Origin of the sequence: Actinoplanes sp. NPDC049265 (assembly GCF_043197135.1) — a bacterium.
Classification (GTDB): domain Bacteria; phylum Actinomycetota; class Actinomycetes; order Mycobacteriales; family Micromonosporaceae; genus Actinoplanes.
Genome location: NZ_JBICSP010000029.1, coordinates 1 through 112,564, shown reverse-complemented (window position 1 = coordinate 112,564; position 112,564 = coordinate 1). Strand labels below are relative to the sequence as shown.

The window sequence follows — 112,564 nt, the reverse complement described above, 5'->3', positions numbered from 1 at the left end:
TCGACGTTTGACGCGGTTCCGGATACACGAAACAGCTCTTCTCCGAGACAGGCCGGTGGGGGTTCGTCCTGTGCGGGCGGGTAAGACATTTGCGTTGCCGCCGGGTTTTGCGATCGTCGCCGGTGAGGTCGCTGGAGTCGGCACGGCGAGGTCCGGCATTGCGGGTCCAGCCGCAGCAACGCTGGGCGCAGCCGCCGGATCGGTCACGGCGACGTGGGGCACGGCCGCCGGTTCGGTTACGGCGGCGGTTGCCGCTGTCGGCGTGTCCTCGCACGCGGCCGTTTGTTCCGACGGCCCCACTCCCATCGGCGCCGCGACGTGCGCCTCGGCCGTATGGGTCGGTACTGGCGACCCCGCCGCCGCCTGGTGTCGAGCCGGCGGCGCTGGGTCCGGCACCCGCGGCGACCGATCTGCGTCTGCTCCAGACCGCAACCGGCGCAGCTTCGTGGCATGCCTCTGTGACAAACCCCAGACCCGATGACGAGCATGCTCCCGGCGAAATTCCTCGCCCTCGACAGAATCGCAGCCCGATCACGCATGGCGGCCAATCCCGCCGACGTGAACAACTGAAGCTGCCGCATACCAAAAATTGTTCCCCACGCCGCCCGAACCATCCCACCGAACGATCACCAAGAAAGAGCGACGATTCTCACCTCCACACACAGACTCAGCCGCCACAGGGGCCGCCTTCACGCAAAGAAGGCGCCCTCATCTGCCGCGATGAGGCGTGCTAATCTTGGAGCGTTCTGGCACGGATTATTCCCCACCGCTGTATAGATAGATCCAACCTGACGGCTGGGTCTCCTCGTTGGTCAGCACGTACACATGCCAACCGGCACCACCGCGCCGTACACGAAGCCCGCGGGGAGGGTTGCGGCGGTCATCGCCACATCGAACGATCTGGGTTCTTCCGTCCCGAGGTCCCCCACGCAACCGAACTCCGACATGGCCGCTGACTGTCTCGCCTTGCAGCCAGCGTCGGATGAGGTCCAAATGCGAGTCGGTGGACGGCATGCCGGCATTCGACCACGCGCCGCTCGGCGTCGCCAGCCGTATCGGAGCCGATGAGCTAACGACCTCCGTGCCGCATATTCGGGGGACTCGTCGGCAAGATCGGGTATCCGGATCTGCCGCCGACAGTGCGCGGTAGGCGACGGGCTTCGTCGGCACTCACGAGGTGGTACGTGCTTGGCGGCGATGACTGCGACCGGGGCGGTCAGGCGCGTTGGACCGTCGCACCGGCCCGGATGGCCCGCGGGATTTCGGCGACCCACGCGCCGACCCGAAGACCACCCTGCGCGACGACCGAACCCGCAAGAATCGCGACAGACATCCCACCTACATCTTGGCCGCCTACGTGGCCTCGGGCACCTGAACTCCTGAGTCTGCCGCCCGGACGTCCCGGGCAGCACGCCTCGCACGACCCGCGGCCCGTCACGAGCCCGGCCTATCCATCGCCCGCCGGAAGGACCTCCGCCGTGCACCAACTGTCACACGGACGGGACACACGCGGACATACCGAGATGAGTGCGTTCGATTGAGCTGGCCGGCGAGCCATCAAGACGCGAATGAGCGACCACGGGCAGATCTCCGACGGATGGCGTCGGCGCCCGATCGCCGGACGGTGTTACCTCAGCGCCTCCGATACTGCGTTGATAACGCCGTACGATGCGAATACACAGGGCCACATGTCAACCCTGCTAGTCATCGCCGGGCCACCCGGAGCCGGGAAGTCGACGGTCAGCTCCATCGTTTCTTCGTGTCTCTCGCCGAGCGTCCTGATCCGCGGAGACGCCTTCTTCCGATTCCTGGACCAGGGTGCGCGGAAGCCGTGGTTGCCAGAGGCGAAGGACCAGAACCAGACGGTCATCCGCGCCTCGGGTGCGGCAGCCGGGCAGTTCGCGCGGGGAGGATACGAGGCCGTCTTCGACGGAGTCATGGGGCCATGGTTCCTGCCAACCTTCTTCGAGGCCACCGGACTGAACGAGTTGCACTACGCCGTCCTGCTTCCCTCGGTGGAACGCTGCGTGCAGAACGGCACCGCCCGGGAAGGCAACCGTGACCACGAGCCCGGTACCCGATACATGCACGAACAATTCACGCAAGCCCGCATCGACGCCCGGCACCTGATCATGGAGCCAGAAGGGACTCCGGAGGAAGTGGCTACAAGCATCCTGTCTCGCTACCGTCACGGCGTCTTCGCGTACGGTGCTCAACACGTCACATGATGCTCGGGCCCATCGTGCCCGCGTGCGCCTACCAAGGACTTCTGGCTTTGGGCCTCGTCGGCGAGCAGTGATAACTCGGTGGTTCGCACCGTCGCGCACCTGTACAAAGAGGCAGGTGATCAGCAAGTATCCTCGGACCCCACACCTGGCCGGCTCCCGCCTTCAGCCGGGCGACGAGGACTTGTCGCAAACGCCCTTCGGCGAGCTCGCGGGCCGGCACCTGGTCGTCGAAGAGAAGCTGGACGGCGCCAACGCCGCGATCAGCTTCACCGGCGGCGGCGAACTACGGCTGCAGTCGCGCGGCCATTACCTGACGGGCGGATTGCGTGAGCGCCAGTTCGCCCCGCTCAAGTCGTGGGCGAACCTGATCGCACCATCGCTGAGGCCGGTGCTCGGTGACCGGTTCGTGCTCTACGGCGAGTGGATGTACGCCAAGCACACCGTCTTCTACGACGCGCTGCCGCACTACTTCTGCGAGTTCGACATCCTGGACCGGGAATCCGGCAATTTCCTGGACACCCCGTCGCGGCGGGCGATGCTGGCCGGCACGCCGGTGGTCAGCGTCCCGGTGTTGCGCGCCGGGGCCTTCGCCTCGCTGGGCGAGCTTACCGGCCTGATCGGGCCGTCGACCGTGCGCACTGCGGCGTGGCGGGAGCCGCTGCGCGCGGCCGCCGCCAGGGCGGGTGTCGACCCGGATCGGGCGGTCGCCGAGACGGACTCCGGCGACGACATGGAAGGCCTGTACGTCAAAGACGAATCCGACGGGCGGGTGGCCGGCCGCTACAAGTGGGTACGGGCCGGGTTCCTGCAGGCCGTCCTCGATTCCGGCTCGCACTGGGCGGACCGGCCGATCGTGCCCAACCGGCTCGCCGACCCGGCGGTGATGTATGCGATCTGACTGGACGATCTTCGCGGAGCTGTGTCCGGCCGGACCGGGATGGACGGTGCCGTGGTCGCGGATCGAGGATGCATTCGCGTGGATCCGCCGTCTGCGTGACGTACCGCAGGACCCGATACACCACGGCGAGGGCGACGTGGCCACCCACACCCGGATGGCGGCCGAGGCACTGGCCGCGCAGGCCGGTTGGCGTGAGCTGCCGCCGCCCGACCGGGCCCGGCTGTTCGCGGCGGTGCTGCTGCACGACGTAGCCAAGGCGGACTGCACCCGCACCGATCCCGGCGGCCGGGTCACCGCGCACGGCCACTCCCGCCGCGGCGACCTGAGCGTGCGCCGGATTCTGTGGGAGCTGGGCGCGCCACACTTCTGGCGCGAGCACGTAGCCGCGTTGGTCCGGCATCATCAGGTGCCGTTCTGGGCCCTGGAACGGCCGGATCTGGAACGGATCACGCTGCGGGTGAGCCTGATCGCCAGCAACCGCGATCTGGCGATGCTGGCCGACGCCGACATCACCGGGCGAATCTGCGGCGACCGCGACGACGTGCTGGAGAACATCGGCCTGTTCCGGGAGTACTGCGCCGACCTCGGTGTGCTCGACAAGCCTTGGCCGTTCGCCTCCGACCACGCCCGGTTCCAGTACTTCCGCACCCCGGGCCGGGATCCCCGCTACGCCGCCTACGACGACACCCGCCTCACCATGACTGTCCTGTCCGGCCTCCCCGGCGCCGGCAAGGACACCTGGGTGTCCGCACACGCGGGTGACCGGCCGGTGGTCAGCCTGGACACGATCCGCGGTCGCCTGGGCATCAAGCCGACCGCCGGCCAGCGGGCCGTCGCCGCAGCCGCGCACGAGGAGGCGCGTGAGCACCTGCGCGCGCGGCGCGACTTCATCTGGAACGCCACCAACATCTCACGACAGCACCGCGAACTCTGCATCGGGCTGGGCGCGCCCTATCACGCCCGGGTAGAGGTCGTAGCTCTGGAGGTGCCACGAGACACCGTACGGCGGCAGAACGCGAGCCGCCCGGCGCCGGTGCCGGAGCCAGTCATTGACCGCCTGGTCGGCAAGTGGGAGTCCCCCGACGTAACCGAGGCCCACACGGTCACCGTGGTGTGATCCAGCACCACCTACCAGTTTCTCGACACCCTGAACGTCGCCGATAGGCAGCATGCCCTACCGGCCAGGAAGAGCAGAGGAGATCAGTCCGTGGCGGAACTCAGCTGAGCGCTGGGGTATGCGGCGGTCGGTGGCACGCTTGGCAAGTCAATGGCCGATGCCAGGCCGTCGGTGAGCGTGTCCCTCTTCCCCGACGGGTTCGCCCCCGGCCGGGAACGGCGTGGGAAATGCCCCGCTGGACGATCACCGCCTGCGAACTCTGCTTGACCGCGTCGGCCAAGCCGCCGATCACGAACTGGATGGTAACGACCCCGGTCGGCTTCTGCGGCTGTGTTGACCAGCTTGAGGCCGATGTCCACGAGAAGCTCACGCGATCTCGGTCGCGTAAGCGTCATCAGGCCGTCGCGGGCGCTGACCTCGCTGGAGAGCTTGCCGGCTGGGGCCACAGCTGGACGCGTACGTGCTCGACCGGTCGCCGCCGGCCGGGCGGGACGGCCAGGGGCAACTCGGCCAGGGCGGCCCGGCCGGTGACCGTGACCCGGGCCCGGTAGTCCCCGGCGACCGCCAGCTCGAGGACGGGGCTCGCCGCCGACTCGGCCATCCACGAAACGTAGACGCCGGGCCGGGTGAGCGTGACAACGGCGACGTCGGTGAGCTCGGCCGCGTCCGGCGCCGGCTCGGCGTCCCAGGACTCGAGGAGGACGTGCTCGTCATGGCCGGTCCGGCCGTCGCCCATCAGGTAGAGCTGGTCCGGGCCGCCGTAACAGAGCCGGCCGGCCGTGAAGTCGGGCAGAACGAAGTCCCGGAAGCCGGTGCCGGCCACCAGCACCATGTTGTCCTCCGGCGGCAGCGTGGCCTCGACGGCGCCGAGCAGCATGGCCACCTGATCCCCTCCTCGGCGGTGGGCGGGCGGCACCTTGCACCGCCCGCCCCTCGGAGGCTAGTTCCGGTGGATCTGGACCGCACCCGACTTCATGAGCTTCGGGTCGATCCGGTCCAGGTCGTACTCACCGGTGCGGTTGTTGTCGTAGATCGCCTGGTCGAAGCGGGGGTTGCCGCCGCCGCTCCAGATCAGCAGCCGCATCCGGTCGGGGCTCTGCCAGCCGTACAGCACATATTGGACGGCAGTGCCGTCGTTGAGCTGACCGTTGCCGCGTACCGCCACCTTGTTGTCCCTGGTGACGACCAGCCATTGCAGCCCGGTCGGCTCCATCCGGAACGGGTTGTTCTGCACCCAGGATCGGGTGAGGCCGGTCGGGGTCGGCACCGAGTAGTACTTGGCCGTCATGGTCACGTACGTGTCCCCGGCGACGTTGGGGTCGGTCCTCAGCGATCCGGCCGGGGTACCGGTCGAGCCGTCGATGTTGGCCGAGCCCGCGGCCGGGTCGTACGCGATCACCAGCACGGTGGCGACGCCGGTGCCGCCGTCGTCGTCGGTCACGCGCATCTCGATCGTGTACATGCCGGGCGAGTTGAAGATGTGGGCGCTTCCGCACGTGCGGGTGAGCGTCTGTGTCTCGAACACCGTCTGGCCGTTCTGGTCGTAGTCGACCCGGCAGGTCATCAGCCGATCGTTGGTGACGTCGGTGAACGGCGCGGTCACCGACACCTGGTCGCCGACCCGGTAGACCTGCCACGGGGTCGGCATCGAGAAGTTCACGACCGGCGCGACGTTGCGCAGGGTCACCGTGGTCGATGCCGAGACGGGCGCGTTGTGCCCGTCGTCCGCGGTCAGCGTGACGATGAACTTGCCGTCGTCGTCGCATGTGAAGGTCGGCCTGAGCGCCTGCGGACTGGAGAAGGTGCAGCTGGCCCCCTCGTCGACCCCTTCCAGCGGCGCGTACGACCAGCGGTTGACCACCTGCGGACCGTCGTCGTCGTTGACCGTGCCGTACAACTGCACCGGTACGCCCTCGTCGCCGTAGGCGGGCGGCCCGGCGCTGACCACCGGTCGCCCGTTCGGCGCGGTGCCGCTGTTGGGCTGGGTGTCGAGGATCTCGACGTAGAAGAAGTCCTCGAGCTCGTAGAGGATCCGGTCGTTGTTGTAGTAGTTGCCGAGCGTTCCGCCCGCGCTGCCGTTGTCGCTGCCGGGCACGTAGCGTACCGAGAAGTTGCCGTCGCCGAGCCCCGCGCCCTGCTCGGTGGTGGCGAACGGGTACTCGTCGCACTCGGGCCGCACCATGTCGACCGGCGGGGTCAGCAGGGCGCAGGCGTCGTCCTTGGCGTTCACGTTCTCCGTGTAGGCCGGCCCGCCGCGCGGGACCCGCTCGAGCGCGGTCTCCGCCGACACCTGGCCGGTGTACTTGCCCGGAATGACCTTGGGCTGGCCGCCCGGGCGGGGCGGGAACGTGGAGTTGGGGCGGTCCTGGGCGTCACGGATGTGCTGGGCGACCGCCTCGTGCGGGCTGGGTGTGCCGTCGGCGTTGGTGAGCCAGTACTGCAGGTGCGGCACGACGTCGGCGAAGACGCACGCGGCCGACCGGTCCGGGATGTAATCGGCGGAGTCGCACCGGACCCAGTACGGGCCGTTGTAGTCCGACACCCCGTCGATGTACGTGATCTTGATGCCGGTGTAGTAGCGCTGCACGAACTCGCCGTACTCGCCGCTACCGCCACCCGAGGTCGAAGTCATGGTCGACGACACCCAGCCGCCGGTCAGCATCAGCGCCTCCCACTCGGTCATGGTCCGGCTCTGGTCGGCGCTGTTCCGGCAGCTGCTCAGGTTGGTCAGGCACACGACGTTCCAGCCGACGCTGGTGGTCGGCTGGTAAACGCCCTCGAACAGGACGACATTGGGGTGCGCGAAGAAGCGCATGCCGCGAATACCGTCGTCCCGCCCGTACCCGATGATCGTCAGGTCCATCCACATGAAGCCGCTGCGCTCTCCGGACGAGTCGAAGACGTTGTGGAAGACGATCACGTTGCGGCACCACTCGAAGCGGTTCTTCACGTAGCCGAACTCATCGGCTGACGCCGCGTAGCTGGCGTTGCACTCGTTCAGGAACGTCTGGGGCGGTGTGCTCGGCGGCGGCGCCGCGGCAATGCCGGCGGACGCGGTCGATGCCGGCGTGTACGAGTTCTGGCCGGATCTCAGCGCCCGTTTCCGCAGTTCGGCGCCGGTGACGACGTGTTTCGGGTCGACCGGCGGGACGCTGCTGCGGCCGACCTTCCGAGCGGCGGCACTCGCCTGGGCCCGCGGCACGATGCCGGACGAACTCCGGTCCGGGCCGGCGGCGGGCGTCACCGGTGTCGCGGACGGTGGGGCCGCCTCGGCCGGTGGTCCGGCGGTGGTGGCAATGACGGCGATGGCGAGGGCGGACACAGCCACCCCACGCATGATCGTGAGCACGAATTTTCCCCCGTTGCCGTGCGCCGTGGACATGCGGTCACATACCCACGGTGGTGCGGACGCACGGCGGTAACAGCTCGATGTGCCTTACCGCAGCGGCAAAGCCCGCCATGGCGCCCCGTCGACACAGAACAGATCCACAGCAGACGGTACGGACAAACATCGATGATCGGAAGCCTTGCCCAGGCGGCCGTCCGCCGGTTTATCGTCGGCGCCGGGTCACGTTGTCTTGTGCGCGATCGCGAGGCGCGTCCGGTACTGCTTGGTGATTTCTCCGTTGTAGACGTCGTCGATCAGATGAGTGATGCACCCGAACAGGCCGTTGCGTGCCTGCGGTGCCATTGCTCGATTGCCGGAGTAGGTCATGAGCAGGTTCAGGTACTGGTGGGAGGTGTAGGTCTGTTGCCACTCGTAGCGCCTGATCTTGGCCGGCCCGAATCGTGCCGATCGATCGAACTCGGCCGTCTCCTCGGGGGTTTCGTCATCGGTCGTCAGGCGCATGCCGGGCGGTGTTGTGGGGTCGAAGCGTTCGTAGCATCGTTGCGCGTCGGCGAAGAAGGCGTTCGTCCCGCCGGCGATGTGGTGGGTCGAGACAATGCCGAGAGCTCCGCCGGGGCGCAGCAGGTCACCGGTCTTGATCATGCGTACGTCCGGGTCGAGCCAGTGGAATGCGGTAGCGGAAATGACCGCGTCGAAGGTTCGGTCCGAGGGCTGCCAGTCCTCGAAAGCTGCCGCGACCACGGTGACGTTCGGGAACTGTGCGAGGTTGCGCCGGGCGACGGCGGCCATGCCGGGGCTGAGGTCCATCGCGAGGACCTGGCATCCCAGTTGCGCCAGGGGCAGGGTTGCTTGGCCGGTGCCGCATCCGATCTCCAGGACCCGAACGTGGGGGCCGAGATCCGCGAGCGTGGCGAGATCGGTGAACAGCCGAGGCGGATAGGTGGGACGCCATTGGTCATAGAGTTCGGCGTCCTGGCCGAACGTGGTGCGCAGCATTTCTCGGTCGGTGTCGGTCACAGCGGCTGGTTATCCCTTCAAGTCGTGCAGCCCGAGCGGGAACACGCACACTCGCGCCGTACGGATATTCTCTGGCGGAACCGCGTCAGCGGATACGAGCGGCGGCGAACCGGTGCTGATGTCCGAAAGACGATGACTGAACGACGCCTCAGCGGCCTCGTCCTCTAGAACTCCGCGGAGTCAACCAACTCGGTCAGGGCTTCTGCCGTTTGAGCGGTCCGGCGCTCGAACGAATCTAAGCTGCGCCGTTACCGAAGGCGTCGACCCGATATCTTCCTGGCGTCCACCGCGCCGGCGCCTTCGGCGGGACGGCCGACCCGCCCGACGGAGGGTCCGGGAGCCGCTGACCGCCCGGTCGGCGGATCCCTCGTTGCTGTTCGCCGTCTGGATCGTTCACCCACCCGATACGTCCTGCTCGAGGGAGACTGCGATGGGTGACGGTGAGCAATTCGTCGTGGGGCTGGCTCGCCGGCTGGTGACCGGACTCGCCCCGGACGAGCTGAGCGTGTTCGACCTCGTGGCCGCCGAGTTCCTGCGCGATCCCGGCCGGGTGCTCAAGGCCCGCGTCCGGCCCGGCGAGACCCTCGCCCTCGGCATCGACACGATCGTCCTCGAGACGACCACGGTGGCGCTCGCCGTCGGCACCGCGGTCCACCAGTACCTGCTGGACCGGTCCGGCGAGTTCGTGGTCGACCGGACCGTACGGCTGGTCAAGAAGCTGCGGCGGCGCAAGCAGACCGGCGAACTCCCCGAGATTACCCCCGACCTCTGCGAGGGGGCGGTCGACGGCACCCGCCGGCTGATCCTCGACATGACCGGGGACGCCGCCCTCGCCGACCAGTGCGGCGCACTGGTCCGGGTCGCGCTGACGCAGGGGCCCGGCCGTGGCGACACCGGGAGGTGACGCCCCGTCCGGAACGACTCTCCGGCTCGCGCTGGTGGTCGCGCTCGCGTCCACCGCGACCCTCTTCGTGTACTCCCAGGTCGGGGCGGTGTGGCAGGTCACCACGCTCAACCCGAATGCCCGTTGCCAGGTCCGGGCCGGCCTGTACCTCACGAGCACCGGTATCCTCGGCGAGGGCGAGGACCGCTGGTCCGCCTACCACCGATGCCTGGGCACGGCGATGCTGCCGAAGCTCGGCTGGTCGGTCGCCGGGCTGATCCTGCTGGCCCTGGTCGCATCGGCCCTGTACGTCGCAATGCCCCGGTGGCGCGTCCGCCGGTCGCGCCTGCGCGAGCTGCGGCACATCCCAGCCCTCGACGAACGGCTCCGGGCGCCGCTGGCCGACCTGGTGGCCACGGCCGGTCTGCGGCGCTCACCGCGGTTCCTGATCGACCCGGCCAGCCCCCGGGCGGGTGGTCTCGCCTTCGGTACCGGCCGCCGGACGCGAGTGTGCCTGGACGCGGGTCTGGTCGCCCTGCGGGACCGCGACCGCGCCGCCTTCGACGCCGTGGTGCTGCACGAGCTGGCGCACGTCCGGAACAACGACGTGCCCGCCACGTATCTCACTATCGCGGTGTGGCGGGCCTTCCTGATCGTCGGACTGGTCCCGTACATGGTGAGCTGGCTGGACCCGTACCTGCTGTCGCCCGACCCGTGGCGGCCGCCGCCGGTGCCGGAGTTCGACTTCCTGCTGGTCGGGCTGGTGGTCCGGGCGCTGGCGATGGTCGCCGTGGTGTTCCTGGCCCGCAGTGCGGTGCTGCGAAGCCGTGAACGGTACGCGGACGCGGCGGCCGCCGCGTGGACCGGCCGCCCGGACCCATACCGGTCGCTGGCGACCGCGACGGGGGCGAGCCGGTTCCGGCGCTGGGCCACCCACCCCGGCCCGGCCGCCCGCCGGGCCGCGATGCGGCGCCCGCACCTGCTCCTCAAGCCAGGCGTCGGTGAGTACGTGGCCAGCGGGCTGGTGCTGGAACTGGCCTGGTCCACTCTCGTCGACGCGCTCAGCGAGATCGACTGGTATCGCTACGGCAACGCCTCCCACCACATCATGAACGCGGTGTGGGGAACCGCCGTCGGCATCCTGATCGGCACGATCGCGTGGCGCGGGGCCGCCTGTTCGGACGCGTTCCCACGCCGCCGGGGGTTGTTCGCCGCGCCGGGCGCCGGGCTGGCCGTCGGGATCGCCCTCGGCCAGGCGCTGGAACTGCGGCAGACCATGCCCTGGTTGCGGCAGCTGGTGTCCCCGGTGTCCTTGACGTTCCATGCGCTGCTGCTGGCCGGCTGCGTGCTGACCTGCGTCTGGGCGGGCCGCTGCGCCGGGTTGGCCGGCACCCGGATCCGCAGCCGGCGGGGCCTGCTGGTCGGCGCCGGAATCATCGCCGTGAGCATCACCGGGCCGGCGATGATCCATTTCGCGGCGATCAGCAGCCAGGCCTGGACGATGGTGGTGGAGCCCGCGCTCGCGCTGATGGACACCACCGTCCGATCGGCCGGTCGCCCGGCGGTGGACGGGCCCATCGCCAAGTCGCTGCTGGTGCTGTTCCTCTACAACTACCCGCGGGTCGCGACGGGAGCCGGCCTGGTCGCGATCTGGCTGGTGCCGCTGCTGCTGACCCCCGGTTCCGGACGTCGGTGGCGGACCACGGTCCTCGGCGCGGCGGCCGGTGCCGCCGGCTGGGCCGCAGCCGTCGTGGCGCTACGACTGGCAGCCGGCCACCGGGACACACCCGCGTTCCACACCGTCATGGCGGCCCGGGAACTCGCCGCGGCGGTCGTCGTGCAGGTCGTGGTGGCCGTGGTGGTGGCCCGACGGTCGGGCCGGTTGACCGCGGCGGTCACGACCTGGGTCCTCGGCCTGCTCGTGTGCGCCGCCATGTGGGCCATCCACGTGCGGCACGGCCAGTCGGACAGCGTGCTTGCGGCGAGCCCCCTGCAATCGCTGACGCTGACCGGGGCGCTCGCCGTCCTGCTGTCCGTGCCCGTCCGACGCCGCGCCGTCCCGAGACCGGCGGAACGGGCCCGCGGTGGTGTCGCGACGCGGGCACGCCGGTCCTGGGGCCTCGCCGCCGCCGCGCTCCTACTGGCCGCCTCGGCCGGCGGCCTGGTCCACCGGCCGCACGCGCCGGCGGCGGTCGAGCTGGTAACGGCGGCCGCGCCCGCCACGTACGACCCCGACGACGCCACCCTGACCTGGTTCCTCGGCGGCGGGCTCGACCACCTGCTCCGGCTGCAGAACCGGCGGATGCTCGACCCGACGACGGCGTGCGGGCAGTTACGGGCGGCGGTGCGCGAGTCCAGGCAGTTCCCGCCGCCCCCAGTCGATCCGGCCCGGGGCCACTGGTCCGCGCTGCTCGACGCCTGGACCCCGATCGTCAGCGGCTGCCGCCCGGCGACTGCCGACTACCACGCCGTGGATCTCGAGACCAGCCGCTTGATCGCCGAGATGAACCGCCTGCTCGACAGCCTGAACGAACGCTAGAGGCGCCGGGCTCGAAGGGTCAGCGCGACGCCCGGCCCCCAGCGAGTTGGGCGTACGCATGATCAGATTGCCGGGTTGTAGTTCGTTGCCAGCCGTTGCAGAGTCTAAAGCTGCAGGTAAAGGTGTAGTGGCAGCGCTCTGGTCCGGCAGAAGCAATGCGGCAGCATCCTTCGGGAAGCCGCGCCCCGTCTCAGCGCTCTGCTGATGCGGTACTCCCTCTCCGGCACGACATCGGCACCACTCCGTGCAAGAGCGTCCCTGTGCTGCCCGGTGCTGGTGGAAGCTGCGTCGTGTCGCTGCCGCCCGACCAGCGGGCGATGATCTCGAAGTCGGATTCGCCCTCCGAACGAGCGTCGAATGAGACGCGCGTGTCCAACAAGTTGGGAGGTCTCGGGCCAGCGATTGCCCGGCGCCATTCAGGAACGGCGGGTTCAGCGCGGGTGCCATGGTCGCTCCTTCGGATGAAGGATGAGCAGTGACAGGGCCGCCTGGCCGGCGTGGCCGGAAATTCATTACGAGGCCCTGTGGTGATCCTGTGGTGAGAATGTAGAGACTCTGGGCGGGAAGCGTGCGATCCGTCGCCGTGGCCGGGTGTGGGCACTACCGTCGCAGAGTATGCGGGAAGTAGACGTTGTGGTGGTGGGTGCCGGCCTCGCTGGCCTGCATACCGGACGTCTGCTTGCCCAGCGGGGCCTGGAGGTGCTGCTGGTCGAGCGGCGCCGGTCGTTGTCGACGGGCCTTCGTACCACCGGGATCTTTGTACGGCGCACGCTCGACGACTTCGATCTGCCGGAGCATCTACTCGGCCCGGGCGTGCGGGATGTCCTGCTGTACCCGCCCTCACGGCGTGCACCGATCCGGCTTACCAGCGACCGCGACGAGTATCGGGTGGCCGACATGGCGGCCGTCTATCAGCACGCCCTATGCGCGGCGGAGTCGGCCGGCGCCGAGGTCCGCCTGGGAGTGCGGTACGCCGGGGTCGGCAACGGCGTGGTCCGGCTCGAGGGAACCGATCCGGTGGCCGCACGGTTCCTCGTCGGCGCGGACGGTGCCCGCTCCCGCGTGGCCCGCGACCTCGGTCTCGAGCAGAACCGCCGATTCCTGGTCGGAGCCGAGATCGTCCACCCGGTCGCCTCGGGCGCCTCGGAGCCGGCATTTCACTGTGTTCTGGATCCGCGCGTCGCCCCGGGATACCTCGGCTGGGTCATCGACGACGGCCACGCCGCGCATGTCGGCGTCGCCGGATATCCGCGCGCGATGCGCACCGGCGTACGACATCTGCTGGACGCGTTCGCCGCGGATGCACCCGGCCGTGCAACGGCCACCGGCCCGATAGAAAGGCGCGGCGGCCCGATCCCGGTCGGCGGCGTGCTGCGCCGGCTGGCCAGCCCTGGTAACCCGGCCGGACTGCTGATCGGCGACGCGGCCGGCGCGGTCTCGCCGCTGACGGCCGGCGGGCTCGACCCCTGCCTGCGCATGTCCGAACTCGCCGCGTCAGTCATCGTCGAGTATCTGCGCGACGGCGACGAGCACGCGCTGCGCCGCTACGACGGCAGGACGCTGCGAGCCCGGTTCCGCGGCCGGTTGCTGTTGCGGCGCGTGCTGGCCGGCGTTCGCTCGGCAGCCGCGGCCGAGGCGGCGGTGGCCACCCTACGCGGTCGCGCCGGCCGCAAAGCGGCGACCCGAATCCTGTTCGGCGACGGCTCCTTCCCCGACGCACGTTGATCAACACGCAATCAGAGACCAGCCCCCGCCCTACTCCGCCGTCGCACCGAAGCGCGATCGCGGCCGCTTCCAGAAGAAAGTGAGAGTAGCCCCGGACGAACTGGCGCGGCTGAACGCCGATCCGCCATCTTCGACAGCACGGTGATCAAGGCGGGGCGTCGTTCGGGAGCCCGCTGTTGCGCTGTCGCGACCAAGGCTCGTGCATAACTCACGCGCAACTTCGCGTTTCTAGGATGTTGGCCGTCCGGCCGAGCCGGGCGCAACGGTGAGATCGGCGGGGCGGTGTGAATGGTAGATCGCAGGCGAAGCGGTGTCGTGGGTGCCATCAGGCGGTGGGCTGCCGAGGATGGAGGCCACGCCGCGATCACCTGGCTGGCCGATCTCGAAGCGCCCGGTGAGACGACCACCTATGCGCAGATGGACGCGATGGCGGGCGCAGTCGCCGCCGGCGTGCGGGCGCGGACCCGGGAGGGCGACCGGGTGCTGCTCATCCTGCCACCGGGACCGGGTTTCGTGTCCACGTTTCTGGGCTGCCTCTACGCCGGACGGATCCCGGTTCCCGTTTACCCGGCGCTGGACTCGCTGGACGGCCTGGCCGTCATCGAGCGGATCAGCGCCGATTGCACGCCGGCGCTCGCCTGGGTCAGGGACGGCTCCGCCGGCGAGACGGTGGAACGTGTTCTCCGGGTCCCGGCCGCCTGGCTTGCCGCCGGGAATGAGGTGTATCTGCCCGACCGCGAGCTCGACCCGGCGTCGATCGCCTTTCTGCAGTACACCTCGGGCTCCACCGACGATCCGAAGGGCGTCGTGGTAACCCACGGCAACCTCGCCGCCAACATCGCCTCGATCGCCGAGACGTTCCGGCACAACCGCGACGAGGTCATCCTGAGCTGGCTGCCCGCGTACCACGACATGGGATTGATCGGGAACATCCTGCACCCGCTGGTCCTCGGCTCCGGCGCGATCCTGTGCGGACCCACCTCCTTCATCCGACGGCCGCTGTCGTGGCTGACCGCCATCGATCGGCTGGGCGTCACCACCAGCGGGGCGCCGAACTTCGCCTACGACCTCGTCGTGGCGTCCGCCGAGCGCCGCGGCGTTCCGGAGGTCGACCTGAGCCGATGGCGGATCGCCTACAGCGGCGCCGAACCCGTCGTTCCGCACACCATGCGGCGATTCGCCGAGCTTCTCGGCCCGCGAGGCTTCGCTCCGGGTGCGCTGATGCCCTGCTACGGCCTGGCCGAGGCGACACTGCTGGTGTCCTGTTCCGAATTCGGCGCCGGCGTGCGGAGCCGGGCCGCCGCGGACGGCACGACCACGGTCACCTCGGGGCCGCCCCGTGGCTGCGAGGTAATCATCGCGGACGACAGCGGCCGACCGGTGCCCGACGGGCGGATCGGGCTGATCAGGGTCAGCGGGCCGAGCGTCGCCGCTGGGTACTGGGGCCGGCTGGGCGACACCGACTTCGCCGGGCCGGTGCCCGGCCGGGACGGGGTCTGGCTGCACACCGGCGACCTCGGCTATCTCGCCGACGGCCGGCTGCACGTCGCCGGCCGCAGCAAGGACGTGATCATCATTCATGGGCGTAACCACTACCCGCACGACATCGAACGTCTCGCCGGTGAGCACTTCCCGGCGTTCCGCCCCGGTCACGTCGTCGCCCTGCCCGGCGCCCACGGCGCCGGCGTGGTGATCGCCGGTGAGCTCCGGCCCGGAGCCACCCTCACCCGGGAGGACTCCGACCGGATCGCCGGGAGCGTTGCCGATGCCCTCGGTGTCCCGGTGCGCGACGTCGTCGCCGTCCCACGGGGCGGTATCCCCAGGACCACCAGCGGCAAGATCCGGCGCCGGGAGGCACGCCGGCGGTACGAGGCCGGGCAGTACGCGGACCCGGCGGTCCCGGGGGCTGTGACAGTGACCGGCTCGGTCGCCGACCTGGTGACCACGGCCGTCGGACATCCGGTGCCGGCCGGGGAAGCGCTGGTCGACGCCGGTCTCGACTCCCTCAAGGCGGTCTGGTTGTGCGGGGCGCTGAGCAGCCGGGCGGGGATCGAGGTGCCGCTCGGGGACCTCCTGTCCGGGATGACGCTCGACGAGCTGAGCAAGCGCGCCGGCTCCGGCGACCCGCCACCGGAACCTGAACCGTCCCCGCATCGGCTCTCGGCCGCACAGCTGGGTCTGATCTTCCTCGATCAGATGAGCCCGGCCGGCGACGAGTACGTGATCTCCAGCGCGTGGGAGCTCGATCCGGCCTGCGACGCCGCCGCGTTCGCGCGGGCGCTTCGTGAGGCGGTGCTCGCCCAGCCCCAGCTGCGCCTGCGCGTCTCGTACGGCGCCGACGGCATCGACGTGGCGGAGGTTCCCGAGGACGCGCTGCGGGCCGCGGTGGCGATGCCGACGCAGCCCATCGCCGAGGAGCAGCTGGAGGATCATCTCGAGCGGGTCGCCACATCCGCGTTCCCGCTCGCGACCGGCCCGTTGGTGCGGCTCTCTCACTGGCGTACGCCCCGCCGGAGCGTCTATCAGATCGCGGTGCATCACCTCGTGACCGATCTGTGGTCCCTCGGACTACTGTTCGAGGATGTCGCCGCCCGGTACACGGCGTCCCGAAGCCGTTCCGGCGAGCAGCCGCCGTCACCCGCTCCCGATCTCTATCCGCGGTGGATCGCCGACCAGGAGTCCTACCTCGCCTCCGGCGCGGCGCGGGAACGCGACTCGTACCTGGAAGATCTCATCCCGTCCGGCCATGCCCCGCTGGAGCTCCGCACGGACCGCCCTCGCGGGCCCGTCCGCGACGCCCGGGCCGGACAGGTCCGGCTGACGCTGGCCCCCGGCGTGTCCGCCGCGCTCTCCGCCGTGGACCAGGTGGCCCTGCTGGTCGCGCTCTGGGGTGTCTGCCTGCACCGGTACGGCGGGCCGAACCCGGCGCTGGTCGGCACCCCGGTGGCCGGCCGGGTCAGCGGGAGGCACGCGGCGGTGGCGGGTCTGTGCACGAACACGGCGCCGATCGCCGTCTCGGTCGACCCCGGGCAACCGTTGGCCTCGCTGGTGTCCGGGGTGCGGGCCCAATTGCTGGCGGGCGTCAACGCCGGCCAGTACCCGCTGTCCCGTGCCGTACGGGTCCTGCGTCCGTCCCGTACCGCCGGCCGTGCTCCTCTCATCGAGAGCCTGGTCACCGTGCAGGAGAGCCCGATGCCGCAGCTCCCCGCGCTGATGGGGGCCCTCGCCGACGGCGCCTGGATCGACGTCGGCGCACTGCGGTTGCGGCACATCCCGGTACGCGACCGCACCTGCCGTTACGACCTCGACCTGGTGATCACTCCCGGCGCGGCCGGTGGTCACCTGCTGACGCTTGACTACGCGGCGGCGCTGTTCGACACGGCGACCGTCGAGGGGATCCTGCGTACCTATGCCTCGATGGTCGAGGCGGCGGTCGATCCCGCCACGGTGAGCCAGGCCGACGTGTTCGTGCTCTCCGGCGACGATCGCGACCGGTACCGGGCCGCCGCCCGGACGACCGGCCCGGAGCCCGGGTCGACCATCTCGGATCTGATTGTCCGGCACGCGGCCGGTACGCCTCACGCGCCGGCGGTCGTCTCGGAGGCCGGGTCCGTGGACTTCGCCGGGTTCTCCGCCCGGGTCGACCGGCTGGCGGGGGTTCTCGGCCACCTCACCACGGAAAAATCAGGAGACCGGCGGTGAGCCGCTCACCCAGCGCGCAGGCCGGTCTGCTGGTCGAATCCTCACCCGACTTCGCGGTCGCGCTGTTCGCCGCCTGGCGCAGCGGTCTGGGTGTCCTTCCGCTGCCGGTGGAGTTCCCGGACGACCGGCTACGTACGATGGTCCGGGACGCCGCGCCGCTGGTCCTGCTCACCTCGGCCGTCCAGCGCGATCGGGCCGAACGGCTGACGCACGGCCTCGTGACGCGCGTTGTCGACGTGGCCGCCGGGCCTGGGACGTCGCCGGCGCCCGTCGCGGGGCCGGCCGACCACATCGCCTTCACCGTGTACACCTCGGGCTCGACCGGCCGGCCGAAGGGCGTGGCGATCCGCCAGAGCCAGGTGGCGGATCTGCTCGCCTGGGAGACCGAGGCGTGGCGGCTCGGGCCGTGGGTGCGGATGGCCCAGACGCTCTCCTTGGGCTTCGACTTCGGGTTGCAGGAGCTGTTCAGCTCCATCCCCTGTGGTGGTTGCCTGGTCATACCGGCCGCGGCCGATCGTCGCAACGCCGTGGCCTACGCCGGCTTTCTCCGCCGCGAGCGGGTGACGGTGCTGTTCACGACCCCTTCGTACGCCGATGAACTGGCCGCGACCCGCCTGCCGCTGCCCGACCTGCGCCTGGTCCTGATCGGCGGCGAGGTCCTGCGCTGGCCGACGGTCGCGGCCCTGGAAGCGATCGTCGGCCCGGACTGCCGCCTGATCAACGGGTACGGACCGACCGAGGCCACGGTCAACTGCCTCGCCTACGAGATTCCGCGACGCCGTCCGGGACGGGCCGGCGGTTCCGACATCGTGCCGGCCGGCCGGGCATCCGGACCGGCCCGGATCCACCTTCTCGACGAGTACGGGTTGCCGGCGCCGGCCGGCGCCGTCGGGCGGATCTCGATCGGCGGTCCCGGCGTCGCCGACGGATACCTGCACCGGCCGGACCTCACCGCTGAGCGCTTCGTCCCGGGGCCGCCGGACTCCCCGCAGACCGTCTACCGCAGCGGCGACCTGGCCTACCTGGACGCCGACGGGCAGTTCGTGGTGATCGGCCGTGACGATCGCCAGGTCAAGCTGCGCGGGTACCGCATGGAGCAGGGTGAGATCGAATGGGCACTGCGGCAGACGCCCGGGGTGGTCTCGGCGGCGGTCCGGGTCGTGGGCCGGCCGGCCCGGCTCGTCGCGCTGATCAGCGGTGCGGTCGAGGTGCGGGACGTGCTCGACGATCTGGCCCGGCGGCTGCCCGGCCCCCTGCTGCCGGACCACGTTCTCGTCCTCGGCCAGCTGCCCCTCACCGCGAACGGCAAGCTCGACGATGTGGCGATCCAGAAGCTGGCCGAAAGCGCCGGTGATCAGGCGCTTCCTTCCACCGATCTGTCGACCGCGGAGATCGAGGACGTCATCTGCCGCCTCTGGCGCGATGTGCTCGACCTGACCGTGATCGATCCGGCCCGCAACGTCTTCGACCAGGGCGCGCACTCCCTCGCGGCAACGCTCGCCCACAGCCGCCTGCAGGCTTGGCTGGGGCTGCGGTTCCCGGTCAGTGACCTATTCGAGTACCCGTGCCCGCGCGAGCTGGCCGGTCGGCTGCGCGAATACCGGCGAACCGCCGGGCAGCCTGACGCCGAGCCCGCTTCCGGGGGACGGTCCACACGATCCCGGTAAGATCGGACCGCTCGCTCCCGGGTTGACCGCCGCCGGCCCGAGCCGGGCCGCGGCACGATTTCATAGGAGAACCAGATGAATGACATCGCGGTAAGAGCATGGTAGAGGCTGCTCAGAGCTCCGGCCTCCAGCAGGGCACGGAGCTGGACCTCGGTGAGGGCGGGACCCTGGTCGTCCATCATGTACCGGACCATGTGGGTCACCCGGTCCTCGAGGTCGAGGAACTACGCCACAACAAGGGCAACGCCGCTACCTTCGGGATCTGGCGGGTCCGGGGAGCGACCGGCACGGCGGTGCTGAAGATCTACAAGCCACCCGCCGACGGCTACCAGGGATACTGGCCCACCAGCGACGACCCGGCACACTGGAACTATTGGCGGCGCGAATCGCTGGCGTACGCGGAAGGGCTGCCGGGCACGGTCTACGCCGACGGCGGCGTCACCGGTCCGCCGTTCCTGGAGACCCACACCCGCGCCGACGGGCTCGTCGAGCTGTGGCTGGAGTACGTGCCGGGCCCCGAGGGCTTCAGCTGGACGCCGGAACGCCTCGCGCGTTTCGCCCGCGAGCTCGGCGCCGGCCAGGCCCGTTGGGCGGGGCGGGTCCCGGAGCTGCCGTGGCTGTCGAAGGGCTGGCTCGGGCAGTACCTCACGGAAGGCCCGCCATTGTCGGTCACCATCGCGGACTCCGACTGGGATCACCCGGGCATCACGCCGTGGCCCGAGCCGGTGCGCCAGCGGCTGAGGCAGCTGTGGGCGGAACGGGATCGACTGTCCATGGTGGCCCGGTCGGGCGAGCGCACGCTGTGCCATCTCGATGTCTGGCCGGCCAACCTGATCGAGGTCGACGGACGGTCGGTGCTGGTCGACTGGGCCTTCGTGGGTGAGGGCGCACTCGGTGAGGACATCTCAAATCTCATCCTGGACAGCTTCACCGACGGTCTCATGGCGCCCGAGCTGCTGCCGGAGCTAGCGGAGAGCACGATCGCCGGATACCTCGAGGGCCTGCGCGACGGCGGCTGGTCCGGCGACGAGGATGGCGTCCGCCGGGCCATCGCGGCGTGCGGGGCGGCGAAGTACAGCTGGTATGGGCCGGCCGTGCTCGGCCGGGCGGTGGCCAACGACGTCGGCTCGTCCAATTACAGCAAGGATGGTTCCGCCGACGCGGCTGTGCGCCGTGTGACCGGAATGGTCACGCTGATCAGCGACTGGGCCGCGGCCGCCACGGCCTGACGGGGTGCCGGTGGTACGGCGGCCGGCCGGCGCCGTACCACCACGACTCCCCTACGGCCGGGCTCGCGGGATGACCTGGTTGATCCGGCGTGCGGTCGCGAGGTCCGGGGCACAGACGAACGGCAGCGCGTTGTCTCCGGTGATGTCCACCGAGGCGCCGTCCGCGGTGATCGCCACACCCCCGGCCTCATGATGCAGCAACAGACCGGCGGCATGGTCCCACGGGTCCTCCCAGACACACACCATCGCGTCCCGGCGCCCGGCGGCCATCGCGGCGTACTCGAGCCCGGCGGTGGTGATGTAGGAGAGCGCCGCGCCGTGCGAGATGAGCGCGTCGTGACCCGGGCGGTTCGGCTCGTCCCACCACCGGGGCCGTGACGTCACGACGTCGAGACCCCGCAAGCGTCCGCCGGCCGGGCGCACCGTGAGCCGGCGGCCCCCGGAGAACGCCCCGCCACCCCGGATCGCGGTCGCCATCACTCCGGACACCGGCTCGTACGTCCATGAGGCGAGCGGCTCACCGTCCTTCGCCAGGGCCACGAGCACCGCGAACCGAGGATCGCCACCGACGAAGTTGTGCGTACCGTCGATGGGGTCGATGATCCAGACCGGGTCCCCTCCGCCCAGGGCGCCGAGCAGTGCTGGATCACCGGCGACAGCCTCCTCCCCCACCACGACGGATCCGGGGAGCAGCGCGGTCAGCCGGGTCGTCAGCACCGCCTCGGCGGCGCGATCGGCCGTGGTCACCAGATCACCGGGCGCCTTTTCCTGGACGTCCCCGGTCGTGAGGGCGCCGAAGCGCGGCAGAATCTCGTTCCGGGCCGTCTCGGCGACGACCCCGCAGACGGCGTCGGAGAGCTCCGGCGAGACGATTTCGGCATCGAGACGGGCCATCGAACCTCCTCAGGTCAGTACGCCCTCACCAGTGCTCACGCAGAACTCGTTGCCCTCCGGGTCGGCCAGCACCCACCATTGACTCTCCTCGGTCAACGGGGTGATCACCGTCGCTCCCAGAGCCAGGATCGTGTCCACGTCGGCGAGGATGTCGAAGTGCAGCCGGTTCTTGACGGTCTTGGGCTCCGGCACGCGGTTGATCCAGATGAGCGGACCCTCGCCGGACGGGTCCTCGATGGACCCCAGCCATTTGCCCTTCATCTCGTGCGCGGTGCCCAGCTTGCGGCGGTACCCGAGCACCTCGCACCACCAGTCGGCAAGCTTCTGCTCGTCGATGGCGTCCAGGCAAATGCCCCTGATCGTACCGGCCATCTCCACTCCATTCGTCGGTCGCGGTCTCCGTCCATCGAGACCTGGGCAATGACGTTAGGAGCGCCGGGTTCCGGTGCAGTTATGCGAACGCCACACCGGCCGACTGCCGGCGTACCTCGTTGAGCAGTCGCAGCGAGCGTCGCACCTCGTCGTCCGCCACCCCGAAGTCCACCAGACCGGCCACCTCGTCGACGCCGATCCTCGCGAGACCGCGCACCATCTCGGTCGCGTCGTCCACCGTGCCGAACAGGCCGCTGGTGGAGAAGTAGCGATCGAACGAACGCGCGATCAGGAACTCCTTGTCCCGCTCCGGCAGGGTGCGCGGGTCGAACCCGGCCGGGAGCCCGGCCCCCTTGGTGTCCACCACGAGGTCGATCGAGCCGCGCAGGTAGGCGTACATCGGCTCACGCACCAGCTCACGCACCTGGTCGCGGTCGGCGCCGATCAGGGTGTGCAGCATCAGGACGACGTGGCCGCCGGTGCCGTTGGCCGCGGATTCCTCGCGGTAGGCGGCGATCTTGACAGCCAGGTCGTCCAGGTCCTGGCCCAGCAGATGGGTGAGCACGCCGGCCCGGGCCCGGCCGGCGGCGCGGAAGGTCTCCAGCGATCCGGCGCTGGTGATCCACACGGGCAGTTCGGGCCGCACCGGCGCGGGATGGATGCGGACCGGCCGTTGCACCCCGGCGCCGTCGGGGAAGGCGACGTCGTCGCCCCGCCAGAGGCGTCGCACGGTCTCCACCGTCTCCATCATGACGGCGCGGCGATCCGGGTAGTTCTGCGGACGCAGCACAAAGTCGGTCGCGTGCCAGCCCGAGGCGAAGGAGATGCCGGCCCGGCCCTGCGAGAGATTGTCCACAACGGACCACTCCTCGGCGATCCGAGCCGGATGGTGAAGCGGCGCCACGACACTGCCGGCCCGGATGTCCAGTCGCTCGGTGATCGCGGCCAGCGCCGCGCCGGTGACCGCGGCGTTCGGATAGAGGCCACCGAAGGGATGGAAGTGCCGTTCCGGCGTCCAGACAGCGGTGAAGTCGTGCGCGTCGGCGAACCTCGCGCTGTCCAGCAGCAGGCGGTACCGGTCGTCGCCGGAGGTCCGGCTGTCGGCGAAGAAAAACAGGCTGAAGTCCATCGTCACCCTCCTTGGCTTCCCGTATCAACGCGATCGCGCGGCTCTTGTCAGGCCGTCGCCGGGCCGGATACTCTCGGCTCGCTTCCTCCGGGTACACCGGCGGCCGGTCCGGCTGCTCAGTCGTGATGGGAGTCTCATGACAATTGATTCCGCGGGCGATCTGGTGGTACTGCTCGAATTCTCGGCCTCCGATCCGTCGCAGAGCATCTCCAACGCCCTCGCCACCTCTCTCCCCCGGCCCACCCTGGATCTAGACCTCATCGGTGCCGGCTACGGTCGTGAGACGAGTCTCGAGCGGCGGGCGAAGCTTCTGGCCGACGACGTCGCGGCGGCGGGGGAAACCGGCGTGGTGCTCGCGGCCTCGTGCGCCGCGAGCGCGATGCTCATCCCGGCGGCCACCCGGATCGCGCGGCGTGGCACGCGGGTCCGCCTGGCGGCCGTCGACCCCGTCCCGGTGACCACCGGGCACATCCGGCACACGCTCGCGACGATCGCCGGCACCCTGGGCATCGGCGGCGCCGGGCCGGCCGTGGAAGACCTCGACCTCGGCGGTACGGACGAGGCGGTACTCGCCCGGATCGAGGCGCTGCTGGGCGACTGGGTGGAGGTGTTCCTGCGGGAGGCCGCCATGGACCCCGAGGACCAGGAGCTGATCCGCTCAGACCTGCTCGACCGATACCTGCGCTGGCACTCGTTCCTGATCGCGGCCCGCGACGTCCCCGCCCAGGATCCCGCCTGCCGTGTCGAGGTCTTCCTCACCGATCCGTCCTCCGATCCCGCGGCGCTGTTCGCGTCCCGGCCGTCCGTGCGGCGGCACCGGTACCCCCACCGCGACACCGCCGCGCTGGAGCGCGCCGACCTACTCGACGACCTGCGGACGACGCTGATCTCGGGCAGCCTGCGCCCGGCCGGTTAGGCGGCGGTTACACGCCGGCGCGGGGCGTGCCCGGGCCTCAGGGTTCGCCGAGGATACGGACCACCTCCCGGACCACGTCGCGCTCGGACTCGGCGGTGAGGAAGAAGTGTCGGCCGGTGAACATCGTCGTCGTGACCGGCAGTTCGCTCCATCGGTGCCACTGCTCGAGGTCACCCCGCGGGATGTCGTCCTGCTCGCCGCCGAACACCGACATCCGGCACGGCAGCGCCGGTCCGGTCGGGCGCACACCGGAACAGATGCTCAGATCCGCCCGGAGGGCCGGCAGGACGATCGCGCGGATCTCCTCGTTACGCAGCAGGTCGAGGTCGGTCCCGCCGATCCGCGCCAGCCAGTCGATCAGCTCGTCGTCGGACGCTCCCGGGGTGAACGAGGGCCGGAACAGGTGTGGCGGGCGGGTTCCGCTCAGGAACAGGCGCCGGGGCGGCCGCATTCCGGCGGCGATGCGCGCACCGGCCACGGCGAAAGCCAGGTGCGCTCCCATGCTGTGACCGAGAAGCGCGTACGGGCGATCGGCGCAGCTGTCGATCACGGTGACCAGCGCGTCGACCGCCGCGCCGAAATCTCGCAGGACCGGCTCGGACAGCCGGCTCTCGCGTCCGGGCATCCGCACCAGCGCGACGTCGATGTCCTCCGGCAGCAGGTTCGGCCAGCGGCGGAACATCATGGCCCCGCTGGCCGCCGCGTGAAGACAGATCAGGGTGAGTCCGGCTCGCGGGCGGGGTCGCGGCCGGACGATCCAGGCCGGCTGGTTCAGCCCGGCGGCGACGGCCGGGCCACTCAGGTTCGTCATGGGCGCGATCCGCCGTCGGCGGCGGACTCCACCGGCTCAGAACGGTGCCGCGGCCGGTCGGCCGGACCCGGCCCGAACAGGTGCCGGGCGCGCGCCTGCGCCTCCGGGAACCCGCTGCCGGTCCCGGTTCCGCCCGGCGCCACGACGGCGCCGCCCCATCGCATGTCGAGGTACTCAGCCGAGCGGCGCAACGTTTCCAGCAGCGGACCGGCACTCGACTCGTCCCGCCCGCCGAACGCGGTGATCGCCCACATCACCTTGCCGCGCATCCGCGGCCGGAATCCGATCGCCGGGGCTTGCATCCAGAGACCCCAGTAGTCCAGGTACAACTTCACGCTCGCCGAGACGCTGTACCAGTAGAGGGGCGACACCACGACCAGATCCGTCGCCCGTAGCGTGGCATCGAGCAGCACCCGCTCGTGACCCTCGGGTGTGCGATCGAGCGAGCCGCCGGCGGGCACGGCATCGTGAAACGCGGGCAGCGGCGACTCGTGCAATGGCTTCCAATCCTGCGCGGTGCCTGGCGGCAGGCTCGCCGCCGCCGCCCGGGCCAGCGTCTCGCTGCTGCCGCCGGACCGGGCGCTGCCCATGACGAACAGATACCGCCTCGGCGCGTCCGGCATCAGCGCTCTCCCATGCCGGCCATCGCCGCGGGAGCCGGCTCGGCGAGCGCGCGCCGGTCGGTCTTGCCGTTCGCGTTCTGCGGCAGCCGATCCAGCACGGTCGCGCGGCCGGGCAGCATGTAATCGGGGACCAGGCGGGCCAGCGCGGAGCGCAGCCGGCCCAGAACGGGTTCCTCAGCCCGGCTGTCGCCGGTCGGCACGACGTAGACGGCGATCATCGGTTCGCCGCGCGGGGACCGCGTGAGCGCCGCCGCGCCGTCGCGAACCCACGGGATCTGGCGCAGCGCGCTGTCGATCTCGCCGAGCTCGATGCGATGGCCCCGCACTTTGACCTGATCGTCGGCGCGCCCGAGATAGTGAAGGACGCCGGCCGGGGTACGGAACCCGAGGTCACCGGTCCGATACCAACGGCCGGGGCCGGCGTCAAGGTCGAGGAAGCGCTCGGCGGTGAGTGCCGCGTTGCCCAGGTATCCGGGCGACAACTGCGGGCCGCCGATGACGAGCTCACCGGTCTCGCCCGGCGCCACCGGGCGTAGATCGTCGCCGAGCACCAGGACGGAGCTGCTCCGGTACGGACGGCCGATCGGGGTGGCGGCTGCCGCGTCACGCAGATCATCCGCGGTGAGGGCATGGAAGGTGTTGTACACCGTCGTCTCGGTGATGCCGTACACATTGATCCACGCCGGAGGCGGGCCGGGCACCGCGGCGTTCCACGTCTGGATGGCGCGGTGATTGATCGGCTCACCGCAGAAGATCACGCTGCGTGGTCTCAGGCCGATCCCCTGCGCCCGGATGGCGTCGGCCAGGTGGCCGAAGACACTCGGCACCATGTGCAGCCGCGTCGGCCGGTACCGGGCAAGCGTTTCGGCGAGCCGCGCCGGGCTGGCCACGGTCGGACCGTCCAGGACGATGAGCGTCGCCCCGGTGGCGATCGCGGCCCACATCTCCCACACGCTGACGTCGAAGCCGTAGCCGTGGATCAGGGGCCACACCTCGTCATCGCCGTACGAGAACAGGCCGAGCGCGTCACCCAGCAGGGTCAACAGGCTCGCGTGGGTGATCGGAACGCCCTTGGGTACACCGGAGGACCCGGAGGTGAACATGACGTACGCGACCGCGTCGAGGTGCACCTCCACGGGGGCCGGCGGGACGACCGTCCGCCCGGCCGCGGAGCGGATGTCGTCGAGGTCCACGAGCATCGTGGTGACCGGCACGTCCCGCAGGGCGGTTTCACCGGCGGCGTCGCAGAGCACGACCTCAAGTCCCGCGGATCCGGCGATGTGCCGCAGCCGGGTCAGTGGCTGACGGATGTCCAGCGGCACATAGGCGCACCCCGCCCGCATGACCGCCGCGGAGAGGACAAGAGGGAGGGCTCCGTGTTCCACCCCGATGCCGACGAGATCACCGGGCCGGAGCCCGCCGGCGCGAAGGTCGGCGGCGAGGCCGCGGACACCCACGTCCAGGTCACGGTAGGTCATCGTCAGCCCGGAACCGGTCAGGGCCACCCGGCCGGGATGCCGGCCCGCAGCGGCGCTCAGCACCTCAGGAAGCGAACGCGTCGTCTCCACCTGATCTCTCCCTCCATCTGACACGATTCCGGCCGATGGGATCACGCCGCGGTAACGCGCCGGTTCGTCGTAACCGCCGGGCAACCCCGGTGCGCCAGCGTCTGCGATGTGAAGGCGCAACTGGCGGCCGGGCCGCACATGGTGGACGCGGCCGACCTCGCGGACCCACATCTGCACGCCCGGTACGACCTCGATCCCGTCTGGGACGAGCTGCGGACGCGGAGCGGCATCCTGTGGCATCCGCCAAAGAGCCGGGACACCGGATTCTGGGTTATGACCCGGCACAGTGATGTCTCGGCCGTGTACCGGGATCCGGCTACGTTCAGCTCCGCCGGCGGCAACGTGCTCGACGTGATGCTGGACGGCGGGGACTCGGCGGGCGGCCGGATGGTGTCGGTATCGGACGGGCAGTACCACGCCGAGGTCCGCCGGGTGCTGATGAAGGGGTTCACTCCCGAGGCGCTAGCGGCCACCGGCCGGCGTGTCGAGGCCGCGGTGCGCGGCCTCGTCGCCGACGCGCTGGAGCGGCCGCGCTGCGACTTCGCCCGCGACGTCGCGGCCGCGATCCCGTTGCAGGCCATCTGTGACCTGCTCGGGGTGTCCGAGGCCGACCAGCGGTTCATCCTCGAGCACACGTCCTCGTCGGTCGGCTCGGAGAGCCCGACGGCGACCGCGGTGGACGCCTGGCGGGCCAAGAACGAGATTCTCTTCTACTTCGCCCAGCTGGCCGAGCAGCGGCGGGCCGTGCCGGTCGACGACGTCGTGACGATGCTGGTCCAGGCGGACATCCGCGGCCGCCGGCTCGCCTCAGACGAGATCATCTTCAACTGCTACAGCCTGATCCTCGGCGGCGACGAGACCACCCGGCTCGGCATCGTCGGCGCCGCCCTCGCCTTCGCCCAGCACGAGGACGCCCTGTCCGAGCTGCGCAGCGGACGCGTGAGCATCGACGACGCCGTCGAGGAGATCCTGCGGTGGACGACCCCCTCGATGCACCAGGCGCGGATCGCGCGGGCCGACGTCGACTGGCGCGGCGAGCGCATCCGCGAGGGCGACATCGTCACCCTGTGGAACGTCGCCGCCAACCGCGACGCGAGCGTCTTCGACCGGCCCGGCGAGTTCCGGATCGGGCGCACCGGCAACCGCCATCTCACCTTCGCGGCCGGCACCCATTACTGCCTCGGGGCGCACCTGGCCCGGCTGGAGATCGCGGCCACGCTCCGTACGCTGCGCGACATGGTCGCCCGGGTCGAGCTGCTGGACGTACCCAGCCCGGTGTTCTCCAACTTCCTGGGCGGCTACAGCCGCCTACCCGTGCGCCTGCACCCGTACCGGCAGTGAGGTCGGACCGAGCATGAAGTTGGAGCGCAGCCGGCGCGACGGGCCGGCCGGTGTGAACCGCAACCGCCGGGCGATGAGCTCCTCCAGCATGATCCGGATCTCCAGCCAGGCGGCGTTCAGCCCGATGCACCGGTGCGGCCCGCTACCGAACGCCAGATGCCGGTTGAGAGTGCGCCCGACATCGAACACCTCGGGCCGGGCGAACGCGTCTTCGTCGAAGTTCGCCGACACGTTCCATAGCGTGACAGCCTGACCGGCGGCGATCTGCTGTCCTCCGATCCGCAGGTCGGTCAGGGCTGTGCGCTGCACGTACGCGTTGGTGGAGGTCCATCGGAAGATCTCGTGCAGCGCGGTGTCGACCAGTCCCGGATCGGCGAGGAGGCGGTCGAACTCGGCCGGATGGGCCATGAACGTCTCGACCGCGGCCGCGGCGGTGAACGGCGTAGTCTCGTCACCGCCGACGGCCACGTTCAGGCAGTTGTAGAGAATCTCCCGGTCCGTCATCGGCCGCCCGTTGAGCCGCGCCCCGACCAGGATGCTGACCAGGTCAGCGCCGGGCCGGCGGCGGCGCTCGGCCATCAGCGCGCTCATCATGTCGAAGATCTCGACCTGGGCCGCGACCAGGGCGAGACCGCTGCCGTCCTCAGGTACGTAGTACGGGTCCCGGTGACCGATCATGCGTCGGGTGAGCGTCAGCAGGTGCGTCGCCTCGTCCCGGCCCAGGCCGAACATGGCTGCCAGCAGGCCCCGGGGCAGCTCCAGCGCGACCTCGGCGAAGTCGGCCCGGCCGGCCTCATGGGCCTGGTCGAGCGCGGCCGCCAGGTACCGGCGGACCACCTCCCCGGCACGTTCGAGCAGGCCGGGGAGGAAAGCACGGTGCACCTGCCGGCGCATGAGACGGTGCCGGGGCGAGTCCGACGCGATGAGCATCTGGCCGCCCGCCGAGTCGGCCTGACGCCGGTAGGAGCCACCGAGTACGGTTCCGTAGCGCGAGGAGAGCCGGGCGGCGTCGTTGTACGCGGCGGCCACGTCGTCGTACCGCGTCAGGGCCCAGAAGCCGCCGCCGTCACCGCTCTCGTTCCAGTACACCGGGGAGTCGCGCCGCAGCCGGGCGAACACGGCGTGGATGTCACCGCCGGTGAAGAGGTCGAGATCCGTCAGGTCGATACCGAGCGCCGGGGTGAGGGTCACCGCACGGCCCCTTCCAGGCAGGAGTCCAGCATCGTGGCCTGATCGGTCAGCACGCTGTTCTCGAAGAGGGCCTCGGGCGCGACCAGCACACCGAAGTCACGCTGGATCGCCATGCGCAGCCGGACGGCGAGGATCGAGTGACCACCGAGCGCGAAGAAGTCGTCGCCGGCGCCGATCGCCTCCCGCGCCAGCAGGTCCTCCCACGCGTCGACCAGCCACTTCTCGGTCTCGGTCCGGGGCGGCCGGAAGTCGCTGCGGGCCGCCGCCCGTTCCTCGAGCATCTCCCGCAGGCGGGCGCCGTCGCGCTTTCCGTGCGCGTCGACCGGGATCTGCTCGATCACCGCGAACTCGGACGGCACCAGGTAGGCCGGGACGCGAGCGGCCAGCGTGGCGCGGAGCTCACGCAACAGCAGACCCGATTCACCGGCGACGACGAACGCCACCAGCCGTCGGCCGGCGGACGGGCCGGTCGCCACGACGACCGCGGCCCGCACACCGTCGAGCCCGCAGAGCAGCCGCTCGATCTCGGCCGGCTCGACCCGGTGCCCGCTGACCTTGACCTGGCCGTCAGCACGGCCGAGGAACCGCAGTGCGCCGTCCTCGGCGTACGCCACCCGGTCCCCGGTGGCGTACATCCGGCTGCCGTCGCCGGCGAACGGATCGGCGACGAACGCGCCCGCGGTGAGACCCGGCTGCCGGAAGTAGCCTCGCCCGACCCCGGCGCCCGCGACGTAGAGCTGGCCCGTGCCGTCCCGCGGAACGGGGCGCAGCCGGTCGTCGAGGACGTGGAGCCGCGTGCCGGCCAGCGGGAACCCGATGGGTACCGAGTCGGCGTCGTGCCCGTGCTCCCCCACGGGGTAACCGGAGCAGGCCACCGCGCACTCCGTGGGGCCGTACAGGTTGTAGAGGGCGCCGGTGTAGCCGCCGGCCCGCAGCTCCCGGGTGGTCGCCGGTAGCAGCACATCGCCGCCCGAGCAGAGCAGCCGCAGCGACGAGAACGCCTCCCGGTCATGGAGCACGACCTGGTTCAGGACGGTGGCCGGCGCGAGCATCGCGGTGATGCGCCGCCGGCGCAGCTCGCGTTGCATGTCCCGCTCGATCAGCTCGGCCATCGCCGGGATCACCACGATCTCCGCCCCCGTCGCGACGGCGCGCCACACCTCGAAGGTGAAGGTGTCGAACGAGACGCTGGCCGCCTGGCCGACCCGATCGCCCGGACCGAGCGGAGGGATGGCGGGATCCATGGCGAACGCCGCCATCTGCCGGTGTTCCAGGACGACACCCTTGGGCGTGCCGGTGGATCCGGAAGTGAACAGGAGACACGCGGCGTCGGCCGGCTCGGCGGCCGGGGGCTCGACGGCCGGCCGGTCGTCGCCGGTGGCGCTGTCCCACTCCAGGACCGGCAGGCCGAGGCCGTCGAGTCGTCGCGACCATCCCGGAGCGGTGATGACCAGGTCCAGCTCAGCGTCGCTCAGCAGCTGGGTACGCCGCGCGGCCGGATACTGATCGTCCACCGGCACGTACGCCGCACCGGCGAGCACCACGCCCATCACCGCCACGATCAGCTCGCTCGAACGAGGCATCTGGATGCCGATCCGCCGGTCCCGCTGCGGTCCGTCCGCGCTCAGCCGGGCGGCCAGCGACAGGCCACGACGAAGCAGCTCGGCGTAGGTCAACGCCTGGCTGCCGCAGCTGACCGCCGGTGCCGCGGCATGCCGGCGGGCAGCGTCACGCAAGAGTCCGTCGAGGGTCTGCGGGACTTCCCCGCTGAGGCTCGCGGTCATGTCCGCTCCTGACGTTCGGTGGCTGTGTCCAGGCATTCGGCGAGGACGTTCATCAGTGCCCGCGGCGCGCGGACGAAGGTGAGCTTGTCGCCGTCGATCGTGTGGTGGTCGACCCGGCCGTAGGGCTCCCAGGCCGTCATCTCGGCCGGGGCGACATCGGGGTCCCGGCTCCAGCCGATGGCGGTGATGGGGCACCCGGGCGGTTCGGCCCGCGCCGGCGCGTACCGGAAGCACATGTCGAGGTCGCGGCGCAGGACGCGGACCGCCAGCGGCAGCAGCTCCGGGTCGATACCGGTGTGGCTCTGGGCGCGAGCCACCCGCCGCATCTCGTCGGCCAGGTCCGCGTCGGTCATCGAGGGGTGATAGATGCCCTCCGCGCCCGGGGCGGGCGGCCGGTACCGCTGGTCCGGATGCAGATGCGGGGGCAGTGAAGACGACACGATAAGGCGCGACGGTCCGGGCACCGCAAGGCCGCGCAGGGCGACCGCCAGCCGGTGGGCGAGCAACGCGCCCATGCAGTGCCCGAACAGGGCGTACGGCTTGTCGAGGTACGGCGTGAGGCCCTCCGCGGCCGCGACGGCGAAATCGGCGAAATCGGCGAACGGCTCCTCGCGGATGCGGTTCTCCCGGCCCGGCAGCTGAACCCGGCACAGCTCCACCGATCCGACCCGTTGGGGCCACTGACGCAGCAGCCCGGCGCCGGTGCCGGCGAAGGGCAGGCAGAAGACGCGCGCCGCGGCGTCGTCCCGCGGTTGCTGCACAAGCCATCGGTTCGGTTGCGGCATGCGATTCCCGGCCCTCTCAGTTGCCGTCGAGATATGCGCACAGGCGGCGCAGCGTCGGGTGCTCGAACACGGTCACCATCGGGACCGGGCGCCCCAGGTGGGCACGCAGCCGGGCCGCCATCCGGATCGCCAGAACGGACTGGCCGCCGATGTCGAAGAAGTCCGTGTCCGGTCCGACCCGTTCCACACCCAGCAGGTCGCACCAGATGGCTCCGACCGACCGCTCAGTGGCCGTCATCTCCGCGCCGGCCGGTGCGGCCGGCTGGCCGGGCCTGTTCCGCAAGGCGGCCAGCGCCTCCCGATCGACCTTCCCGTTGATCGTGAGCGGCATGCGATCGACCGGCACGAAGACCGAGGGGATCATGTACGCGGGAAGAATGCGGCCCGCCGCCGCACGGAGCCGGTCGGCGCCGAGGCCGGCGCCCTGGTAATAGGCCACCAGGGCCGCTTCCCCGGCGGCGTCCGGTTCCAGCCGTACGATCACGCGACCGACCCCTGGGCACCGCTCCAGCACCGCCTCGACCTCGCCCGTCTCGATCCGGTACCCGCGCAGCTTGACCTGACCGTCGTCGCGTCCCACGTACTCCAGCCGCCCGCCGACGCGGCGCACCATGTCCCCGGTCCGGTACATCCGAGCGCCGCCACCGTCCACCGACGCCACGAATCGCTCGGCCGTCAGCCCCGGACGGGCGCGATAACCGCGGCCCAGGCTGGGTCCGGCGACGTACAGTTCACCGTCGTCGGCCGGGCACAGCTCCTCGTCGAGCACATGCAGGACGGTGTCGCCGAGACCGGCGCCGAGATGGGGCGGTCCCCCGGTGCTGATGGGCGCCGCCGTCACCTCGACGGTGCACTCCGTGGGTCCGTAGAGGTTCACGGCCGACACCGTGCCGCCCTCCGCGAGAACAACGAGCCGTTTCCACAGCGCCTCGCCGATCGGCTCGCCGCCGATCAGCAGCCGCAGCGGCCGGCCGAGCTCGGCGGCCTCGAGCCGGTCCAGGAACGTCGTCAGATGTGAGGGGCTGACATCCAGTTCGCCGATCCCGGCCTCGTCGATCAGCCGCATGATCGCCTCCGGGTCGGTCCTGGTCCGCTCGTCGAGCAGCACCACCGTGTCCCCGCGGAACAGGCGCAGCCACTGTTGGACCGAAGCGTCGAACGACACGCTGGCGTTCCAGCCCACCACGAGGGCCGGCGGGTCCGAGTAGACGTCCGCCTCCAACGTCTCCAGCAGCGCCTCCAGCGAGCGGCAGGTGATCTCGACGCCCTTGGGCCGGCCGGTGGATCCGGACGTGTAGATGACGTACGCCAGCTCGCCGGGCGGGCACACCCGCGAAGCGACCTTCGCCGCCCCGGTGACCTCCGCGACCGTGGAGACGTCCACGCCCGGCGGCGCCGGCCGGGCCCGCGGGGTGCCGGTCAGCACCAGCCGCGCACCGCTGTCCCGCACCATGTGGTCGAGGCGTTCCGGGGGAAGCGCCGGGTCCAGCGGCACGTAGGCGGCGCCCGCCCGGAGCACGCCGAGAAGTGCCACCACCAGGTTGATGTCCCGTTCCAGGTGCAGGCCGACCAGGGCACCCGAGCCGAGGCCCCGGGCCAGCAGGTTCGCCGCGACCCGGGCCGAGGCGTCCTCGAGTTCGGCGAACGTCAGCGACCCGGACTGGGCGATCAGGGCCGTGCGCTCCGGCGCCCGGGCCACCGCCTGCTCGAAGCGGGCACAGAGGCGCACGGGCGCCGGGGCCGCGTTCACAACGCGAATCTCGCGGCGGCCATGTCCAGCGCGGCGACCCCGGACGCGAAGTCGGCCTCGAGGGCACGTAGTTCCTCCGGCGGGGCTCCCCGGTCACGGCGGCTCATGATCTTCTGGCTGATCCGCAACAGGGGTTTCAGCTGTTCGGTGTTCAGGCCCTTGCCCTGTAGATAGGGCAGCGACCAGAAATCGAAGTCGTACAACGGCAGCCAGATCGACTCGGTGACCTGGTCGAACATGACGTCGGTCTGCGCCGCCGCCTCCGCCGAGGTCATCGTGGAGTGTGACCAGCTGTATCCCTCGCCCCTGATGCCGTACAACTCGGTGTTGAGGTACACCGGCGACCGGGGGTTGGCCCACCAGGCCTGTGCGCGCCAGAAGTCGGGCGCGGTCTCGTTGAGGAAGTCGATGGTGTTGCGGACGGTCCGCTCGGTCTCCGTCGGAAAGCCCACCAGCACCGAGGCGAACGTCGTGATCCCGCGTTCCTTGAGCCGCCGGATGCCGGTGCGGTACTGGTCGTCCTGGGCCTTCTTCTGCATCGATCGCAGCACCGTGTCGTCACCGGACTCGATGCCCAGGAACACCCCCCGGCATCCGCTCGCCGCGGCGAGGTCGAACGCCTCCTCGTCCCGCGCGTTGGAGCATCGGAAGTAGGAGTACCAGTTGAGGTCGAACTTCTCGTCGATCATCATCTGGCAGAGCTGCTTGAACCGTTTCGGGGGCACGTTGAACGTGTCGTCGACGAAGACGACGTTGCGCACCCCGATCTCGGTCAGTTGCCGCAGCTCCCGCATCACGGTGCCGATCGAGGCCGACGTCAGGGCGCCGGCCCGGGACGGGTAGTCGCAGAAGCTGCATTTGAAGGCGCAGCTGCGAGCCGTACGCATCTGGGCGGTCGGCCCGATGGACCTCGGATCGAAGCCGGCCCAGTCGATGGAGCACGCGTCCATGTCGTTGTTCTCTGGCCGCCGCCGGCTGATCTCCCAGCGGCCGCCGGGACACCGGATCAGATTGTCCACGGCGTTCAGGTCGCCACCGGACCGGACCGCCTGGCACAGCGCGACGAGCGCGCCCTCGCCCTGCGACTCCTGGACGTACGAGTCGGCGCCGATCGCCGAGAGGAAGTCCCCGGCCTGCTCGGTGACGCCGTCCCGGCACAGATTGTCGATCAGGGGCCCGCCGACCACGATGTGGCTGCCCGGCGAATGGGCCCGGACGAGTTCGACGATCGGCAGGACGGGCAGGATGTTCACATAGAACGTGGTCGTCACGGCCACCACGGCCGGACCGGTGGCCAGCAGCTCGATCAGCCGGTCCTGCTCGGCGTCGAACAGCGACACCGAATCGGCGCGGAGGCCGTGCCGCCGGAGGTTGCTGCAGAGGTAGAGGGAGGCCAGGTTGTACACCTCGCCGACGTGGTACCTGTCCCGGCGACCGCTCGTCCTGGCCCGGAGCACGCTGAACGCGTCCATCCAGCTCATCGGAGCACCGTCCACCACCATGTGCTCCTTGCGGTAGATCTGCATCTCCGGCGAGTCGGCGCCAGCCCGCTCGCACATGAGGCGGTAGTCGTCGAAGTCGCCGCTGTTGTAGCCGATCACCACGCAGTCGAGTGCAACCATCAGGGCCCACCTCCCCCGCCGAGAAGTCACGGCGCGTCGCTGTGCCACGACGGTAGAAGCAAAGGGTTAGAAGCTGGTTATACCGCCGGCGGCCGCCGCGCCGGCCGGCCGAAGGCCCGGACCAGATCGGCCAGTCCGCCGGTGATCCCGGCGATCGCGTCCGGCTGCCATCGGCGTACCGGATAGATCATCTCCGGGGCCTCGGCCGCGCTGTGCGGCACGCTCAACGTCAGATCGTGCCTGGTCTGGAACTCCCCGCGCGGCAGCGCGGTCACGGTCAGGGGGCCGACCTTCCAGGTGCCGCGCGGCGAGTTGAACTCCTCGCAGGAGACGTTCGTCAACGGGTCGGCCGACGACATCCCGGTCGAGGGCTCGGCGGCCCGGATGACGTCGCGGTACGGCACATCCAACAGTCGCAGCGCCCGCACCACCGAGACACGACCGGCCAGGACCGCGTCCTTCGGCGATGCGGCCGCACCGAATCTGATCGGGACGGTGTTGATCGTGCATCCGAGCACCTGCGCCGCCTCCGGGGTGAGCCGATCGGCGACGGGTGCGGCGACCATCAGCTCCACGGCGCCGGACAGCCGGCTGATCTGCAGGGCGAGCAGGCTCGTCATCGCCATGAAGCGGGACACACCCGCCGCCGCGCAGGCCGCGTTGAAGTCGGCCAGGTCACCTGGTTCCAGGTCCAGAGCCCGGACGGCGCCGCGGAGCCCGGTGGCGCCGGTCAGGCCGGGCAGCGCGATCCGCCGCGGCACCCCGGACAGCTCGGCGGCCGCCTCCCGGGCCCGCTCCGCCACCCCGGGAGCATTCTCCGCCTCGACCCGCCGCCGCACCCACGATCGGAAGGACGACGCGGGCGAGGCCGGAGCACCGGCGCCGTGCAGCCGCGTCGCGTACCGGGAGATCAGCGTGCGCAGGAAGACGCCGTGCGACCACCCGTCGGTCATCAGGTGATGCAGCACGATCGTCAGCCGGTGCTCACGGTCACCGAGTCGCAGCAGCCGGGCCCGCCACAGCGGCCCGGTCACCAGGTCGAAGGGAGCCGTGCAGTCCAGCGCGAAGCGCCGGCGGCAGTCGGCCGTCTGGCGAGCGCCGGCCAGGCCTCTGAGGTCGTGCTCGTGCCAGGCCGGCGGCGGTGCGTCGAAACTCTGCCGCGGGGCGGCGCCGTCGTCGTGGATCCGCAGCCGGAGCGCGTCGTGCCGCTGATGGCAGTCCAGGAAGGCGGCACGCAGCCGGCCGGCGTCCAGCGGACCGCTCAGATGCAGCGTCACCGCGTCGTGGTACCCGGACCGCCCGGGCCGGAGCCGCTCGGCGATCCACATGCCCTCCTGTGTGGCGGTGAGTGTCACGGGTGGTGCCGTGGTGGCGGACGGCACCTCACCGTTGACGTGACTGCGCATTCCGGGTCTCCTTCCGGCGGTCCGCCAGCGTCACCCGGCGGGGTTGCCGGACGGTTATGACCGGAACGCGAACGATCCCGGATAACCGGTGGATAACCCACCGCGTACGCGTCCGTGGTCTGCTCCGCCGGTGACAGAAGCCCGGGGAACCGCATCGATCGCCGAAACCGGCGCCAGCGGCGGCGTGACCGCTGCCCTGGCCGAGGTGTGGCGCACCGTTCTCGAGGTCGGCGAGGTGGACGACGACTCGAACTTCTTCGAGCTCGGTGGCCACTCCATGCTGGCCGCGCTGCTCATCGCCCAGTGCGAGAAGTGCCTCGGCACTATCATCCCGTTGCAACTGATCTTCGATCATCCGGTCTTCAGGGACTTCGTGACCGCGGCGCTGCGATACGACGAGCGGGGCCCGTCGTTGCCGAAACTCGTTCCACAGGGGCTGAGCCGCGGGCCGCTGTCGCTGCAGCAGCAGGAGTATCTGCGCCTGGAGCAGGCGCTGGGCCTGCCGGTCAACAACATGGTGGCCGTGGTGAAGGTCGGCGCCCCGCTGGCGCTCGAGACCCTCCAGGCGGCTCTCGACGATCTCGTACGCCGGCACCCGGCCCTGCGTACCGTGTTCCGCGGCGAACCGGCCGGGTCCGAGCAGGTGGTGCTGCCGATCGCTGACCTGGCCCCGTTGAGCTGCACCGAGACCGACCTCAGCGGGCTGGATTCCCGGCGGCGGACCGCGCTGCTGCGGAGCCGCGTCATGCGCGACCATTTACTTCCGTTCGACCTGGTCACGGGCCCTCTGGTCCGATGCCGGATCTTCCGGAACGGCGATGAGCCCGATGTCCTCGTCCTGCACCTGCACCACGCGGCCGCCGACGGCAACTGCGTTGGGTTCCTGCTGGACGACCTGGCCGCGGCGTGCGCCGGCCGGCCGCTCGGCTCGCCGCGGCCGGACGAGCCCAGCCACCTGGACTACTGCCGCTGGCAACGGGACCACCACGAGCAAATGATCGACGAGTCCGGTGACCACTGGCGCGGTGTGGTGCGGGACCTGGCCGAGAACCTCGCCGAACCGGCGATGTCCGGCTCGGCGCTCTCCGCCTCCTACGTGAGGTTCAGCGTGCAGCTGCCCATTACCGAAACCCATCGGCTGCGGACCTGGGCGGCGGCGGAGGGCCTGACCGAGTTCAGCAGCGTCGCCGCCGCGGCGGCGGTGGCGGTCGGCCGGCTGCACCGGCGTGAGCGAGCCGGCATCGGGATCATGCTCGACAACCGTCACGCGGACATGGAGCACACAGTCGGCTCGTTCGCGCTCAGCAGCCTGATGTCGGTCGACGTGTCCGGCGCCCCGACACCCCGGGATATCATCGGCCGCACCCAGGACAGCCGTCTGGCCGCCCGCCGCTGGACCCATCTCCCGCTGGAGAGCCTGCTGGCCGAGCCGACCGACGAGCTCGGCGTGACGCCGGCCGACCTCGTCGACGTGGTTGTCGACTTCGAGCGGATCTACCGGATGAACCGGCCCGGCCGGTTGCCGCTGAACGTCGACATCGACCTCAGCGAGCTGCTGCGGGTGCCACTGCTGGGTCCGCGGCGCACGTTGACCGCCCTGGTCCAGGCGGACGGACGCATGTCGCTGACGATCGAGTGCGTCGACGACCCGCGGGAACGGGAGGACGCCGGCGCCCTGCTCGACGCGACCCGCGACGTGCTGACCCGCTTCGCGAACGCGCCCGAGGAACCGATCAGGCCGGGCGCATGACCACGGCGGCGACTTCGCAGGAGGTGCGGGCCGGCGGGCTTCGCGCCGTCATCACCCACCGACCGGACGCCGGGACCGTGATCAGGGCCGAGGACTGGGACGGCGCGGTGCTCGGGCTGGGTTTCCAGATGGCGATCGACCGCGCCGGGCAGATGGACTTCCTGCGCCGTACCGCGAGCGGAACCCTCGCCCAGCTGGTCGGCCCGGCCGCTGTGGAGGCCGACGTGCGGCAACGCCGGCTCGGGCTGACCGCGGTCGCACAGCGATCCGTGGCGCTGCTCCCGGCCGGCCAGGCCACCACGCTCGACGCGTTCGTACGGGGCGTCCGGGCCGGTCTGCGGCACCGCGGCTCGCCGATGACCTGGTCCGCCGCCGACACCCTCCAGGTGGCACAGGTGTTGTTCCAGTCGATGGGTTCCGACGGCTCCGAGCTGCGCATGACCGAGGTGATGCGCCGGTCGCTGCCGCCCGAGGTGGCCGCCTTCCTGCTGGACGGCGCCGACGAGTACGCGACCGGGCCGGACGGCCGGTCCATCGCCCACGCGAGCGCTCCGATGCCGGTGACCCAGCTGCGGGCGCTGTTCCAGGAGCCGCCCGGCTCCGGCCAGGACCGCGTCGTGGTCGGCGCCCGGCCGGCCGGAAGCAATGCGTGGGCCGTGCGGACCGCTACCGGCGCCGTGCTCGCCAACGACATGCACCTGCAGCTCACCGATCCGCCACTGATGTACCCGGCACGAATGGTGGTCGGCGGTGGATACGCCTGCGGCGTCACCGTTCCCGGCCTGCCGGCCCTGGTCGCGGGCAGCAACGGCAGGGTGGCCTGGGGCCTGACCCGGCTGCCCGCGGACAACGCCGATCTGCGGCCGTTGAGTGCCGACGAGGCGCGCCGGGTGCAGGTCCGCGAGGAGACCATCGAGGTCCGGGGCGGCCCGCCGGTGCGTCTTGAGGTCGCGGACAGCCCCTGGGGACCACTGACCGAACCGCTGGCGGGCGAACCGGTGGCCTTCACCTCGACGCTGCTCGACCCGGCGGCCCTGGATCTCGGGCTGCTCGACCTCTACCGCGCGTCCGACCTGGACAGCGCCATGGCGATCGTCAACCGGAGCGGCCTGCCCCCGGTCAACGCGGTGCTGGCCGATGCCGCTGGTCGGGTCGGCTGGACCGTGGGCGGCCGGTTCCCGTCCCGGCCGGCCGTCGGTTCGCGCGGCTTCTCCTCGACCGCCGAGCCGGTTCACGCTCCGCGGGTCGCGCCCGGCGACCTGCCACGGGTCGCCGATCCCGGATCCGGCACCGTGATCAACTGCAACAACGGCAGCGCCGAGGTGCGGGCCGCGGGAATCGCGTGGAACCTGCCGAGCGGTGTCCGTGCCCGGCGGGTGGCCGATCGGCTGGCCGGCGCCGAGGTCGGTGTCGCCGGATCCCTCGCCCTGCAACTGGACACCGAGGCCTCCCTCTTCGAGTTCTATCGCGCGCTGGCTCTGCGACAGCTGCCCGCGGCTCCCCGGACCGAGGCGCTCCGCGAGATCCGGGCCGACGTCACGGCGTGGGGTGGTACCGCCGACGCCGGCGAGCGCGGCCTGGCCCTGCTGACGCTCTTCCGGGACCTGATGCGCGAGGATCTGATTGCCGCGGCCACCCGCCCCGCCCGGCGACTGGACCCCCGGTTCAGCTATTGCTTCGCGGGCGCCGAAGGACCTCTCCGGCAGCTGATCGGCGGGCTGGCCGACGGGCTGGTGCCGGCTCCCTGGCGCAACGGGCGGGAATTCGTGGTTGGGCAGTTGCTGATCGCCCGCCGGGCGCTGCTCCGCGAGACCGGGCTCGACCGGCTGCCTCGCTGGGGCGAGCTGAACCGGCTCACGCTCGCTCCCCTTGCCGCGTATCCGCCGCAGGTCGTCGGCATCGCCCTGGCCGGATGCGCCGAATCGGTCCGGGTCGCCCAGCCGGACTTCGGCGCGGCGATGCGGCTCGTCGCCGTTCCCGGCCGGCCGGACGTGGGCAGCCTGTCGATCCCGGGCGGATCGCGAGAGGCCGAGGACACCGCCGCCGCGATTCGCGACTGGGCCGGCGGCCGGGGGCAACCGCTGCTGCCCCCGGCCGCCGGCTAGCCGAGCAGGTCGTCGAGCACCCGGGCGATCGCGGCCATCGGTCCGGGTTGGGCGATGGTGCGATGCGTGCAGGCGAGCGGATGCGGCCGGATCTCACCGGTGACGAACGGCGACCACCGGCCCGCGTCCACCGCCGGCTCCTCGGCGGCGTAGAAGAACTCGAGATCACCGTGGAACAGCGGGGGCCGATGTCCGGAGACGGCCCGAAGGTTGTTCGCGTAGACCTCCATGACGGCGTTGACCGTCGCCGGCTCGACGTAGGCCATCGCACTGTTCTCCCGGCGGAGCAGTGCGATGACCCGGTCGGGGCGCAACGGCACGTTCGCGATGTCGCGGAGGTCGTACCCGAACTCCTGGAGCAGGCTGATCAGCAGCTCGCGTACGGTCGGCGTCCGCTCCGGGCCCTCGGCCGCGGTCGGCTCGGCGTCCATCACCGCCAACATGCCGACCTTCTGCCCCGCCTCCTGCATCCGGGCGGCGATGGCATGCGCGAGGGTGCCGCCGAAGGACCAGCCGAGCAGGTGGTAAGGGCCCTCGGGTTGAACCTCACGGATCAGGGTCAGGAAGTCGTCGGCCATCGCGCCGACCCCGCCCTGGACGAGGGTGTCCCCGGTCCGGAGGCCGCGGGCCTGCAGGGCCATGACCGGCCGGTCGGCGTCGAGCACGCCCAGCAGTCCGGTGTAGCACCAGCTCATCCCGCCGCCCGGGTGGACGCAGAAGAGCGGTGGCAGACCGCCGTGCGGCCGGAGCACCAGCACCGGGTCCAGCGAGTCCTCGCCCTGGCTGTCGATGGAGAGCTGCCCGGCGACACCCCGGACGGTGGGATGACGGAACACCGCGTCGGTTCCGATCCGGACGCCGAACGTGACGCGGATCCGGCCGACGAGCCGGACGACGTCGAGGGAGTTGCCGCCGGCGCCGAAGAAGTCGTCGTCCACGCCCACCCGGTCGACACCGAGGACCTCCGCGAAGAGGCGGCAGAGCGCCTCCATCTGCGGTGAGCGCGGCCCGGCGGCCGGCCCGCTCATGGCCGGTGCCCGGCGTACACCATGCCCAGCTGCCGAAGCCGGAGGTACATCGCCTGCAATGGGGTGGTGCCGCTACCGCTCTGCGCCATGCCGAACAACTCCCCGCTGACCGCCTTCCGGTAGATCACCCGGGTGGCCTCGCTCGGCCCGATGCCGACCACGTCGCGAAGACGTGAGGCGCACAGCTGGTACCAGCGGTGGGCCTGGCCGAGCTGTCCGAGCTGACCGTACAGCCCGATCAGAGTGCGGTAGGTCTCCTCGTGCAGCGAGTCGATGTCCAGGAGCTTGTGGCAGTAGTCGAGAACCTGGAGATCGTCACCCTCCTCGACAGCGACCGCGACCAGGCGGTGCAGGGCGGAGAGGGCCAGGCTGCGCAGCCATTCCCGTTGCGGTTCGGCCCACGGCATCGTGACTCCGGGCAGGAAGTCGCCCTGGTACAGCTCGATCGCCCCACGAAGCTTCGCGGCCTGGTCGCGCGGCTCCAGCGGAGGCTGGTCGTCCGGCGGCGGCAGGATCATCGATCCGAACTCCTGGAAATCGACCCACACGTCGCTGGTCTCCAGGGAGTACCCGCATTCCTGGGTGAGGATCGTGATGCCGGAGTGCGCCGTGCCGGCCGCCGCGTTGACGTCGGCGAGGATGTTACGCAGCATGTGGACCGCGACCTTCAGCGATCCGTGCGGGGCGTCCAGCTCCGGCCACAGTGCCTCGAAGAGAACATCGCGCGGCACCACCCGGCCTGGGCGCAGGAGGAGATATTGCAGCAGGTTGCGGGCTTTCCCGGCCCGCCACCGGTTCACCGGACGGCCCTCGACGACTACGTCGAACCGGCCCAGAGTGCGGACTTCGACCAGAAATCTGGGGTTGCTGTTGTCGCTGATGACATTTCCCCGTTCCGATTCATGCGATGGGTGACGCTTTTGGGCACCACCACGCAACTGTCATCGGCTTCGTCCTCAGGCGTCGACGAGCCGTTCGAGCTCTAGATCGGTGACGAGTGGGACGTGCGACCCGTCCTATCGTGAATTCACTCGCCCTGGCCGGCCGGCGAGACGTCGCGCGACCGCTCTGCGGCCGGATCGCCGCTGCGCTGCTCCGGCGCTTCCGCGCCGCGGCGGGGTGTACGCCCCGCATGGCGGATCACCGGCCCCGACGCGACTCCCGCGATGATGAACACGAGGCCCAGCACCACCCAGCCCACCGGGGCGTGCTCGATCACCAGGAAGGTGAGCAACAGCGGCCCAGCGGCCCAGCTCAGCTGACCCCCCATCGAGTAGACGGACAGGTACTCACCCCGGCGCGCGTCCGGTGCGAGTTTGTAACTGACTCCCCACGAGGCCGCGTTGGCCAGGAGCTCACCCGCCGTCAGCGCCACCACCGCGGCGACGAGCACCGCGACGGTGACCGCGGCGTGTGTCCATCCCGTCAGCGCAAACAGGACACAGCAGACCGCCAGGGCCACGGCCGCCTGGCGCTGCACCCGGACCGCTCCGGTGAGATCCTCGGCGCTACGGCTCGCACGTACCTGGAACAGCACCGCGATACCCATGTTGACCAGCATCACCGCGGAGATCACCACGGGTTCGGCATCGGTCCTCTCCAGGATCCACAGTGGGGTGATGACGCTCAGCAGCGGACCGTTCGCCACGAACACGGAGTTCAGCAGGGCCGCGGCCACGAACGGCCGGTCGGCCAGGACGGTGTGCCGCAGTCCGGGCCGCCGCTCCGGGCGGACGTGTTCCGCCGTACGGGGCAGCGCCACCGCGATCAGGACCGCCTCGACCGCGAGGCACGCGACATAGGACCACACGATCCACAGGTAGGCGGGTCGCGTGTCGATGGCCAGCGGCACGCCGGCCACGACCGTTCCGCCGGCCATCCCCAGGTTGCGGGCCGATCTGATCCAGGCGCTCCCACGCGCACGGTCGCCGTCGGCGAACAGGTCGCCGAAGTAGCGCACGGCGGCCGTTCCCGCCAGCCCGGCACAAAGGGATTCCGCGACCACCACAGTCACGAAACCGCCGAAATCGTCCACAAGGGGATAGAGCGCGAACAGGCCGGTGCACGCGATGACCGCGACCAACCAGGTACGTCGCCCACCGAAGCGGTCGGCGATCATTCCGGACGGCACCTGGAAGGCCGCGCTGGCACCGAGACCGATGGAGAGACCGAGGCTAACCTCCGCGCCGGACAAGCCGACGTATCGCGTGAAGAAAACGATGCTCCCGGCGAGAAAAATGCCCTCACCGAGGCCGGAAGTAATCGCTCGGAGCAAAACGCTGACGCCCAGTCCTTCGGGAATTCGCCGACGCTCCACCTTTCCCTTGATCGTCATGCAAGCAGCGTAACTCAGCCAAGCTCCGCCATGGAAGACCTGAATTAACACGTTTCGATATGTCATCTCTCATGACCTTGAATGCCCAGCGTAGGCCACGCGGACAGCCGGTCGTCGACCCTCCTCACCGGCCGCCCGGGTGGCACCGCCGGCCGTCCGGCAACGCCGCTCACGGGCGACCGGGCCCGGCCCACGATGCACCTCCCACCTCGTTGGACATCTGCTCAGAGTGCGTTTGAGGACGCCCGGAGCGGGGCCCCGCGCAACCACCAGCGCGACCGGATGACCGGTTCGGAAGATCAGCCGGCCCGTCGTGCACGCATCCGCGGAATGGTGTCGTGCGTGAGAGCGGCAACAGCACGGCTGCATTTCCGTCGCGCGACGGGCAAGCTGCGTATAAATTTCGCGAACGATGCTCCGCCCGCAGAATGAACAATTCCGAGAATTGATTCGAATCAACCACCCGGTCTTGACGTCAGGCGGCCGGCGATTCCCGGCCGGCCGAATTCGTCACGTGAGCGTCGAATAGCGGGAGAATGTCGTCAGCAACTCCTGCCGGGCTTTCGGAAAGGAGTCACCGGGCCACATGTCCACGAGGTGGTGGATCTTGCCGGCGAGACGGCCCTCGCCGGCGCCGAGCTCGAGGACGAGCGGAAAGCTGGTCGGATCGAAGTTCTCCTCCTCCTGGAGGATTGCCTCGGCGATCATCCGGCACCCCGGAAGCTCGACGCTGTCGTCAGCGACCTGCTGAAGCGTGAAGCCGAGCTGCGGCATGTGGCCCAGGGCCGCCGGATCCCAGCCCCGTCGCTCCCATGTGCTCAGAGCACTGTCGAACGGCATCTCCTCGTGTTCGAGTGCCGTCGCCAGGCCGGCGCGCATCACCGTCATCGTCTCGTCGGCCGGCGCCTCCGCGTCCAGATCGACGCCGACGCACAGCATGTTCGAGAAGCAGCCGATCGTCTCCTCGCTCCCGGGCCGGCTCCGATTGGCCGTCTGCACGGTGATCACCTGCCGTCGCTGTGCCGTGCGTCGCCGGGTGAAGTCGGCGACCGCGGCCAGCAGGACCACGAACAGGGTGGAGTTGCGCCGCGCGGCCGTGGCCTCCAGGCCCCGCACGGTGTCCGCCGGGATCTCGATGTCGTCGATCCGCGCCGTGAACCGACCGGCCGGCTCCACCGGGGCGATCCGGGCGGCGGGCTCACGCAGCACGTCCCGCAACGCGTCGAGATGACCCTCGAGCCGGTCGCCGCTCAGCGTGTCGCGCTGCCACTCGGCGAAGTCCAGGTAGTCGACGGGCAGCGGCGGGAGCGGCGCACCGTCGCCGGCCCGGCACCGATAGGCGACCGCCAGATCCTCGAGCAGGACCTCCTGGGACATCGCGTCGAACACGATGTGGTGCACGGCCAGCACCACGGCCCAGGTGTCGTCCGCAGTGCGCGCCATGGTGAAACGCACCGCGGGCCGGGCGGTGAGGTCGAACCCGCGCAGGTACTCCATCCGGGTCAGCCGCCGCAACGCGCGTTCGCCGCGCCGGCGCAGGTCGAGCCGGGTTATCTCGGGGGGCTCGTCCACCACGCGCTGACCCGGGCGGCCGCCCTCTTCGCCGAAGACGACCCGCAGCTGCGTCTGCCGCCGGACGACGTCGCCGATGGCGCCGGCCAGGGCATCGGCGTCGACGTCGCCGATCAGCTGGATCAACAGGACGCTGTTGAAGAAGCCGGCGCCGCGGGTGGCCCGCTCGATCTCCCAGAAGCCCTCCTGGGCGAGCGCCAGGGGCATCGGTTCACCCCGGCGCCGGCGGGCGGTGGAGGCGAGCGAACGCCGCCAGGTGTCCGGCCGCGACCGCAGCGTCAGCAATCGGTCGGCTAGCTCCGCCGAGGTGTTGTGGCGGTAGAGATCGGCCACCCTCACCTTGACGCCGAACTCCTCGTGCAGGCGGGTGAGCATCCGCATCCCGGTGAGGGAGTCACCGCCGAGCTCGAAGAACTGGTCACCGACCCCGGTACCGGTACGTCCGAGCACGCTGTCGAAGATCGCCGCGATCCGGGATGCGATCTCCGCGCGGCCGGGTGGCTCCGCACGGGCCGAGGGGACCGCGGGCGCTGCGGGTGACGTGCTCATCGGCTTTCCAGCGCCAGTTCACCCTGCATCTCGACCACCCGGGCGGCCATGGTCTCGGGCGTACGGCAGCGCTCCTGGAACTCGTCGAGCGGGACGGTGACGCCATGGTCGTCGTGGATCCTCGCCAGCACCCGGCGGGCGATCTCCTCGTTCCCGCCGGACTCGAAGAAGTCCTCGCTCCAGCCGTACGTGGTCCGGTCGGTCTCCTCGCGGTAGACCCGGACGATCAGGCTGGTGATGTTCTCGAGCTCTGTCTTGATCTTGGTGCCGCGGCCACGGATGCCGACCGTCATGGCCGGGCGGTCGCGGTCGCTGGTGTTGGCTCCGCTCCAGTGGACCATGAAGCCACCGAACAGGGCGCCCCAGCCCGCGGGACAGTTGACCTCGACGCGCATGGCCTCGAGCCGGTCCAGCACGCGGGGGTCGACGGTCGGCGCGACTCCCGGACGCTCCAGGTGCGGCGCCAGCCCGAGCTTGTGAGTGCCGTGGTAGAAGGAGATGCTGCCGTTCTCCGGCGTGACGTCCTCCAGCGGGATCCACAGGTGTAGCAGCTGCGGCGGGTCCACCGGCACGGTGTAGAGCTCCTGGTGCGCGTCGATCGCGCTGCCGCCGGCCGGCTTCGGGAACACGTCCAGGTAGTAGATGATCGGGTCCCAGTCGACCGCCCGCGCCACCATGCCCATCAGGTTCGGCTGCTGGATGAGGTTGTTGAGCCACGGGTCGTAGCGCTCGACATCGCGGTACATGACCAGGCGACCGAGGGCATCGGACTCCCGGGCCGATCGGCGGATCTTGGGGAGCACCGTGTGCTCGTAGTCGGCGAGCACCTCCCTGGTGCGCACGATCTGTTGCGGATCGAGCAGATCGCGTATGTAGGCGACCCCGTCGGTTCGCAACGCCTCGCCGATCGCCGGATCGTCGGGTGCGAGAAACTTCGCTTCCATCAGCGTGCTCCTGTCCTCTCGTTAGCTGGCATCGGCATTTCGCGCGCCCGTGTACGGGCATTGCCCGGAGGCCTCCGCGTCGCCCTCGGCCTCCGCGTCGTCCTCGCCGAGGTCCTCGGCCTCAAGGTCGGCCAGAGCCGACAGGAACTCGTCCCGTACGCGGTTGAGGTCTTCCTCGCTGACGAACCTCGAGAACGAACTGGGCACCGTGCTCACCCGCCTTCCGATGGTGATCTTCGAGATGGCCCTTCGCTTTCCGGGCGCGGCACCAGCCGCGACGGATGCCGCGAGAAGCTACGTTCGCACTTTATGTACGGACGGTTCAGGACCAGTTACGCGCGCGAGCCCGTGCAGTGCTTCCTCCAGCCGCCGGGCGAGAACCTCGGCGGTCGGGCGGTCGAACAGCTCGGCGGCGTACACCAGGGCGACCTCCAGCGTCCCGGCCGGGGTCACCGTCACCACCACGGTCAGGTCGAACTTGGCGACGTCGTGCGCCTGCGGCAGCGGTGTGACCCGCACATCGGGAAGCCGCAACGAGGTGTCGTCAGCGTGCTCGAAGACCAGCGCGACCTGGAACAGCGGATTGCGCCCGGGCGCGGGCTCCGGCCGGAGCGCGTCCACCAGGACCTCGAACGGGACGTCCTGGTGCTCGAACGCCGTCAGGTCGGCATCCCGGACGCGGGTCAGCAGCTGCTCCGGCCCCGGCCGGCCGGAGAGGTCGGTCCGCAGCACGACGGTGTTGACGAAGAACCCGACCAGGGCGTCGGACGACTCCGCGGAACGGCCCGCGACGACCGTACCCACCGCGATGTCCTCACCCGCGCCGCTGTCCCGCAACATCAGCGCCAGGCCCGCGTGCACCGCCATGAAGAGTGTCGCGCCGCAGGACAGGGCGGCTCGTCGCAGCAGCGCCGCCGGGCCGGCCTCCATCAGGAAGCTCACCTGTCCCCCGCGACGGCTCGGGCGCTCGGGCCGGGGCCGGTCGAACGGCAACGCCGTCTCGGTCGGCAGCCCGGAGAGCTGGTCCTGCCAGAACGTCAACTGCCGGGAGAGCACGCTGGCCGGATCGGCAGCGTCGCCGAGGATCATGCGCTGCCGAGCGGCGTGATCTCCGTAGGTCATCGGCAGCGACGGCCACCCGGGTTCGTGCCCGGCGCGCCGCGCCTCGTACGCCTGGGCGAGGTCGCCGAGGAAGGGCCGGACCGACCGGCCGTCGAAGGCGACATGGTGCACCACGACCAGCAGCACCGCCGCCCGCTCGCCGGACGTCAGCAGCCAGGCCCGGATCGGGACCTCGGCGGCCAGGTCGAACTCGTACTCACGCAGCCGGGCGATCCGGGCCTCCAGCTCGTGCCCGGACCGGCTCTCCCGAGCGAAACGACTGGCAATGGCATGCGCGGGCGCTCGCACCGTCCTCGGTTCACCGTCCTCGTCGACCAGGACCGTGTGCAACGGCTCGTGACGCAGCACCACATCGGCGAACGCTGACCGGAGCGCGCCGGCGTCGATGTCGCCGGTCAGCCGGAACACCAGCGGGATGTTGTAGAACGAGTTCGCACCCTCCATCTGGTCCAGCAGCCAGAGCCGGCGCTGGCCGTCCGAGGCCGGCCGGGCGCCGCCGCCGGACGGCCGCCCCAACGGCCGGTCGTCGGCCAGGTCACCCCCGACGTCCAGCCGCTTGGCGAGCGCTTCGACGGTCGGCGCCTCGAACACGTCACGGACCCCCAGCGGCCGGCCGAGTTCCTCCCGCACCAGAGTGACCAGGCGCGCCGCGAGCAGCGAGTGACCGCCGTGGTCGAAGAAGCTCGCGTCCACCGCGACATCCGGCACCTCGAGCACCCGCACGAACAGATCACGCAGCTGCGCCTCACGAGCCGTACGCGGCTCCCGGCCCCGCCGGGCCACACCGAAGTCGACGCCGGGCAGCGCCGCGCGGTCGACCTTTCCGCTGGGTGTGCGGGGCAGATCGGCCAGGACCACGACGGCCGCCGGGACCATGTAACCGGGCAATGTCCTCGCGGCCACCCGGCGCAGGCGCCCCGGTTCCGCGGTCGCCGCATCCGGCCCGGACAGGACCACGTAGGCGACCAGATTGACGGTCCCGGCCGCGCCGGTCAGCACGGCCGCCGCCGCCTGCCTGACCGCGGGATCCGCCAGGAGAGCCCCCTCCACCTCGGCGAGCTCGACCCGGTGCCCCCGGACCTTCACCTGGTCGTCGGCCCGTCCCACGAATTCCAGCTCCGCGCCTCGCGTCCACCTGACCAGGTCGCCGGTGCGGTACATGCGCTCCCCGGCCCGGCCGTACGGGCAGGCCACGAACCGCTCCGCCGTCGCGGCCGGCCGTCCCCGGTAGCCGCGGGCCAGGGCCGGGCCCGTCAGGTAAAGCTCCCCCGCCACCCCGGGCGGAAGCAGCTCGAGGCACGGGCCGAGGACGTGAACACGGATGCCGTCCAGCGGCCGTCCGATCGGTGGCGCCGCGCCCCCGCCCAGCGCGCCGCTGGTCGTCGCCATGACGGTGGCCTCGGTCGGACCGTAGGCGTTGACCATGTGCCGGTCCGGCGCCCAGCGGGCGGCCAGCTCGCTGCCGCACGCCTCGCCGCCGACGATCAGCGTACGAAGGTCGGGCAGCGTGTCGGGGTCCAGCGTCCCCAGCAGGCTCGGAGCGATCAGCGCGTGGGTGATCCGGCGGGAGCGCAGCACCGTGCCGAGATCGTCACCGGCCAGCCGGCCGGCCGGGGGAAGGACGAGCGTCGCTCCGGTGCCGAAGGCCAGGCCGAGTTCGAGGATCGACGCGTCGAAGCTCGGCGAGGCGTGGAACAGGACCCGGTCGCGCCCGGTCGCCCGGAAGCGGTCCACCGCCCCGGCGACGAAACCCTCGATCCCCTGGTGGGTGACCATCACGCCCTTGGGCCGGCCGGTCGACCCGGACGTGTAGATCACGTACGCGGGATGCGCCGGCCGCAGCACGCCCAGCCGGTCCGGGTCGGAGAGATCAGCACGGCCGGAACCGTCCGGAGATCCCCCGGCGTCGCCGGCCTGGACGTCGTCGATGACGAACACGTCCGGTACATCCCGTGTGCCCAGTCGCGGCCGGGAGCGTACGTCGGTCACCACGAGCACCGGCCGGCTGTCACGAAGCATGTACCGCACCCGTTCCGCCGGGTACTCCGGGTCGAGCGGCAGATAGGCGCCGCCCGCCTTGCCCACGGCCAGCAGCGCGATCACCATCTCCGGCGACCGGTCCAGGAACACCGCGACCACCGTCTCCGGGCCCACACCCCGCGCGACCAGCAGCCGGGCCAGGACGTTGGCGTCGGCGTTGAGCCCTCCGTACGACCACACCCGGTCCGCGCACTCGACGGCCGTCGCGTCGGGCGACCGGGCTGCCCGGGCCTCGACCAGGCCGGGCAGCAGCATGGTGCCCGCGGCCCGGCGGGTGCCGGCCCACGTCCCGAGGATCCGGTCGCGCTCCTCGGGAAGCACCACATCCCAGGTCGTGATGGGACGGTCCGGGTCGGCCACAACCTGGTCGAGCAGGTCGAGCAGACGCTGGGCCAGCGCCTCCACGGTGGCCGAGTCGAACCGGCGGGCCGCGTACTGCCAGGTCCCGGCGATCCCGGCCGGACCCGCGCTCGCGTCGTGCTTCTCGACCAGCTCGAGAGACACGTCGAACTTCGACTCGCTGGGCGGCACCGGCCAGGGCGATACGGTGAGCCCGTCCAGCCTGAGCTCGGGCGCGGTGTTGTTGTCCAGCGCGATCATGACCTGGAACAACGGGTGCCGGGCCGGGTCCCGGACCGGATTCACGGCCTCCACCAGCAGGTCGAACGGCACGTCCTGCCGGGACAACGCGGTCAGGTCGGCGTCGCGCACGCGTCGCAGCAACTGGGCGAAGGTGGGGCTGCCGCCGGTGTCCACGCGCAGGACGAGGCTGTTGGAGAAGAACCCGATCAGGTCGTCGAGCTGGTCGTCGTCGCGGCCGGCGACCGGGGTGCCGACCACGATGTCGTTGCCCGCACCCATCCGGGTCAGGAGGGCCGCCAGGGCGGCGTGCAGGACCATGAAGAGGGTCGCTTCATGCCGGCGGGCGAGCGCGGTGATCGACCGATGCAGCGGCGCGCCGATCACGAACTCGACGTGGCCGCCGGGGCCGCCCGGACCGGCCGTGGCGGCCACGTCGGCCGGCAGCGGCAGCTGCTCCGGAGCTCCGCTCAGGCCGGCGACGGCCTCGGCGACCCGGGCCGCCATCTCCCGACCCGCCGGCGAGTCGGGGTCGGACAGCTCGTGCTGCCGCAGCGCGTGGTCGGCGTACTGGACCGGGAGCGGTGACCACGGCGGATCCCGCCGGGCGCGGCGTGCCGCGTACGCGACCTCGAGGTCGCGCAGCAGCACCGCGATGGACCAGCCGTCGGTGGCGATGTGGTGCATCAGCACGACGACGACGTGCTCGCGCGGCGCGACCTCGAGCAGGGTGATCCGCAGCGGCTGCTCGCGGGAGAGGTCGAAGGTGTGGCCGGCCGCGGCGGTCACCGCGGCCGGCATATCGTCGGCGGTGACCGGGACGACCCTCAGCAGCGGGAGCGCCTCGGCGGCGGGCCGGACCCTTTGAACCGGGATCCCGTCGACGGTCGGGAAGACGGTGCGGAGCGTCTCGTGCCGGGTCACGAGGTCACCGAAGGCCCGCCGGAGGGCATCAAGATCGAGGACGCCGGAGAGGCGGGCGACGTACGGCACGTTGTAGGCGTGGCCCATCCCGCCGAATCGATCGGTGAACCACATCCTCCGCTGGGCGTGGGACAGGGGAACCCGCTCCGGCCGGGGGGTCCAGCGCCGCAGCGGGGCCCGGCCCGGGCGGAGGCCGTCCAGGCGGATGGCCAGCCGCGCCGGCGTCGGGTGGGCGAACAGGGTCTGGATGTCGGCCTCCACCCCGAGGCTCGACCGGATCCGGCCCGACAGACGCACCGCGAGCAGGGAGTGGCCGCCGTGGGCGAAGAAGTCGTCCTCGGCGCCGACCGACTCCAGCCCGAGCAGGTCCGCGAACAGCTCGCAGAGCGTCGCCTCGAGGGGTGTCCGGGGCGGACGCCCGGAACCGGCTCCGGCGGGCCGGCCGGGATCGGGCAGCGCGGCGCGATCGATCTTCCCGTTGCGGTTCAGCGGCAGGCGGTCCAGCACCACGACGGCGGCGGGCACCATGAACGGGGGCAGCCGCTCCCCGGCGAACCGCCGCAGGTCCGCAGTTAGACCGGCGCCGTTCGCCCGGACGGGCCGGTTGGCATATGTCGAGCTCTCCACGTCGTGACCGGGGCCGGGCCCGGCGCCGGTCTCGGCCGGGTGCACGCCGGGCCCCGGCGAGAAGATGACGTCCACCGCGTCCACGGCCGACGACCAGGTCACCGTGGCGGTGAAGCCGTGCGGCCGGCCGAGGTCGAACAGCGCCGACGGATCCGGGACGTCGCCCGTGTCGTGTGACCGGGCCGCGCTGCGAGCCACCTCGGTACCGCGCCCGGCCTCGATCTCGCGCAGCGCGGCCAGGTCACCGACGACACGTCGATTGGGTACTCCGGTCAACCGAACCGGCGTACCACCGCCGCCGCCCGCGAGCAGCGCCGCCACCTGCCGGTCGAGGGGCACACGTGGTGACCAGGCCACGTTCCGGACAGCCGGGGGCACGGGACGGGCGCCCGGCCGCCGCTTCCGAAGCACCACGTCGTAGCGGTAGCGGGTCATCTCGTTGTCGCGGCCGCTCTGCTTGACCCGGACCGAGACCAGGTCGACGGCCGCGTTGCGGCTGCGGTAGTGCTCGAAGTAGGCCGGGTCGATCGCCAGCTCGCGCTCGGCCGCGACGGCGGTCCGGACGGCCCGGGCCGGATCCGCGGTGCCGCCCGCCCGGGCGAGCAGGACACCGGCGTGGAAGGCGGTCAACAGGCGCAGGTCGCGAACGTCGCCGACGACCAGATGCCCGCCCGGTTCCAAGGCCTCGATCGCCTGGTCGAGCACCCGCCCGAGGTAGCCCGGACCGGGGAAGTACTGGACCACCGAGTTGATGACGACCGTGTCGAACCGCTCCCCCGGGATCCCGCTGAAGTCGTCGGCGGCCTGCGCCCGCAGCACGACCCGGCCGGCCAGGGACGGATCGGCGCCCACCTGACCCTCGAGCAGCCGTACGCCTCTCGCGGACAGATCAGTGGCCCAGTACAGCTCGCACCGAGGCGCCACTCCGGCCAGGATCAGCCCGGTGCCGGCTCCGATCTCCAAGACCCGCCGGGGACCAAGCTCGAGGACGCGTTCGACGACACCGTCCCGCCACTCGCCGATCTCGGCGGCCGGGATGGGCTCGCCGGTGTACGAACTGTTCCAGCCGCGGAAGTCGGTGCCCAGCGGCACTGCGGGACGCTCGGCGCCGTACAGGTCGTCGTACAGTTCCGACCAGCCGTCCGGCTCCGGCCTGCCGCGGACGACGACGTAGGCGACCAGCTGCTGGTCGCCGCGGCGGTCGGGCCGGGCCAGCACGACCGCCCGGTCGACCGCGGCGTGCTCCGACAGTGTCGCCGCCACCTCGGCGGGCTCGATCCGGAAGCCCCGGATCTTGACCTGATCGTCGGCGCGTCCGACGAACTCCAGCTCACCGTCGCGGGCGCGGCGCACCAGGTCACCGGTCCGGTACATCCGCGCCCCGGGTGGGCCCCAGGGGCAGGCCACGAACCGCTCCGCGGTCAGGCCCGGGCGGCCGGCGTACCCGCGGGCCAGGCCCGCGCCGGCCAGGTACAGCTCGCCGGCGGCGGCCGGCCCCAGATCGGCGTCGAGGACGTACAGCTCGGCGCCGAGGATGGCCCGGCCGATCGGCGGGTCGACGGGAGCCTCGGCGGACAGCCGGCCGGTGATGGTGGCGCAGACGGTCGACTCGGACGGGCCGTACGCGTTGAACATCTCGCGGCCAGCGGCGGCCCGGCGGACCAGGTCCCCGGGGCAGGCCTCACCGGCGACGACGAGACACATGCCCGCCGGGAGGGCGTCGTCCGGCAGCGCCTGCACCAGGGCCGGCGGCAGGATCGCGTGGGTGACGTCGTGGTGGGCGAGCAGCCGGCCGAGACGTTCGCCGGTGATCGCCTCCCGGGAACCGGAGAGGACCAGACAGGCGCCGGTGAGCACGGCCGTGCAGAGTTCGGAGACGAAGGCGTCGAAGCTCGGCGAGGCGAACTGGAGGACCCGGCTCCCGGATCCCGCACCCAGCGTGCGCCGGTGCTCCTCGACCAGGCAGGAGATGCCGTGGTGGACGTTCTGGACCGCCTTGGGCCGGCCGGTGGAGCCGGAGGTGTACACCACATAGGCCAGGTCGAGCGGTCTCAGCGGGCCGGTGCGGTCGGCGTCCCGCAGGTCCGAGCCGGACCGGGCGGTCACCTCGGCGCGGATCGGCGGCCCGGTGACGATCAGCCGATCGGCCGTACCGGCCGGCAGACCGGCCACGCTCGCCGCATCGGCCAGGACCAGCACCGGCTGCGTGTCCTCGAACAGTTGCTCGATCCGCCGGGCCGGGTAGCCGGGATCGACGCACAGAAAGGCGGCGCCGGCCTTCAGCACGGCCAGCACGGCGGTGACCAGGCCGGCGTCGCGTGCCATCAGGACCGTGATCACCTGGCCCACGCCAGCCCCACGATCGACCAGCAACCGGGCGAGCCGGTTCGCCCGGTCGTTCAGTTCCGCGTACGACAACGCCTCGGCGCCGCTGACGACCGCCGGCGCCTCCGGGGTCAGCCGCACCTGCGCCTCGAACAGCTCCGGTATCGTCGCCGCACGGGGCCGGACCTCGCCGGTCACAGCATCTCGTCCAGTCGCTGAGCCAGGCCCGCGGCGGTCGGGTTGTCCACGACCAGCCGCAACCGGAGCCGGACACCGAACCTCTTGTTGACCGCCGCGGTCAGCCGCACCGCGGCCAGCGAGGTGGCGCCGAGCTGGAAGACGTTGTCGTCCGGGCCCACGTCGGCGGCTCCGACGACCGCGCCGATCAGGTCACAGAGGATCCGCTCCCGCTCGGTGGCGGCGACCCGCCCGGACGAGGGTGCGGCCGTGGCCGCCATCGAGGCGATCCGCGCCCGGTCGAGCTTGCCGTTGGGGGTGAGGGGCAGTTGGGACACCGCCCGCACCTTCGCGGGCACCATCGCGGGCGCCAGCACGGTCGCGGACCGGGCGCGGATCTCCTCGGCGAGGGAGAGCAGCGAGACCATGGGCTTCCGGACCGGCGCGACGCCGGCTTGGGGCAGATCTCCGCGCTCGCGTACGCCGTAGAGGTGGACCGCCGGGCTGATGCCGCCGGGCGGGCGCCAGGACCGGACCGAGAACCCGTGGCCGGTCAGGCGGGCCGCCATCGCGTCGGCACCGGGCTCGGCGACCTTCACGCACACCTGAGCGATACCCGGCCAGTGCCGGATCTCGACGCCGGCGAGCGGATCACCACCGTGATCGGCGGCATCGATCTTGAGCAGGTCCACCCGATCGATGCCCTCCTCGTCCAGGATCTGCGAGATCGTGCGCGCGGGGACGTGCGCCCGCCCGGCTCCGGCGCCGAGGTCGTACGGCAGCAGCACGGCGTCGACCGCGTGCAGGCTCATGTTCTGGCGCAGCAGGTCGAACGTCCCTGGGGTGGCCTCGGCGGCCAGGACCCGGACGCCCGGAGCCCGCGTCGACGCGTACATCGCGAACATGCCGATACCCGCCCCGACGTCGACGATCCGGGCGCCCTCGGGGATGAGCCCCCCGCCGCGGGTGTACGCCTCCCACTCGAACACCTCCTGGTAGGCCGCCCGTGCGGTGGCCTCGTCGGGCACGCAGACCGGCAGTCCGGGAGCCAGCTCCAGGATCGTGGGACGGACCTCCTCGGGCAGTTCCTGAAGGCGGATCAGGCGGTCCGCGCCGGGAGCCGCGCCGGCGTCCACCGTGACGACGGCCGACAGGTAGGGCTCGCCCGAGGCGGTCCGGGCCAGGACGGCCGCCGCCTGCCGTACCGCGGGATGGCGCTCCAGGGCGGCCTCCACCTCGCCGATCTCCACCCGGACACCGTTGATCTTCACCTGCGAGTCGGATCGGCCGAGATACTGCAACTCGCCGTCCGCGTCCCACCGCGCCAGGTCGCCGGTGCGATACATCCGCCCTCCGGGCGGCCCGAAGGGGTTGGCGACGAAGGACCCGGCGGTCAGCGCCGCGTTGTTCAGGTAGCCCAGGGCCAGCTGGGCGCCGCCGATGTGGAGATCGCCGGTGCCGCCCGGCTCGACCGGACGCAGCGCCTGGTCCAGGACGTAAAGCTCGGTGTTGTCGACGGGCCGGCCGATCGGCACGGTGTCGTCGGGCGGCGTGCGCGGACAGTCCCAGGACGTCACGTGGATGGCCGCCTCGGTCGGACCGTACAGGTTGTGCAGGGACGCCGACGAGGCTTCGAGGAACTTGCGGCACAGTCGGGCCGGCACAGCCTCGCCGCTGAGGACGACCATGCGCAGGCTGCCGGCGACGGTGGCGCTGTCGAGGAACACGTCGAGCATGGACGGCACGAAGTGCGCCACGGTGATCCGCTCGCGTTCGATCAGTTCCGCGAGCGCCACCGGCTCCTTGTGGATGGCGGGGTCGGCGATGACCAGAGCCGCACCGGTGACCAGCGGCCAGAGCAGCTCCCAGACCGAGACGTCGAACCCGAGCGGGGTCTTGTGCAGCACCCGGTCGTCCACCCGCAGCCCGTACCGCCGCTGAACCCAAACCAGGTTGTTCACCACCGCGGCGTGCGAGACCGCCACCCCTTTCGGCCGGCCGGTGGAGCCGGACGTGTAGATCACGTAGGCCACATCGTCCGCGACCGGTCCGCCGGGGCGGTCGTCCGGGGGCGCCGTCGATGTCGTCAGCTCCCCGACGCCGACCACACGCGCCGCGGCACCGATCAGGGCGCCGGCCGGACCGTTCCGCAGGTCGTCGCTCGCGACCACGCAACACGGCCGGGCATCGCCGACCATGTGCCGGATACGCTCTGCGGGCAGATCGACATCCACCGGGAGGTACGTCGCGCCGGCCTCGGTGAGCGCCAGCAGGACGGTGACCTGCTCGATGCCGTGCGGCAGGGCCACCGCCACGGTGGTGCCGCGCCCGGCGCCCAGCTTGCGCAGCCCGCCCACGACCGCCCGGACCCGGCGGCCGAGGTCGCGGTAGGTCACCTCGGTGTCCCCGGCCACGATGGCGACGGCGTCCGGTGTGGACCGCATCCGGTGGCGGATCAGCTCCGGGAGAGTCGATGTCATGCGCTCAATCCGTTTCTGCTCGAGGCCGGGCGGGCGATGGCACGGCGGTCAGTCCGGATCGGAGGCCTCGATGAGACTGCGCGGGCGCATGTCCTGCCAGTTCTCGTCGATGTGGGCCACACACGCCGGCCGGGCGCCGGGGCCGAAGACGACCTCCCAGCCGCCCGGCACCGTCAGATGCGCGGGCCACAGCGAGTACTGCCACTCGTCGTTGCGCAGCACCAGGAAAACGCCTGCTTCGTCATCGAACGGATTCGACACCGCTGATCACCCCTTTCTGGCCGGATGGGCTGGTACGGGTTGCGTGCGCGGCGAACACGACCAGCCGGGCCCGAACCCGGTCGATCAGCTCCTGCGCGGTGGCACGGTCGAAGAGCTCGGTCGCGTACTGGACCACTCCCCACAGCAGCCGGTCCTGGTCCGCGTCCAGCTCGGTGAACTCGAACGCCAGCTCCTCGCCGATCAGCCCGGTGCTCGCCTCGGCCGGCTCGACGGTCAGGCCCGGCATGCGCAGGTCGGCGGCGAGGACGGGCGCCGTGCAGATGGTCATGGCGACCGGGAAGAGCGACTGTTCCCGCCCCGGGGACCCCGGGTCCCGATCGGTCAGCCGGGCCAGCGGTACCTCCCCGTTGGCGAAGGCGGCCAGGCTCGTGCGCCGGACGCGCCGCACCAGCTCGTCCACCGACGGATCACCGCCGGTGTCGACGCGCAGCACGAGACGGTTGGCGAACGCGCCGACGAGATCGTCCAGCCGGCGGTCGGGCCGGCCGGCGACGGCACATCCGATGAGGATGTCGGTTCCGGCACCGAGCTCGGTCAGCGTCGCCGCGACGCCGGCTTGGAGCACCATGAACAGGTTGGCCCGGTGCCGGGCGGCCAGGTTCCGCAAGCCGTAGTGGACCTCGGGCGGGATGTCGAACGCCAGCCAGTCGCCGCGATAGGCGACCGGCGCCTCGCCGGCGCGGCGGGCGGGCAGCCCGGCCACCTCGGGCCGGCCGGCCAGGGCGGCCCGCCAGAAGTCGAGCTGAGCCCGGGGCGGCCGGTCGGACCATCCGGCGAGATATTCCGAGTACCGCATCGGCAGCGGCTCCCAGCCGGGCCGCCGGCCGCCGGTCCGGGCGGTGTAGGCGACGGCCAGGTCGGCCAGCAGGGGCCGAGTCGACCAGGCGTCCGCGGCCACCCGGTGGATGACGATCAGCAGCGTCCGGCCGGCCTCGGAGTCGAACAGCCGGGCCCGCCACGGTGGCCGGCCGCCCAGGTCGAAGGGCGTGGCGGCCTCCCGCGTCACCACTTCGGACGCCTGCCCGGCCGCGACCGGGACGATCAGGAAGTCCGGCTCGGCCCGGTCGATGTCCAGCACGGCGGCGACGGTGCCGCCGTCACGCTCGAGGTGAACCGTACGCAGCGGCTCGTGCCGCTCGGCGAGGTCGCGCAGCGCCGCACGCAGGGCGGCCACATCCACCTCGCCGGTCAGCCGGAGCGCGACCGGGCAGTTGTAGACACCGGCGGATCTGCCCGCGAGCCGGTTCAGCTCGGCCAGCCGGGTGTTGGCGTACGACGGCCGCACCGCCGGATCCGGCTCGACGCCACATCGGGTCAGCAGCTCGCCGATGGTCTTCGCGTCGAACAGATCGATGATCGACAGGTTCAGGGCCAGCTCGTCGCGCAGCCGCTGGACCACCCGCACGCCGATCAGCGAACTGCCGCCGATGGCGAAGAAGTCGTCGCCGAACGCCGCCTCCGGCACGTCCAGTTCACTGCGGAAGATCTCCAGCGCCTCGGTCGCGTGTCGCCCGGCGGGCATGACGACGGCTACCGGTACGGCCTCGGCGACGGGCGCCGCGGGCGGTTGACGGCGTCGCGTGAACGTGGGCGGCTCGGGAGCGGTGGCGGAATCGACGGCGACCGCGGCGATCAGCCGCCCGTACTGCTCGGCGAGTTCCTCGATCGTCCCGGCCCGGAACAACTCGGCCGCGTACTGGATCTGGATGCGGGGTCGCTGCCCGCCCAGGATGACCTGGGCGACCACATCGAACTCGGTGGTGGCGCCGGCCGATCGCAGGAACTCGGTCGACCGATCGCGGATGGTCAGGTCGGCGAGCACACCGGAGTCGCCCCCGTCCAGGGCCACCATGTGGAAGGCGGTGTGGAAGAGCGGGTGCACGCCGCGGTCCCGGCCGGGATTGACCCGTTCGACCACGAGGTGAAACGGGACGTGCTCGTACGCGAGGTCCTCGGTCAGGTCGGCCTGGACGCGTGTCAGCAGGTCGGCGAACGCCTCGCCGGGCTCGCAGCGACCGCGCAGCACGACGCTGTTGACGAAGAAGCCGACCAGGTGTTCCAGCTCGGGCTCGGGCCGGCCGGCGACCGGGGTGCCGACCACCACCTCCGGCGACCCGGTCCAGTGGGCCAGGAGCAGTTCGAACGTGGCCAGGAGGACCGTGAACATGGAGGTTCCGCGGTTGCGGGCGAGTTCCCCCAACGCCTCGACGGCGTCCGCCGGTAGGTCGGCCTCCGTCCACGCGCAGGTGAACCGGCGGACGCCCGGCCGGGGCAGGTCCGCGGGCAGCCGCATGGCGGGCAGATCCGCGAGGCGGGCGGCCCAGTAGGACAGGCCTTCGTTGAGCCCGGCCGTCTGGTCACGTTGCCACGTGGTGTAGTCGGCGTACTGCACGGTGAGCTTCGGAAGATCCGGCTCGGCGCCCGCGGCATAGGCCTCGTAGCAGGTGAACAGCTCACGTTGCAGGATGGCGAACGACAGCTCGTCGCTCACGATGTGATGGGTGGTCAGGACGAGCAGGTGGCGGTCCGCCCCCAGCTTCACCACCTCGCCGCGCAGCAACGGCGGCGCCCCGAGGTCCAGCGGCTGCTGGAACCACCGGTTCACCACGGCATCGACCGCCCCGTCGGCGGCCGGGCCGGCGGGCACCGAGGAGAGGTCGACGAAGCCCAGGACGTCCCCGCTGATCTCGCCGAGGGTCAGCCACGGGCCGCCGGGCTCCCGGGTGAAGCGCGAGCGCAGCAGCTCATGGCGCCGCACCGTGGTGGCGATGGATCGCTCCAGCAGCGTCCGATCGAGCGGGCCGCCGATCTCGAAGACCGCGACCATCTGATACTGGGTCAGCCCGGGAACGATCTCCTCGGTGAGCCACAGGGATTCCTGGCTGAACGACAGAGGCGCACGCGTCGCCGGCATGAGTCCCCCTCCTGTCTCGGCGTTGGTCAACGACTCGCCCGGCTCAGCCGCGCGGCACCAGAGCGCCGGCGTCGACCGCCGCCCGCATCCGCGCCAGCATCGCCACCGGGTCGGCCCCCTCGGCGAACAGGCAGGAGTTCACCAGCGCCGATTCGAATCCGAGCTCGATGGCGCCGGTCAGGTCGGCCACGGAGCCGATGCCGCCGTCGAGCATGACCGGCACCTCGTCACCGTCGAGGATCGCCTCGACGGCCGGCCGGACCCGCGGATCGATGCCCCGGCGGGCGCCGATCGGTGAGCCCATCACGCGCACCATCGGCACACCCAGCTCCAGGCAGGTGCGGTAGACCGCGACGTCCGCCGAGATCAGCGGCCAGACCTCCAGGCCGTCCGCGACCAACCGGCGGGCCGCCTCCACCACCTCCACGTCGTTCGAGGTCGTCAGCGAGTCCCCGGCCAGCACCTCCAGCTTGATCACACGCACGTCGGTGAGGTCCACGGCGCGGCGGGCCCGCTCCACCGCCTCGTCCGCCGTGACCGGGTGGTTGATGTTGAGGACGGGAATGACGCCGTGGCCGGGACCCAGGAGCGCGGTGACCGAGCCCAGCGTCGCGTCCGCGTATCCCACCGGCAGATCGGCGCCGCGCGCGACCTCGTCGATCGAGTGCGTGTTGACGGCCAGGTAACGGCACTTGCTCGCGGTCAGCATGCGTACGGCGACCTCGGCGCTCACCCGGTGCTCTGGCTTGGCGCCGAAGCAGTGGAACAGCTCGAACATGTCGACTCCTATCGGGGGGATTTCAGCGGGTCGCCGGAATCGGCGCACGGGTGAGCCAGCCGTCTGGCGCCTGCAGGAGCCCGCTGACCGCGTCGTCGAAGCGGGCGAGCAGGGCGCGGAAGATCGGGCCGGACGGGTCGAGGCGGCGCCCCTCCAGGGCGCGTACGGGCATGAGTTCGATCGCCGTGCCGGTCAGGAAGATCTCGTCGGCCTCGTGGAGCTCGGACGTCGTCACCGGACCTTCCCGCGCGTCGATGCCCAGGTCTGTGGCCAGCGCCAGCACGGTGTCCCGGGTGATGCCGGCCAGCGGTCCGTCGGTCAGCCACGGCGTACGCAACACCCCGCGGCTGACCAGGAAGACGTTCGACACCGAAGCCTCCACGACGCGGCCGGTGTGCAGATCGAGTTGCACCGCGTCGTCGAACCCGGCCCGGGCCGCCGCGGTGCGGGCCACCGCGGACATGACATAGGCCCCGGTCGCCTTGGCGCCCGCCGGAAGGCACTCGGCGGGCGGGCGCCGCCATGGTGAGATCGTCAGCGACAGACCGGCGTGCCGAGCCACCGGCGCGGCGGGCCAGACCTCGATACCGAGCCGGAACCGGAGCCGTCGCAGATCCAGCCCGAGGATCGGGTCCGGCGCATACAGGACCGGGCGCAGGTAGCAGTCCGGGAGATGGTCCGGAACCGCGGCCAGCACCCGCTCCCGCAGTTCGGCCAGGGGCGGCGGCTCGGCGATGCCGATCAGGTCGGCCGACCGCCGGAGCCGCCGGAGGTGGTCGTCGAGACGGAACAGGCTCGGACCGCCGGCGCCGTCGTAGCAGCGAATACCCTCGAACACCGCGGTTCCGTGCTGCAGGCTGTTGCCGCCGAACGGAACCTCGCGCGCCGGATCACCGTCGTGCCGGGTGGATACCGAGTGGGCGTCGGTGATCACGATCTCACCGCGGCTTGCAGCCGGCCCAGTTCGGTGACGGACTCCAGCACCTGGTCGGCGGGCAACCCGAAGTCGATCAGGCAGCCGACCTCGGTCACCCCGGCGTCCGCCAGCCGGTCGATCATCGGCCGGCAGGTCTCGGCGCTTCCGAACAATCCGGCTGAGGTCATGTAGCGCCGCAGACCGTGTTCGAGCAGGATGGCGCGGTCGGTCTCGGAGACCGATTCGGGCCGTACGCCGACGTCGTTGCTGGCCGCGAACTTCTCGAACAGCCGCAGGTGCTGTGAGAGGTATCTGATCAGCGGTTCACGGACCCGGTCCGCGACCACGTCCGCCTCGGAGGCCAGGCAGGTGTGCAGCATGCAGGTGATCTGTTTGCCGTCCGGGCTGTGCCCCGACGACGCCAGCGCCCGGCGGTACTGGTTCACCTTGACGGTGAGCTCGTCGACGGTCTGCTCGAGCAATGCGGTCAGCACGTGCAGGTCGTGGCGGCCGGCGGCCTCCCAGGTCGCCGGGTTGCCCGAGCTGGTCAGCCAGATCTCGGGCGGCGTCTCGGGCCGCGGATAGGCGTGCACCTCGAGCTCGCGACCCGCCGGTCCGGTCCTGGTCACGGCCTCGCCGCGCCACAGCGCGCGCATCGTGTCCAGACCATCCAGCAGGATGTCCTTCCGGCCCTCGTAGGCGTCCGGTGCGAGCACGAAGTCGTCGGCGTGCCAGCCGGAGGCCAGCGACATGCCCATGCGCTGACGGCTGATGGCGTCGAGCACACCCCACTCCTCGGCGACCAGCAGCGGGTCGTGCAGCGGGAGCACCACGCTGCCGGCCCGCAACTGGATCCGGCTGGTCCGTGCGGCTACGGCGGCCAACAGGGTCGCGGGGCTCGGGTAGGGCGCGCCGAACACGTCGAAGTGGCGCTCCGGAACCCAGACCGCGTGCAGGCCGGCCCGGTCCGCGCGTTCGGCGCACTCCAGCAGCAGCTCGTACTTCTGCCCGGGCCGGTCGTCGGGGTCGGACGAGAAGAAGAACAGGCTGACGGCCATCGGCGCGCGATCCCGGTTCCGCTGCTTCCGCAGTAGGTGGTCGAGCAGTTGCCGACGGCTCGGGGACAGCTGCCGGACGTCGTCCTCGGAGGTGGTCGTCATCGGCCGGACTCCTTCAGCTGCGCGAGGCGGACCTCCACCTCTTCGTCGGACATCGCCTCCAGCGACGCGATCAGGGCCGCGGTCGGTTCGTCGGGCGCGACCGGGTCGATCGGCACGCTCATCGGCGCGACGTGCCGGGCCGCCGGCCCGGACGGGTCCGGTGGTCGCATGCCGTGGTCCTCCAGGAACTCGGCCAGCTGCGCGATGGTCGGCAGGTCGAAGACCGTCGTCATGGCCAGCCCTTCGGCGCCGTCGCGCTGCAGGACCGTGACCATCTGCATGGCCAGCAGGGAATGGCCGCCGACCTCGAAGAAGTCGTCGTGCACGCCGATCTCCGGGCCGCCCAGCAGTTCCAGCCACAGCGCGGTGAGATAGGCCTGCATCGGTGTCTGGTCCGCGAGGCCCCCGGGCCCGGCGGCGGCCGTCCGGACACCGGCCGCGGGGGCGCGGGCGGGCGCCGGGCGTGCCGCGCCGGGGTCCGCGTCGAGCCAGTGCCGGGTGCGTTCGAAGGGATACAGCGGCAGGCTGACCCGTTCGCGCGACTCCCCGTGCCACACCGCCGACCAGTCGACATCGCCGCCCGCGAGCCAGTACGCCGTCAGGGCCTCCAGCAGGTCAGCGGCCGGTTCGTCGCCCGCGCCGGTCAGGGCGGGAATCCGCACCGCGCCCGGCACGGCGGCTTGGAGCATGGCGGTGAGCGACCGGTCCGGGCTCACCTCGACGAAGCAGTTCACGCCGTCGCGGGACAGCCGCGCCAGCCCGTCGGCGAACCGCACCGTCGACGCCATCTGCCGGCCCCAGTACTCCGGGCTGACGGCCTGGTCGTCGGTGAGGAAGTCGCCGGTGAGGTTGCCGACCACCGGGATCCGCGGCGGGTGCAGTTCGTACCGCGCCACGACCCGCGCGAACTCCTCGGCCGCCGACGTCACGAGCGTGGAGTGGAAGGCGCGGGTGACGTCCAGCCGACTGCCGGGGTGTTCCTCGAGAAAGTGCTCCACCGCATCGGCCGGACCGGCGACCGTGACGAGGCGATCACCGTTCACCGCCGCCAGTGACAGCTCACTCCCCTCGATCGCGGCCAGGGTCTCCTTCTCCGACAGCCGGACCGACGCCATCGCTGCCGGGGCGGTCGCGGCCAGCAGCCTGCCCCGGGCCATGACGATGTCGACGGCCGAGCTCAGCGAGAACACCCCGGCCAGCGTCGCGGCCGTCAACTCGCCGATGCTGTGCCCGCACAACGCGTACGGGCGCACCCCGCAGTCGAGCAACGCGCGCCCGACCGCCCACTCGACGGCGAACAGGGCCGGCTGAGTCAGCTGCGTCTCGGCGAGGCGCGCGCGTTTCGCCTCCCGGTCACCGGTCTCGTCGAGGGCCGGGGCCAGGTCGATGCCGTGCCGACCGAAGATCTGGAAGACCGTGTCGAGATGTTCCCCGACCAGCGGTTCGGCCTCGGCGAGGGCGAGTCCCATGCCCAGCCGCTGAGCGCCCTGGCCGGCGAACACCAGGGCGGTCCGCAGCGAGCCGTCGGCGTGGCCGTCGCGCACCCGGCGACTGCCCCTGACCAGCAGGGCGTCGCTCATCTCGGCGGCCGATCCGGCCAGCAGGGAACGACGGAACTCCCACGGTGTGCGTCCGGCGGCCAGGGTGTACGCCGCGTTCGCCAGCTCGTCCGGTCGCTCGCGGATGTACTGCCCGGCCGACCGGCTCAGTTCGTCGAGCGCCGTCAGCGACCGGGCGGACAGCAGGACCGGGTGCCGCCGGCGCCGGGACGCGCCGGGCGCCGGGCGCGCGGGCGGCTGCTCGACGATGACGTGCGCGTTGGTGCCGCCCATGCCCACGGAGTTGACCCCGGCGCGGGCGGGCCGGTCCGCCGTCAGCTCGACGACCTCCACCGGGATCCGGAACGGCGTCGAGTCCAGCTCCAGGCGCGGGTTCGGGCGGGTGAAGTGCAGCACCGGCGGCACCTTGCGATGTCTGACCATGAGGATCGCCTTGATCAGACCGGCCGCGCCGGCGGCCGCGTCGAGGTGGCCGATGTTGGGTTTGACCGAGCCGAGCAGACAGTCCTCGGCACCCCGCATGGCCCGGGACAGCGCGGCCACCTCGATCGGGTCGCCGATCGGGGTCGCGGTTCCGTGGGCCTCGACGACGTCGATGTCGCGTGCGGTCAGACCGGCCCGCAGCAGGGCCCGTTCGACCGCCGCGGCCTGCCCGCCGACGCTCGGCGCCGTGTAGCTCGATTTGGCCTGCCCATCGTTGGTGACCGCCGATCCGCGGATCACCGCGTGGATCTGGTCACCGTCGCGCACGGCGTCGGCGAATCTCTTGAGCACCACGACACCGACGCCGTTGCCGACGACCGGCCCGGCGGCGTCGGCGTCGAATGCGCGGCAGTGGCCGTCCGGCGAGGAGGCGCCCGGCGTCGAGAGGTAGCCGGCGGCGTGCGGCAGGCGGACCGACGCGCCGCCGGCCAGCGCGAGCTCGCACTCGTCGTCCAGCAACGCCCGGCAGGCCAGATGGACGGCGACCAGGGCGGAGCTGCACGAGGTCTGCACGCCGATGCTGGGTCCGCGCAGGTCCAGCTGGTAGGACACGCGCGTGGCCAGGAAATCCTTGTCGTGCCCGAGCATGGTCTGCATGTCGCCGACGGCGTTGACCGCCGCGCTCCCCGGACCGAGCACGTTGCGAACCAGGTAGGTGTCCATCGTGCAGCCGCCGTAGACGCCGACCGTCCCGCGGTGACGACGGCTGTCGTAGCCGGCGTCCTCGAGTGCGTGGTAGGCGGACTCGAGGAAGATCCGATGCTGCGGATCCATGATCGCCGACTCCCGGGCCGAGTAGCCGAAGAAGGCGCCGTCGAAGCGGTCGGCGTCCTCCAGCGCGCCCGACGCGTTGACGTAGTTCGGGTCGTCGACCTGCTCCGGCGTCATGCCCCGGCGCAAGGCCTCCTCCCGGGTGTGACGCTGGATGCTCTCGACGCCCTCACAGAGGTTCCGCCAGAACTCGTCGACGTTGCGCGCCCCGGGGAAACGGGCCGCCATGCCGATGACGGCGATCGAGTCGCGGTGCTGGGCCAACGGCAGTGTGGTCATGACGCTCCTCGTCACCGAAGGTTCACGGTCGTCGTACGCGGCGGCGCCGGCACTTCGGGACGTTAAGCGGGGTCAGTTGCGCGATAGTTATGCGCCGGGACCGGCGCCGAGGTGGTAGTAACCGATGAGCTTCTCAGTGTCGATCCGCTGGAGCCGCACGTTCTCGCCGGTGTGCGGCGCGGCGACCTGCATCGGCACGTCGTCGATCGGTCCGATATAGACACCGACGTGTACGCCCAGATGCGGGTCCGGGTAGTCCGGATCGATCTCGACGGTGCCCGCGAACACGAGGTCGCCGGGGACGGCCGCCGCCGTGGGGACCCGCCCGAACCACGGGTTGGCGAGCTGGTCACCGGTGTCCTGGCCGATCTCGCCGGCGCCGGCCGCCCAGTAGACCCAGCGGGTGAAGCCGGAGCAGTCGACACCGACCGTGGTGTCCGCGATGCACGGCGAGGTGCAGTCGGTACATCCGAGGGAGGTGCCGAGAGACGGGCCGAACGCCGTGTCGTGGCCGCCGCCCCAGATGAACGGGACCTTCGCCTGAATCGCCTCGCGCGAGGCCTCGGCCACCCTCGCGGACAGACCGGCCAGCCGGTCCGATGGCGGCTTCGACAGCGGCGTGCGATACAGCTCCCGTCTGGTCGCGGTGTCGAGCCGCGCGCTCACCCGGAGGCCGGCACTCTCCTGGAAGGACATCAGCGCGTCGCGGGTGGCCCGGTCGCACACGCCGTCCACGACGACCTCGAAGCCGTGTGTCCGCAACAACCGCTGCAACTCGCAGACCCACCCGTGCCGGATCCCGGCGTCGAGCTCGTCCGTGCAGCTCGCGTTGTAAAGATTGACCGGCCGGGGCGCGCCCGGCGGTGGCGGAACCTCGACGTAGCTGGTCACGTCGCCGAGCCTAGGCGAGCGTACGCCGCGCCGGCCAACCGTCGCCGGGAAAGCGAACCGGCGCATAACCCCAGCACAACCCGGCCCTCCTAGCGTTCTGGCGGACCAGACCGATTCAGCGGATCAGACGCGGGTGCCGTGGATGAGGTGATCTTCATGGGCGCTGGACAACCGGCCCTGCTCATCGTCGGCGGCGGCATCAATGGCGCGGGGCTCGACTGCGTGACCTTCGCCAAGGAGTACGGCTTCCGGGTCATCGTCACCGAGACCGCGGAGCGGCTCGCCGCCGCACCCCAGGTGGTCGCGCGGGCGGACCTCGCGGTCGAGCTCGATCGGACCGACATCGACGGTCACGTGGCCTGGGCAAAGGCCTACTCCGCGCGGGAGAACCTGGCGGGCGTGTACTGCTTCCGCGAGTGGGCGGTACCGACGACCGCCGCGGTCGCCGAGGCGCTGGGCCTGCCCGGCAGCCCGTTCGCCGCGGCGAGCCTCGTGCGGGACAAGTTCCGGTGCCGGGAACGGCTGCGCGAACGCGGCTTCGCCCAGCCGCGCGCGGCGTTGTGCGCCGGTGTCGACGACGCGACGGCCTTCGTCAGCCGGGTCCCCGGGCCCTGGGTGGTCAAACCGACCAACACGCACGGCAGCCTGGGCGTCACCGTCGTGCGCCGGGTCGACGACGTGGCCGCCGCCGTGGCGGTCCTGCCACCGGCACATCGGCAGCACTTCATCGTCGAGGAGTTCCAGCCGGGCACCGAGTACAGCGCCGACGGCCTGTTTGTCGACGGCCGGCCGCATGTGCTGGCGTTGTTCGTCAAGACGCCGCTGCGGGACTCGATCCTGGTGGAGCAGATCACCGCGCCGGCGCCACTCCCGCCGGACCTGGCCGAGCAGGCCACCCGGGTCGTCCGGGACGGGCTGGGTGCGGCCGGACTGACCTTCGGCGCCTTCCACGTGGAGTTCTGGATCCACGACGGCCGGGTGGTGCTCGGCGAACTGCACAATCGCCCGGCCGGATCGGCGCGCGACATGTTCGTCAAGCTGGTCGAGACGGTGAGCGGGGTGAACGTCCACCGTGCGGTGTTCGAACAGCTGCTGGGCCGGCGCCCCGACCTGACCGGCCCAGCGGCGGCCGCCGCCGGAACCTACATGGACGTGTACGCCGCGCCCGGAGTCGTGCAACCCGGCCTGTCCGCCGAGGCCGTGGCCGACGACCCCGCCTGCCTCTCGCTGTACGTCAGCGTACGGCCCGGGGACCACGTCCGTGAGCTGCGCCAGGAGGGCGACATGCCGGCGATGCTGACCGCCGCGGGCAGCTCCGGCCCGGATTCCCGCCGGCATGCGATGCGCCTGGCCGATCTCCTCGCCCTCAGCACCGCACCGGATTGAACCGGCGACGCACCACGGAAAGGACCAGCATGCCGACGATCACTCTGGCCGACGGCCGCGCCTACGCGTTCGAGGAATGGGGGGATCCGGGCGGGCGTCTCCTGTTCTGGATGTACGGCGCACCCGGCGGACGGCTCGCCCGGCACTCCGAACCGAAGGTGTGGGAACGTCTCGGCCTCCGGGTGGTGACCCTCGACCGGCCCGGGTACGGCAGATCGGCGGAGCTGCCCGGCCGCCTCGTCGCGCACATCGCCTCCGACGTCGCCGCCGTGGCCGACCATCTGGGCGTGGACCGGTTCGCCGTGCAGGGGCTCTCGGCCGGTGGCCCGTACGCGCTGGCAACGGCCGCCCGGCTCGGCGACCGGGTCGCCGCCTGCTCCGTGGTTTGCACCGTCGCCCCGCTCGACGCGGCCGAGGAGGCCTCGCTGTCCGAGATCAACCGGGAATCGTTCCGCATCGTGCGGGAGGAGGGCCGCACCGGCATCGCCCGGCGGCTGGAGGCGATCCGCGGCCAGATGCTCGCCGACGCCGAGCGTTCGCAGCGCACGTTCTCCGCCGACACGTCGCCCGAGGACCTCGAGTGGCTCTCCCGCCCGGAGGTCCAGCAGATCGCCGCCGACAACATCCGCGACTCGCTACGCGACGGGGTCACCGGCTGGGCGGACGACGTCGTCGCGCTGGCCCCCGGGCAGGCCTGGGGTTTCGACCCCGCCTCGATCGGCTGCCCGACACGGTTCTGGCACAGCGCGGACGACCCGAGCTGCCCGCTGCCACCGGCCCGGCGACTGGCCGACTCCATCCCGGACGCGGCGATGACGATCTGGTACGACGGCGGCCACACCACCCCGAGCCGCAACGCCGAAGCCATTCTGACCGACCTGCTCGGCGTCTGGCGGTAGGGCATGGACATCGTGGCGATCGACGCGGACCAGGAGCGGATGCTGTTCCTCCACCAGCTTGAGGCACGGCTCGCCCCGGCCCATTCCGCGGTGGCGATGGTGCGCTTCGCCGGACCAGTCGTCCTCGAAGCGCTGTCGGCGGCTGTCAAGGAGCTCACCCGCGGGCGCTCCTGGCTCGGCGCGGCCTTCGCGCCGGCCGAGAACCGTTTCGTCCGGACCGCCCGGGCCGGCGGCCCGCTTGCTGTCACGGTCATCGACGTCGAGGCCGGACGGGGCGACGCGACCGCGATCCTCGACGCCGCGATCACACTGACCGCGGAACCGTTCGAGCCCGGCCGGGCCCCGCTGGTCCGATGCGCCCTGGTCCGCCCGGCCGGCGGCCCCGGGCCCAGCTTCGTCATCGTGATGGCGCACCGCTGCGTGCTCGATCAGCCTTCGGTCGAACGGCTGCTGTCGGACGTCCTGGTGCGGTACGCCGCCGCGGGCGGCCCGGACGCCCCGGAACCGGCGATCACGGCCTGGCCCGAGCCCGCCGAGGACCCGGGCTCCCTGGCGTTCTGGCGCGAGCGGCTGAACGGTCTCACTCCGCTCCAGCTGCCCGCCGACCTCCGGCCGCCGCCGTCCCGGAGCTACGCGGCCCGGACCAGCACCCTCCGGGGCATCCCGGCGACCGGACGACTCGCGCCGGAATCGGCGCTGGCAGCGGCCTTCGTCGTGCTGCTGGCGCGGTACAGCTCCGGCGACGACATCGCCGTCGGCGTCGCGGCCCGGCCCCCCGGCCGCCAAAGGGGCGCGCCCGGCCACCCGATGGGCCCGCTCGAGACCTTGCACATCGTCCGGGTCGACACCGGGAAGACGGTCTCGTTCGGCGAGCTCGTGCGGCAGGTGGAGCGGGAACGCCTGACCGCGGACCGGCACCACGTGCCGCTCGGTCGCCTGATCCGGGCGATCGCGCCATCCGCCGACCCCACCCGAGCACCCCTGGTTCAGGCGACCTTCGCCTACCGGGACCGGATTCCCGACGGTTCGTGCCGGGCGGCGGGCGTCGAGCACGTACCGGTCGCCCCGCCCGTGACCGAACGCGACCTGGATCTGACGCTGCGCCGGAGCGAGGACGGGTACGAGGCGAGTCTCACCTACAACGCCGAGATGTTCACCGAGGCGACCGCGACCCGGATGCTCCGCCAGTTCGCGGTGATCGTCGGCGCGGGGGCGGCCGCACCCGGTCTGAGCCTGGGCGCCATCCCGATGTCGGACCCGGAGGAACTGGCTGAGCTGGCCCGGTTCGGCAGCGGACCGGTGTTTCCGCCGATCTCCGGCGACCGGGTCGACGAACTTGTCGCGGAACAGGCCCGGATCCGGCCCCACGCGATCGCGGTCGAGCAGGGTGAGCTCCGTCTGAGCTATCACGAGCTGGACCAGGCCGGCGATCGGGTCGCCACGGCGCTGCAGAGGGCCGGCGTGTGCGCCGGGGACGCGGTCGGCGTGATCGCGCACCGATCGGCCGACATGGTGGCGGGCCTGCTGGGTGTTCTCCGGGCCGGCGCGGCCTACGTGCCCATCGATCCGGGACTGCCCGCGCTGCGGGTGCGCTACCAGGTTTTGGACAGCGGGCTACGGGCGCTGCTGACGTCCGACGACGTCGCGATACCGGACGGGCTCGGCCCGGTCGTCGTCGATCTGGCGGCCGCGGCCTCCGGCGCGGACCTCGACGACGACGGGGCCCGGCCCGCCGAACACGATCAGGGACCGGCCGGCCTGATGTACATCTGCTACACCTCGGGCTCGACGGGCCGCCCCAAGGGGGTGATGGTCGAGCACCGGTCGGTCACCCGACTGATCCTGCGGCCGGGGTTCGTCGACATGGGTCCGGACGAGGTGGTCCTGCACGCGGGCTCCTTGGCCTTCGACGTGTCCCAGTTCGAGATCTGGGCCCCGCTGGTCAACGGGGCCCGCCTCGTGCTCGCACCCCGGCCACCGTGGTCGGCGGTGGAACTGGGCCGGTTCGTCCGACAGACCGGCATCACGACCATGTGGCTGTCGGCCGGGCTCTTCCACGAGTTCGTCGACTCGGCTCCGGAGTTCCTCGGCTCGGTCCGTCAGCTGATCGCGGGCGGCGACATCCTCTCACCCGAGCACTGCGCCCGGGTGCTGGCGACCTGCCCCGGCCTCACCCTGATCAACGGGTACGGTCCGACCGAGGGCACCATCTTCGCCACCTCGCACCGCATCACCGCGGACGACCTGAGCTCGTCGGTTCCCATCGGCCGGCCTCTGCCGCACACCGAGGTCCGCATCCTCGGCCACGGTGACGCGCCCGCGCCCGTGGGCGTGCCCGGCGAGATCCACCTGGGTGGTCCCGGAGTGGCCCGGGGATACCGGCGCAGCCCGGAGACCACGGCGGCGCGGTTCTTCACCGCGGCCGACGGCCGGCGTCTCTACCGCACCGGTGACCTGGGTAGATGGCTGCCCGACGGCACGCTGCAGTTCTTCGGCCGGGCCGACGACCAGGTGAAGATCCGAGGTTTCCGGATCGAGCTCGGCGAGATCGAGAGCCAGCTCGTCCAGCATGGCGGCGTGCTGCAGTGCGCCGTCGTCGCCCACCCGCCGGCCAGCCTGGAAAAGCAGCTCATCGCGTACGTCGTACCGGCCGATCCGGGCCTGACCGGCGCCGCCCTGCGCGGACTCCTCGCCGGGCTGCTTCCCGGATACATGGTCCCGCGGGTTGTCCTGGTCGACTCGCTGCCGCTGAACGCCAGCGGCAAGGTCGACCGCTCGGCTCTCGCCGAGCGCCCCACCGCCACGACCGGGGAGCAGAACGCGCCCGGATCACCGGTGCAGGCACAGCTCGCCCTGCTGTGGGCGGAGGTGCTGCGACGCGACCCGGGCACCATCGGACCGACCGCCGACTTCTTCGAGCTGGGCGGCGACTCGCTGCTCGGAGGGCGGCTGGTCGCGCTGATCAGCCGCTTCTTCGGCTCGTCCCTGCCACTGCGCGCGCTATTCGACGCGCCGACCCTGGCCGGTCTGGAGGCCGAGCTCCAGGCCCGTCGCGGTCGCGGCGCCGGCGACCGGCCGAGCCCCCGTCGCTACCCACGGCCGGAACGGCCGCCACTGTCCTTCGCGCAGCGCCGGCTGTGGTTCCTGGACCAGCTGCGGCCGGACAGCAACGCGTACAACCTGGCCATCCCGGTGCGGATCCGGGGACCGCTGGACCGGGCCCGGCTCGCGGAGGCGGCCAACGCGGTCATCGGACGGCACGAGTCCCTTCGGACCCATTACGGCAGTGCGGACGGTGAGCCGTACCAGATCATCGCGCCGGTGTTGCGCCTCGATCTGCCCCACGACACGTTGGAGCACGACGGAAGCGTTCAGGGCTGGATCCGCCGGCTCTCGGCGGCGCCGTTCGACCTGGCCCGGGGACCGCTGGTCCGGCCGGCTCTGCTGACCGTTTCCGAGACGGAACACGTCTTCCTGCTCACCGCCCACCACAGCGTCGTCGATGCCTGGTCGGCCGCCCTGTTCCATGAGGAGGTGGCCGACCGGTACGCGCATGGCGGGCCGCCCCCACCACCCGACGCGATCCAGTTCGCGGACATCGGGATGTGGCAGCGCGCCCACCTCGCCGACGAGGCGGTCGCCCGCGACCTGCGTGCGTACCCCCGGCGGAGGCTCGCCGGCGCGCCGCCCGTGCTGGCCCTGCCGGCGGACGGTCCTCGGCCGGCCGTCCAGACGTACAGCGGTGCCACGGAGTGGTTCACGATCCCGGCCGAGCGGGCCAAACGCCTGCGTGAGAGCGGACGGGACCACGGGACGACGCTGTTCATGACGTTGCTGGGGGCCTTCGCGCTCCTGCTGAGCCGGCAGAGCGGCCAGGACGATCTCGTCATCGGCTCACCGGCCGCGAACCGGGCGCAGCCGGAGACCCGGAACGTCATCGGGCTGCTCGTCGACACCATCGCGATCCGGATGGACCTGTCCGGCGATCCGACCGTGGCACAGCTGATGCGGCGGACGCGCGAGTCGGTCCTGGACGCCTTCACCTATCAGGATCTGCCGTTCGAGGTCGTGGTCGAAGAGCTCAGGCCCGCCCGCGACCTGGCCTACCACCCCCTCTTCCAGGTGCTGTTCAACCTGGTGCCCGCCGAGGCGGACGCCCGGGAGGCCGGCGGTCTGTCGTGGGAGCCGATGGTCGCCGAGGAGATGGCCGCCAAGTTCGACCTCAGCCTGTACGTCTGGGACGGCCCGGAGGAACTCCGCTGCGCCCTGATCTACAACGCCGACCTGTACTCACCGGAGCGCATGGCCGCTTTCACCGTGCAGTACCTCGACATCCTGACCGGGCTGGCCGGCCGCCCCGACGCCCGGGCCGGCGCAATCGAGACAGGACACGTCCCCGCGCTTCCCGATCCCGTCCTGGCCCGGGTCCCGGCCACGGCGCCACGTCTGCTCGATCGGTTCGACGACATCGCCCGCCGTCATCCACGACGCCGCGCCATCGTGTCGGACACCGGCGAGTGGACCTACGGCGAGCTCGACGAGCGGGCCACCGAGCTCGCCGGCGGCGTGGCCGCCACGGCGGGCCCGGGATCCGTCATCGCGGTGGTCGCCGCACGGCACCCGCAGCTCGTCGCCGCGCTCCTGGCGACCACCCTGGCCGGGAGCACGTTCGCGCTGATCGACGGCAACCAGCCCGCCCGCCGCCTGGCCCGCCAGATCCTCGCGGCAGGGTCGGCCGGACGTATCGACATCGTTGGCGGCGGGGTTGCGCCCCAGGTGCGGCCGGTCGACGGCGCGGCGGAGACCGGACACACCGGGGCGGGCCCGGGCCACATCGTGTTCACCTCCGGCAGCGGCGGAGAGCCACGGGGCGTCCTCAGCTCGCTGGCTCCGCTCGAGCGGTTCCTGTCCTGGCAGGCCGATCGTTTCGGTCTCACCCACCGCGACCGATTCGGCCTGCTGTCCGGTCCGGGCCACGACCCGGTTCTGCGCGACGTGTTCGCGGCGCTGTACTCGGGCGGCGAGATCCACATCCCGGCCCCCGGCGTGCACCGCGAACCGCGGCGGCTCGCGGCCTGGCTGGGCGACCACAGGATCACGATCTGCCATCTCACGCCGTCGCTGCTGGACGCGATGGGCGCCGACCGGCCGCCTCCGGTGCCCTCGCTGCGCTACCTGTTCCTCGGCGGCGAGCCCCTCACCTCCGACCACCTCGCCACGGCCCGCCGCCTGGCCCCCTGCGCCACCCTGGTCAACTTCTACGGCGCCACCGAGACACCGCAGGCCGTCGCCTATCACGTCGTCCCCGAGGACGACCTCGCCGCGCTGCCCGTGCCCGTGGGAACCGGGGTGGCCGACGCCCAGATCCTCGTCTGCCGTGACCGCCGCCATCTCTGCGGTGTCGGCGAGATCGGCGAGATCGGCGTCCGCTCGCCGCATCTGGCCCGCGGTTATGTCGGGTCACCGGCACGCTCCGACGGGTTCGCCGTCAACCCGTTCAGCGGCGACCCGGCCGACCGGATCTACTGGACCGGCGATCTCGGCCGGTTCCTGCCCGACGGCTCCGTCCGGCTCGCCGGTCGCCGGGACCGGCAGATCAACCTGCGCGGCTTCCGCGTCGAGCCGGCCGAGATCGAGGCTGTTCTGCGGCGCCATCCGGACGTCTGGGAGGCTGCGGTCGTGGCCGTCGACGCGGGCGCCGGCCCGGTGCTGTGCGCGTTCGTGGTGCCGCAGCCGGGTGTCGCGTTGTCGCCGGCGCTGGCCGAGCAGGTGCGGGCCGAGCTGCCGGACCACCTCGTACCCGGCCGCATCGTGCCGCTCGACACGCTGCCGCGCCTGTCCGGTGGCAAGGTCGACCATCGGGCGCTGGAATCGACCCGGCTGGTGGCTCCGGCCCGGGAGCCGGCCGGACTCGGCGGGATGGACGAGGTGGAGGACGCCATCGTGCGGATCTGGCGGGAGCTGACTGGGGGGCCACCGGCCGATCTGGACACCAGCTTCTTCGAGACCGGGACCTCGTTGCTGGCGGTCCGCCTGGTGGCACAGTTGCGCCGCCGGTTCGCCATCGATCTGCCACTGCACCAGCTGTTCGAGAATCCCAGCGTACGGAGGCTGGCCGTGACCGTCCGCGGACGGACGGGCCGGATCGATGGCTGAGTCAACGGCCACGGCAGCGATGGTGGATCCGGCGGCGGAGCGCACGGCCCGCACGACGGTCACCGTCGACCTCGACATCATCGCGGCGAACGCGCGTGCCGCGCGGGCGTTGGTCGCTCCCGCCGAGGTGATGGCGGTCGTCAAGGCCGACGCCTACGGGCACGGCGCGGCCGAGGTCGCCCGGGCCGTGTCGGCGGCCGGCGTTCCGGCCGTCGCCGTCGCCTTCGTCGAGGAGGGCCTGCGGCTGCGTGAATCGCTTCCGGACCGCGAGATCGTCGTGCTCACCGAGCCGCTTCCGGGAGAGGAGGCCGAAGCCATCCGCGCCCGTCTGACCCTGACCGTGTACACCTGGGACGGCGTCGGGCGGGTCGGCCGTGCGGCAACCGGCGCGGCCCGGCCGGCCGCGGTCCACCTGAAGATCGACACGGGCATGCACCGGCTCGGTGTGGCGCCGGAGGACACGGCGGAGGCGGTGGCGCGGATCGACGCCGCCGGTCTGCGCCTCGAGGCGATCTGGACCCACCTGGCCACCGCGGACGACCCCTCCGACGACTTCGCCGCGGTGCAGCTCCGCCGGTTGCACACGGCTCGCGGCTCCCTCGCCGAGAAGGTCCGGTCAGACGTACGGGTCCACGCGGCCAACAGCGCGGCGGCGTTGCGGTTGCCGTCGGCCCGGTTCGACGCGGTCCGGGTGGGCGCCCTGTTGTACGGCATCCGGCCCGGCGCCGCCCTCCCCGTCGGTGACCGGTTCCGGCCAGCGATGCGCTGGACGACGACGGTCGTCCAGACGCGGCTCCTGGGCCAGGACGAGAGGCTCTCGTACGGGCTCACGTACCGGCTGGACCGGCCGTCCACCGTGGCCGTCATCCCGGTCGGTTTCGCCGATGGCCTTCCCCGGCTACTCAGCAACCGCGGCCAAGTTCTGATCCGCGGCCGCCGCTTCCCCATCGCGGGCGCCGTCGGCATGAGCCACGCGGTCATCGACTGCGGCGACACCGACGTGCGGCCTGGCGAGCAGGTCACCCTGCTCGGAAGCGACAACGCCGAAGAGGTAAGCGCCGAAGAGCTGGCCAGCCGCTGCGGCCGGACCGTCTACGAGTTGGTGACGGGCATCGCCCCGGGCATCCCACGACGGTATAGGCGCGCGTCATCCCAGCCACCGGGGTCGCCACCCGGCGACTGCCTGTGAACGTGCGAGTGCCCTTCCACCTTCTGCGCGCGGAATGACCAGGCCGGGGATCAAGATCTGGGTCGGCGTACCGCTGAGGTCGCCTTCGACGTCGCGCTCTTTGCCGGCGGGCCGGGCACATCGCGCGTGAGGCTGACCGGCGTGCAGACGACGGTATGCCACGACCCCGGAGGCCAGAGCTTGCGACACCCAGTGCACGGCTTGTCCGTGCCCTTGAGGACCTGGAGAACCATTCTTTTCTGGTAAACCGCCATGGAGGTGTGGTCAGCCCGTGGGCGGCCGCCGATGGGGGCCAGGGGCCGGGGCTTCTCGGCCGCGCCTACCGGAACAGCGTGGCGATGCCGGCCCAGTCCGACGGCCTGGGCACGTTGGCGGCGATGTGGCCGCGGTTGTTGAGGCCGGTGACGCCGCCGATGTAGGCCTGCGACGGCAGCGTCTGCAGAACGATGCCGCGGGGCACGAGATCGATCGTGCGGCCGTTGCGCCACAGGACCGGATGCACGTACCCGTCAGCCGTGGTGCTCGTGCCGAGCACCTGGCCCAGGTCGTTGATCGCGGTCGGCTTGTCACGGGTGCCGCCCAGCGTGCCCAGCTGGGTGGCCCGGCCGTTGCGCCACAGCACGGCCCGCAGCGAGTAGTCCTCGATCACCGTCGTGCCGACGACCCAGCCCAGGTTGTTGATCGCGACCGGGTTGCCGAGTCCGCCGAGGGCGGTCAGCCGACCGTTCGCCCAGATGGCCGCCTGCGGACGGGAGACGAGGATCTGGCCCCGGTCGTTGATGTCCACGGGCTGGATCTCGCCGAGGTCGGTCAAGGTCCCACGCTGCCACAGGTAACCGTGCGGCACGCCGTCGCCGGACGGGTAGAAAGTGCCGACGACCTGACCGCGGTTGTTGATCGCCATCGCGGTGTAGGCCACGTCGTCGCCGGACCGCAGCGGGATCGTCACGCCGCGCTCCCAGAGGAAGGCGCCGCCGCCGGCCCCGCCGCCGACCACCTGACCTCGCTCGTTGATGTCGAGGGCGGCCACCCAGTCGGCTGTGCCCTCGATACCGATCATGGTCCCGTCGCGCCAGAGGAACGGACGGTGGTCGACGATGCCCACCACCTCGTCCCGGTCGTTGAGCGCGTACGCCGCGGGGTAGGCACCGTTCAGCGTGCCCAGCTCGACCGCCGCATAGTGCCGGACCGGACCGGCGCCGGCCGGTGCGGCGGGCGACGCGGTCACCAGCAAGGACGCGAGCAGAACCGCGGCCGAAGCCGCCAAGATTCGTCTCATGATGCATTCCCTTCGGGTCAGTCCTGCCCCACCTTCAGGGTGAACCCCTCCGGCGGTGAGGGAAGAGGCGAACGTCCCCTGTGGGATGACCGGGCTGGGGCCGGCCTGGTCGCGGTTCTCCACCAGCTCCGCCAACGACAAGTACGGCGTCGCCTGGATGGCGATCTCGACGTCGGTCAACGGTTTGGTGACTGGGAGTCGGTATGCGGGTTTGCGACAATCAGATTGTCATTTGGGGTGTTCCGGCTGCCCGCCCCGCCACGTGCGGCCGGGGTGATCGGGGCGCCCGGCCAAGCACGGCGGTGAGTTCAGCTTCGCTGACCCCGGTACATGGCCGGATCCGGAAGCCACCTGAGAAGTCGGGCCGGAGCGCGAACTCCGCTTGACGCAATTGATCGTGACGGCCGGCCCTGCGATCCTGTGGGAGTTACTCGGAAAGCGAGCGTTCGCACGAGAGTTGCTGGAGCCTGCGCGGGCGGCGGCCGAATTCGACTCGGCAGGAAATATCCGCGACGGCCTGTCGTGTGACGTGCGTCTCCGGCACATCGGCAGTTCGACCGGAGGTTTCTCCGCGCATCCTTTCGTCCGGCATGGACGAGCGGCAAACCTGGCGATCAGCGCGGACATCCGGTTCGCCTGTATCGATGGGATATCCACGATGACGTCATTCACCATCCGCCGGTCGGTCACGCTGGTGTCGGTCGCGGCCTCCGTGCTCGTCGGCATGCTCGCCGGGGCGGGCCCGGCGTCCGCCGGCCCGTTGGGCTCGATCCGCAACGTCCAGAGTGAAGCATTGCAGCCCGTCTCCGCGACGGCGGGCAGCTCGACGACCACCGAGGTCTTCACCGGCACGACCATTCAGCGCTGGAAGATCGTCGGTGCGGCCAACCAGCCCGCCGGCATTGTCAACATCAAACTGATCGCCGACCAGAGCCTGTGTCTGGCGCGCAGCTCCAACCTGATGGACGGCGCGATCGTGAAGGTCAACACGTGTGGCAGCGGCACCCGCCAGCTCTGGCAGGTCGTCCCGAGCGGATCGCTGGGCGGCAGCCACTTCATCGATCCCTCATCGCTGAGGGCGATGACCGACGAGGACGCCAACGGTGTCGTGATGCGGTCGCGCACCGCCGGCGCGATCAACCAGCTCTGGGCCTGACGGCACCACCACGGGGCCGGACCGGTCCGCCGGTTCGGCCTCCACCCGTGTCCGAACCCGGACACGGGTGGTCGCGAGGAACCGCCGTTCACCGTGCCTACGATGGGTCGATGACCGCCGTCGATACCGTTGGGGAGCCGGCGTCGCACCCCGGCACCGTCCGCACGGCCGTCGCCGAGCTGCTGGTCCGGCTGCGCCGGTCCGCCGGGCTCAGCCAGGCGCAGCTCGCTCGGCGCTCCGGCCTCAGCGAACGCGCCCTGCGCGACCTCGAACGGGGCGTGACGAGCCGACCGCGCCACTGGTCACTGCACGCCATCGCGGACGCCCTGCTGCTCAGCGATGTGGAGCGGATCACGTTGCTCACCGCCGCCCGTCCCGGCGCACCCACGCCGGCCGCACCGCCACCACCGGCGCAACTGGACCGGATGCTCGGGCGCGACGCCGAGCTGGCCACGCTGCTGGACTTGGCCTCCGGCCGGGTGCATCGACTCGTCACGCTCAGCGGCCCAGGCGGGGTGGGCAAATCTCGGCTGCTGGCCGAGGCCGCCGTCGTGCTGGCCCGAAACGGTCTCGACATCCGCCGGGTCGACCTGAGCGGCGTCACCGAACCGGCTCTGGTCGGTGAGATGATCGCCGAGGCCATGGGGGTGGGCGGCGGGTCCCGGCTCGATCCGGTGACGCGGATCGCCGCCGCGATCCGCGACCGGCGTTCGATGCTGCTGCTGGACGGATTCGAGCGGCTGCTGGACGCTGCCGCGACCATCCAGGGCCTGCTGACGCGCTGCACCGGCCTGACCATTGTGGTGACCAGCCGGATTCCGCTGCGCATCCGGGGCGAGCGTGAGGTGCGCCTAGCGGGCCTGCCGGTGCCCGGCCCTGACGGTCACCCGGCCGACAGCGCGGCGTTGACGCTACTCGTGGACCGTACGGCGCAGGTGCGCCCGGGCTTCCGGCTCGACGCGGCCAACCGTGCGGACCTGGCGATGATCTGCCGGACGGTGGAAGGGCTGCCCCTGGCGATCGAGCTTGCCGCGGCCCGACTGCGGGTCCTCGCCCCGGCCGAGTTGGTGACCCGGCTGCACCGCCAACTCGACGTGCTCGCCGACGGCCTGCGCGGTACGCAGGAGCGCCACCGGTCGTTGCGCGCCACCATCGAGTACAGCCTGACCGTCGTGCCCGACGGCGCGCGTACCCTGTTCGGCTGGCTCAGCCTCTTCCCGTCGGGGGTTTGCCTCGCCGACCTCGAGCCGGTGGTGACCGGACTCGGGCGGGACCAGAGCTGGCTGCTGGCCGGGCTCGCCGAGTTGCTCGACGCGAGCCTGCTGCGTGCCCGGTACGCGCCCGAGCAGACCCGCTACCGGCTTCCGGACCCGATGCGTGACCTGGCCCGTGAGCTGCTGGACGGGCACGAGCGGTGGGCGGTGGGGCAGCACATGGCCCACCGATATCTGCAGCGCATCCGCGAGGCCGCGGACGTAGCCGACGAGGGGTGCCGGTTGCTGGACGCCGACGTGGACAACGTGCGGGCAGCGCTGCGCTGGACGCTGCGGCACGAGCCCGCATCCGTCGACGAACGGACGGTCGACGCGCTGTTTCGGTACTGGGATTCGCGTGGACGGTGCGCCGAAGGCCAAACTCTGCTGGTGGCAGCCGCCGACGCCGGCGTGCCGGCCGCCGGGCTCGCGCTGCTGCGGGCCGGCACGATGTCCAGCATGCTCGACGACGCCCAGCAGCCGGACTGATCGCTGCCGCGGGAGCACGACTCACCACACGTCGGCAACCGATGGGCGACCGACGCTGCTCCCCGAGATGAGCCAACAAGCTGCCTGCCCCGACCGCAGGTCTAGCACCTGCGGTCGCGGCGAACCAACTCACCCGCTCCAGACCCCCGGAGGCCAGGGCTTCGGACCCCGGACAATCTCCTCACCGAGTTTCGCCGTGCAGTTCGAGCGGCGGACCACCGATCAGCACCGCCGTCAGCAAGCTCGCACGCGGGCGGAGTTCGTGGCGACCGGGCCGGCGCCGGTCAGCTCAGTCGGGCGGCGCCGGTCAAGGCCTGATGGGGATGACGGCTGAGCGGAGCACCGACGGGGCGAGCAGCGCAGTCGGGTCGATGTTCCGCGCGGTGCGTACGCGGAAGGTGTGGGTCTCGCCCGCCAGGAGGGTGATCAGCTGGTCGTCGACCGCGGCGTCGATGGCCACGCGGTCGGCCAGCAGGGTGATGTCACGGGCGAAGGACGACGCCGTCACGGTGACCGCGTAACCGCCGGGGGCCGGTGCCACGGTCGCCGTGAGCGCGGCGGGGTCGTAGGCGAGCGTCTGGTCCTCGATGAACGTGCGGAATCCGCGTACCCCGTCGAAGTCAGCGACCACCACCTCGGCCGCCGCCGAGTCCGGTGTGGAAACGGGCGACGGCAGGGGAAGCTCGGCCACCGAGCGCGGTGCGACGTCCACCGGCAGGTCGGCGGCGGCCAGTGTGGTGCCGGCGAAGGTCAGGCGGCGCACCGTGACCGTGCCGGACCACGGCCGGTCCGTGTCGTTGATGACGGCCACCGACCGGGGGCGGATGGTCAGGAGGCGCGGCGCGTAGGCGCGGCGCAGGGCGTACCAGGACGGTTTGAGGCGGCCGGCGCTGTCCACGACCGCCCACGACGTTACCGGCCAGCAGTCGTTGAGCTGCCACAGGATGCTGCCCATGGTGCGTGGCCGGTGGGCGCGGAGGTGCTCGACGGCGTAGGTGGTGGCGCGGGCCTGGTTGAGCTGGGTAGCCCAGTGCCAGTCGGCGAAATCAGCGGGTACGCCGAGGTGGTGGGCGAGGCCGCGGTCGAGTTTGCCGTTGCCGTCGGCCGCCTTCTGGTGGAGCAGGAACGCGGGCGAGTCCTTGCGCAGGTCGGCCGGGTCGAGCCACTCGGTCAGGGTGGCCCAGGTGGGGGGCGCCTGCCAGCCGAACTCGGCACAGAACCGGGGCACGTGCCGGTCGTGCCAGGTGTAGTCGCGCTGGTTCCACGACTCCCACTCGTGGCGGGTGCCGTACCGGTCGTCGTTGGGGTGCACGTCGCGGGGGCTCGACGGGCTGCCTTTGTGGTACGGGCGGGTCGGGTCGAGTTCGGCCAGCAGCGCCGGGAAGTCGCGTTCGTAGTAGCCGAGACCCCAGGTCCGGTCGCCGAGTTCGGCCTTCCAGCCCCAGTCCTCGTGGCCCCACAGGTTCTCGTTGCCGCCGTTCCAGATGGCGAGCGACGGATGCGAGGCGAGCCGGACGATGTTCTCCCGGGCCTCGGCCAGGATCTCGCCGCGGCTCGGTTCTTCCTCCGGGTACGCCGAGCAGGCCAGCGGAAAGTCCTGCCAGACGAGTACGCCACGCTCGTCGCAGAGGTCGTAGAAGTCGTCCGACTCGAAGATCCCGCCGCCCCACACCCGCAGCAGGTTGGCGTGGGCCAGCACGGCCCGGTCGACGGCGGCGGCGTAGCGTTCCCGGGTCAGCCGGGTGAGCAGGTGGTCCTCCGGGATCCAGTTGAGCCCGAGCGCCCACACCTCGCGCCCGTTGACCACGATGGCGAACCGGCTTCCGACCGCGTCGGGAGTCTCGTCCAGTTCCACCCGCCGGAACCCGGCCCGCTTGGCCGCCTGGTCGAGCACCACCGCGCCGTCGAGCAGTTCGATGGTCACGTCGCTCAACGGTTGTGCGCCGTAGCCGACCGGCCACCACACCGCGGCGTCCGGCACGGTGAGCTCGACCGACGCCGTGCTCTCCCCGGCCGCGACCCGGGCCTCGCCGACGCGACCGGCCACGGCCACCCGAACCAGCAGTTCGCCGTCGGGTCGCAGTGACGAACGCTCGATCTCGGCCTGGACGTCGAGTCGTCCGGTGGTGTTGTCCGCCTCGAGCGTCGCGAGCACGCGCACCGACGCCAGCCGGGCGACCCGCCACCGTTCCAGCCGCACCGGTTTCCAGATGCCGCAGGTCTGCAGGTCGGGTCCCCAGTCCCAGCCGAAACCGCAGGCCATCTTGCGGACCATGTTGTACGGATGCTCGTACGCCGACGGCCGCGCCCCGAGCCGGTCGCGCATCGCCTCGGCGTACGCGAGCGCGCTGTCGAACCGTACCGTCAGCTCCTGATCGGTGTTGATCTGATCGCGCACGTCGAAGCGATAGCCGCGGTGCATGTTGGCGGTGCGACCCAGCTCGGTGTCACCCAGCGTGAGCGTGGCCACGGTGTCCAGCCCGTCGAAGACCAGGTCGACGCGCTCGTCGGCGGCCGCCGCGACCGCGGGCAGCGTGCGGCGATAGACCCAGGCCGACCGGTGCAGCCAGGCCAGGCCGGCCTCGTTGGTGCCGGCGTACGGATCCTCGATCAGCCCGGCGGCGAGCAGGTCGGTGTGTATCGAACCCGGCACCTCGGCCGGCAGCGGCCCGGTCGAGCCGTCGGCGGCGGTCACGGTCCAGCCGGCGTGCAGGTCAGCACGGATCATGCGGTCATTGTTCGCGAGCGGACCAAGCGGGGCAAGACCGGCGCCGGCGGCCGGGGAAGCCGGGCCGGGCGGCGGCTCGAGCCCCGAGGGTCACGCGCGGTGGTGCAGGCGGGCCCGTTCCACGCCGACCGCGCACAGCTGGTCGGCCAGGGCCGGGGAGTTGTGCTCGAGGGAGACTTCGACCTCGTGGTCGTCGCCCAGGTCGCAGGCGGCGGCCAGGGCGCCGAGGTTGATCGGGTCAAGGTGGGAGACGTCACGCAGGTCGAGGATCAGCCGCGACGGCCGGGTGTGCCGGACGGCCTGCACGAGCAGGCGCCGGAGCCGGGCCGCGGCGTCGGCGCCGAGAGCGCCGCGCGGGTGGATGACCAGGGTGTCGTCGGGGCCGGAGTGCACGTCGACCGCAGTGTCGGTCATCGCGTTTACCTTCCGTCGCCTGTCGTTCTCCTCAGGGCCACGCGGATTCACCGTACTAGGCGGTAGCCACCGGCGCGACTCGGCGACACCCGTTCGGGATCATCCCGTGACTCCGCCCGCGGGCGTCTGCACGTGCACGCGGCCACGCGCTCCACAGTGGCCGGCTACCTCACCACCGAGGGCAACGACCGCGTCCAGGCCCGCGCCCGGGAACTCGCCAGCGGTGGCTGACCGGGGCAGGATGAGGACCATGAACTCCTCGGGCCGGGCGACGCTGCGGTCGGTCAACGTCGGCCGGCCCAAGGACGTGCTGTGGCGCGGCCGGTCGGTACACACCGGCATCTGGAAGTCGCCGGTCGACGGGCCGGCGATGGCCCGCCGGCTCAACATCGACGGCGACGGGCAGGGCGACCTCGGCGGTCACGGCGGCGAGCAGCGGGCGGTCTTCGTCTACCAGCTCGGCTCGTACGCGTACTGGGAGAAGTTCCTCGGCCGCGACGACTTCGTGCTGGGCCAGTTCGGCGAGAACTTCACCGTCGACGGGCTGCCGGACGACGAGGTGCGCATCGGCGACCGGTACCGGATCGGCGACGCGCTGTTCGAGGTGACCCAACCGCGCGTCACCTGCTACCGCGTCGGGATCCGGATGGCCGAGCCGCGGATGCCGGCCCTACTCGTACAGCATCATCGGCCCGGCTTCTACCTGCGCGTGCTCCAGGAGGGCGAGGTCAGCGCCGGCGACGACATCGTCAAGGTCGCCGACGGCGCCGAGCCGCTGACCGTCGCCGACGTCGACGCGCTGCTCTACCTGCCTGGACACTCCCGGGAACGGATCGAGCAGGCGCTGCGTGTACCGGCGCTCAGTCCCGGCTGGCAGGCGTCGTTCCGGGCGATGCTCGACCAGCCAGAGGCCGCCGGCGGCAATGCCGGACTGGTCGACGCGACGCCGCCACCGGCCTGGACCGGCTTCCGGGGCCTGCGGGTGGTCGCGGTCGAGCCGGAAAGCTCGACGATCGCGTCGATCACCCTGGCTGACCCGGACGGCACACCGTTGCCGGCCGCGCTGCCGGGGCAGTTCCTGACCGTGCGGGTCGGGCCCGGCCTGGTCCGCAGCTATTCGCTGTCGGGGCCGCCGGGTGACGCCCGCTACCGGATCAGCGTCAAGCGCGAGGGCGCGGCCAGCCGCTACCTGCACAGTCGGGTCCGCCCCGGCGACGTGATCGACTCGGCGGCGCCGCGGGGCTCGTTCGTCCTGCGCCCCGGAGCCAGCCCGGTCGTGCTGGTCAGCGGGGGTGTCGGGGCGACGCCGGTGCTGGCCATGCTGCACCAGCTGGCCGCGGAGGCGTCCGGCCGGGAGGTGTGGTGGGTGCAGGCGGCCCGGAGCGGCGCCGAGCGCCCGTTCGCGGCTGAGGCCGCCGACCTGCTGGCGCGGCTGCCCCGGGCCCACTCGTACGTCTGCCTCAGCCGGCCCGCCCCCGCGGACCGCCTCGGCCGGGATTACGACACGGCCGGCCGCCTGTCGGCGGATCTGCTGCGTACGCTGCGCCTCCCGCCCGACGCCGACGCCTACCTGTGCGGGCCTGCCGCCTTCCTCACCGACGTCACCGCCGCCCTGGTCGAGACCGGCCTCCCGGCGACCGGCGTCCACACCGAGGTCTTCGGCGCGCGCCCCGCCCTGACCCCCGGCATCGGCGCCGCCCCGGCCCGGTCCCCGCATCCGCCGGCGGGCGAGCCGGGCACCGGACCGCCGGTGTCCTTCGCCCGCAGCAACGTCACCGTTCCGTGGCCGTCGGCCGAGGCCAGCCTGCTCGACCTGGCCGAGGCCTGCGACGTCCCGGTCCGCTGGTCGTGCCGCGTCGGCGTCTGCCACAACTGCGAGACCGGCCTGCTGTCCGGTGCGGTGCAGTACACGACCGACCCGGTCGACCCACCGGCCGAGGGCAACGTGCTGATCTGCTCCGCGCGCCCCGCCGGCGACGTCGTCCTCGACCTTTAGAAGCCCAGGCGCGGCTGGTCTCGCGGCCGGCATCGGCTCGGCGATCGCGATGCGCGCGGCCGGCGCCCCGAACGGGTCGCCGAAATACTGGGTCTCGTGCACCACCGGGCCGCCGGCGAACTCCATGATCCGGGTCGAAATGCCTGGTGAAGGGTAACGTCCGCAGGATGACGCAGCTTCGTGACGTGCTCGCCGTGGACCCCGAGTCATTCCGGCTCGACAAAGTCGATCCCAAGGGTACGCCGGGACTGCCCGATACCAAGGCGGTCCGGAAGGACGCCAAGGCGTGGTCGAAGGAAGCAGTCGCGGCGATCGGGAGCGAGCTGGCGGCGTACCAGGAGAAGCTCTTCGCCAGCGCCAAGAGCGGGCAGACGAGCCGGCGGGTGCTGCTCCTGCTGCAGGCCATGGACTGCGGCGGCAAGGACGGCACGGTGCGCAGCGTGTTCGGCGGGCTGAACCCGACCGGCATCAAGGCGGTCAGCTTCGGGCCGCCGACCGACGAGGAGAAGCGGCAGAACTTCCTGTGGCGCGTCGAGCGGGCGCTGCCGGCCGCCGGGCAGGTGGGCGTGTTCAACCGGTCGCACTACGAGGACGTGTTGGTCGTACGCGTGCACGACCTGGTGCCGGAGAACGTCTGGTCGCGCCGCTACGACCAGATCAACAAGTTCGAGGCGGCGCAGGCCGAGGACGGGCTGACCCTGGTCAAGGTGATGCTGCACATCTCGCCCGAGGAGCAGCGGCAGCGGCTGCTCGACCGGCTCGACGACCCGGCCAAGTACTGGAAGTACAACCCGGGCGACGTCACCGAGCGGGCCCGCTGGGACGACTACCAGGCGGCGTACCAGGACGCGCTGACCCGCTGCAGCACCGTCGCGAACCCCTGGTTCGTCGTCCCGGCCGACCGGAAGTGGTACCGCAACTGGGCCGTGGCGACGCTGCTGCGGGACGCGCTGGCGTCGATCGACCCGCAGTACCCGCCGGCCGGCTTCGACGTGGAGACCGAACGTCAGCGGCTGAGTACCCCCGACAGCCACGGGAGCTGACGCGGCCACTGGTGCCCGCCGCCGCCCTCGTGATCGTTGAACGGCCAGACGTCGATCTCCTTGGCGCTGCCGCCGTACGCGTTGAAGGCCGCGTACACGGTCGAGGGCGGGCAGATCTGGTCCATCAGCGCGACCGAGAAACGGGCCGGCGCGACCGCGCGCCTGGCGTGGTTGGCCACGTCGATGTACGACAGGGTGCGGAAGGCCTGCTCGGTGTGCGCGCGGTTGACGGCGAGATAGGCCGAGACCTCGGCGTACGGGTCACGGGCGGTGATGTCGACGGCCCGGCGGATATGGCAGAGGAAGGGTACGTCGGGAAGCACCGCGGCGACGTCCGGCACCAGCCCGCCGACGGCCAGCGCCATCGCGCCGCCCTGGCTGCGGCCGGTCACCGCCACCCGCGCCGGGTCGACCCCGTCCACCGCCCGCAACGCCTCGACGGCCCGGGCGGCGTCGGTGAACAGCCGCCGGTAGTAGTGCTCGCGCGGATCGAGGATGCCCCGGGTCAGGTAGCCCGGATGGGCCGGCCCGGCACCGACCGGGTCCGGGGTGTCGCCGCCGTCACCCCAGCCGCTCCCCTGGCCCCGGGTGTCCAGGAAGAGCTCCACGTAGCCGGCGTTGGCCCACTCCAGGTGCCCGGTCGGCAGCCCGCGCCCACCGCCGTAGCCGTTGCAGACGAGCACGGCCGGCAGCGGCCCGTCGAGTCCCCGGGGCCGGGTCAGCCAGCCCTTGATCGGGTGCCCGCCGAAGCCGTTGAACGTCACGTCGTACACGTCCACCAGGACCAGCCCGGTGTCGACGGGCTCCAGCCGCAGCCCCAGGTCGTAACCGCGGGCCTCGCCCAGCGTCCCGGCCCAGAACTCGTCGAAGTCGTCCGGTTCGGCGATCTCCGGCGCATAGCCGGGCAACTCGTCCGCACTGAGATCCCACAGCGGCATGGGCCCGCTCCTCTCCTGAGTCGATCACGCCCATCATGCCCCGCCGGGATCATCAGCGAGCCGAGGACGCCTTGCCCTCAGATCGGGAAGACGCTGGTGCGGGTGAACTCGACCGCGCCCAGCCGCTGGTAGAAGCGGGCCGCCTCGTCGTTGCCGGCCAGCACCGACACCAGCGCCAGCCGTACCCCCGCCCGCCGCCAGTGGTCGCGGACCGCCGTGACCAGGGCGGTGCCGACACCCTCGCCGCGCTCGTCCGGGGCGACGGCCAACGTTTCCAGGTGGCCGATGCGGTCGCCGACCTGCCACGCGCTGGCCGACGCGGTGATCCGGGCGGCCGCGTACCCGTGCGCCTCGCCGTCGACCTCGGCCACCAGGAGCAGCCAGCCCGGCTCGGCCGACCAGGTCTCGTATTGCCGGCGCCGCGACGGCCAGCTCTCGGCCGCGCCGACCGGCTCGGCCAGCTGTCCGATCCCCCGGTCGACGGCGTAGTGATGGCCGGCCAGCGCGATCCACAGATCGGCGACCTCGTCCACGTGGGTCGCGGGGCGCAGCAGCACCCGCGCAGCCTAGATCGAGCTCGGTGAATCGGCCAAGCCGGGGATGCCCGGAGACGGCCCGGAGTCCGACCACGGTGGACAGCCGGCGGACCGCTTCGTCCATCCGGGACGGTGGGGCGGCGGCGCCAAGGGTCGGCCGGCGTGACGCGGACGGCGATCAGAGGTCTCTCCGCTGGAAGGACAGGGCGGCCAGCCCCAGGATGAGGGCCGCCCAGATCGCCGCCCAGCCGTAGTACGCGAGCGGCGTGGGGACCATGCTGAGGAAGGGGGACGCGCCGAAGCCGGCGGCGAACTCGACCGCGCCCGGGTCCTGGAAGGCGTGCATCGCGGCTCGCCACAGGCCGTCGGTGGGCAGGATCATGCGGGAGATCTCGCCGACCGCGGCGACGCTGGAGTTGTTCAGCTCGTCGCCGACCTGGCCGACCACGCCGGCGATCCAGGTGGCGCCGAAGAGGCCGACCGACACGATGCCGGACGCCATCGGGGAGATCACCGTGGACAGCAGCAGGCCCAAGGTGAGCAGGACCGTGGTCTGGCCGGCCAGCATGAACAGGCCCTCGACGGGGTGCGGCGGCCAATAGCCGAGCGTCGCCAGCACGATCAGGAACTGGGCCAGGCCGGTCAGCACGATGTAGCCGGTGCCGAAGGCGACCAACCCGAGCCACTTGCCGGCCAGCACCGCGGAACGGCGTACCGGGCGGGTCATGACGGCCAGCGCGACGCCGGACTCGATCTCGCCGGAGACGGTCGGGCCGGCCAGGAACGCGGTGCCCAGCGCGGCGATCAGGCTCAGCCCGAACATCACCAGGTTGAGCACCTGGGAGGCCGCCAGCTTGGACTCGCCGCTGGTCAGCGTGCCGAACTCGATCTCGAGGCGCCAGAACCCCCACGCGCTGAGGGCCAGCAGCAGCACGGTCAACACGGCGAGCGAACGCAGCACCTTACGCCGGGCGGCTTCCTTCAAGGTCAGACCCGCGATGACGGGTACGGTCGACAGCGTCATTCTTCCCCCCGCAGGATGTCGAGCAGCCGCTCCTCCAGACTGATCCGCCCGGGCTCGACCGAGTGCACCCGCACCCCGAGCCCGACCAGCTCCGCGACCAGGCCGGGGACGGCGTCGGCGGGCGCCTCGACGACGTACGCGTCGCCGTCCCGCCGTACCCGCCCCAGCGCCTCCATCCGCGCCGTCGCCGCCGCGTCCACCTCGGTCAGCCGCAGCCGGATCTCCGTCCGGCCGAGCAGCTCGTCGAGCGTGCCGGACGCCGCCACCTTCCCCCGGTCGAGGATCACCACCCGGTCGCAGACCCGTTCCACCTCGCCGATCAGGTGCGAGTTGAGCAGCACGGCCACGCCCTGTTCGCGCAGGCCTAGCAGCAGGTCCCGCACGTCGGCCCGGCCCAGCGGATCGAGCGCGCTGGTCGGCTCGTCGAGCACCACCAGTTCCGGCCGGGCGACCAGTGCGACGGCCAGCCCGAGCCGCTGCTGCATGCCCTTGGAGAACGCGCCGACCCGGTCGCCGGCGCGGTCGGCCAGCCCGACCTGCCCGAGCACCTCACGCAGGTCGCGGGCCGGTGACCTGCCCGGCCGCACACGCTGGTCTCGGGGCGGGACGCCGGACAGCCGGACGTGCAGGGCCAGCACCTCGGTGGCGGTCAGCCAGGGCTGGTAGCGGAAGAGTTCGGGCAGGTAGCCGACCCTGGTCCGGGCGTACGGGTCGGTGGCGGGCCGGCCCAGCAGCAGCACCTCGCCCGCGTCCGGCCGGACCAGGCCGAGCAGGATCTTGATGCAGGTGGTCTTGCCGGCGCCGTTCGGGCCGAGCAGCCCGACCACCTCGCCCCGGCCGACAGTGAACGACACGTCGTCGACGGCCGTCTGCCGGCGGTAACGCTTGCGAAGCCCGGAACACCAGACCGCCGCGGCCGGCGGAAGCCCGGCGACGAGCCGTTCGGCGGCCTCGATCATGCCAACCCCCGGGCGACGGAGAGCACCTCGTCGGCGCTGAGCGAGCCACCGACCGCGTTGATCACACCATCCTCGACCCAGACCACCCCGTTGACGGCGTTGCCGCGGTTGGTGAGGAGGGTGGCGGGTACGCCGTTCACGTCGGTGGCGGCGGCGCTGCTCTCGTCCGGCCGCACGATCATCGGCAGGCTGGTCCCGTCGCCGGTGAAGGCGCGCAGCTGCTTGGCCACCGACGGTGGCAGGCTGGGCAGCGACAACAGATAGTCGCGGGCGGTTTCGAAGGGCACGCCCGACGAGTACGCCCTGGGCGCCACGATCCGGACGACGACCAGGGCCGGCATGCCGCGCACCTCGGTCCACACCTGTGCCAGCCCCGGCCCGGCGGTCATCCGGAACTCGGTGCCGTCCAGCCCCGCGGGCGGTGCCGGGGCGCCGCCCCCGGTGGTGGCGGCGGCCTTGGCGGCGTCGAACGTGAACTGCGCGCCGACCTGGTTGACGACGAGGAACCCGGGATCACCGGTCACGCCCCGCGGCAGCCCGCCGACCCGCGGCACACTCAGCCCGGTCGCCTCCCGCGCCGCCGCCGCGTTCGGCACCTTCCGCACGTCGGCCGGCGTGGTGATCTTTACCTCCCCGTACGCGTCCAGCTCGGGCAGTTTGCCCAGGTCGGCCGGGTCGACGGTGATCGGCACGACCCGCTCGGCCCGGAAGATCGGGAACCAGTCCCCGGCCGCGGCCGCGCTCGCCCCGGTGACGATGGCGGCCACTCCGACAACGGCGATGACCGGGCTACGCAACGCCTTCCGCCACCGACCCTCGCCCCGGGTACCCCGACCCGCCGCCGTCCCTTTGCTCTGAGCACAAATGTGCATCACCTCGGGCGTGACCTGCGCCGACGCCACTTCCGGGGCATTCGGCCGCGCGAAGGTGGTATAGCTCTGCGCACCGATAGTCGCCCCCTCGGCCGTGACCTGCGCTGAGGCGTCGGGTTGCGCCGCGGCCATCGTCGCGGAAAGCCGCTGCCACGCCGCGCCCACGTCGACAGCCAGGCCGGCGTCCGCGGTCATGTCCAGAGCGTCGGGCGCGCCCGACGCGGCGAACACGCCGTTCACGGCAGGTGCGGCAGACAGGCCGGACACGCCGTTCACGCCAGATGCGGCAGACAGGCCCGACACGCCGTTCACGCCAGATGCGGCAGACAGGCCCGACACGCCGGACGTGGAGGGATCGGCGGGAGCGGCGGGGTCGAGGTCGGCCCGCAGCGCCGCCCGGACGAGCAGGGCGTCCTCGCGTGCGGCGGCCAGCGCGGCCAGGCAGCGCCGGCAGCCGGCCACGTGGGCGCGGTCGGTGTCGGCGACGCCGGCCGGCTCGTCCAGGAGCCGGCGCAGGGTGCCGTCAGTCGGATGGCGCATGACGGTTCAACTCCTTGCGTAGGGCGGACTCGGCACGCCGCACGGTGGTGCCGACGCTGCCGGGCGAGAGGTCGAGGGCGGCCGCCACCTCGGCGTAGCTGAGGCCGCTGTGCCGCAGCACCAGGGCGACCGACTGCTTGCGGGGCAGCGTGGCCAGCGCCGCGCGTACCCTCCGGCGCTCTTCGAGGGTGACCACCTCATCGGCGACGTCGGGTGCGATCGCGGCGTCGTCGGCGACGGCTTCGCGGGAGGCGCGGCGGCGGCCGGTGCGAAGGTGGTTGAGGGCGGTGTGCGCGGCGGCGACGGAGAGCCACCCGGCGGCGTCGGTGGCGGGCACCGAGGAGCGCCCGAAGGTCAGGAACACCTCCTGGGCGACGTCCTCGGCCTCGTCGCGGGACCCGAGCACCCGGGCGGCGACCGCGACGACCCGCGGGTAGGCCGACCGGAAGACCTGCTCCAGGTCGGGCCGGACGCCGGCCACCATCACATCCTGCTCCACATCCGGGTAAGCACCGCCGGGTCCGGAAATGTGACAAGGGGCCCGGAGCCAGAGCGGCTCCGGGCCCCTTGCGGGCCTGTTCCACGTTCACCCAGCGAGGCAGCCTCTCTGGGGACAGGGTGTCAGGACACGGGGTAATCCGGCAGGTAGACGGGTACGCCGATCTTGGTGGTGTCGGCGGCCGGGCCGACGCCGTTGACGACGTGGTCGATGACGCCGGCGCTGAGGTTGACGGTCATGATGTGGTGCAGCTTCACGCCGGGACGGTTGGGGACCTCGAAACCGTTCTCGGTGTGGATCGACGGGTTGTTCTGGTTGAACACGTACACCCCGGCGCCGTACAGGTGGTGGTTGCGGACCTGGTCACCGACCTTGTAACCGGCGTAGCCCTCGACCTTGCCGTTCATCCAGTCCTTCTGGGCCGGTGGGTCGTACGGCAGCTCGTTCTGATAGAGGATGGTGGTGCCGTTGTTGCCGTTCCAGACGGTGTTGTAGCGCTGGAAGTGCTCGACGAACAGGCCGGTGGCGGTGACCCGATCACCGTTGATGATCACGCCCGTCGTGCCGGTGTTGGTGTTCCAGCGCTCGGTGTCGCCGCTGAAGCCCTCGACGCCGTGGTCGGCCCGCCACACCCAGGTGTGGTCGATCAGGACGTCGTCGGCGTTGACCTCGAGCGCGGTGCCGGTCTTGCCGACGTGCGGGCCGCCGACCCGGAAGTACAGGTCGCTCAGCGTGGTGGGGTCGGAGTTACGGCCCCACGCGTCCTGGCCGGGCCGGCCGATCTGCACCAGCACCTTGGACTTCTTCAGGCCGGCGTCGACGGTCACGCCGGCGATGACGACGCCGGGTACGTCGGAGACGCGCAGTGGCGTCGAGCCGTTGACCGCGGTGAGCGTGGCGTGGCCCTGGCCGAGCACCACGGTGCCGGGGCGCTTGATCTCGATGCTGCGCGGGATGTCGTACACCCCGGGGGTGAGCAGGAGGTTCTTGCCCTTGGCGAGCTGGTTGTTGATCTTCGCGACGGCGTCACCGGGCTTGGCCACGTAGAAGTCGCTCAGCGGAATGGTGCGGCCACGAGAGGAGGCCCATGAGACGCCGCTCGAGTTTCGCTGCACGGCGGGTACGCGTACGGCGTACTGGCCGTGGCCGTCCACGAACAGGTACGGCTTCTCCCGGCTGACCGGCGTCTTGTCCACCGTGGTGTACGGCGGGTCCGGGAAGCCGGCCTCGGACGGCGCACCCTCGACCCCGGAGAACACCTGGTTCCACACGCCGTTGGACCAGCTCTTGACCTGGCTGTTGCGTGTGAGCCACTGCTGCTGCGAGCCATTGACGGTGTCCGGCAGCTGCGAGTCGGCGATGAAGCCGCCGGAGGCGTACTGTGGGCCGGCCGAGCAGTAGTCCATCAGCGACAGGTTGCCGCCGGTGACCTTGACCCGGCGCAGCGAGACGGCCTGGGAAACGGCCCAGATGTTGGCCGACGCGTGGCAGCCGTCCTGACCCTTGGCGTTGACGTTGACGGTCAGGTTGGAGACCGTACGCCAGAAGTTGACCAGGGCGAGGCAGTTGTCCGCGGTCAGGCAGCGGTTGTAGACCTCGACCTTGCCGTTGATGACCACGTCCTCCGGGGAGGCGCCGAGGCCGGCGATCTCGGTGTAGTAGCCGACCTTGATCTGCAGGGGCTGGTCGGCGGTGCCGTAGACGCCGGGCTTGAAGTAGTACGCGTAGCGCTGCGTACCCATCTCGTTGCTGACCTGCTGGGCGTTGGTGGCGTCGAGGACGGCCTGGATCTGGCTGACCGGCGTGCTCGGGTCGAAGACGGTGACGTTGGGTCCGAAGCCGACGGCCTGCGACGCTGGGGTGTGGGTGACGGGCTGAGCCCCGGCCGAGGCGGCGGAGGTCAGGACCAGCCCGGTGAGAGCGGCACAGACGGTGAGGATCCGGCCGAGGCGCCGGCGTGTGATCATGCGGGTCCTTCCCCAAATTTACGGGCTTGCAATGCACTAGGTCACAAGCAAGCGATAGACAGATCTCTCCGTCAAGCCGGGGAACGCGGCAATCCGGCCGGGTCCGGACAACTCGCCGCGGTTCCGGAACCCGGTTGCCCGAAGCGGCAGGCGACACGCGGATGTTCGGGCATCCGGAACCGGTACCGGCACGTGAATCCGATAGTTGCCCTGGTACAAATGTCGCGTGGAAGATCCATACACGCTCAGTGCAGATCCGCCGGTGCTCGCGCTGGCCGGTGAGTTCGATCTGAGCGCCCGCGATGAACTGACCAGCGCGTTACTCCGGGTAGTCACGGACCCGGGGACCACGACGGTCGTCCTGGACGTCAGCCGGACCACCTTCATCGACTCGGAGGCCCTGGCCGCGGTCATCATCGGCGTGAACGCCGCCCGTGATCTCGGCAAGCGGTTCGAGATCACCGGCGCCACCGGCGTCGTGCACCGGGTCATGGACGTGGCCGGCCTGCTCGACCTCATCGACGATCATCGTCACAGTCCGTGATCTGACAACCAACATCGAGTATCTGCACCGGTTCCCCTCCCTCCCTTCCCGTACGACGTGTCATGCCCACGGGAGGGGAACACCGCATGATTCGCAACAACGAACGGCTGGCCGTACGCGGTCCGATAAATCCGGACAACGGATTCCCACGCTGGTACAAGGACGCGAACGGCGTCCGGCTCGAACTGGCCACCGACCCGGCCGACCCGAACACCCCAGCGGTCGGCGAGCGGCCCGACCCGGCCGCGCCGGTGAGCTTCCCCGACAACTTCCCCGACGAGGCCTTCTACTTCCTGGCCGAGGCCGAGCTGCCGATCGGCGGCGGTCCCCGGCCCGGCCGCGCGCGGGTGATCCTGGCCCTCGAGGCGGCGTTCGCCCTCGAGGTGCCGCAGGACGGGCAGCAGCAGGTCTTCGCGCGCGTCCGGGTCCGCATCGACAACGGCGTGCCCGGCGCGGCGTACGTCTTCACCCACCCCTACGGCGAGACCGATCCGCTGGTCGCTGACGAGAACGGGCGGGTCTTCGTCACCGAGGACATCGGCGCCGCCGCACTGGCCTTCGACACCGTGGTCGGCGACGGCGAGGTCGCGCCGTTCCTGCGCTGGGACAGCGGCGCCCCCGACGGCTACCTGGGCATCGGCGGCGTCGACCACACCGTCACCGGCAGCCCGTTCGGCACCGACTTCGTCCGGATCACCGGGCCGGGCGCCGGCGGGCCGGGCGTCGACGAGGTCAGCACCAACCTGTTCTCGCTGCAGGGCCGGCTGGCCACGGTGGCCGGAGCCGAGGTCACCCGGGCCGTCTACACCCGCACCGGCGGGCTGGCCGTCGCCGACGTCTTCGCGACCTCCGAGGAGGGTCAGACGCTGCGGGCCGCGGGGGCCACGCTGCGGGCGGACCAAACCCACTACCAGGTACGCGCGGAGCTCGGCACCGCCCCACCGGGCACGATCGCCCTGGTCAACACCACCGACCAGCCACCCACCACGGTCACCACGCCCCTGGTCGACGCGGTCACCATCCGGACCGCCGGCTACGACACGGCCGCCCGGCGCCTCACCGTCGAGGCCATCTCGTCCGACCTGGACGGCCCCAAGCTGACCGTGACCGGCTTCGGCGACCTGACCGACGGCAGCGGCACCTTCGAACCGGTCGACGCGCCGCCCGCCACCGTCGAGGTCACCTCGGCCCACGGCGGCTCACACGCCCGGCACGTGCTGATCGATGGGCCCGCCGACCCGGCCGACCCGCTGACCGCGGAGGCCGGCCCGGACCGCGCGGTCGTCCCCGGCGACCTGGTCGTCCTGGACGCGAGCGCCAGCACCGGCCCGGCCACCGGTTTCGCCTGGGCCCAGACCGCCGGCACCCCGGTCACCCTGTCCGACCCGTCGGCGCCGCGGACGACGTTCACCGCCCCGGCGCCCGGCCCGCTGCGGTTCCAGGTGACCGTGAACGGCACCGAGACCGACACCGTCGCGATCGTGGTGACCGCGCCCAGCCCGGCGGTGGACACCCTGACCGTGGGCCGGGCCGAGTTCCGCACCGACGCCGGCCGCTGGCGGGTCGACGGGACCGCCACCGGACCGCTGCCCGACCGGGTCACGGTCAGCCGGAACGGCGTCGAGATCGGCACGTCCGCGGTGGACGCGACGCTCGGCTGGGACGTACGCCGCACCGTCATCCCCGGCGAGACCGCCGTGACCCCGGCCGACGGTGACCCGATCACGATCACGTCCACCCGCGGCGGCTCGGTCACCACGACCGTCTCCGTCCGGCGCTGAAAGGGGTACGACGATGGGATACCTCCTGACCGGTGTCTTCACCGAGGCCTGCGACTGCACCCTGGTCTGCCCGTGCTGGCTGGACGACGCACCCGAGACCGACCACTGCACCGGGCTGTTCGCCTGGCGGCTGGACGAGGGCTCGGCGATCGACGGCGTCGACGTCGGCAAGCTCCACGTGGTCAGCGTCTCCACCCACGCCGGAGCGCGGCGGGCCGGCGACACCGCGACCGCGCTGTTCATCGACGAGAACGCCGACGAACGGCAGTTCGAGCTGCTCGGCGCCGCGTTCGCCGGTGAGCTGTCCGGTCCGCTGGGCGAGTTGGCCGCGGTCAGCGGCGTGGTCGTTCAGCGGCTGGCGGCCCGGATCGACGTGACCGCGGACGAGTCCGGCTGGCACCTGCTGGTCGGCGGGCCCGGCGCCGGTCCGGTCGAGGCGACCGGCGCGCCGCACGTGTTGCTGGACGAGGACGAGCCGCTCACCCTGCGGCACACCGCCCTGGACCGGGAGCTCAGTGTGGCCGGCGACGACGGTGTGGCCGCGCACCGCACCGAACGGCTCGCCGTCCGGGTCCCGGCGCTGGCCGGCGCCTACCTGGACGTGGCCGGTCGCTCGGCGATGCGAGGACGGTTCCGGTACGCCGACCCGATCCCGCCCCGCACCCGCACCCGCCGATGATCCTGCGGAACGCCGCGCATCCGGCTCCGCCGCCCGATGCGATGCATGTATGTGCTCAGAGCAAGGGCCAGGCCGATGCGTATATGTGCTCAGAGCAAAGGCCAGGCCGATGCGTATACGTGCCCAGAGCAAGGGCCAGGCCGATGCGTATGAGTGCTCAGAGCAAGGGCCAGGCCGATGCGTATGAGTGCTCAGAGCAAAGGCCAGGCCGATGCGTATGAGTGCTCAGAGCAAAGCGACGCGGCGGGACTGGGATCGGCTGACCGGGCTCGTCGTCACGCTGGGCGTGCTGGCCTGGGCGGCGATGGCGCTGGGGCGGGAGGCGCACGCCGGGCACCACGGGCACACCACGCTCGGCGGCTGGCTGATCATGGTGGTGGCGATGATGCTGCCACCGGCGCTGCCCCTGTTCCGGATCGTCCGGGGGCTCACGCGCTCCGACGCGTACACCGGCCTCGCGATCTTGATCTTTGTCCTGGTCTGGATCCTGACCGGGGTGGTCCTGACCGCCGGCACCGACCGGCTCGGCGGTCTCGTGGCGGGGCTGCCGCACGAGCACATGCTGCTCGGCGCGGGGCTGGTGCTGGCCGGCGCATGGCAGTTCACGCCGTGGAAGGACGCCTGCCTGACCGCCTGCCGCACCCCGCGCGGGATCGCCATGACCCGCTGGCGCGGCGATCCCCTCACCGGCAGCGTCGCCATCGCGGGCGTCTACGCGGCGTCGTGCGTCGGCTGCTGCTGGGCGCTGATGGCGGTCGGGCTGCTCACCGGCGCGACCGGGCTCGGCGCGATGGCCGTACTGACACTCCTGATGGCCGCCGAACGACTCACCCGCGCGGGCCGCGTCCTGGTCCGCCCGGCCGGCGCGGCCGCCGTCATCCTCGGCGTCTCGCTGCTGCTCGGCGTGGACGCCCTCTTCACCTAGGAGCCCTCAACCATGGCTGACCTGACCTACGACGTGGTCGCCGTCCAGTTCCCGGTCGTCTACACCGACGACGGTGACCACGACCCGGACGGCCTGATCTATGTTCTGCGGACCTACCTCCCACTGTTCGAGTTCGCGCGGGCCCGATGGGAGGACGACAATCAGTTTCTTCCCCGTACGCACGTCCGTGCGCAATGGATGCAGTTGGTGGTGGACGGGCTGCACCGCTACGAGCTGATGCGGGCCAAGCTGGAACCCGGCGACCCGCTGCTCGACTACGGCATCACCGCCCCGGTCGACCTGGACGCCGAGGACGCCGAGACACCGGCCCCGACCGCGCGGGAGCAGAACCTGCACGCCACCGTGGACGAGATCCTCGGTGCGCTCGACCTGCTCACCGACGGTGCCGTGCGCACCCTTCCGCCCGACGCCGAGACCCGCGCCGCCTGGGTCACACTGCACGCGGAATCCTTGGCGGCCACCCGCGCGGCGATCGCCGAACGGCTGGCCAAGCTGGAGGCCGGCGACGACGCCACGCTGCGGAGGCTGGCCCGCGAGACCGGCCTCTCCCCAACCCGGGTGCGACGGCTGATCCTCAACGACCATCGCACCGACGTGAGCGGGCTGGGCGCCGCGACCCCGGCCTACGATCGCTTCAATCCGCTGCGCCCACTCCCCCTGGCCCGGCCGCTGGTGCTGCGGGCCGCGCTCGGGCAGAGCGTGGAGGTCCGGTTCGAGAACCAGATCCGCGACCGCCGGGTCGGCCTGCACGTGCAGGGCGACGTGCCGAACGACATCCAGCTCGACGACGGCGCCTCGGTCGGCCGCAACCCGACCTCGCTGGCCGGCCCGGGTGAACGCCGCACCTACCACTGGACGGCCACGCACGAGGGCGCGTACGTCATCAACGACCTCGGCGACGTCCGCGGCGACGAGCGGGGCACCAACGCGCACGGGCTGTTCGGGGCGTTCCTGGTCGAGCCGGCCGGCGCGACCTGGCGCGACCCGGAGACGGGTGAGCAAACGCACGACGGCCCGTACGCCGACATCATCGTCCCCGGCGACCGCCCCGACGTGCCGTTCGTCGACTTCCACCACGGCACCGCGCACAGCCACCGCGAGTTCACCGTGTTCATGCACGACGAGCCGTCGGTGCACAGCGGGCTGCACGTCACCGGCGAGCACGACGTGATGCCGCTGTCGCTGCGGGCCGAGCCGATGCCCAACCGGCTGCCGCACCGGATGCGGCGGCTGGTCGAGCAGTCCGCCGGCCGGCCGCTGCCGCCGCCGGGCCAGGTCGACCAGCACGCCATGACCATGGTCATCGACGACGACCTGACCGAGGTGTTCCTGGTCGCCCGCGACAGCGACGGCGCGTTCCTGGAGCGGGTGGCCGGCGAGGAGCAGCACCACAGCTCATGGCTGTTCGGGGATCCGGTGACGCCGATCTTCCGGGCCTACAAGGGCGACCCGGCCCGGGTCCGGGTGCTGCACGCCGGGGTCAAGGAGACCCACGTCTACCACCTGCACGTACACCAGTGGCGGGCGATCGCCGCCGACCCGGACTCGCAGCTGCTCGACTCGGTCACGATCGGCCCGCAGACCGGAATCACCATCGACCCGCTCTACGGTTCGGGCAGCCGGCAGAAGGCGCCCGGCGACGTGATCTGGCACTGCCATCTCTACCCGCACTTCCACCACGGGATGTGGGGGCTGTGGCGCAGCTTCGACCGGCTGGTCGACGAGTCGGTTCCGGCCTACCCGGACGGAACCCCGGCGCACCCGTTGCGGCCGTTGCCGGGGCGCGAACCGTCGCGCCGTTCGGCCGAGCTCCCCGGCTTCCCCTGGTTCATCGACGCCGCGTACCCCCAGAAGTCTCCCCCGCCGCCGGCGGTCGTCGCCTCGCTCGCGGGCGGCCGGCGCCGGCTGCTCGGCCTGCCGCCGCACTCCCCGCTGGAGGCCGGTGCCTTTCCCGCCGGTGTGGTGGCCGACCCCCGGCCCGGGGCGGTCTTCGTGGACCTCGACGGGGACGCGGCCCAGTGGAACGCGGCGGCCGGGCAGCCGTCCCCGCGGGTGATCAGCTACGACGTACACGTCGACGCCGACCCGGTGGTCTACAACGCACAGGGCTGGACCGACCCTCAAGGACACCACTACCAGATCCGCTCGGTCACGGTGGACGGTGTTCCGTTCGACCCGCCGGCCGACCGGATCGAGCCGTTCTTCCCGCGCGCCAACCACGGCGACATCGTCGAGTGGCGGATGTTCAACAACCTCGACCGCGTGGACGCCGACGGGTTCGACCTGCCGGTGCCACCGGCCGAGTGCGGGATGCACGTCCACCTGGTGAAGTTCGACGTGCTGGCGGCCGACGGCTCGTCGACCGGCTTCAACTACCTCTCCGGCGCGTCCTGCCCGTCCGCCGTGTCCACGGTTCCGTCCTCGCCGGACGAGCTCCCGGTGAACGTCGGGCTACACCGGTGGGTGGTCGACGAGGAGTTCGGGCCGTGCTTCTTCCACGACCACCTGCTGGCCAACTACCGGCAGAAACACGGGCTGTTCGCGGCGCTGATCGCGGAACCGTTCGGGTCGCGCTGGCTGCGGCCCGACCAGGAGACGCTCGCCTGGTCCGGACCGCAGGCGGTGGTGCTGCCGCCGCTGTCGTCCGGGCTGCCGGCCTATCGGGAGGCGGGGATCGCGGTCGGTGACTTCGTCCCGCTGGTCACTTCTTCCTCCGAACCGCTCAACCCGCCGGGTGAACTCGGTGGCGACGACGATCCCGGGGTCATGGCGGTCAACTACCGCTGCTCGCCGCTGACCTTCCGTGGTGACGACCCGTCCCGGTGGTTCGCCGGGCCCGACCCCGACACCGAGATCATCCGCACCTACCCCGGTGACCGGCTGCGGATCCGGCTCATCCAGGGCTCGCACGAGGAGCAGCACAGCTTCGTCACCCACGGGCTGCGCTGGCCCCGGGAATGGAAGAACGATCGATCGGTACGCGTGAACCAGCAGACGATCGGCATCTCGGAGGCGTTCACGCTCGACCTGGACGCCTACGGTGCCGGTGACCACCTGTGGCACTTCGCGGCCATGGACGACCTGTGGCTCGGTTGCTGGGGTCTGGTCCGCGCGCTGCCGCCCAGCCCGGCCCACCAGCGCGAACTGCCGCCGCTGCCGGGCCGGCGGGGGCTCGATCCGGCGCTGCCGCCCCGGCCGGCCCGGCCCGACCGGGACTATGTGGTCACCGCCCGCCGGCACGAGCACGAGTACGACGGGCGGATGCTGACCGACCCGTGGGGGCTGATCTTCGAGTCGGCCGAGGGCTTCGTCGAGGAGTACGACGATCAGGACCGGCCGCGTCGCGTGGCGTACGGGGTCCGGCGTACCCGTCAGCCGTTGGTCCTCAGAGCCCGTCCGGGCGAGTGGATCCGGGTCACGCTGATCAACGACCTGGCCGAGCCCGGGGACCCGACACTGCCCGCCTTCGGGGTCGAGCCGTTCCCGCCCGCACTGCCGCTGGACGACGAGCGCACGCTGTCGTCCCGGGTCTCGCTGCACCCGTCGCTGCTGCGCTACGACGTGGTCAGCGACGACGGCGCGTACGTGGGCAACAACCACGACAGCACCGTCCCGTCGCTGCTGGTCGAGGCAGCCGGCCACCACGGAGGCGCCACGGCCCACGACGACGGGCCGAACTGGCGCGAGTACTGGTGGTTCGCCGACCCGCGACTCGAAGGCCAGGTCTGCTACCTGCAGGATATGGCCGACGTACGCAACCACCGGCACCACGGCCTGGTCGGAGCCCTCGTCGTCGAGCCCGCCGGGGTCACGCCGGTCGATCCGCAGACCGGCCGCGAGCAGTGGACCGGCACCCAGGTCGTACTGCTCTCCCCCGGCGGCGAGCGGGTGGCCGGCGAGCAGGTGCTGCTCGTACAGGACGGTCTGCGGCACTTCGTGGCCGGCAACCCGACGATGGCGGTGTCCGACGTCGAGCCCGGCGACGACCCGGAGGACGCCGGGCAGAAGGGCGTCAACTACGCGACCGCGCTGGTGCATCCCAGGGACGTGCTGGACCGCGACGAGCCGCCCACGCCGATCTGGCCGGCCCAGGTCGGCGACCACCTGTGGCTGCGGCTGCTGGGCGCCGCCGACAAGCCGCGCAACCACTCGTTCACGGTGCACGGCATGGCCTGGCCGGCCGCGCCGTGGGTCCCGGACGGGCCGGTGGAGGCGGCGCTGTCCGGGCTGACCAGCGGGTACGCCCGGACACTGTCCATGCGGGCCCGGTCCGCAGGCGACCACGCCTACCGGTCGGGCGCCTTCCGCTGGGCCGTCGAGGGCGGCGTCTGGGGCATCATCCGCGTCTCGCCCCGGCCCTGAACGCGTGGGTGCCGCCGGGGTCGCAGGACAGCCGCTACCTCCCCTGCCCCGACCCGGCCGGCGCCCGGCAGCGCGTCACCGCCGGCACGTCAACCGGCCCGGGCCTCTACCCGGACGGTGCCTGCGTCGTGGACGCCTGGCTCTCCACCCACGGCGGCCGTCCCGCGGCCCTCGACCTGATCCGCCGCCTCCACGACGGCGACGAGTTCACCGACATCGTGTCCCCGTGACCCGGGCGAAACCCGCTGGACAGCGCGGCCCGGGGTGGCAGCATCGACGGGCATGGGGACGGTGATCCGGCGGTGGGAGTCGGGGCGGCCGCGGGGCACGCCGCACGTCGAGATCGTGTGCGACGAGTCCGGGTTCGCCGGCGGCAACCTGGTCGGCGGGCACGTGCCGGTGTTCGCGCACGCCTCGGTGCGCATCGGGCACGCGGAGGCGGCCGAGGTGATCGCCGGGCTGCGGCGCCGGATGGACGGCGGACCGTCGGGGGAGCTCAAGGCAGGCGCGGTGTTGCGGCCACGGCATCGTGATCTCGTACGGGATCTGCTCGGGCCGGACGGCCCGGACGCCCGCGTGCACCTGATCGACCCGGTCCGGTTCACCCTGGCCCGCCTGTGCGACCTCCTCGGCGGGCAGGAGGTGCGCGGCACCGACCTTCCGGGGCGCGGCTCGGAGGCCCGTCGCGCCGCGCTCACCCTGCACGTCCAGGGTCCGAAGACCTACGGCCGCGAGCGCTGGCACCGGTTTCTCACGGCGGCGTCCGATCTGATGCGTACGAACACCCGCTGGACACCGCGCGAGCCGCTGGCACCGTTCGCCGCCGCTCTCGACGACCTGCTGTCCACCCCGGGCGAGGTCGCCGACGTGCTGCGCCCGATGCGCGACCGCTTGCCGGCCGCCGCCGCCGTCCGCGCCGCCCTGAAGGCCGACCCGAAACGCGCGACCCTGCTCGAGCCGGTCGTGCCGGCGCTCGGCCGGGCCGCCGCGATGTGGATGCCGCCCGGCGGCACCCTCGCGATCACGCACGACGACCAGTCGGCCATCACCCCGGAACGGATCGCCGCCATCGCCGCCGGCACCGGCCTGGTCGAGGTCACCCTGGTCGACTCGCGCACCGACCCCCGAGTCCAGGTCGCCGACCTGATCGCCGGCATCGCCCGCCACCTGGCCGGCAGCACCGGCGACGACCTCGCGCCGATGCTGCTGCCCATCCTCGACCCGGAGAGCCGGGGCATGATCGACCCGCCTTAACGGCCCTTGTCCCGCGCGATCCGGACCAGCTCGACCAGCCCGGAGGCGTACTCCTGGGACTCGCCGTGCGCCTCCGTGAACGGCGGCTGGAACCCGACGCCCTCCCACTGCTGCATGGCGTCGTTCCAGATGTCGTTGCCGACCTCGAAGTTCCAGGCGGTGATGCCCAGGTCGTAGTACAGGTGGTCGGCCGAGTTGCCGGCCGCGCTGTACAGCACGTCGGCGACCGGACCGGTGTACGACGGCCAGGTCACGGTGCCCCGCTCGGAGGCGATCGCCCCGACGATGCGGCGGGCCGAGTCCTGGAAATACTTGGCCTCGTCGATCGACGGCCGGGGCAGGGTGACCCGGCCCTCGGCCTTGTAGGCGCCCGGCGACCACATGAAGTAGCCGCCGTACGAGTGCACGTTCAGCGAGAACTTGATGTTGGGGTGGGCGGTGGCCAGGGCGACCACGTTGCGGCTCTCCGGTTCGCTGAGCTCGCCGGTGCCCGCGTACACGTCGGACAGGCAGTTGCTGCTGGCGCCCACGTATCCGTCGAAGAGCGAGCCGACCGCGTAGTTCCGGTTCACGTCCACGCCCCAGCGGTCACGGTTCCTGGGGTCGCGGGCGGTGCCCGTACAGTGGTTGCTCAGGTTTCGGCGCTGGAAGTTGTAGTCGTTGAACGTGTAGTTGGCGCCGTCCGGGTTGACCGTCGGGATGATGAAGACGTCGACCGAGTCGAGCAGGTCCCGGGTCACCGGGTCGGTGGCGTAGTTGGCCAGCAGCCGCTCGGCGAACTCCATGGTGACCAGCGGCGTCGCCCACTCGCGGGCGTGCTCCTGGGAGTAGGCCAGCACCCCGGCCTTGGACCCGTCGCGCACCTTGCCGATGCGCAGCGCCTGCACGGTCCACGGGCGCGCTGGGACCTCCGTACCCTTCAGACCGTCGTCGAGCCGCACCGGACCGGCCACCGGCATCGGCAGTCCGGCCGAGCCGTCCTCGGCGAAGGCGCGGAAGCGGTCCGGGAAGCGCGCGTTGATCGCGTTCGCGACCTCGGTGGTCGTGCTGGTCGTCTTGCCGGCGGCGTCGGTGGCGAGACTGACGGTCAAAACCCGGTCACGGTACGCGACGGAGAGCGGCCGATTCGGCTGCCCGGGGTCGACCGTGCGCGCCTGGATGCCGTTCTGGTTCTCGGCACCGAACTTGACCGTCTCCACGACGACCGCCGAGACGGCCGGGTCACCGAGGTAGGCGACCGCCGTACGCCGGTAGCCCTGGGTCTGGTTGGGCAGGTCGAGGACGTCGACCAGGGCCGGGTACTGCCGCTTGAGCCGCTTGATCCGCGCGGTGATGTCCTGCGGCGTCATGTACGCGTCGATGAAGTCCTGCTGGTAGCCGGCCGGCTTCGGCGGCGGCGTGGCCCCCGGCCAGACACCCGGCGTGATGACCCGCGACTTTCCGCCCAGCGACGACGTGGCGACCACCGTCACCGGCTGTGACGGCAACTTCTGCGGCAGCGCCCAGTGGTACTGGTACTCCCCCGCGTCCTCGAACCGCATCAGCGGGAACGAGCCGGTCGCGCCGTCGGCGGTGGTCCAGGCGACGGTGATCTCGACGTCCGGGTCGTCGCTGGCCGTGGTCGCGACCTGCGTCTGCAGGAAGGTGTTGCCCTTGCTGGTCCACCAGTACGCCTGCAGGAACTGCAGCGTGTCGGCCTGGACCCGCTGCTGCGCCTTGGCTCGGACCGGCTTCTGGGTCGGGATGATCTGTTCGGCTTTCGCACCCCTGGCGGTCAGGGCGGCCAGCTCGGTCCCGGTCACGACCAGGTCGGCCAGGACCGCCCCGGCGGTGGTGCGGGGACGCGCGGCGATGTCGGCGCCGCTCTCGAGCAGCTCGGTGAACTGCTGCTCGCCGGTGAGCTGGAAACGTACCAGTGCGGTCTGGTCCGCGGCGAGGGTGATTGTCTGGCGTGGGGCGGCACTGGCGGCACCCGGGTGGGCAAGTGCGCCGGTGATAAGGACGGCTACGGCAGCGATCGCCACCGAGCTGCGCCGGGACGGCATACGTGGCCTCCAAAGGACGATGTGGACACAGCTCAGTCCGCCGATCGACCCCTGTCAACCATCAGGTGCGCTTTCACATCGGGCGCGGGGGTTCCTTGGCCACCTGACAGGACAGCTTCCGCATCGCGACCTCCGGCGGCTTGAACCGGCTCTCGAATCCGCCATCGGCCGCAGCGGCGGCGACCGCGGTCGGCAGGTGCGCCTTGAAATCGATCCGCCACTGGACGCGGAGGTAGTCCTTGATGATCGCGTTCAGCCGGTGGCATTCGTCGAGATGGCCACCGAGAAGCCCGATGCCGTAGAACTGCGGCGTGCCGAACACCCCGGACAGCACCACCCGGTACTTGCCCGGGTTGACCTGCATGAACCCGTAGAGGATGAGTGTGTCGGTGAAGACGGCGTCGGTGTCGCCCCGGGCCAGCATGTCGACACAGTCCTGGGTGGTCTCCCGGTGGGTGACGGTGTTGGCGCCGGGCAACGGAACCATGCTCCCGGTCGTGGCGCCCACCATGCACACGCTCTTGCCGGCCAGGTCGGCCTTGTCCCGGATCGACGTGTCGCCCGCCCGGACCAGCAGACCCTGGTCGCTTTGCATGTACGGCCCGGCGAAGTCAATGCCCTGCTGGTTGCGCTTACTGGTGATCGAGTAGCTGGCGACGATCCAGGTCACCTTCCGGTCGAGCAGATACGGTTCCCGGTACTACGCGGACACCTTCACCGGGAGCTGCGGTGGATCCGGGTCGCCCAGTTGGTCGATCAACTGGTCCTTGAAGGCCACGTCGAAGCCCACCGCCGGTTCGCCGTCGCTGAAGCCGGGCGAGTTGTCGGCCAGGCCGATGTTGATGGTGACCGGCGTGGTCACCGGCGCCGCCCGGCTCCGGTCACAGCCGGCCACCGGCAGGAGCAACAGTAGAACCGCCAGGATCTTTCTCGTCACGGTGTCTCCATCGGCGTCACGTCTGGTTGGTCAGACGCGCGACCGAGATCCTCAGGTCGACGAGGCAGTTGCGCTCGTCCTGGTCATTGGCAACGGCGACGCCGAGGGCGGCCTGTGCGCCGGCCCGCGGCGCCACGATGGTGATCCGCTCGGCGCTGTGGGCCCGGCGCGGGCTGCCGTAGATGGCCCGCTTGGCCTGGCGTACGTCCACGGTGGTGAACGGGGCGCAGATGCCGCTGCCCGGATTGTGGTCGGTGATCTCGATGGCCACGGCGATCGCGCGACGGTCGGCGCTCAACGGAATCTGGACCTGCACCTCACGCCCCGGCTGAACGCCCGTGAACAGCTGCTCGCTGACCTGGTCGAGCACGTCGACCTCGTGGCTGGAACGGTAGTGGCGCACTCCGAGGCTGACACCGGCGACCACGATCTCGGCCGCCAGCAGGACCCGCACCAGCGGCGTCAACGGTATCCGCGTACCGGTCAGCCGTTTGTTCACCCACGGCACGGCCAGCAGCGCGGCCAGCGCGCCCAGCAACCCGATGATCAGGTTGACGACCGCGCTGAGGCGCTCGAAGCTGGACGTGAGCAGCAGGACGATGGCCACCAGCCCACCAACGGCGACGACGCCCTCGACGACACGGCCCCGTGGGGTGCGGACCTCGGTCGTGGTGCCCCCGTCGGAACTCACGTTCACCCGTATCTCGTCGGCTCGATCTCCGGGGCTTTGTCTCCGGCGGAAGAACGCTACCGGCGCCGGTCCGCCCCCGGCCATTCCCCGATAGGAGGAAGCCCCAAAGGAGTACGGTCGTCAGATGCGCGTTCCCACCGCCGCGTCCCGGCCGTCCCGGCCCTGACCGCGGCCGCTCCGACGCCGCCGGCCCCGATGACGTGAAATTCCGCGGAACCGCGGCTTCCGTCCGGCCCTTCGGCCTAGCGTCGGCAGCCGGGGTGAGTCGCGGAGCGGACGGGGGCGGCGGCGTTGGCGGTGCGATGGCTGGCCGGGCTGATGGCCGCGCTGGCCTGTGTGACCACGATGGCGGTGCCGCGGGCGGCCGAGGCGGCGGACGCTCGGTTCGGTCTGGCTCGGCTGCTCTGGAGCAGGCGGTTCGTGAGCGGCACGGTGGTCCGGTCGTTCCCCAACCTGGTGCCGGCCACCGGCGTGTGCATGGACCATCGCACCAGCACGCCGCGGCCGCATCCGGTCGCCGCCGCGCAGTGCGGGCAGACGATGTGGAACAACTTCCGGCTGACCCGGGACCGGCGCTGGCTGGCCGGCGCGGTCACCCAGGCGCGGTGGTTGATCAACTTCAAGCAGGTGTATGCCGGGGCCTGGTTCTTCCCGTACCGATGGGAGCACGTCCTGCCCGCCTCGCCGACGAAGCCGACCGTTGTGCTGCGGAACCCGTGGTACTCGGCGATGGCCCAGGGTGAGGTGCTGAGTCTGTTCATGCGCCTGTACGAGACGACCGGCGACGCGCGGTACCGGACGGCCGCCGACCGGACGTTCGCCGCGCTGCTGGTGCCCAACGTCGCCGGCCGGCCGTGGGCGACCTGGACCTACGGCGGCTACACCTGGTTCGAGGAGACGACGTTCGCCGACGGGACCGGTGACCGCATCCTCAACGGCCACATCTTCACTGTGCTGGGCATCTACGACTACTGGGTGATCACGCGGGACGCGCGGGCGTACCGGTTGCTGCAGGCCGGCCTGCTCACCTCCCTGGTGTACGCGGGCCGCCTGCGCCGCCCCGCCTGGCAGTCCTACTACGACGACTACCGGCGCGGCGACTCCCGCAAATACCACCAGCTGCACGTCCTGCTGGTGCGCTACCTGGCCGAGATGACCGGCGACCAGCGCTTCGACCGGGCGGCGCTGATGCTGTGGCTGGACCAGCCGCTGGCCGTCACGCGCGGCCGGCTGTACCTGGCCAAGGGCACCACTCAGGGTTACCGCTGGTCGAACGGGCGACTCGTCCCGGCACGGGCGGTGACGCTGAGCAAGAGCACGCTGGCGCTACTCACGCTGCGTACCCGGGTGAAGGGGTCCCGCGACATGTGGATGGTGGCCGGTTCCGGGGCGCTGCGCGGCCTCTACGTCCGGCAGGTGCCGTTCCGGGCGTACGTCTACGGCCCGGCCGACGTGTTCGGCTTCCGCATCCTGTGGCGCCCGGTCACCCGCTCGGCCACCGTCACGTTGCGCGCCTTCGACGCCGAGGGCCACCTGCGCGGCGCGGCCCGGTTCACTCCCGGCCGCGGCCGGTCGATCCCCCTCAGCCGGTACACGGTGATCCAGGGCCTGCCGTTCTACCAGCTCGGGACGGGCCCCTACCGCGGCCGCTGGATCGCCGCCGCCGACCTCGTCATCTGACCGGGGGCCGACCCAGCCGGCCGCGCTCGACCTGGTCCCGGGCGAAGGTGAACTCGTTGTGCACCCGGCGATGCTAGGCCGTATGGTCGCCGCCGTCCGGGTTTCTCAGGGATTGGATCATGCCGCGCAGGGCGGTGTACGCGCTCGACCGCTCGGCCTCGGTCAGGCCGCTGAGCATCCGGACCTCGACCCCGCGGACCGCGGCCGACGCCTTCGCGAGGCTGCGCCGGCCGCGTGGGGTGAGCCGCGTCGGCAGCACTTTTCCCACCGGCGCCTCTGACGGCCTGGTCACGTACCCGTCGCGCTCCAGGGCCTGCAGCAGGACGTTCATCGACTGCCTGGTCACGAACGCCCCCCGGGCCAGGTCGGAGTTGGACAGGCCGGGGCGTTGCGCCAGCAGTTCGAGGCAGGAGTAGTGGGTCACGGTCATGCCCAGCGGCCGCAGCACCGCCTCCATGGCTGCGCGGAGGGCGCTCGACGCCTCTTTCAGCAGGTAGCCCAGGGACGTATCCAGGTCGACGCCCGTGTCGTCTTGACTCATGTCAGTATTCTGACATATCTTGATCCGTGTCAGAAGACTGACACAGAAGATCGAAGGAGTGACTCATGCCCGCCACCGGACCCGACTTCATCTCCCTGCAGGCTCGCGATCTCGACGCGTCGCAGGCGTTCTACGAGCGGTACCTCGGCCTCGTCCGCTCGCCCGCGGGGCCGCCGCACGCGGTGGTGTTCGAGACCAAGCCGATCGCCTTCGCCCTGCGCGACATCGTTCCCGGCACCGATCTCGACGCCGTCGCCCAGCCGGGCATCGGCGCGGCGATCTGGCTGCACGCGACCGACGTCCAGGACATCCACGACGCCCTCGCCGCCGACGGCCACACCATCGTGTCGGCGCCGATCGACGGCCCCTTCGGGCGGACGTTCACCTTCGCCGACCCGGACGGCTACCGGATCACCCTTCACGACCGCGCCTGACCTTGCCCGGCCAATCAGGGGGCAAATAGGACGCGAGAGTTCGAAACCGGCGCCTTCCCTGGACTACGCCTCTGGTATCGACCTCGATATCTGGCGCACGGGCGACCACGGTGGACGCGGCCACGCTAGCGTCAGGACCGCAGAGACACCGCTCGATCGCCCAGGGGGTCTGATGAGAACACGCGGACGTGCGACAGCCGCCGCAGCCGGCGCGTTGCTGATGGTTACGGCTCTCGCGGTGGGTGGGCCCGCTCAGGCCGCCACCGCGGGCGTCACCCACGAGGAGAACCCGCGCGTCCCGGCGGGTGCCGTCTGGACGGAGGCGTACTTCCCGTCGGCCGACCACAGTGGCGTCGAGCTGCACGCCGACGTGCTGCGGCCGGCCAACCTGCCGCCCCGGGCCAAGACTCCGGTGATCCTCGCGATCGGACCGTACTTCAGCCACGCCGGCCAGACCGGGCCCGAGGGGTGGGCGCAGACCGGGCCGTCCAGCCGGTTCGAAGACTTCACCAGCGGCACCAACCTGTTCGCCCGCGGCTACACCTACGTCATGGTCGACCTGCGGGGCTTCGGTGGCAGCACCGGTTGCCTCGACTGGGTCGGGCCGGGCGAACAGGCCGACGTGAAGGCCGCGATCGGTTGGGCGGCGAGCCAGCCGTGGTCGACCGGCAAGGTCGGGATGTACGGCAAGTCCTACGACGCCGTGACCGGGCTGGTCGGCAACAACCTGCGGCTGAGCGCGCTGCGCGCGGTGGTCGCCCAGGAACCGCTCTGGAACATGTACAACTACCTGTTCAGCAACGGTGTCCCGCGGCCCAACGTGACCGGCACGCCGAACGCGTACAACAGCATCGCCACCATGCCGCAGCTGGCCGACGACTCCGGCCGGTACAAGGCCAACGCGGCGTACGAGCAGAGCCACCCGCAGTGCCTCTCCGACAACCTCACGAACAACAACAACCCGGACCTGTCCTCGCCCTACTGGCGGTCCCGCAACCTGCCGGCCAAGGCCAAGGACAGCAGCACCCCGCTGTTCTTCACCCAGGGCTTCATCGAGAACAACACCAAGCCCGAGGACGTCGAGGAATACCTGGACAACCACCACGGCCTGGAGCGGGGCTGGATGGGCCAGTGGGAGCACGTCCGCGGCAACGAGCGGAACGCCCAGGGCCAGCTGCTGCAGGGCCGGGCCGGCTTCTTCGACGAGGTCATGCGCCTGTACGACCACTACCTCAAGGGTGAGCAGCCGGCCGTCAAGGACCCGGCCTTCGCCATCGAGGACAGCACCGGCGCGTGGCGGGCCCAGCCGACCTGGCCCAAGCCGGTGTCGTACACGGTGGCCGCCCTTCGCGACGGTCGGTACGTCGACGACGGCGCGGCCACGAGCCTGACCGCGCCGAAGACCACGGCCGGCCGGCAGTGGGACATGGAGCACGCCACCGATCCGGCGCCGCCGGCCGCGGGTCGCGTCGCGATCACCGAGGCGGCCGACGAGCGGAGCAGCTATTCCGTCTGGTCCACCCCGGCCACGGCCCGGCTCCGGATCACCGCCACGCCCCGGATCAGCCTGCGGGCGAGCGCGGCCGGCAACGTCTGGGTGCGGCTGTGGGACGTCGCACCGGATGGGACCGCGGTGATGTTCGACGAGAACGTGGCGCTGATCGAGCGGGCCGGCCGGGTCGCCTTCGACCTCAAGTCGACCGACTGGACGTTCGCGGCGGGTCACCAGCTCCGGGTCCAGATCGGCACGATCGGCAACAGCGGCTGGCTGGACACCCCGAGCGGCAACACCATCGAGGTGAGCCGGGCCCGGCTGACCCTGGCGCTGCAGAACCCCAAGGCCGACGTCCCGACCCAGGGTGACCGGTCGCCGTTCCTCGACACCTACCTGCGGCAGTACACCCGCACGCTGACCAACGTCGGCCCGGGCACGTTCCCGCTGGCCCTGCGCAGCGGCAGCTGAACCGTCCGGCGGCGGGCCCCGCCCCCCGGCCCCCCCCCCGCGGGGGGGCCCCCAAAACCCCGGGCATGGGGGGGGGGGGGGGGGGGGCCGAGGGCCGGGCCGGGCCGGCCGTGGAAGACCTCGACCTCGGCGGTACGGACGAGGCGGTACTCGCCCGGATCGAGGCGCTGCTGGGCGACTGGGTGGATGTGTTCCTGCGGGAGGCCGCCATGGACCCCGAGGACCAGGAGCTGATCCGCTCAGACCTG

At 71.6% G+C, this 112,564-nt stretch carries 77 protein-coding genes; 32 read left to right on the top strand and 45 right to left on the bottom strand.

Annotation, left to right across the window (positions count from 1 at the left end):
* Positions 1–1,688 precede the first annotated feature (1,688 nt).
* From ACGFIO_RS40925 to ACGFIO_RS40915, 3 genes are all read left to right on the top strand, one after another.
* Positions 1,689–2,228 carry a hypothetical protein gene (locus ACGFIO_RS40925; protein ID WP_392835804.1) on the top strand — a complete coding sequence of 180 codons (540 nt, stop codon included), beginning with the start codon at positions 1,689–1,691 and terminating at the stop codon, positions 2,226–2,228.
* 115 nt (positions 2,229–2,343) lie between these two features.
* Positions 2,344–3,126: an RNA ligase family protein gene (locus tag ACGFIO_RS40920; protein ID WP_392835802.1), complete on the top strand. Its 783-nt coding sequence runs from the start codon at positions 2,344–2,346 to the stop codon at positions 3,124–3,126.
* Positions 3,116–4,243, top strand: coding sequence for an AAA family ATPase (locus tag ACGFIO_RS40915; protein WP_392835799.1), 1,128 nt, complete (start codon positions 3,116–3,118; stop codon positions 4,241–4,243). Before ACGFIO_RS40920 ends, ACGFIO_RS40915 begins: the two co-directional genes overlap by 11 nt.
* Before the next feature lie 394 nt (positions 4,244–4,637).
* Here the strand turns inward: ACGFIO_RS40915 and ACGFIO_RS40910 are convergent, their stop codons facing one another.
* From ACGFIO_RS40910 to ACGFIO_RS40900, 3 genes are all read right to left on the bottom strand, one after another.
* Positions 4,638–5,126 carry a hypothetical protein gene (locus ACGFIO_RS40910; protein ID WP_392835797.1) on the bottom strand — a complete coding sequence of 163 codons (489 nt, stop codon included), beginning with the start codon at positions 5,124–5,126 and terminating at the stop codon, positions 4,638–4,640.
* 57 nt (positions 5,127–5,183) lie between these two features.
* Positions 5,184–7,625: a NucA/NucB deoxyribonuclease domain-containing protein gene (locus ACGFIO_RS40905; RefSeq protein WP_392835795.1), complete on the bottom strand. Its 2,442-nt coding sequence runs from the start codon at positions 7,623–7,625 to the stop codon at positions 5,184–5,186.
* Between the two features lie 186 nt (positions 7,626–7,811).
* Positions 7,812–8,609 (bottom strand): class I SAM-dependent methyltransferase, encoded by a 798-nt coding sequence (locus tag ACGFIO_RS40900; protein WP_392835792.1) that lies wholly within the window; start codon positions 8,607–8,609, stop codon positions 7,812–7,814.
* Positions 8,610–9,039: 430 nt separating this feature from the next.
* On the opposite strand from ACGFIO_RS40900, the gene ACGFIO_RS40895 reads away from it, so the two are divergent.
* The 6 genes from ACGFIO_RS40895 (at position 9,040) to ACGFIO_RS40870 (ending at position 20,354) form a co-directional block, all read left to right on the top strand.
* Positions 9,040–9,513, top strand: coding sequence for a hypothetical protein (locus ACGFIO_RS40895; RefSeq protein WP_392835790.1), 474 nt, complete (start codon positions 9,040–9,042; stop codon positions 9,511–9,513).
* Positions 9,494–12,031 (top strand): M48 family metalloprotease, encoded by a 2,538-nt coding sequence (locus ACGFIO_RS40890; protein WP_392835788.1) that lies wholly within the window; start codon positions 9,494–9,496, stop codon positions 12,029–12,031. Before ACGFIO_RS40895 ends, ACGFIO_RS40890 begins: the two co-directional genes overlap by 20 nt.
* 615 nt (positions 12,032–12,646) lie before the next feature.
* The gene (locus ACGFIO_RS40885; RefSeq protein WP_392835787.1) at positions 12,647–13,756 is read left to right on the top strand and encodes an NAD(P)/FAD-dependent oxidoreductase; all 1,110 of its coding nucleotides are present in this window, start codon (positions 12,647–12,649) and stop codon (positions 13,754–13,756) included.
* A gap of 315 nt (positions 13,757–14,071) precedes the next feature.
* Positions 14,072–17,458 carry an AMP-binding protein gene (locus ACGFIO_RS40880; RefSeq protein WP_392835785.1) on the top strand — a complete coding sequence of 1,129 codons (3,387 nt, stop codon included), beginning with the start codon at positions 14,072–14,074 and terminating at the stop codon, positions 17,456–17,458.
* The gene (locus tag ACGFIO_RS40875; protein ID WP_392835782.1) at positions 17,455–19,125 is read left to right on the top strand and encodes an AMP-binding protein; all 1,671 of its coding nucleotides are present in this window, start codon (positions 17,455–17,457) and stop codon (positions 19,123–19,125) included. Before ACGFIO_RS40880 ends, ACGFIO_RS40875 begins: the two co-directional genes overlap by 4 nt.
* Before the next feature lie 98 nt (positions 19,126–19,223).
* The gene (locus ACGFIO_RS40870) at positions 19,224–20,354 is read left to right on the top strand and encodes a phosphotransferase (protein WP_392835781.1); all 1,131 of its coding nucleotides are present in this window, start codon (positions 19,224–19,226) and stop codon (positions 20,352–20,354) included.
* Between the two features lie 51 nt (positions 20,355–20,405).
* Here the strand turns inward: ACGFIO_RS40870 and ACGFIO_RS40865 are convergent, their stop codons facing one another.
* From ACGFIO_RS40865 to ACGFIO_RS40855, 3 genes are all read right to left on the bottom strand, one after another.
* Positions 20,406–21,248 carry an inositol monophosphatase family protein gene (locus ACGFIO_RS40865; protein ID WP_392835779.1) on the bottom strand — a complete coding sequence of 281 codons (843 nt, stop codon included), beginning with the start codon at positions 21,246–21,248 and terminating at the stop codon, positions 20,406–20,408.
* Between the two features lie 9 nt (positions 21,249–21,257).
* Positions 21,258–21,620 carry a VOC family protein gene (locus ACGFIO_RS40860; RefSeq protein WP_392835777.1) on the bottom strand — a complete coding sequence of 121 codons (363 nt, stop codon included), beginning with the start codon at positions 21,618–21,620 and terminating at the stop codon, positions 21,258–21,260.
* 79 nt (positions 21,621–21,699) lie between these two features.
* Positions 21,700–22,749, bottom strand: coding sequence for a MupA/Atu3671 family FMN-dependent luciferase-like monooxygenase (locus tag ACGFIO_RS40855; protein WP_392835774.1), 1,050 nt, complete (start codon positions 22,747–22,749; stop codon positions 21,700–21,702).
* Between the two features lie 136 nt (positions 22,750–22,885).
* Here ACGFIO_RS40855 and ACGFIO_RS40850 point away from each other — a divergent pair, with 136 nt between their 5' ends.
* A complete protein-coding gene (locus ACGFIO_RS40850) occupies positions 22,886–23,665 on the top strand; it encodes a hypothetical protein (protein WP_392835772.1) in 780 nt (259 codons plus the stop codon).
* 37 nt (positions 23,666–23,702) lie between these two features.
* On the opposite strand, the gene ACGFIO_RS40845 is transcribed toward ACGFIO_RS40850, so the two are convergent.
* From ACGFIO_RS40845 to ACGFIO_RS40835, 3 genes are read right to left on the bottom strand one after another with little or no spacing between them, the layout of a single operon-like run.
* Positions 23,703–24,476 (bottom strand): thioesterase II family protein, encoded by a 774-nt coding sequence (locus ACGFIO_RS40845; protein WP_392835771.1) that lies wholly within the window; start codon positions 24,474–24,476, stop codon positions 23,703–23,705.
* Positions 24,473–25,099 carry a flavodoxin family protein gene (locus ACGFIO_RS40840; protein WP_392835768.1) on the bottom strand — a complete coding sequence of 209 codons (627 nt, stop codon included), beginning with the start codon at positions 25,097–25,099 and terminating at the stop codon, positions 24,473–24,475. Before ACGFIO_RS40840 ends, ACGFIO_RS40845 begins: the two co-directional genes overlap by 4 nt.
* Positions 25,099–26,667: an amino acid adenylation domain-containing protein gene (locus ACGFIO_RS40835; protein ID WP_392835766.1), complete on the bottom strand. Its 1,569-nt coding sequence runs from the start codon at positions 26,665–26,667 to the stop codon at positions 25,099–25,101. Before ACGFIO_RS40835 ends, ACGFIO_RS40840 begins: the two co-directional genes overlap by 1 nt.
* 108 nt (positions 26,668–26,775) lie before the next feature.
* Between ACGFIO_RS40835 and ACGFIO_RS40830 the strand changes: the two genes are divergently transcribed.
* On the top strand, positions 26,776–28,008 hold the full coding sequence (locus ACGFIO_RS40830; RefSeq protein ID WP_392835764.1) for a cytochrome P450: 1,233 nt from the start codon (positions 26,776–26,778) through the stop codon (positions 28,006–28,008).
* Here ACGFIO_RS40830 and ACGFIO_RS40825 read toward each other — a convergent pair.
* From ACGFIO_RS40825 to ACGFIO_RS40800, 6 genes are all read right to left on the bottom strand, one after another.
* Positions 27,976–29,199 carry a cytochrome P450 gene (locus ACGFIO_RS40825; protein WP_392835762.1) on the bottom strand — a complete coding sequence of 408 codons (1,224 nt, stop codon included), beginning with the start codon at positions 29,197–29,199 and terminating at the stop codon, positions 27,976–27,978. The genes ACGFIO_RS40830 and ACGFIO_RS40825 overlap by 33 nt on opposite strands.
* Complete coding sequence (locus tag ACGFIO_RS40820; protein WP_392835761.1) at positions 29,196–30,983, bottom strand: amino acid adenylation domain-containing protein; 1,788 nt, start codon at positions 30,981–30,983, stop codon at positions 29,196–29,198. The genes ACGFIO_RS40825 and ACGFIO_RS40820 overlap by 4 nt, the downstream gene beginning before the upstream one ends.
* Complete coding sequence (locus tag ACGFIO_RS40815; protein WP_392835758.1) at positions 30,980–31,744, bottom strand: thioesterase II family protein; 765 nt, start codon at positions 31,742–31,744, stop codon at positions 30,980–30,982. Before ACGFIO_RS40815 ends, ACGFIO_RS40820 begins: the two co-directional genes overlap by 4 nt.
* Positions 31,745–31,784: 40 nt before the next feature.
* The gene (locus ACGFIO_RS40810) at positions 31,785–33,518 is read right to left on the bottom strand and encodes an amino acid adenylation domain-containing protein (RefSeq protein ID WP_392835756.1); all 1,734 of its coding nucleotides are present in this window, start codon (positions 33,516–33,518) and stop codon (positions 31,785–31,787) included.
* A complete protein-coding gene (locus ACGFIO_RS40805; RefSeq protein ID WP_392835754.1) occupies positions 33,515–35,140 on the bottom strand; it encodes a PhpK family radical SAM P-methyltransferase in 1,626 nt (541 codons plus the stop codon). The genes ACGFIO_RS40810 and ACGFIO_RS40805 overlap by 4 nt, the downstream gene beginning before the upstream one ends.
* A 77-nt stretch (positions 35,141–35,217) precedes the next feature.
* Positions 35,218–36,546, bottom strand: a complete 1,329-nt coding sequence (locus ACGFIO_RS40800; RefSeq protein ID WP_392835752.1) for a condensation domain-containing protein — start codon at positions 36,544–36,546, stop codon at positions 35,218–35,220.
* A gap of 130 nt (positions 36,547–36,676) precedes the next feature.
* Here ACGFIO_RS40800 and ACGFIO_RS40795 point away from each other — a divergent pair, with 130 nt between their 5' ends.
* Positions 36,677–38,296 (top strand): condensation domain-containing protein, encoded by a 1,620-nt coding sequence (locus ACGFIO_RS40795; RefSeq protein WP_392835750.1) that lies wholly within the window; start codon positions 36,677–36,679, stop codon positions 38,294–38,296.
* On the top strand, positions 38,293–40,401 hold the full coding sequence (locus ACGFIO_RS40790; protein WP_392835749.1) for a penicillin acylase family protein: 2,109 nt from the start codon (positions 38,293–38,295) through the stop codon (positions 40,399–40,401). The genes ACGFIO_RS40795 and ACGFIO_RS40790 overlap by 4 nt, the downstream gene beginning before the upstream one ends.
* Here the strand turns inward: ACGFIO_RS40790 and ACGFIO_RS40785 are convergent.
* The 15 genes from ACGFIO_RS40785 to ACGFIO_RS40715 all read right to left on the bottom strand — a co-directional run bounded on the left by ACGFIO_RS40785 (position 40,398) and on the right by ACGFIO_RS40715 (position 67,136).
* The gene (locus ACGFIO_RS40785; protein WP_392835747.1) at positions 40,398–41,429 is read right to left on the bottom strand and encodes an alpha/beta fold hydrolase; all 1,032 of its coding nucleotides are present in this window, start codon (positions 41,427–41,429) and stop codon (positions 40,398–40,400) included. The genes ACGFIO_RS40790 and ACGFIO_RS40785 overlap by 4 nt on opposite strands.
* Positions 41,426–42,229: a BTAD domain-containing putative transcriptional regulator gene (locus ACGFIO_RS40780; RefSeq protein ID WP_392835745.1), complete on the bottom strand. Its 804-nt coding sequence runs from the start codon at positions 42,227–42,229 to the stop codon at positions 41,426–41,428. Before ACGFIO_RS40780 ends, ACGFIO_RS40785 begins: the two co-directional genes overlap by 4 nt.
* Positions 42,230–42,456: 227 nt before the next feature.
* Positions 42,457–43,764, bottom strand: a complete 1,308-nt coding sequence (locus ACGFIO_RS40775; RefSeq protein ID WP_392835743.1) for an MFS transporter — start codon at positions 43,762–43,764, stop codon at positions 42,457–42,459.
* 510 nt (positions 43,765–44,274) lie between these two features.
* Positions 44,275–45,885 (bottom strand): condensation domain-containing protein, encoded by a 1,611-nt coding sequence (locus tag ACGFIO_RS40770; RefSeq protein ID WP_392835742.1) that lies wholly within the window; start codon positions 45,883–45,885, stop codon positions 44,275–44,277.
* Positions 45,882–46,829 (bottom strand): phytanoyl-CoA dioxygenase family protein, encoded by a 948-nt coding sequence (locus ACGFIO_RS40765; RefSeq protein WP_392835740.1) that lies wholly within the window; start codon positions 46,827–46,829, stop codon positions 45,882–45,884. The genes ACGFIO_RS40770 and ACGFIO_RS40765 overlap by 4 nt, the downstream gene beginning before the upstream one ends.
* Positions 46,830–46,850: 21 nt before the next feature.
* Positions 46,851–47,045, bottom strand: a complete 195-nt coding sequence (locus ACGFIO_RS40760) for a hypothetical protein (RefSeq protein WP_392835738.1) — start codon at positions 47,043–47,045, stop codon at positions 46,851–46,853.
* A gap of 78 nt (positions 47,046–47,123) precedes the next feature.
* Complete coding sequence (locus ACGFIO_RS40755; RefSeq protein ID WP_392835736.1) at positions 47,124–54,644, bottom strand: amino acid adenylation domain-containing protein; 7,521 nt, start codon at positions 54,642–54,644, stop codon at positions 47,124–47,126.
* Positions 54,641–57,103 carry an amino acid adenylation domain-containing protein gene (locus ACGFIO_RS40750; RefSeq protein WP_392835734.1) on the bottom strand — a complete coding sequence of 821 codons (2,463 nt, stop codon included), beginning with the start codon at positions 57,101–57,103 and terminating at the stop codon, positions 54,641–54,643. Before ACGFIO_RS40750 ends, ACGFIO_RS40755 begins: the two co-directional genes overlap by 4 nt.
* Before the next feature lie 48 nt (positions 57,104–57,151).
* A complete protein-coding gene (locus ACGFIO_RS40745) occupies positions 57,152–57,364 on the bottom strand; it encodes an MbtH family protein (protein WP_392835733.1) in 213 nt (70 codons plus the stop codon).
* Positions 57,345–60,299, bottom strand: a complete 2,955-nt coding sequence (locus ACGFIO_RS40740) for a condensation domain-containing protein (RefSeq protein ID WP_392835731.1) — start codon at positions 60,297–60,299, stop codon at positions 57,345–57,347. Before ACGFIO_RS40740 ends, ACGFIO_RS40745 begins: the two co-directional genes overlap by 20 nt.
* Before the next feature lie 43 nt (positions 60,300–60,342).
* The gene (locus ACGFIO_RS40735) at positions 60,343–61,077 is read right to left on the bottom strand and encodes a hypothetical protein (RefSeq protein WP_392835730.1); all 735 of its coding nucleotides are present in this window, start codon (positions 61,075–61,077) and stop codon (positions 60,343–60,345) included.
* 22 nt (positions 61,078–61,099) lie between these two features.
* Positions 61,100–62,011, bottom strand: coding sequence for an aminotransferase class IV (locus tag ACGFIO_RS40730; protein ID WP_392835728.1), 912 nt, complete (start codon positions 62,009–62,011; stop codon positions 61,100–61,102).
* Complete coding sequence (locus ACGFIO_RS40725; RefSeq protein ID WP_392835726.1) at positions 62,008–63,153, bottom strand: MupA/Atu3671 family FMN-dependent luciferase-like monooxygenase; 1,146 nt, start codon at positions 63,151–63,153, stop codon at positions 62,008–62,010. Before ACGFIO_RS40725 ends, ACGFIO_RS40730 begins: the two co-directional genes overlap by 4 nt.
* Positions 63,150–66,245, bottom strand: coding sequence for a type I polyketide synthase (locus ACGFIO_RS40720; protein ID WP_392835723.1), 3,096 nt, complete (start codon positions 66,243–66,245; stop codon positions 63,150–63,152). Before ACGFIO_RS40720 ends, ACGFIO_RS40725 begins: the two co-directional genes overlap by 4 nt.
* A gap of 87 nt (positions 66,246–66,332) precedes the next feature.
* Positions 66,333–67,136 (bottom strand): peptidoglycan-binding protein, encoded by an 804-nt coding sequence (locus ACGFIO_RS40715; protein ID WP_392835721.1) that lies wholly within the window; start codon positions 67,134–67,136, stop codon positions 66,333–66,335.
* Positions 67,137–67,292: 156 nt separating this feature from the next.
* Between ACGFIO_RS40715 and ACGFIO_RS40710 the strand changes: the two genes are divergently transcribed.
* Genes ACGFIO_RS40710 through alr form a run of 4 tightly spaced genes read left to right on the top strand, consistent with a single transcriptional unit; the run spans position 67,293 to position 76,766 of the window.
* Entirely contained in the window at positions 67,293–68,522 is a 1,230-nt protein-coding gene (locus ACGFIO_RS40710; protein WP_392835720.1) for an ATP-grasp domain-containing protein, read from the top strand.
* A 29-nt stretch (positions 68,523–68,551) separates the two neighbouring features.
* Entirely contained in the window at positions 68,552–69,421 is an 870-nt protein-coding gene (locus ACGFIO_RS40705; protein ID WP_392835717.1) for an alpha/beta fold hydrolase, read from the top strand.
* Between the two features lie 3 nt (positions 69,422–69,424).
* On the top strand, positions 69,425–75,577 hold the full coding sequence (locus ACGFIO_RS40700; RefSeq protein WP_392835715.1) for an amino acid adenylation domain-containing protein: 6,153 nt from the start codon (positions 69,425–69,427) through the stop codon (positions 75,575–75,577).
* The gene (gene alr / locus ACGFIO_RS40695; protein WP_392835713.1) at positions 75,570–76,766 is read left to right on the top strand and encodes an alanine racemase; all 1,197 of its coding nucleotides are present in this window, start codon (positions 75,570–75,572) and stop codon (positions 76,764–76,766) included. The genes ACGFIO_RS40700 and alr overlap by 8 nt, the downstream gene beginning before the upstream one ends.
* 319 nt (positions 76,767–77,085) lie before the next feature.
* On the opposite strand, the gene ACGFIO_RS40690 is transcribed toward alr, so the two are convergent.
* Positions 77,086–78,045 carry a hypothetical protein gene (locus ACGFIO_RS40690; RefSeq protein WP_392835710.1) on the bottom strand — a complete coding sequence of 320 codons (960 nt, stop codon included), beginning with the start codon at positions 78,043–78,045 and terminating at the stop codon, positions 77,086–77,088.
* 382 nt (positions 78,046–78,427) lie between these two features.
* Between ACGFIO_RS40690 and ACGFIO_RS40685 the strand changes: the two genes are divergently transcribed.
* Positions 78,428–79,201: an RICIN domain-containing protein gene (locus ACGFIO_RS40685; RefSeq protein WP_392835708.1), complete on the top strand. Its 774-nt coding sequence runs from the start codon at positions 78,428–78,430 to the stop codon at positions 79,199–79,201.
* A 110-nt stretch (positions 79,202–79,311) separates the two neighbouring features.
* Positions 79,312–80,943, top strand: coding sequence for an ATP-binding protein (locus ACGFIO_RS40680; RefSeq protein WP_392835706.1), 1,632 nt, complete (start codon positions 79,312–79,314; stop codon positions 80,941–80,943).
* 307 nt (positions 80,944–81,250) lie between these two features.
* Here the strand turns inward: ACGFIO_RS40680 and ACGFIO_RS40675 are convergent, their stop codons facing one another.
* Both ACGFIO_RS40675 and ACGFIO_RS40670 read right to left on the bottom strand, forming a co-directional pair.
* Positions 81,251–83,671 carry a glycoside hydrolase family 2 protein gene (locus ACGFIO_RS40675; protein ID WP_392835704.1) on the bottom strand — a complete coding sequence of 807 codons (2,421 nt, stop codon included), beginning with the start codon at positions 83,669–83,671 and terminating at the stop codon, positions 81,251–81,253.
* 90 nt (positions 83,672–83,761) lie between these two features.
* A complete protein-coding gene (locus ACGFIO_RS40670) occupies positions 83,762–84,085 on the bottom strand; it encodes an STAS domain-containing protein (RefSeq protein WP_392835702.1) in 324 nt (107 codons plus the stop codon).
* Positions 84,086–84,335: 250 nt separating this feature from the next.
* On the opposite strand from ACGFIO_RS40670, the gene ACGFIO_RS40665 reads away from it, so the two are divergent.
* Positions 84,336–86,081 carry an MOSC domain-containing protein gene (locus ACGFIO_RS40665; RefSeq protein ID WP_392835700.1) on the top strand — a complete coding sequence of 582 codons (1,746 nt, stop codon included), beginning with the start codon at positions 84,336–84,338 and terminating at the stop codon, positions 86,079–86,081.
* Positions 86,082–86,248: 167 nt separating this feature from the next.
* Positions 86,249–87,124 carry a PPK2 family polyphosphate kinase gene (locus ACGFIO_RS40660; RefSeq protein WP_392835699.1) on the top strand — a complete coding sequence of 292 codons (876 nt, stop codon included), beginning with the start codon at positions 86,249–86,251 and terminating at the stop codon, positions 87,122–87,124.
* Here the strand turns inward: ACGFIO_RS40660 and ACGFIO_RS40655 are convergent.
* The 7 genes from ACGFIO_RS40655 to ACGFIO_RS40625 all read right to left on the bottom strand — a co-directional run bounded on the left by ACGFIO_RS40655 (position 87,088) and on the right by ACGFIO_RS40625 (position 94,459).
* A complete protein-coding gene (locus ACGFIO_RS40655) occupies positions 87,088–88,062 on the bottom strand; it encodes an acetylxylan esterase (RefSeq protein ID WP_392835696.1) in 975 nt (324 codons plus the stop codon). The genes ACGFIO_RS40660 and ACGFIO_RS40655 overlap by 37 nt on opposite strands.
* Positions 88,063–88,139: 77 nt before the next feature.
* On the bottom strand, positions 88,140–88,619 hold the full coding sequence (locus ACGFIO_RS40650; RefSeq protein WP_392835694.1) for a GNAT family N-acetyltransferase: 480 nt from the start codon (positions 88,617–88,619) through the stop codon (positions 88,140–88,142).
* 157 nt (positions 88,620–88,776) lie between these two features.
* Positions 88,777–89,622: an ABC transporter permease gene (locus tag ACGFIO_RS40645; RefSeq protein ID WP_392835691.1), complete on the bottom strand. Its 846-nt coding sequence runs from the start codon at positions 89,620–89,622 to the stop codon at positions 88,777–88,779.
* Complete coding sequence (locus tag ACGFIO_RS40640) at positions 89,619–90,581, bottom strand: ABC transporter ATP-binding protein (protein ID WP_392835689.1); 963 nt, start codon at positions 90,579–90,581, stop codon at positions 89,619–89,621. The genes ACGFIO_RS40645 and ACGFIO_RS40640 overlap by 4 nt, the downstream gene beginning before the upstream one ends.
* Entirely contained in the window at positions 90,578–91,993 is a 1,416-nt protein-coding gene (locus tag ACGFIO_RS40635) for a hypothetical protein (RefSeq protein ID WP_392835687.1), read from the bottom strand. The genes ACGFIO_RS40640 and ACGFIO_RS40635 overlap by 4 nt, the downstream gene beginning before the upstream one ends.
* Positions 91,977–92,492 (bottom strand): sigma-70 family RNA polymerase sigma factor, encoded by a 516-nt coding sequence (locus ACGFIO_RS40630; protein WP_392835685.1) that lies wholly within the window; start codon positions 92,490–92,492, stop codon positions 91,977–91,979. The genes ACGFIO_RS40635 and ACGFIO_RS40630 overlap by 17 nt, the downstream gene beginning before the upstream one ends.
* Positions 92,493–92,614: 122 nt before the next feature.
* Positions 92,615–94,459, bottom strand: a complete 1,845-nt coding sequence (locus ACGFIO_RS40625) for an adenylyl cyclase (protein ID WP_392835684.1) — start codon at positions 94,457–94,459, stop codon at positions 92,615–92,617.
* A 226-nt stretch (positions 94,460–94,685) separates the two neighbouring features.
* On the opposite strand from ACGFIO_RS40625, the gene ACGFIO_RS40620 reads away from it, so the two are divergent.
* From ACGFIO_RS40620 to ACGFIO_RS40590, 7 genes are all read left to right on the top strand, one after another.
* Entirely contained in the window at positions 94,686–95,003 is a 318-nt protein-coding gene (locus ACGFIO_RS40620) for an STAS domain-containing protein (RefSeq protein WP_392835681.1), read from the top strand.
* An 86-nt stretch (positions 95,004–95,089) separates the two neighbouring features.
* A complete protein-coding gene (locus tag ACGFIO_RS40615; protein ID WP_392835679.1) occupies positions 95,090–96,784 on the top strand; it encodes a hypothetical protein in 1,695 nt (564 codons plus the stop codon).
* A 13-nt stretch (positions 96,785–96,797) separates the two neighbouring features.
* Entirely contained in the window at positions 96,798–97,463 is a 666-nt protein-coding gene (locus tag ACGFIO_RS40610) for a DUF1326 domain-containing protein (protein ID WP_392835678.1), read from the top strand.
* A gap of 211 nt (positions 97,464–97,674) precedes the next feature.
* Positions 97,675–98,388, top strand: coding sequence for a DUF2182 domain-containing protein (locus ACGFIO_RS40605; protein ID WP_392835675.1), 714 nt, complete (start codon positions 97,675–97,677; stop codon positions 98,386–98,388).
* Between the two features lie 12 nt (positions 98,389–98,400).
* Positions 98,401–102,771 (top strand): multicopper oxidase domain-containing protein, encoded by a 4,371-nt coding sequence (locus tag ACGFIO_RS40600; protein ID WP_392835674.1) that lies wholly within the window; start codon positions 98,401–98,403, stop codon positions 102,769–102,771.
* 8 nt (positions 102,772–102,779) lie between these two features.
* On the top strand, positions 102,780–103,001 hold the full coding sequence (locus ACGFIO_RS40595) for a hypothetical protein (RefSeq protein WP_392835672.1): 222 nt from the start codon (positions 102,780–102,782) through the stop codon (positions 102,999–103,001).
* A 52-nt stretch (positions 103,002–103,053) separates the two neighbouring features.
* Positions 103,054–104,025 (top strand): hypothetical protein, encoded by a 972-nt coding sequence (locus tag ACGFIO_RS40590; protein WP_392835670.1) that lies wholly within the window; start codon positions 103,054–103,056, stop codon positions 104,023–104,025.
* Here the strand turns inward: ACGFIO_RS40590 and ACGFIO_RS40585 are convergent.
* From ACGFIO_RS40585 to ACGFIO_RS40570, 4 genes are all read right to left on the bottom strand, one after another.
* Positions 104,022–106,070 carry a M14 family zinc carboxypeptidase gene (locus tag ACGFIO_RS40585; RefSeq protein WP_392835669.1) on the bottom strand — a complete coding sequence of 683 codons (2,049 nt, stop codon included), beginning with the start codon at positions 106,068–106,070 and terminating at the stop codon, positions 104,022–104,024. The genes ACGFIO_RS40590 and ACGFIO_RS40585 overlap by 4 nt on opposite strands.
* Before the next feature lie 73 nt (positions 106,071–106,143).
* Positions 106,144–106,740 (bottom strand): hypothetical protein, encoded by a 597-nt coding sequence (locus ACGFIO_RS40580; protein ID WP_392835667.1) that lies wholly within the window; start codon positions 106,738–106,740, stop codon positions 106,144–106,146.
* A 30-nt stretch (positions 106,741–106,770) separates the two neighbouring features.
* The gene (locus tag ACGFIO_RS40575; protein WP_392835665.1) at positions 106,771–107,007 is read right to left on the bottom strand and encodes a hypothetical protein; all 237 of its coding nucleotides are present in this window, start codon (positions 107,005–107,007) and stop codon (positions 106,771–106,773) included.
* Positions 107,008–107,023: 16 nt separating this feature from the next.
* Positions 107,024–107,704, bottom strand: coding sequence for a hypothetical protein (locus ACGFIO_RS40570; RefSeq protein ID WP_392835663.1), 681 nt, complete (start codon positions 107,702–107,704; stop codon positions 107,024–107,026).
* 291 nt (positions 107,705–107,995) lie between these two features.
* On the opposite strand from ACGFIO_RS40570, the gene ACGFIO_RS40565 reads away from it, so the two are divergent.
* On the top strand, positions 107,996–109,378 hold the full coding sequence (locus ACGFIO_RS40565; protein ID WP_392835807.1) for a D-glucuronyl C5-epimerase family protein: 1,383 nt from the start codon (positions 107,996–107,998) through the stop codon (positions 109,376–109,378).
* Positions 109,379–109,451: 73 nt separating this feature from the next.
* Here ACGFIO_RS40565 and ACGFIO_RS40560 read toward each other — a convergent pair whose 3' ends face one another.
* Complete coding sequence (locus tag ACGFIO_RS40560; protein WP_392835662.1) at positions 109,452–109,919, bottom strand: MarR family winged helix-turn-helix transcriptional regulator; 468 nt, start codon at positions 109,917–109,919, stop codon at positions 109,452–109,454.
* Between the two features lie 65 nt (positions 109,920–109,984).
* Here ACGFIO_RS40560 and ACGFIO_RS40555 point away from each other — a divergent pair, with 65 nt between their 5' ends.
* From ACGFIO_RS40555 to ACGFIO_RS40545, 3 genes are all read left to right on the top strand, one after another.
* Positions 109,985–110,353 carry a VOC family protein gene (locus tag ACGFIO_RS40555; protein WP_392835661.1) on the top strand — a complete coding sequence of 123 codons (369 nt, stop codon included), beginning with the start codon at positions 109,985–109,987 and terminating at the stop codon, positions 110,351–110,353.
* A gap of 172 nt (positions 110,354–110,525) precedes the next feature.
* Positions 110,526–112,316 (top strand): CocE/NonD family hydrolase, encoded by a 1,791-nt coding sequence (locus ACGFIO_RS40550; RefSeq protein WP_392835659.1) that lies wholly within the window; start codon positions 110,526–110,528, stop codon positions 112,314–112,316.
* Between the two features lie 65 nt (positions 112,317–112,381).
* A partial coding sequence (locus ACGFIO_RS40545; RefSeq protein ID WP_392835658.1) for a hypothetical protein occupies positions 112,382–112,564 on the top strand: 183 nt, incomplete at its 3' end.

Bases quoted from the DNA above. Each gene is read 5' to 3' on its own strand.
- ACGFIO_RS40720 (WP_392835723.1), bottom strand. From the start codon at position 66,245: ATGACCACACTGCCGTTGGCCCAGCACCGCGACTCGATCGCCGTCATC.
- ACGFIO_RS40885 (WP_392835787.1), top strand. From the start codon at position 12,647: ATGCGGGAAGTAGACGTTGTGGTGGTGGGTGCCGGCCTCGCTGGCCTG.
- ACGFIO_RS40700 (WP_392835715.1), top strand. From the start codon at position 69,425: ATGGACATCGTGGCGATCGACGCGGACCAGGAGCGGATGCTGTTCCTC.
- ACGFIO_RS40665 (WP_392835700.1), top strand. From the start codon at position 84,336: ATGAACTCCTCGGGCCGGGCGACGCTGCGGTCGGTCAACGTCGGCCGG.
- ACGFIO_RS40905 (WP_392835795.1), bottom strand. From the start codon at position 7,625: ATGTCCACGGCGCACGGCAACGGGGGAAAATTCGTGCTCACGATCATG.
- ACGFIO_RS40865 (WP_392835779.1), bottom strand. From the start codon at position 21,248: ATGGCCCGTCTCGATGCCGAAATCGTCTCGCCGGAGCTCTCCGACGCC.
- alr (WP_392835713.1), top strand. From the start codon at position 75,570: ATGGCTGAGTCAACGGCCACGGCAGCGATGGTGGATCCGGCGGCGGAG.
- ACGFIO_RS40625 (WP_392835684.1), bottom strand. From the start codon at position 94,459: ATGATCACACGCCGGCGCCTCGGCCGGATCCTCACCGTCTGTGCCGCT.
- ACGFIO_RS40790 (WP_392835749.1), top strand. From the start codon at position 38,293: ATGACCACGGCGGCGACTTCGCAGGAGGTGCGGGCCGGCGGGCTTCGC.
- ACGFIO_RS40705 (WP_392835717.1), top strand. From the start codon at position 68,552: ATGCCGACGATCACTCTGGCCGACGGCCGCGCCTACGCGTTCGAGGAA.
- ACGFIO_RS40850 (WP_392835772.1), top strand. From the start codon at position 22,886: ATGACAATTGATTCCGCGGGCGATCTGGTGGTACTGCTCGAATTCTCG.
- ACGFIO_RS40915 (WP_392835799.1), top strand. From the start codon at position 3,116: ATGCGATCTGACTGGACGATCTTCGCGGAGCTGTGTCCGGCCGGACCG.
- ACGFIO_RS40925 (WP_392835804.1), top strand. From the start codon at position 1,689: ATGTCAACCCTGCTAGTCATCGCCGGGCCACCCGGAGCCGGGAAGTCG.
- ACGFIO_RS40855 (WP_392835774.1), bottom strand. From the start codon at position 22,749: ATGGACTTCAGCCTGTTTTTCTTCGCCGACAGCCGGACCTCCGGCGAC.
- ACGFIO_RS40845 (WP_392835771.1), bottom strand. From the start codon at position 24,476: ATGACGAACCTGAGTGGCCCGGCCGTCGCCGCCGGGCTGAACCAGCCG.
- ACGFIO_RS40860 (WP_392835777.1), bottom strand. From the start codon at position 21,620: ATGGCCGGTACGATCAGGGGCATTTGCCTGGACGCCATCGACGAGCAG.
- ACGFIO_RS40605 (WP_392835675.1), top strand. From the start codon at position 97,675: ATGCGTATGAGTGCTCAGAGCAAAGCGACGCGGCGGGACTGGGATCGG.
- ACGFIO_RS40635 (WP_392835687.1), bottom strand. From the start codon at position 91,993: ATGCGCCATCCGACTGACGGCACCCTGCGCCGGCTCCTGGACGAGCCG.
- ACGFIO_RS40785 (WP_392835747.1), bottom strand. From the start codon at position 41,429: ATGAGCGGGCCGGCCGCCGGGCCGCGCTCACCGCAGATGGAGGCGCTC.
- ACGFIO_RS40640 (WP_392835689.1), bottom strand. From the start codon at position 90,581: ATGATCGAGGCCGCCGAACGGCTCGTCGCCGGGCTTCCGCCGGCCGCG.
- ACGFIO_RS40710 (WP_392835720.1), top strand. From the start codon at position 67,293: ATGGGCGCTGGACAACCGGCCCTGCTCATCGTCGGCGGCGGCATCAAT.
- ACGFIO_RS40800 (WP_392835752.1), bottom strand. From the start codon at position 36,546: ATGCGCAGTCACGTCAACGGTGAGGTGCCGTCCGCCACCACGGCACCA.
- ACGFIO_RS40805 (WP_392835754.1), bottom strand. From the start codon at position 35,140: ATGGTTGCACTCGACTGCGTGGTGATCGGCTACAACAGCGGCGACTTC.
- ACGFIO_RS40655 (WP_392835696.1), bottom strand. From the start codon at position 88,062: ATGCCGCTGTGGGATCTCAGTGCGGACGAGTTGCCCGGCTATGCGCCG.
- ACGFIO_RS40660 (WP_392835699.1), top strand. From the start codon at position 86,249: ATGACGCAGCTTCGTGACGTGCTCGCCGTGGACCCCGAGTCATTCCGG.
- ACGFIO_RS40840 (WP_392835768.1), bottom strand. From the start codon at position 25,099: ATGCCGGACGCGCCGAGGCGGTATCTGTTCGTCATGGGCAGCGCCCGG.
- ACGFIO_RS40895 (WP_392835790.1), top strand. From the start codon at position 9,040: ATGGGTGACGGTGAGCAATTCGTCGTGGGGCTGGCTCGCCGGCTGGTG.
- ACGFIO_RS40615 (WP_392835679.1), top strand. From the start codon at position 95,090: ATGATTCGCAACAACGAACGGCTGGCCGTACGCGGTCCGATAAATCCG.
- ACGFIO_RS40670 (WP_392835702.1), bottom strand. From the start codon at position 84,085: ATGACCGACACTGCGGTCGACGTGCACTCCGGCCCCGACGACACCCTG.
- ACGFIO_RS40820 (WP_392835761.1), bottom strand. From the start codon at position 30,983: ATGACCGCGAGCCTCAGCGGGGAAGTCCCGCAGACCCTCGACGGACTC.
- ACGFIO_RS40550 (WP_392835659.1), top strand. From the start codon at position 110,526: ATGAGAACACGCGGACGTGCGACAGCCGCCGCAGCCGGCGCGTTGCTG.
- ACGFIO_RS40735 (WP_392835730.1), bottom strand. From the start codon at position 61,077: ATGTTCGAGCTGTTCCACTGCTTCGGCGCCAAGCCAGAGCACCGGGTG.
- ACGFIO_RS40645 (WP_392835691.1), bottom strand. From the start codon at position 89,622: ATGACGCTGTCGACCGTACCCGTCATCGCGGGTCTGACCTTGAAGGAA.
- ACGFIO_RS40740 (WP_392835731.1), bottom strand. From the start codon at position 60,299: ATGCCGGCGACGCGTGCGCCTCTGTCGTTCAGCCAGGAATCCCTGTGG.
- ACGFIO_RS40870 (WP_392835781.1), top strand. From the start codon at position 19,224: ATGGTAGAGGCTGCTCAGAGCTCCGGCCTCCAGCAGGGCACGGAGCTG.
- ACGFIO_RS40690 (WP_392835710.1), bottom strand. From the start codon at position 78,045: ATGAGACGAATCTTGGCGGCTTCGGCCGCGGTTCTGCTCGCGTCCTTG.
- ACGFIO_RS40590 (WP_392835670.1), top strand. From the start codon at position 103,054: ATGGGGACGGTGATCCGGCGGTGGGAGTCGGGGCGGCCGCGGGGCACG.
- ACGFIO_RS40750 (WP_392835734.1), bottom strand. From the start codon at position 57,103: ATGACATCGACTCTCCCGGAGCTGATCCGCCACCGGATGCGGTCCACA.
- ACGFIO_RS40725 (WP_392835726.1), bottom strand. From the start codon at position 63,153: ATGACGACCACCTCCGAGGACGACGTCCGGCAGCTGTCCCCGAGCCGT.
- ACGFIO_RS40600 (WP_392835674.1), top strand. From the start codon at position 98,401: ATGGCTGACCTGACCTACGACGTGGTCGCCGTCCAGTTCCCGGTCGTC.
- ACGFIO_RS40680 (WP_392835706.1), top strand. From the start codon at position 79,312: ATGACCGCCGTCGATACCGTTGGGGAGCCGGCGTCGCACCCCGGCACC.
- ACGFIO_RS40775 (WP_392835743.1), bottom strand. From the start codon at position 43,764: ATGACGATCAAGGGAAAGGTGGAGCGTCGGCGAATTCCCGAAGGACTG.
- ACGFIO_RS40560 (WP_392835662.1), bottom strand. From the start codon at position 109,919: ATGAGTCAAGACGACACGGGCGTCGACCTGGATACGTCCCTGGGCTAC.
- ACGFIO_RS40555 (WP_392835661.1), top strand. From the start codon at position 109,985: ATGCCCGCCACCGGACCCGACTTCATCTCCCTGCAGGCTCGCGATCTC.
- ACGFIO_RS40675 (WP_392835704.1), bottom strand. From the start codon at position 83,671: ATGATCCGTGCTGACCTGCACGCCGGCTGGACCGTGACCGCCGCCGAC.
- ACGFIO_RS40765 (WP_392835740.1), bottom strand. From the start codon at position 46,829: ATGGAAGCGAAGTTTCTCGCACCCGACGATCCGGCGATCGGCGAGGCG.
- ACGFIO_RS40770 (WP_392835742.1), bottom strand. From the start codon at position 45,885: ATGAGCACGTCACCCGCAGCGCCCGCGGTCCCCTCGGCCCGTGCGGAG.
- ACGFIO_RS40585 (WP_392835669.1), bottom strand. From the start codon at position 106,070: ATGCCGTCCCGGCGCAGCTCGGTGGCGATCGCTGCCGTAGCCGTCCTT.
- ACGFIO_RS40610 (WP_392835678.1), top strand. From the start codon at position 96,798: ATGGGATACCTCCTGACCGGTGTCTTCACCGAGGCCTGCGACTGCACC.